The following is a 115,343-nucleotide window of genomic DNA, read 5'->3' on the forward strand; positions in this document are numbered from 1 at the left end:
TAGTTCTACGCAGCGGCCCCGCGGATCACCCCCGGTCCGACGCACGCGGCGCCGCCGGCGTTCCCGGCCGGGGCCGTTAGGGTTCCGGGCGTGCGATTCGTGCTTGCTTCCGCCTCCCCCGCCCGGCTGACCGTGCTGCGCAACGCCGGCGTCGAACCCGTGGTCCGCGTGTCGGGCGTGGACGAGGACGCGGTGGCCGCCGCGCTGCCCGACCCCGAGCCCGCCGAGCTGGTCACCGCCCTGGCCGTCGCCAAGGCCGAGGCCGTCGCGGGCGACGAGCGCGACGCCGTGGTCGTCGGCTGCGACTCGATGCTGCTCACCCCCGACGGCGACGTGGAGGGCAAGCCCGGCACGGTCGAGGTGGCGCGCGAGCGGTGGCGGCGGATGGCCGGCCGGTCGGGCACCCTGCTCACCGGGCACGCCGTGCTGCGCGTGGTCGACGGGCGCATCGCCGAGCGGGCGGCCGGCCACGAGGCGACCGTGGTCCGGTTCGGCACGCCGTCCGAGGCGGAGCTGGAGGCGTACCTGGCCTCCGGCGAGCCGCTGGGCGTGGCCGGGGCGTTCACCCTCGACGGGCGCGGCGGCTGGTTCGTCGACGGCATCGACGGCGACCCGTCGAGCGTGATCGGCATCAGCCTGCCGCTCACCCGCCGGCTGCTGCGTCAAGTGGACGTGGCGATGTCCGACATCTGGTAGCCGTTGTCACATTTCCGCTGATCCGGGAAGCTCGCCCCGAGGTGTGGCGTTGGGGGAGCCGATGAACGAATTGCTGACGCGCCGCCGTCACATCGACTTCGGGCGCAGGACGAGCACGGGCTGTCACGGCTGACCGCCGTCCCAGTCCTGCCCTGCGCACCCCCGGAGCCCGAGATGTCGTTCGTCCGCACCTACACCAAGCCGAAGGTCTTCGGCCTCACCGTGCTCGTCGCGCTCGTGCTGGGCGCGCTCGCGGGCTGGCTCGCGAAGTCCGTCCCGCTGCCCTGGCTGACCACCACGCTGGGCAAGATCGGCGGCACGTTCACCAGCCTGCTGCAGTTCACCGTCATCCCGCTGGTGTTCACCGCGATCGTCGTCGGCATCACCAGCCTGCGCCGGCTCGGCAGCTCGCGGGCCGCGCGGCTGGGCGGCAAGACGCTGCTCTGGTTCGCGATCACCTCGCTGATCGCCGTGCTCATCGGGCTGGCGATCGCGCTGATCTTCAAGCCCGGCACAGGTGTCCAGGTGACACCGACGGACGCGGCGGTCAAGCGGCTGGCCACCCGCGAGGGCGGCTCGTGGAGCACCCTGCTGGACAGCCTGGTGCCGTCGAACATCTTCAGCGCCTTCACCGAGGGCGAGGTGCTCCAGGTCGTGTTCATCGCGATCCTGGTCGGCTTCGCCGCGTACGCGCTGGGCGAGAAGGCCGCGCCGTTCGTGAGCTTCACCCGGTCGGCGTTCGACCTGGTGCAGAAGATCGTCGGCTGGATCGTGCTGCTCGCCCCGCTCGGGGTGTTCGGCCTGATCGGCACGGCGTTCGCGACCTACGGCAACTCGTTCGTGCAGCCGCTGTTCAGCCTGATCGCGACCGTGTACGGCGGGACGCTGCTGGTGCTGTTCGTGGTGTACCCGGTGCTGCTGCGGTTCGTCGGCAAGGTCAACCCGGTGACGTTCTTCTCGAAGGCGTGGACGGCCATCCAGTTCGCGTTCGTGTCCCGCTCGTCGGGCGCGACCCTGCCGCTGAGCAGGCAGACCGCCGCGAACCTCGGCGTGGACGACGACTACGCGTCGTTCGCGGTGCCGCTGGGCACGACGACGAAGATGGACGGTTGCGCGGCGGTGTACCCGGCGATCGCGACGGTGTTCATCGCGAACCTGTTCGGGGTCGAGCTCGGCCTGTGGCAGTACGTGGCGATCGTGGCGGTGGCGGTGTTCGGCGCGCTGGCGACGGCGGGCACGACCGGCTGGTTCACGATGCTGACGCTGACCCTGGGCGCGGTGAACATGCCGCCCGAGGTGATCGCGACCGGCGTGGCCGTGGTCTACGCGATCGACCCGATCCTGGACATGGTCCGCACCGCGACCAACGTGGCGGGCCAGATCACCGTCCCGGTCCTGGTCGCCCGCTCGGAGGGCCTGCTGGACGACGAGGTGCTCAACGCGCCGAGCGAGCCGCCCCTGCTCGCCGGCCCCCGCGAGCCCGTCGCCACCGGCCGCATCAGCCCCGCCTGACCCGCCCCACCCAGCCCTGGTCCGGCCAGGTTCGATCCGGCCGACCCTGACCCGGCCAGCTCTGAGCCGGCCAGCCCTGAGCCGGCCGGACCTGACCGACTGCTCACCACTCGGCCCGAGCCCCCCAACCGGGGTCTCGGGCCGAGTCGCACCGGTCGCGCCGGCGGCCCCGGCCGCGAGTTCGGAACCACCCGTGACCTGCGGCGGGCCGGCGATTGTCGGTACCCGGTGGGACAATGATCATCGGGGGCCGGCGGCCGCCACCGGCGGGGCCGGCGGCCGCCACCGGCGGGGCCGGCGGGCGGCAGTGCGCGGCCGGCGGTCCTGGGCAGCAGACGGTGGGTCAGGCGCCACAAGGGCGGAGTTGGGCGGGGGCCGGGGTGACGTCCGGCCAGCCGGGCAGGAGGTCCTGGGTGGCCACCACCGTCGTGCAGCCGAGTTCCGCCTTGTCGCCCACCAGCGAGAACACCTGGGCGAACCGCCGCGAGCAGTCCACCCCGGGGCTGCACGCCCGCTGCACCGCCACCACGTCGTCCACCCCGTCCGCGTTGACGTCGCCCAACCCCAGGTAACCGCCGCTGGCCACGTACGGCAGCTGCGCGCGCGACCAGGCCCCGCCTCGCCGCACCAGCAGTTCGCCGCGCACCTCGCCGCCCACCGACCCGTGCACCAGGCACACCGACACCACCGCGTCCCGGCACTCCAGCGAGTCGGCGGTGATCGCCGCGCCGGACTCGGCGATGGTCAGCTCGAAGATGTTGTTCCCGGACGCCCCGTTGGTCCGGATCCGGCCGACGCCCTGGCCGATCAGCACCTCCACCGCGTCCCCGCCGACGTCCGCGCGGACCACCGACTGGCAGGCGACCGACCCGCAGCGCAGGTCGTCCACGCTCGGCCCGGTGGTCGGCGCGGCCGGCTCGGGCGGGCGCAGCGACCACGCGATGACCATCCCGGCGACGGTCGTGGCCACGGCGAGGGACGCCACGAGCAGCGCGGCAACCGGCGGTCGGGTCACGATCGCCGATTGTCGCACCCGCACGTGAGCTGTCTCTCCACCACGACTTACTGGCGAGTACTAAACTCCCCGTCCATTGCCGCTCCGCACCAGCGTTGCCAGGAGGTAGGACGTCGTGTCGCTGCGCAAGGTCCTCGTCGCCAACCGCGGTGAGATCGCCGTCCGGGTCATCCGCGCCTGTCAGGACGCCGGTCTGGCCAGCGTCGTCGGCTACGCCGACCCGGACCGGGACGCCCCGTTCGTCCGGCTCGCGGACGAGGCGTTCGCCCTCGGCGGCAGCACGCCGGGTGACACCTACCTCTCGGTGGACAAGCTCCTCGACGTGGCCAAGCGCGCGGGCGCGGACTCGGTGCACCCCGGTTACGGGTTCCTGTCCGAGAACGCCGACTTCGCGCAGGCCGTGCTGGACGCGGGCCTGGTCTGGATCGGGCCGACGCCGCAGGCGATCCGCGACCTGGGCGACAAGGTGACCGCGCGGCACATCGCGATGCGCGCGGGCGCGCCGCTGGTGCCCGGCACCAAGGACCCGGTGGCCGGGCCGGACGAGGTGGTCGCGTTCGCCCGCGAGCACGGCCTGCCGGTGGCGATCAAGGCGGCGTTCGGCGGCGGCGGGCGCGGCCTGAAGGTCGCGCGCACGCTGGAGGAGATCCCGGAGCTGTTCGACAGCGCGGTGCGCGAGGCGGTCACCGCGTTCGGTCGCGGCGAGTGCTTCGTGGAGCGCTACCTGGACAAGCCGCGCCACGTCGAGGCGCAGGTGCTCGCCGACCAGCACGGCAACGTGGTCGTGGTCGGCACCCGCGACTGCTCGTTGCAGCGCCGGCACCAGAAGCTGGTCGAGGAGGCGCCCGCGCCGTTCCTCACCGACGAGCAGCGGGCGGCCATCCACACGTCGGCGCGGGCGATCTGCAAGGAGGCCGGCTACCACGGCGCGGGCACGGTGGAGTACCTGGTCGCGGTGGACGGCACGATCTCGTTCCTGGAGGTCAACACCCGGCTCCAGGTCGAGCACCCGGTCAGCGAGGAGACCGCCGGTCTCGACCTGGTGCGCGAGCAGTTCCGGATCGCGGCCGGCGAGCCGCTGCGGTTCACCGAGGACCCGACCCCGCGCGGCCACTCGATCGAGTTCCGGATCAACGGCGAGGACGCGGGCCGCGGCTTCCTGCCCGCCCCCGGCACGGTGACGACGTTCGTCGCGCCGTCCGGGCCCGGGGTCCGGGTGGACGCGGGCGTCGAGAGCGGCACGGTGATCGGCGGTCAGTTCGACTCGTTGCTGGCCAAGCTGATCGTCACCGGCGAGGACCGCACCCAGGCGCTGGAGCGGGCCCGGCGGGCGCTGGACGAGATGGTCGTGGAGGGCATGGCGACCGTCCTGCCGTTCCACCGCCGGATCGTCCGCGACCCGGCCTACGTCGGCACCGACCGGGGTTTCACCGTGCACACCCGGTGGATCGAGACCGAGTTCGACAACACCATCGAGCCGTTCACCGACGGCGCGGAGGCCGGCGAGGACGAGCCGCGGCAGACCGTCGTGGTCGAGGTCGGCGGCCGCCGGCTGGAGGTGTCGCTGCCCGGTGACCTCGCGGTCGGCGGCGCGGCACCGAAGCCGGGCGCGAAGGCCAAGCCGCGCAAGCGGGGCGGCGGCAAGGGCGGCGCGGCGGTGTCCGGCGACGCGGTGACCGCGCCCATGCAGGGCACGATCGTCAAGGTGGCGGTGGAGGACGGGCAGCGGGTCGAGGCGGGCGAGCTGATCGTCGTGCTGGAGGCCATGAAGATGGAGAACCAGGTGACCGCGCACCGGGCGGGCACCGTGACCGGTCTCTCCGCCGAACCCGGCACGACGGTCACCCAGGGCACCGTGCTCTGCGAAATCAAGGAATAAGCTCGACGGCGTGGGCGAACGGGACATCCGGATCGGTGACGCGGATCGCGAACAGGCGCTCCGACTGCTGGGCGAACACCTCGGCGAGGGCCGGATGGACGTCGACGAGTACGGCGACCGGTCGGCCCGGGTGACCGCGGCGAAGACCAGGGGCGAGCTGCTGGCGCTGTTCGGCGACCTGCCGGCACCGCACCCGGTGTTCGCGCAGGTGGCTCCGCTGCCGTCGGCGACGCCCGCGCCGCGCGGCCGGTTCCAGCTCGACCCGAGGATCGCGTCGGCGATCGTGCCCGCGGTCGGGATCCTGTGCGTGCTGCTGTTCTTCTTCGCGGTCCGCAGCCCGTTCATCTTCCTGGTGGTGCCGGCGGTGGCGGTGCTGATCGGCCGCGCGGGCGGGCGGCGGTGACGCTGCTCCTGCTCGACCTCGACGGCGTGCTGCGCGAGTTCGGCCCGGACGACCCGGTGGAGGACGCGTTCGGCCTGCCGCGCGGCTCGCTGGGCCGGCTCGCCTTCTCGCTGGTCGGGCCGGCGCTGGTCGGCGAGGTGCCGGACGCGCGGTGGCGGGCGGCGATCCGCGACCGGCTGGCGGCGGACGTCGGCCCCGACGCGGCCCGGGACGCGGTGGCCGCGTGGAGCCGGCTGGGCGCGGTCGTGCCGGCGGCTCTGGACCTGGTCCGGGTGGTGCGGCGGCGGCACCGGGTGGCGTTGTTCAGCAACGCGACCGACCGGCTGCCGGCCGACCTGCGGGCGCTGGGCCTGGACCGCGAACTGGACGACGTGGTCACCTCGGCGGAACTCGGCGCGGCCAAGCCGGACCCGTTGGCGTTCCGCAAGGCCCTGGCCCGGCTGGGCGTGCCGGCCGGCGAGACGGTGTTCTGCGACGACAGCGCGGCCAACGCCGCCGGTGCGGTGGAGGCTGGCATCGACGGCGCGCACACGCCCGACACCGCCGCGCTGCACGCCGCCCTGGCCGCTCGGGGACTGCTCGGTGGCTGAGTTCCTGCTGCTCGTCCTGCACGACCGGGACGAGGCCGAAGCGCTCGCCCGCGACCTGCGCGCGGCGGGCTGGACACCCTGCGCCGTCCACAAGGACCTGCTGGCCGGCGAGGACGACGCCGAGGACGCGGACTGGGTCGTCGAGGTGACCACCGCCCCCGACGGCACCCCCGCGCCCGCCCGCCGGGCCGAACTCGAAGCGCTGGCCGAACGCCACGACGGGTTCGTGACGGACTAGTCTCGCCGGCCATGGAGCCGGTCGAGATCAACGCGGGCGAGTCCTACCTGCGCGCACTGCGGGCCGACGACCGGGTGGACGACCGGGTGGCGCTGCACGCGGGCGGCCGGTTCGACAGCGTCGACGCGGCGGGCGCGCACGTGGCCGAACGGCGACGGCAGTGGGAAGCGGACGAAACCTGTTCGTGGGCGGTGTGTGAACAGTTGTCGAACGTCGCGGTCGGCGAGATCTCGATCTCCGCCACCGGCGAGCTGTTCTGCTGGATCACGCCGGAACTGCGCGGAAAAGGCATCGCGACCCGCGCGGCGCAAGCCGTGACGGGCTTCGCGTTCGGTTTTCTCGATCTTGCGCGGATCACCGCGGTGCCTTCCGACGATGCCGGGCAGCGGTTGGCGCGGAAATGCGGATTCGAGTCCAGGGGTCCACACGAGGTGTGGACCCGGCTACGGTAGGTGCTCATGAGGGCTGCTCGCTTGATCGTCGCGCTCACCGCGTCGGCGCTCGTCGCGTGCACGCCCTTGCCCGACAACAAGGCCGACGGCCGGGTGGACGAACCACTGAGCGTGACGACCACGCCGAGGATCGCGCTGCCGGCCCGGCCGGCGGAACTCCCGCTGGACGGCGTCGACCCGTGCACGGTGCTGTCCGCCGATCAGCGGATGCAGCTCAGCCTGGACAACCCACCCAGCGCCTATGTGGAATCGAGCTTCGGCAACGCGAAGGCGTGCACCATTCGGAGCAGCATCAGCGGCAACGTGGTGCGCCTGGTGCTGGTCACGGTCGAGGGCATCGAGGTGTGGTTGAGCGAGAATGCGCAGGTGGAGGCGGCGCCGACGACGGTGTCCGGGTTCCCGGCGCTCACCGTGCGCACGCCGGGCATCGACGACGTGTGCACTGTCGAGGTGGACGTGGCCGCCGGCCAGTTCCTGGACGTGATGTTCCGCGACGGCGGCAACAAAACGCAGGTGAAGCAAGACATTCTCTGCCAGGGGGCGCAACGCGCGGCAGAAGCGGCTGTCGCCGGATTGCTGCAACGGGGCTGACCCGCGCGGGGGAAGTGCGTTCCACCTACTCCCCGCTGTCGGACCGTGTGGCTAAAGTGACCATGCCGAGGGAACCTGCCGGCGTGGCCGGGAGTCGAACCGAGGCAGACGACAGAGGCAGACGGGGAGGTCGTCCATGCCGTCGGAAGACCACGGCCGTGGTGCGGACACGGGCGGCACGCCGCCGCCGATGTCGCACACCTTGAACGTGGAACCCAGCGCCATACCCAGTCTCCGCAACGCGTTCGCAGGCGCGTTGACGAAGCTGGACCAGCAGATCGAGCTGGCCGTCACCGAGGTCAGGGTCCGCCCCTGGGCCGGCGACCCGGTCAGCGCGGACGCCGCGGAGCGGTTCAACGAGCGCTCGCTGGAGTCCGGCGACTCGGCGCTGAACGCGTTGCGCGACTACCAGCGGCAGCTCAAGGGCGCCATGGACGCGCTGACCCTGGTCGAGCAGCAGTACCGGTCCATCGAAGACGACAACACCGGGTTGATGGAGCAGCAAGGCGGCTGCTGAGCACGCCGCAGGCAAGGGGAATCGTCATGCCCGATGGACACCGCTGGAACGGCTACAGCCACGAAGAGCTCTACCGGGAGATCAACTCCGGGCCGGGGCCGACGGCCTCGCACGCCTCGGTGGAGCGCTGGGAGGGCGTGTCGGCCGCGCTGGCCGAGATCAACTCCGAGCTGCACGCCGGCGTGCTGCGCTCGGGCGCGACCTGGGAGGGCGCGGCGGCCGACCAGGCCCGGACGGGGATGAACCCGCTGGCCGCGTGGGCGGACGACGCCCGCGGCGGCGCGGAGGTGATGCGCACCTCCGCCGAGTTGCAGGCCGACTACATCGCCAAGGCCCGCGCCGACATGCCGCCGCCGGTGAAGGTGACCGCCGAGGACCCGGGCGCGCTGCTGACCGGCCTGACCCACCTCGTGGGCGGCCAGACGGACTACGAGAAGCAGGAACGCGCGCACAACGCGGCCGAGCAGCGGGCCCGCGAGGTGATGACCACCTACGCGTCGTCCACCACCTCGAACGTGACCACGCTGGGCCAGTTCCACCAGCCCCCGCAACTGCTGATCACCGCGCCGGACGTGGTGCGCAACGACGGCGTCGGCGTCGGCGGCCCGGCCGGTTTCCGCGGCGGTCCGCGCGGCGGTCGCGGGTGGGGCGGCTGGAACGGCGGGCGCGGCGGCGGCCGGGGTGGGCGCGGCGGGTGGACCCCGCAGCAGCCGGCCCGGCCCGGCGGCGTGATCGGCGGCACCACCGGCACGTCGACCGCGCCGAGCACCACCACCACGCCGGGCAGCGGCTCCCACACCCGGCCCGCGAACAGCGTGCCGGGCGGTCCGGGGCACCCCGGGTTCGGCGCCGGCGGCGTGATCGGCGGCGGTGCCGGCAGCCGGCAGGACCGCGACCGCGACAAGAAGGCGGCCGACACCACGACCGCCGAGCAGCACCAGGGCGCCGGCAACCCCACCGACCAGGCGCTGGGCCGCGCGAGCGGCACCACCTCGGTCAGCGCCGCGGAGTTCGGCGCGATCGCGGCGGCCAACGCCCAGCACGCCGGCACCTCCCCCGGTCCGGGCGCGGGCGGCCTGCCCGGCGCGGGCCAGCAGGGCGGCAACGACACCGTGCACAAGCGGACGGTCGGCGTCCCGGTGCCGCAGCAGCAGGCGTTCGACCCGTTCGGCGGGTTGGGCGGCGCGCGGGCGGACGAGGATGAGGACGGCGAGCACGACGGCGCCGACTACCTGCGCGAGACCGACGACATCTACGGCATCGGCGGGATCATCTCGCCACCGGTGATCGGGGAGAGCACCACCCACTGATGACGACGTTCGGTTTGGACCTGGGCACCAACGACCTGCGTGAGCCGGTGACGATCTCCGCGCTGGAGTTCGACGTGCTCTGGGAGCACCTGCGGCTGGAGACGATGCCGCTGGTGCTCAAGGTCCCCTCACCCGGCAGGACGCACGCCGAGCGGGCGGAGCTGGAGCGCACCGCGTGGGCGGGGCTGGACCGGCGCGGCCTGGGCCGCCCGGTGTCGCTGGACCCGATGCTGGAGGACCTGCTGCACCTGCTCAACCGGCCGCAGCAGGAGGTCGACGGCCGGCTGTGGCTGGGCCGCAGCGTCCGGGTGCTGGCCGCGGCCAAGGGCCAGTCGGCGGTGCTGGCGGTGCTCGACGGCGAGCAGCTCACACTGCGCCCGGCCTCCAGCGAGGGCCTGCCCCGCGAGGCGCTGGGCGTGCTGCCGGCCGCGCCGCCCGGTCCGGGCCACTCGGTGACGCTGCCGAGCGCCGACCTGGACGCGGCGGCGGCCGCCGCGGGCACGCCGGACAAGCTGGAGGCGGCGCTGCGGTCGCGCGGCGTGCGGCAGGAGGACGCCAAGGCGCTCGCCGACATGTTCACCGACGCCGGGAACCGCGGCCAGTTCGGCGCGGCGGTGCGGGACAAGTGGGGCAAGCGGGTCCGGCCGGAGCACGTGGTGGCGTTCTTCGACAACCCGCACGGCCGGTACGCGCAGCTGCGCCGGGCGACGCCGGGCCAGCAGCCGTGGAGCACGGTGTCCCCGACGGACCCGCGCCGGCTGGTGCAGCACCTGACCGACCTGCTCCCCTCGACCGGGTGAACCCGGTACGGCGGCCGGGGGTTCGCCCCTCGGTTGGTCGTGATCGTCCTGCCCGCCGGCCTGCACGGTGCCCACGTCCGCTCGGTCCTCGAAGCCCGGGTCGGCCCGCCGACCTTGCGCGCCGCCCTGGGTGAAGGCGTCCTGGTGCGCTACGGCCGGCGGGTGCTCGTGGCCCGTGAGCACGCGTTGGACTTCCGCACCCGGTGCGCTGCGGTGCTGCTGGCCGCCGGGCCGCACGCCGTGCTGGCCCGGGAGACGGCGCTGCGCCTGCACGGCTGCACCGCCGCCGGCATCGGGACGCTGCACGTCCAGGTGCCGTACTGGGCCGGTGCCGGGCGACAGGCGGGCGTCCGGGTGCACCACGGCCGGGTGGACGAGGTGTGCGAGGTGGCCGGGCTGCGCTGCCAACCGGTCGCCGCGGCGCTGGTCGACGTGCTCTGCCGGGGCGACCGGTACGTGGCGCTGGCCTGCACGGACGAGGTCCTGGCCGAGCTGCCGGCGGCCGGCCGGGCGGAGCTGAAGGCGGCCGTCCGGGTTGCGATCACCGGGCGTCCGGACCCGCGCGGCACCCGCCGCGCGCTGGCGCTGCTAGGCCTGGCGACCGGCAAGTCGCCGGGCCGCAGCCGGCTGCTGCTCACCGTCGTGGACGCCGGGCTGCCCGCACCGGAGCAGCACTACCCGGCACCGACCGGACCGGCCGACCTCGCCTGGCCGGCGGCGGAACTCGCCCTCGACTACGCGCCCGAGCAGGGGCGGTTGGCCGTGCGCGAGTCCGGGAGGTGGACGCTCCTGCGGGCCGGACCGGCGGACCTGCGGATCCCGACGGCCCTGGTCGCCCGTCTGACCAGGTGCCTGCACGCCAGGCTGGTGCCGGGACGACCCGGCGGTGGCCACCACTGACCCGGTGCCGGCCCCGCGCCCCCGACATCGCGGGGCCGGCACCGATCCCGAGTCACCCGACCGGGCGGTCTGCGCCGGCCGGCGATCAGGGCCCGATACCCCGGCACGGCCGGGTGCGCAGGTCCGAGACGTAGTCGTCCGGCGCGCCGGCCGCCTCCGCCGCGTCGGCCACGACACCGATGTACCGCGCGGACGGCAGGCCGCCCTCGTAGGCGTCGAGCACGTACAGCCAGGCGGTGACCGAGCCCTCCAGGGTCTGCACCCGGAGCCGGATCTTCTTGTAGAGGCCCAGCGCGCCTTCCCACCGGTCGAGCCGGGACTCGTCGCGCGGGCTCACGTCGTACAGCACGGCGAACGTCTGGGCGTCCGGGTCCTCCACGATCGTGGCGAGCGCACCCTCCCACCCGAGGTCCTCGCCACCGAAGGTCAGACGCCAGCCGGCGAGCCACCCGGTCCCCGCCATCGGGGAGTACGGGGCTCGCTCCATCATCTGGTTCGGATCCATGTTGGACCCGTACGCGGCATAGAGCGGCACGACGACAGCCTAGCGACCTCGCGATCACCAGGAGGGACCGGAAGACCGGACGACACGCCCCGGAACCCGACCGCGTACGGTTGTCCCGGCCGCAGCAGAACGCGAGGAGGACTTGTCGTGACCCGCATCGTCATCATGGGCGGTGGTCCCGCAGGTTACGAAGCGGCGCTGGTCGCGGCCCAGCACGGAGCCGACGTGACCGTCGTCGAGGCCGAGGGCCTGGGCGGCGCGTGCGTGCTCTACGACTGCGTCCCGTCCAAGACCTTCATCGCCTCCGCCGGTGGCCGCAGCGCCTTCCGCAACGCCGGTGAGCTGGGCATCCGCACCGACGACACGACGGCGGCGGTCGACCTGCCGGTGGTCCACGGCCGGGTCAAGGGGCTCGCGCTGGCGCAGTCCGCCGACGTCCGCGCCCGCCTCCAGCGCGAGGGCGTGCGGATCATCACCGGCACCGCGAAGTTCTGCGACGACGAGCGCGGCCTGGCCCAGCACCGGGTGGTGGCGATCACCGGCGAGGGCGAGCCCGAGGTGCTGCCGGCCGACGTGGTGCTCATCGCGACCGGCGCGACCCCGCGCGTGTTGCCCGGCGCGGAGCCGGACGGCAAGCGCGTGCTGACCTGGCGGCAGATCTACGAGCTGCCGGAGCTGCCGGAGCACCTGGCGGTGATCGGCTCGGGGGTCACCGGCGTCGAGTTCGCCTCCGCCTACACCGAGCTGGGCGTCAAGGTGACCATGGTGTCCAGCCGGGACCGCGTGCTGCCGCACGAGGACGCCGACGCGGCCGCCGTGCTGGAGGACGTGTTCGCCGAGCGCGGCACGGCCGTGGTCAAGCACGCCCGCGCGGACCGGGTGGAGAACGTCGGCGACGGCGTCCTGATTCACCTGGAAGACGGTCGCACGATCGAGGCGAGCCACGCCCTGATGACGGTCGGCTCGGTGCCGAACACCACCGACCTGGGGCTGGACAAGATCGGCGTCGAGCCCGGCCGCGGCGGGTACATCACCGTCGACCGGGTGTCCCGCACGACGGTCCCCGGCGTGTACGCGGCGGGCGACTGCACCGGCGTGCTGCTGCTGGCCAGCGTCGCCGCCATGCAGGGCCGGATCGCCATGTGGCACGCGCTGGGCGAGGGCGTGAGCCCGATCAAGCTCAAGACGGTCGCGGCGAACGTGTTCACCAACCCGGAGATCGCGTCGGTGGGCATCAGCCAGCACGCGATCGACTCCGGCGAGGTCCCGGCCCGCACGATCATGCTGCCGCTGGCCACCAACCCGCGGGCCAAGATGGAGGGCCTGCGGCGCGGTTTCGTGAAGCTGTTCTGCCGCCCGGCGACCGGCGTGGTGATCGGCGGCGTCGTGGTCGCGCCGAACGCCAGCGAGCTGATCCTGCCGATCGCGCTCGCGGTGCAGAACCAGCTCACCGTCGAGGACCTCGCGACGACGTTCTCGGTCTACCCGTCGCTGACCGGCTCGATCACCGAGGCCGGCCGCCAGCTCATGCGCCACGACGACCTGGACTGACCCGCGCTCGGGGCGTCGCCCGCCGGACGACGCCCCGCACCGGTCACTCCACCCAGTCGAAGGTCCTGGTCACCGCCTTCTTCCAGGACCGGTACTCGCGCTCGCGGGTGTCCTCGTCCATCGACGGGTCCCACTGCTTGTCCTGCGCCCAGTTCTGCCGGATGTCGTCCTCCGACTCCCAGAACCCGACCGCCAGGCCCGCCGCGTAGGCCGCGCCCAGCGCGGTCGTCTCGTTGACCTGCGGCCGGATCACCGGCACGCCCAGGATGTCGGCCTGGAACTGCATCAGCAGCTCGTTGACCACCATGCCGCCGTCGACCTTCAACGACGTCAGCGCCACCCCGGAGTCGGCGTTCATCGCCTCGATCACCTCGCGGGTCTGGAACGCGGTCGCCTCCAGCACCGCCCGGCACAGGTGGCCCTTGGCGACGAACCTGGTCAGGCCGACGATCGCGCCCCGCGCGTCGGAGCGCCAGTAGGGCGCGAACAGGCCCGAGAACGCCGGCACGAAGTACGCGCCGCCGTTGTCGTCCACCGACCGGGCGTGCGTCTCGATCTCGTCGGCCGAGCCGATCAGGCCGAGGTTGTCGCGCAGCCACTGGACCAGCGAGCCGGTCACCGCGATCGAGCCCTCCAGCGCGTACACCGGGGCCGCCGTGCCGATCTTGTAGCAGACGGTCGTGAGCAGGCCGTTCTCGCTCATGACCTTGTCGTTGCCGGTGTTGAGCAGGACGAAGTTGCCGGTGCCGTAGGTGTTCTTGGCCTCGCCCGGCGACAGGCACGCCTGCCCGAAGGTGGCCGCCTGCTGGTCGCCGAGGATGCCGGAGATGGGCACCCCGGCCAGCGCCCCGCGCTCCCGGACGTGCCCGTAGACCTCGGAGGACGACTTGATCTCCGGCAGCATGGACAGCGGCACGCCCATGTCGGCCGCGTTGTCGGCGTCCCAGGCGAGGGTGTCCAGGTCCATCAGCAGGGTGCGCGAGGCGTTGGTCGGGTCGGTGACGTGCACGCCGCCGTTCGGCCCGCCGGTCATGTTCCACAGCATCCAGGAGTCCATGTTGCCGAACAGCAGGTCACCGGCCTCCGCCTTGGCCCGCGCGCCGTCGACGTTGTCCAGGATCCAGCGGATCTTGGGCCCGGAGAAGTACGTCGCCAGCGGCAGCCCGGTCTTGGCCCGGTACCGCTCCTGGCCGCCCTGCCCGTCTTCTCGGCCCAGCGCGGCCAGGTCCTGGCAGATCTTGTCGGTGCGGGTGTCCTGCCAGACGATCGCGTTGTAGACCGGCTTGCCGGTGGTCCGGTCCCACACCACGGTGGTCTCGCGCTGGTTGGTGATGCCGACCGCGGCGATGTCGGCGATGGTCAGGTCGGCCTTGGCCAGCGCGCCGGCCGCCACCTGCCGGGCGTTGGTCCACACCTCCTCGGGGTCGTGCTCGACCCACCCGGCGCGCGGGAAGATCTGCCGGTGCTCGGTCTGGTCGACGGCGACCACCCGGCCCGAGTGGTCGAAGACCATGCACCGGGTCGACGTCGTGCCCTGGTCGAGCGCGGCCACGTACTTGGTCATGCTGCGTCCTTTCGTGCGGTCAGACCGGGAGGGCCAGGTACAGCAGCGCCGCGAGCAGGCCGCCGACCAGCGGACCGATCACCGGGACCCAGGAGTAGCCCCACTCGGCGCTGCCCTTGTCGCGGATCGGCAGGATGGCATAGGCGATGCGGGGCGCGAGGTCGCGCGCGGGGTTGATGGCGTACCCGGTGGGCCCGCCGAGCGAGGCGCCGATGGCGATGACGACGAACGCGACGCCCGCGTAGCCCAGCGCGGAGTTGCCGAACTGCGGGACGCCGTCCTGCGCCGCCTTCGCCCCGGGGCTGAGCAGCACCCAGGCGACCAGCACGAACGTGCCGATGATCTCGGTGACGAGGTTCCACCCCGGTGCGAGCACGGTCGGCGCGGTGCAGAAGATCCCGCGCGTGTTGCGGGGGTCGTCGTGGGTGTCGAACTGCACTTTGTAGGTCAGCCAGGCGAGCACCGCGCCGAGGAACGCGCCGAGCATCTGCCCGGCGACGTAGAACGGCACCGCGCCCCACTCGACCTTGTCGGCCACCGCGAGTCCGAGGGTGACCGCCGGGTTGAGGTGTGCGCCGCTGGGCGCGGCGACGCTGGCGCCCGCGAACACCGCGAGACCCCAGCCGAAGTTGATCAGCAGCCAGCCGCCGTTGTTCCCCGCGGACTTCTTCAGGACGACGTTGGCGACGACGCCGGCACCCAGCAGGATCAGGATCGCGGTGCCGAGCGCTTCCCACACGAAGATCGAGCCATTGCTCATCCGCCGACCTCCTTGCCTTGCGGGTGGTCACGCATCGTCCGGGGTCCGGCGGCGCTGCCACCCAGCGGTGAATGTGACGCTGGTTCCGGTGGTGATCAGTTGTCCACGGTGGCGTACCAGCCGGTAACGTGGTCGAGTCAGTCCTGGTCGGACCTCGAGCCAGTATCAGGGAGGCGTTGAACAGTGGCCACGCGCAAGCCGCCCGCAGCACCCGCCACGCCCGGCCGCCTGGGCCCGGAAGACCGCGACAGCGACTGGGAGCGCCTCGGGTCGGAGACCTTCGACCTGGTGATCATCGGCGGCGGCGTGGTGGGCGTCGGCGCGGCGCTGGACGCGGCCACCCGGGGCCTGCGGGTCGCCCTGGTCGAGGCCCGTGACCTGGCCTCGGGCACGTCGAGCCGGTCGTCGAAGCTGTTCCACGGCGGGCTGCGCTACCTGGAGCAGCTGGAGTTCGGGCTGGTCCGCGAGGCGTTGCGGGAACGCGAGCTGATGCTCACCAGGATCGCACCCCACCTGGTGAAACCGGTGAGCTTCCTCTACCCGCTCACGCACCGGGTCTGGGAGCGCCCGTACACCGCGGCGGGCCTGCTGCTCTACGACACCATGGGCGGCGCGCGGTCCGTGCCGGGGCAGAAGCACCTCACCCGTGCGGGTGCGCTGCGGATGGTCCCGGCGCTCAAGCCGGACGCCCTGATCGGCGGCATCCGGTACTACGACGCCCAGGCCGACGACGCCCGGCACACCATGATGGTGGGCCGCACGGCCGCCCACTACGGCGCGGTGGTGCGGACGTCCACGCAGGTCGTGGCGATCCTCAAGGAGGCCGACCGGGTCTCCGGCGTCCGCGTCCGGGACGTGGAGGACGGCCGGGAGACCGACGTCCACGCGCACGCCGTGATCAACGCGACCGGTGTCTGGACCGACGAGCTGCAACGGCTGTCCGGCAGCCGGGGCCGGTTCCGGGTGCGGGCCAGCAAGGGCGTGCACATCGTGGTGCCGCGCGACCGGATCGTCTCCGAGTCGGGGATGATCCTGCGCACGGAGAAGTCGGTGCTGTTCGTGATCCCGTGGCGCAATCACTGGATCGTGGGAACCACGGACACCGATTGGAACCTCGACCTGGCGCATCCGGCGGCCACCAAGAACGACATCGACTACATCCTGGACCACGTCAACACGGTCCTGGCGACCCCGTTGACGCACAACGACATCGAGGGCGTCTACGCCGGCCTGCGCCCGCTGCTCGCGGGCGAGAGCGAGTCGACCTCGAAGCTGTCCCGCGAGCACGCGGTGGCCCGGGTCGCGCCGGGCCTGGTGGCGATCGCCGGTGGCAAGTACACGACCTACCGGGTGATGGGCGCGGACGCGGTGGACGCCGCGTCGGTCGACCTGCCGGGCCGGATCCAGCCGTCGATCACCGACAAGGTCCCGCTGGTCGGCGCGGACGGCTACCACGCCCTGGTCAACCAGGTCGACCAGCTGGCCACCCGCTACGGCCTGCACCCCTACCGGGTGCGGCACCTGCTCGACCGGTACGGCTCGCTGGTGCACGAGGTGCTGGAGTCGGCCGACCCGGAGCTGCTCAAGCCGGTGCCGAGCGCGCCGGACTACCTCCAGGTCGAGATCGTCTACGCGGCCTCGCACGAGGGCGCGCTGCACCTGGAGGACGCGCTCACCCGGCGGACCCGGATCTCCATCGAGTACCCGCACCGGGGCGTCGACTGCGCCGAGGCGGTCGCCGGGCTGATGGCCCGGGTGCACGGCTGGGACCAGGAGCGGATCACCCGCGAGGTCGAGGTGTACACCGCGCGCGTGGACGCCGAGCGGGCGTCGCAGACCGAGCCGGACGACCAGGCGGCGGACGCCGTCCGCGCGGCGGCCCCGGAGGCCCGTCCCCAGCTCACCGAGCCGGTGGGCTGAGCGGGAGAACGATCGCGGGCCGCGTCTCCGCCTCGGTACGGTCCAGCCGACCGAGGAGGAGGCGATGGCCCGGCGCCGCACACCGCAGGAGAACAAGCAGCTCTCCTACGGGAAGGACCGCCGCACCACCTACGGCGAGAACCCCGAGGCGTCCCGGACGAGGCCGCCGCCGACCGGGCGGTGCGGGGGGCGGAGAGCCGCCGTCCCAAGGGGTTCGAGAAGTGGCGGGACAGCGCGCTGGGCGAAGTGGTCGAGCGCAACCTGCGCCGCCGCGCGAACCAGGTCGAGTCCTACGACGAACTCTCCCGCGCCCGCGTCCACCGCGTCCGCACCCGCCGCCGACTGCCCGCGGATCAGCCCCGCCGACCCGACGGGCACCACCGACGCGAAGCGGGTCGGTGGTGCCCGGGGACGTTCCCTACCGTCGGGCGAGGGTGCGCCCGTCCGGAGTTCGCCGCGCCGGACCGCTCAGGCGAGCGAGGCCAGGGCCGCGTGCACCATGACCCGGACGCCGACCAGCAGCGCCCGCTCGTCCAGGTCGAAGCCCGGCTGGTGCAGGTCGCGCTGCTTGCCCACGCCGTCCCACACGCCCAGCCGGGCGAACGAGCCGGGCACGTGCTCCAGGTACCAGCCGAAGTCCTCGCCGCCGGAGGACTGCTCGGTGCCGGCCAGGGCGTCCTCGCCCAGCGCCGCCTCGACGCCGGCCCGCAGCAGCATCGTGCTCTCGCGGTCGTTGACCACGGGCGGCACGCCGCGCCGGTGGTGCAGGTCGAAGCCGACGCCGGTCGGCGCGAGCAGCGCCCCGGTCAGCTCCTTGATCAGCGGTTCCAGCTCGGCCCAGATGTCGCGGTCGCCGGTGCGCAGCGTGCCGCGCAGCACGCCGTCCTGCGGCACCGCGTTCGCGGCCTCGCCGGCGTGCACCGCGCCCCACACCAGGACCGTCCCGGACCGGGGGTCGACGCGGCGGGAGAGCAGCGTCGGCAGGCCGGTGATGACGGTGCCCAGGGCGTGCACCAGGTCCGCCGTGAGGTGCGGCCGCGAGGTGTGGCCGCCGGGCGAGGTCAGGCGCAGTTCCAGCAGGTCGCTGGCCGAGGTGATCGGCCCGATCCGGGTGCCGATCCGGCCGACCGGCAGCCGCGGGTCGCAGTGCAGGCCGAAGATCCGCTCCACGCCGTCCAAGCCGCCCGCCGCCAGCACGTCCAGCGCGCCGCCGGGCATGACCTCCTCGGCCGGCTGGAACACCAGCCGGACCCGGCCGGGCAGCTCGGTCGCCGAGGCCAGCGCGAGCGCCGCGCCCAGCAGGACGGTGGTGTGCGCGTCGTGCCCGCAGGCGTGCGCCACACCCTCCACTGTGGACGAGAACGGCGCGCCGCTGTTCTCGGTGATCGGCAGGGCGTCGATGTCCGCGCGCAGCGCGACGCACCGCGGGCCGCTGCCGACGTCGCAGACCAGGCCGGTGCCGCCGGGCAGCACCCGGGGCTTGAGACCGGCCGAGCGCAGCACGTCGCAGATCAGCTCGGTGGTGTTGTGCTCCTGCCGGGACAGTTCCGGGTGGGCGTGCAGGTGCCGCCGCCAGGCCACCACCTCGGAGGCGTTGGCGGTCAGCCACTCGTCCAGCCAGGAGGGGCCGCGCCCCTCGCCCGGATCGTCCACAGGGGCAATGCTGACCCCGCGCTCGGTCAACAGCACTTCGGGATCCTCCTCCGCCGGCAGCTCGGGACGCGAGTCGAGAACCGTCACGCCGCACCGCCCACTAGCCGGTCCCGCTGCGCGTCGTCACGCGCGACGGAAATTGTTGTCCAGGCAAGGGCGAGCGCTCCGTCGAGCACCGCTCGGTCGGCCGAAGCCGAGGCACAGGCGGTCGCGAACTCGATTTGGTGGTTCACCGCGTCTCCGCAGTCGATGGCGATGGTCGGGTGGATGGCGGGCAGCGCACGGGTCACGTTGCCCATGTCGGTGCTGCCGATGCGCCTGCCCCGCTCCTGCTCGGGGCTCAGCGCGGTGCGCCCGAGCTCCGCGGCGGCACGCCGGTAGGCGTCGGCCAGCCACGGGTCGGGGGTGAGCTCGGCGTAGACGGGCGAGATCTTGACGACCTCGTGCGTGCAGCCGGTGGCGAGCGCGCCGGCCTCGAAGCAGCGGTTGATCCGCTCCTCCAGCCGGGTGAGGGATTCCAGGTCCTCGGCGCGCAGGTCGAACATGGCCGTCGTGCTGGCGGGCACCACGTTGGGCACGGTGCCGCCCTTGGTGACGATCCCGCTGACCATCTGACCGGGCTCCAGGTGCTGGCGCGCCAGGCCGATGGCGACCTGGGCGACGGTGATGGCGTCCGCCGCGTTCACGCCCAGGTGCGGCGCGGCGGCGGCGTGCGAGGGCTTGCCGGTGTAGCGCACCTCGACGTCGGTGATCGCGAGCGAGGCCGCCGCGATCGCCTCGTACGGCGCGGGGTGCACCATCATGGACAGGGACACGTCGTCGAACACGCCGCGTTCGAGCATCAGCACCTTGCCGCCGCCGACCTCTTCGGCGGGCGTGCCGATGACCCGGACCGTCAGGCCCAGCTCGTCGGCGACGTCGCGCAGCGCGAGGGCGGCACCGGTCGAGGCGGCGGCGATGACGTTGTGCCCGCAGGCGTGCCCGACCTCGGGGAGGGCGTCGTACTCGGCGCACAGCCCGAGCACGAGGTCACCGGACCCGTAGGTGGCGGTGAACGCCGTCTCCAGGTCGGCGACGCCGCGCTCCACCTCGAAACCCTCGCCGGCCAGCAGGTTCGCCACCTTGGCCGCGCTGCGGTGTTCCGCGAACGCCAGCTCGGGCTCGGCGTGGATGCTGTGCGAGAGCTCCACCAGTGCGCCCGAGTACCGCTCGATGGCCGAGCGCGTCCTCATCTGGAAGTCGGTACCCATTTGCGTCCATCCTGCATCAGCCCCAGTAGCCCCGTCGCCCGTCGCGTTGATCAACCGCCGGCCGGTCGCGCGGCTGCGCCGAGCGGTGCGCGAGTTTCGGTCAGACCGATCATGTCCGCGCAGGGGTCACTCAGGAGGACCACATCACGACAATCGAATCCCAACCACCGGGATCCCGGTCGCCCCCACGACCCCTGTCAGCCGGCTTTGCGCCCCTTCTTCCACTTGTCCCAGCGCTTCTTGTTACGCCAGTAAACGAGGGCGAACAGCACCACCGCGATACCACCGATCCACAACTTCCTCTTCGTCTCGGTGGCGACGCCGGTGTCGGTCTGCTGCGGTGCGTTGACGTCCGGCCCTGGTGGGACCGATTCAGTCGGCTGGGCGGCGGCGATCTGCTCGGTGTGCGCTGCGGGAGTGGCCTGCGCCACTCCGGTCACGGTGAGTGCACCGGCGAGCACGAGGAGGCACGCCATGAGCACGGATCGCCACTGGGTCACGGTCACAAAGACTAGCCATCGTGCCGACTGGTTACCACTGTCAGTGGTCACTCAAACCGGGATGGACCTCACCGGCCGTGAAGGCCGCCAGGATGCGCTCCGCGGCCAGGGTGGCGGTCAGTTCGCCATCCCGAACCCGTCGTTCCAGGTCGGGAACCACGGCCCGGACCGCCGCGTTCGACCGCAGGCTGCCCAGCAACTGGTCGTTGACCATCGCCCAGGTCCACTCGACCTGCTGACGACGTCGCCGCTCGGCCAGCTCACCGGCGTCCCGCAGGGCCGTCCGGTGCAGGCCGACCTGCTGCCACACCGTGTCCAGCCCGGCCCCGGTGAGCCCGCTGCACGTCAGCACCGGCGGGTGCCACACCGCGTTCGGCACGCGCAGCAGGCGCAGCGCGCCCGCGAGCTCACGGGCCGCTTTGCGGGCGTCCTGCTCGTGCGCGCCGTCGGCCTTGTTCACCGCGATCACGTCCGCGAGTTCCAGCACACCTTTTTTGATGCCCTGGAGTTGATCTCCGGTGCGCGCGAGTGTCAGGAAAAGCGAACAATCCGTCATGTTCGCCACCGCGACCTCGGACTGGCCCACGCCGACCGTCTCGACCAGCACCACGTCGAACCCCGCCGCCTCGACCAGCACGATGGTCTCCCGGGTCGCCTTGGCGACACCGCCGAGCGTGCCGGAGGTCGGCGACGGCCGGATGAACGCCGCCGGGTCGACCGCGAGCCGGGCCATCCGGGTCTTGTCGCCCAGGATCGAGCCGCCGGTCCTGGTCGACGACGGGTCGACCGCCAGCACGGCCACCCGGTGCCCCTGCGCGGTGAGCATCGAGCCGAACGCGTCGATGAACGTCGACTTGCCCACGCCGGGCACGCCGGTGATGCCGATCCGGTGCGCGCCGCCCGCGTGCGGCAGCAACTCGACCAGCAGGTCCTGCGCCAGCCGGCGGTGGTCCGCGCGGGTCGACTCGACCAGCGTGATCGCCCGCGCCAGCGTGCTCCGGTTGCCCGCGAGCACGCCCTCGGCGTACTCGCCCACGTCGACCACCCTCGCCACGCGGCGTGCCCTAACCGTGCCCGAGCTGGGTCGAGAGCTTGCGCAGCAGGTCGCCCGCCGCGTAGGCGATGACCGTGCCGGGCGGGAAGATCGCCGCCGCGCCCGCCGCCCGCAGCGCGTCGAAGTCCTGCGGCGGGATCACCCCGCCGACCACGATCATGATGTCCGGGCGGTCCAGCTCCGCCAGCGCCTCGCGCAGCGCGGGCACCAGCGTGAGGTGCCCGGCGGCCAGCGAGGACACGCCGACCACGTGCACGTCCGCCTCGACCGCCTGGCGGGCCACCTCGTCCGGCGTCTGGAACAGCGGGCCGACGTCGACGTCGAAGCCGAGGTCGGCGAACGCCGTGGCGATCACCTTCTGGCCGCGGTCGTGCCCGTCCTGGCCCATCTTGGCGACCAGGATCCGGGGGCGGCGGCCCTCGTCCTCCGCGAACTTCGCCACGACCTCGCGGGTGGCGTCCACGTTGGACACGCTGCCGACCTCCTCCCGGTAGACGCCGGTGATGGTACGGATCTGCGCGGAGTGCCGGCCCCAGACCTTGCCCAGCGCCTCGGAGATCTCGCCGACGGTGGCCTTCGCGCGGGCCGCGTCGATCGCCAGCTCCAGCAGGTTGCCCTCGCCGCCGGCCGCCCTGGTCAGCGCGTCCAGCCTGGCGTCCACTGCGGGCTGGTCGCGTTCTTCGCGCAACCGGGCCAGCTTCGCGAGCTGCCGCGCGCGCACGCCGGCGTTGTCCACCTTGAGCACGTCGATCTTCTCGTCGAACTCGACCTGGTACTTGTTGACGCCGATCACCGGCTGCCGGCCGGAGTCGATCCGGGCCTGGGTGCGCGCCGCGGCCTCCTCGATGCGCAGCTTCGGGATGCCCGCGTCGATCGCCCGCGCCATCCCGCCGGCCGCCTCGACCTCGGAGATGTGCGCCCACGCGCGGTGCGCGAGGTCGTGGGTGAGCCGCTCCACGAACGCGCTGCCGCCCCACGGGTCGATCACCCGCGTGGTGCCCGACTCCTGTTGCAGCAGTAGTTGGGTGTTGCGCGCGATGCGGGCGGAGAAGTCGGTGGGCAGCGCCAACGCCTCGTCCAACGCGTTGGTGTGCAACGACTGCGTGTGGCCCTGGGTCGCGGCCATCGCCTCCACGCAGGTGCGCGCCACGTTGTTGAACACGTCCTGCGCGGTGAGCGACCAGCCGGAGGTCTGGCAGTGCGTGCGCAGGCTCAGCGACTTGGGCGACTTCGGCTCGAACCCCTTGACCAGCTTGGCCCACAGCAGCCGCGCGGCGCGCATCTTGGCGACTTCCATGAAGAAGTTCATGCCGACCGCCCAGAAGAACGACAGCCGCGGCGCGAACGCGTCGACGTCCAGCCCCGCGTCCCGGCCGGCCCGCAGGTACTCGACGCCGTCGGCCAGCGTGTACGCCAGCTCCAGGTCGGCGGTCGCGCCGGCCTCCTGCATGTGGTACCCGGAGATGGAGATGGAGTTGAACTTCGGCATCCGCCGCGAGGTGAACGAGAAGATGTCGGAGATGATCCGCATCGACGGGCGCGGCGGGTAGATGTAGGTGTTGCGGACCATGAACTCCTTGAGGATGTCGTTCTGGATGGTCCCGGCGAGCAACTCCGGCGCGACGCCCTGCTCCTCGGCCGCCACGACGTAGAGCGCCAGCACCGGCAGCACCGCGCCGTTCATCGTCATGGACACCGACATCCGGTCCAGCGGGATGCCGTCGAAGAGCTGTCGCATGTCGTAGATCGAGTCGATGGCCACGCCCGCCATGCCCACGTCACCGGCGACCCGGGGGTGATCGGAGTCGTAGCCGCGGTGCGTGGCCAGGTCGAACGCCACCGACAGGCCCTTCTGCCCGGCCGCGAGGTTGCGGCGGTAGAAGGCGTTGGACTCCTCGGCGGTGGAGAAACCCGCGTACTGCCGGATGGTCCACGGCTGGTTGACGTACATCGTCGGGTACGGGCCGCGCAGGTAGGGCGCGATGCCCGGGTACGTGCCCAGGAAGTCCAGGCCCTCGACGTCCGCCGCCGTGTACACCGGCTTGACGCCGATGCCCTCCGGCGTCTCCCACGCCAGCGCGTCCGGGCCCTTGCCGGTCGCCTGGTGCAGCGCTTCCCGCCACTGCGCGGCGGTGCCGGCGGCCGGGTCGCCCAGGTCGACGTCGGCGAAGTTCGGGATCATCGCTGCACTCCGAGGAACTCGAAGGTGTGCTCCAGCACCCGCAGCGCCGGGCAACCGGTGAACACGTACTCGTCGATCGTGGCATAGGACTTCTTGCCCGCCAACAGGATCCGCTCGGCGCCGGCGGCGCGCAGGGCGTCCGCGACCGGCCCGGCCAGCTCGGCGTAGCTCGTCTCGCTGCCGCACAGGCACGCGATCCGCGCGCCGCTGTCGCGGAACTTCGCGACGACGTCCTCGACGGTCTTCGTCGCGCCCGCGCTCGGCGTCGCGATCCCGCCCGCCTGGAACAGGTTCGCGGCGAACGTGGCCCGCGCGGTGTGCGCGGACACCGGGCCGAGCGTGGCGAGGAAGACGACGGGGCGTTCCGGGGCGGCGTCGGCCGCGTCCCGCAGCGCCTCGAACGCCTGCGCGTACCGGACGCGCGGCAACCCGCCGGAGGGCTCGGGCGGCGCGGCGTCGCGGTGCACCGCGGGTTCGGTCAGGTTCGGGAACTCGCTCACCCCGGTGATGGCGTCCGAGCGGTCGGCGAGGTTGGCGGAACGGGCCTCCCAGGTGGCCGCGATCCGCTCCTCGACCAGCGGGAACGCCGTCGGCAGACCCCCGGCGGCCTCGATCTCGCGGAACCACGCCCAACCGGCGCGCGCGAGGTCGTCGGTCAGCCGCTCGACGTACCAGGAGCCGCCCGCCGGGTCGATCACGCCGGCCAGCCGCGACTCCTCCAGCAGCAACGACTGGGTGTTGCGGGCGATCCGCCGGGCGAAGTCGTCCGGCAGGCCGATCGCGTGGTCGAACGGCAGCACGGTCACCGCGTCCGCACCGCCCAGACCCGCGCCGAAGCAGGCGATCGTGGTGCGCAGCATGTTCACCCACGGGTCGCGGCGGGTCATCATCGCCGGGGACGTCACGGCGTGCTGGAGCTGCGGGCTCGGGGCCCGCACCACCTCGGTCACCCGGGCCCACAACCGCCGGGCGGCCCGGAACTTCGCGATGGTGAGGAACTGGTCGGCGGTCGCCGCGTACCGGAACTCCAGCAGCCGCACGGCTTCCGGTGCGGAGAGCCCCGCCTCGGTCAGTTCCCGCAGGTAGGCCACGCCGGCCGCGAGCGAGGCACCCAGCTCCTGCGCGTCCGAGCCGCCGGCCTCGTGGAACGGCAGCCCGTCCACCACGACCACGCGCAGGTCGGGGAAGTCGCGGGCCTTGCGCACCAGGTCGTGCAGCGCGGCGAAGTCGGCGGCGGCACCGGTCCGGGCCCGCACGCCCAACGGGTCCGCGCCCACGTTCCCGCGGACCTCACCGGCCAGGACCGGCCGCTGGTCCCAGACCCGCAGCATCGCCAGGCCCGACTCGCGGAAGTCCGCGCCCGCGTCGACCACGACCGGCGCGAGGTCGAGGTAGACGTCCGCGAGCACGTCGTCCAGCCGGTCGGCGGGGAGGTTCTTGAGCCACAGCGAGCCGACGCCGTTCTCCAGGTCGGCCATCACCGCCTCGCGGTCGGCCACGGCGTGCTGCTGGCGGACGTCCCAGCCCGCCACCGCGCCCTGCGGCCGGCCACCCCTGGTGTAGGGCGGCAGGCCGGGGAAACCGGTGGCCGGCGCGGCGTCCTCGGCGGTGTAGAGCGGCTGGACGCGGATCCCGTCGTAGGTGGTGGTCACCAGCGACTCGAAGTCCGCCCCCGACTTCCGGAGCACGCCCTGGACCAGTTCCCGCCACTGCTCCCGGTCGGGCGTGGGGAATTCGGCGGCCAGCGCCAGTTCGCCAGTCGGCTCCATCATGCTCCGCAGTGTTACCCAGTAGTAGTACGACGGCTATGTGAGCTGCACCGCCGTGAACGATGCAGTGCGCACCCCACCCTAACCATGCACCGACAACCGGCTGTTGATGAACAATGAAGCCGGTGGAGACCGAACGCCTGATCGCGGGCCGCTACCGCCTCCGGCACGTCCTGGGACGTGGCTCGATGGGCACGGTGTGGGCCGCGCACGACGAGGTGCTCCGCCGGGACGTCGCCGTCAAGGAGGTGCTGGTCCCGCCCGGGATGCCGGACTCCGAGGCCGACCTGCTGCGCGAGCGCACCCTGCGCGAAGCCCGGTCGGTCGCCCAGCTCACCCACCCGAACGTGGTCACCTTGTACGACGTGGCGCAGGTCGACGGCGACCCGTACGTGGTGATGGAGCTGGTGCCGTCGGAGTCGCTGGCCGACCTCGTGCGGCAGCGCGGCCCGCTCAACGCCGAGCAGGGCGCGGTGGTCGCGGACGCCGTCGCCGCCGCCCTGGCCGCCGCCCACCGGGCGGGCATCACGCACCGCGACGTGAAACCGGGCAACGTGCTGGTCGCCGACGACGGCCGGGTCAAGCTGACCGACTTCGGGATCGCCCGCAACGTCGCCGAGGCCACCCTGACCAGCCGGGGCATCGCGCTGGGCACGCCCGCGTTCATCGCGCCCGAGGTCGCGGCGGGTGGCGCGGTCTCGGCGGCGGCCGACCTGTGGTCGCTGGGCGCGACCCTGTTCGCCGCGATGACCGGCCGGCAGCCCTACGAGGGCACCAACGTCATGCAGACGGTCAACCAGGTGATCCACGGCGACGTGCCGTCCGCGTCGGCGTGCGGCGCGCTGGAGACGGTCGTGGCCGGCCTGATGACCAAGGACCCGGCCGACCGGATGCCGCCGGCCGACGTCCGGCGCAAGGTCCGCGCGCTGCTGCCCGAGCCCGGCACCGACGTGTTCCCGTCCGACGCGACCCGGCCGGCGCTGGAGATCGTGCGCCCGCCGCTGGTCAAGACACCGATCCCGGCCGACACCCCGCTGGCCGCCGACCCCGGCCCGCTGCCGTTCACGCCGACCAGCCGGCCGGTGCGCCGACCGGCGTCGGCGCTGGTCGCCGTGGCGGCGGTGGTGCTGTTCGCGATCGGCGGCAGCGCCGGGTTCGCCCTGACCCGGACGCTGGCCGGCGCGCCCCTGGCACCGCCGCCGTCGGCCGGCGCGCCGGCCGTGCCCGAGGTGACCGACGAGGTGCTGCTGAGCCCGACCACGGCCGCCGCCGCCACCGCGAACGGCGAGCAGGGCGCGGAGTTCACCATCGAGGTGGGCTCGGACTGGACGTCGTTCCTGGAGCAGCGGACGAACAAGGGGCTGGTGCCGAGCACGGTCGTGCACCTGGTCGCGCCCAGCGGCACGTACGAGGTGACCGTCCAGCGGTTCGCCGACTTCTACCCGAAGCGGTCGCTGGACGAGTACCTGGCGCTGGTGCGCGCCCGGTGGCCGGGCGACCGGATCTTCGGCGAGGCCACCGACGTGACCGACCCGATCGACCCGGCGGCGCCGGAAGCGCCGGTGCAGTTCAGCTACCGCACCGTGGAAACCCCGACCGACCTGGGCCGGGGCTCCACCGACGCGGGCCCCGACCAGCGCCGCACCCGGTACTCCCGCGTCCTGCCGCGCGGCACGGACCTGTGGGTGGTCGAGGTGGTGTTCCCGACCGAGCAGGAGGAGATGGGCCGCAACAAGCTGTTCACCGGCATCGCGGGCACGTTCTCCGTCATCGGCTGACGCCCGGTCCGGGTCGCGGTGGCTTGGCGGCCGGCGGTCGCGGTGGCTTGCGGGCCGGCGGTCGCGGTGGCTTGCGGGCCGGCGGTCGCGGTGGGATGTCCGCAGCACTGCCGACCTCGGGATATTAGGCTGCCGGCCGTGACCGCCATCAGTGAGAACAGCGCTCTCGAATCCCAGGCCGCCGCCGCGCTCGCCGAGCGGACCGGCGTCGACCGGCACGACATCGCCGTGGTGCTCGGTTCCGGTTGGCGACCGGCCGCCGACCTGATCGGCGAACCCGCCGCCGAGGTCCCCATGGGCGAGCTCCCCGGGTTCGAGGCCCCCACCGCGTTCGGCCACGGCGGAACGATCCGCTCGGTGCCGGTGGGTGACAAGAACGTGTTGGTGCTGCTCGGCCGTACCCACGGCTACGAGGGCAAGGGCGTGCGGAAGGTCGTGCACGGCGTGCGGACGGCCGCCGCCGCGGGCGTGCGCTCCGTCGTGCTGACCAACGCCGCCGGCGGCCTGCGCGCGGGCATGTCCGTCGGCCAGCCGGTGCTGATCAGCGACCACCTGAACCTGACCGCGTCGTCCCCGCTGGTCGGCGCGCGGTTCGTGGACCTGACCGACCTGTACTCGACGCGCCTGCGCGGCCTGGCCCGCGAGATCGACCCGTCGTTGGAGGAGGGCGTCTACGCGGGCCTGCCCGGCCCGCACTTCGAGACCCCCGCCGAGATCCACATGCTGCGCACCCTGGGCGCGGACCTGGTCGGCATGTCGACCGTGCTGGAGGCCATCGCCGCCCGCGCCGAAGGCGTCGAGGTGTTCGGGTTGTCGCTGGTCACGAACCTGGCGGCGGGCATCACCGGCGAGCCGCTCAACCACGAAGAGGTGCTGGAGGCCGGTGCCGCCGCCGCCGGGCGGATGGGCGCGCTGCTGCGCGAACTGGTGGCACGCGCATGACGTTGACCCCGGCGCTGCGCGACGCCGCGTTCCGGTGGATCGCCGACGACCCGTCGCCCGCCGCGCGGGCCGAGCTCCAAGGCGTGCTGGCGCGGGCGATGGGCGGCGACAGCGCCGCCGCGGACGACCTGGCCGACCGGATGGCCGGCACCCTGACCTTCGGCACGGCGGGTCTGCGCGGCCCGGTCCGGGCGGGCTCCAACGGGATGAACCGGGCCGTGGTCGTGCGCACCACGGCCGGGCTCGCCGCGTGGCTCAAGGCCAAGGGGCACAACGGGACCGTGTTCGTCGGCCGGGACGCCCGGCACGGCTCGGAGGAGTTCTGCGCCGCCGCCGCCTCGGTGCTCGCCGCGGCGGGCTTCACCGTGCGGGTGCTGCCCGGCCCGCTGCCGACGCCCGTGCTGGCGTTCCTGGTGCGCAAGCACAACGCGGTCGCGGGCGTGCAGATCACCGCGTCGCACAACCCGCCGGCGGACAACGGCTACAAGCTCTACCTGGCCGGCGGCGGGCAGATCGTGCCGCCCGCCGACCGGGAGATCGAGGCCGCCATCGCCGCGGTGCCGGCCGCCGTGTCGGTGCCGACGTCGGAGTCCTACCTGCCGGTGAGCGACGCCGAGGTGGACGAGTACCTGGAGCGGGTCGCGTCCCTGCCCCGCGGCACGTCCCGCGACCTGCGGGTGGCGCTGACCCCGATGCACGGCGTCGGCGGGCAGACGGCCGTGGAAGCGTTGCGGCGCGCGGGTTTCAGCGACGTGCGGGTGGTGCGCGACCAGGCCGTGCCGGACCCGGACTTCCCCACCGTGTCGTTCCCGAACCCGGAGGAGCCGGGCGCGGCCGACCGCCTGCTGGCGCTGGCCGCCGCCGAGGACGCCGACCTGGCGATCGCGCTGGACCCCGACGCCGACCGGTGCGCGCTGGGCGTGAAGGACCGCGACGGCAGGTGGCGGATGCTGCGCGGTGACGAGACCGGCGTGCTGCTCGGCTCCCTGGTGCTGTCCACTGTGGACAGCCCGGACCCGCTGGTGGCCACGACGATCGTGTCGTCCTCGCTGCTGAAGTCGATCGCCGCCGCGCACGGGGCCCGGTACGCGGAGACGCTGACCGGCTTCAAGTGGCTGGTGCGGGCGGGCGAGGGGCTGGTGTTCGCCTACGAGGAGGCGCTGGGCAACTGCGTCGACCCGCGGTACGTCAACGACAAGGACGGCATCTCCGCGGCCGTCGTCGCGTGCGACCTGGCGGCGGGCCTCAAGGCGTCCGGGCGGACGTTGCTGGACGCCCTGGACCAGTTGGCGCTCGACCACGGGCTGCACCTGACCGACCAGGTGTCGTTGCGGTTCACCGACCTGAGCCGGATCGGCGCGTTGATGACGAAGCTGCGGCAGGACCCGCCGGAGGGCTTCGCCTTCGAGGACCTGCTGCCCGACGCGGACGTCGTGCGGCTGACCGCCGACGGCGTGCGCGTGGTCGTGCGGCCGTCGGGCACCGAACCGAAGCTCAAGGCGTACCTGGAGGTCGTCGAACCGGTGGACGACGACCTGACCGCGGCGCGCGCCCGCGGCGTCGAACGCCTGGGCGCGCTGCGGACCCGGATCGAAGAACTGCTCACCGCGCCGTAGCCACGCGGCCGGCCACCGCGCGCCGGACGCGCGGGCCGGTCACGAGGCGAAGGCGATCAGCAGGCAGAGCACCGCGACCGCCAGGGCACCGCCCGCCACCAGCCAAGGACGCCTGGTCGGCGGGCTGACCCGGTTGTCGGTCGCCGCGGCGACCGCGATCCGCACCGAGATGTAGGCGGCGGTGAGCAGGCTGACGCCGGTCGCCAGGATCATCGTGTTGACGTCCCACGGGCTGTGGTCCACGCCGGGCCACACCCCGATGAACACCAGCGGGAACCCGATGAGCCCCAACCCGATGCCGACCCCACCACCCCAGGTGATCTTCCGGTTCCGGGTCATCGTCGCGATGCTGCGAGTGTCCATGTCTCCCTCCCGAATCACTTACACAGACGCACGAGGGCCGCGGAGGTTCCACCCCGTGCCCGGCCACCACCCGTGCGGACCTCCGGCCGCGGCCACCGCACATCCGCCACCCCGTACGCCGGGACCAGCGTAGCGAGCACCGCACCCGAGCACCCCTCACGGCGCACGCCCCCAGTGCCGGCCCCGCTCACCCCGCCCGCTCACCCGCCCGCTCTCCGCCCGTTCCCGCACGCTCGCCCCCTCGCCACCGCCCGTGCCCGACCACCTGGCTCCACACCTGCCTGAACACCTGCTTGAGCGCTTGCGCCCCGCATCGAGGCGCGGCAACGTCTCCGACGTGCCCAGACTGCTGATCGTCCACCACACGCCGTCACCGAACCTGCAAGCCCTGTTCGAGGCGGCGCTGGAGGGTGCGACGGACCCGGAGATCGAGGGCGTGGACGTGGTCCGGCGGGCAGCGCTCGCCACGACACCGCTGGACGTGCTGGAGGCCGACGGCTACCTGCTCGGCACACCCGCCAACCTGGGCTACATGAGCGGCGCCCTCAAGGTCTTCTTCGACACGGTCTACTACCCGTGCCTCGACGCCACCAGAGGCCGCCCGTTCGGCCTGTACGTGCACGGCAACAACGACACCGCCGGGGCCGTGCGGGCGATCGACGGAATCGTCCGGGGAATGGGCTGGAGCAAGGTCGCCGAACACGTCCTGACCAGCGGCGAACCGACTCGCGACGACCTGCGCGCGTGCCGTGACCTGGGCGCGACGATCGCCGCCACCCTGATGTGACCGCCCACCGCCGGGTGCGGTCCGGGCGTCAGGTGCTGTTCAGGGTTGCCGGTCCTGGTGCTGGAATGGCGGCCATGACGGTGCTCTTCGTGGACGGCTGGTTCGGCCCGGATCCCGGCGACTGGCAGGAGCTGTGGAGCCGGGACCTGCCCGGTTCCGCGCGGGTCGTGCAGGACGACTGGAACACGCCGGAGCGTGGTGCGTGGGTGCGACGGCTGGACGAGGCGGTCGCGGGGTGCGCGGAGCCTCCGGTGCTGGTCGCGCACAGCCTCGGCGTCCTGACCGTCGCACACTGGGCAGCCGGCGCCCAGGCGGCCAACACCCGGGCAGTCGACACCCGGACAGCCGTCGGCGGTCGTGTGGTGCGGGGCGCGCTGCTCGTGACGCCGGCCGACGTGGAACACAACCCCGACCCCGCCATCCGCGGCTTCGCGCCGTTGCCGACGGCCACCCTGCCGTTCCCGGCGGTGCTCGCGGCCAGCAGCACGGACCGCTGGATGACTCCGGAACGGGCGAAGCACTTCGCCGACGCGTGGGGCGCACGGCTGGTGGATCTCGGCGAAGTCGGCCACCTCACCGTCGCGGAAGGCCCCGGCACCTGGCCCCAAGGCCGGGACCTCCTCGACTCACTGCTCCCCCACTAGCCACCCGAACCCACACCCGACCGAACCTCACGCGGACGGACGCCACCACCCCGACCGCCCCGGCCGCCTGACCGTTCCGGGCTTCGTCGCCCTGTGCGGGGGCATCATCACCGCAGTTGGAGGGGCTACTTGTTCGACAGGCGCATCATCTCCGGCGGGTAGCGGTCGCCGGCTGCGGCCGGGGCGGCGGCTTCGATGGAGCGGAGGTCGTCGGCGGAGAGGGTCAGGTTCGTCGCGGCGACGTTCTCCTCCAGGTACTTGATCCGCTTCGTGCCGGGGATCGGGACGACGTGGTCGCCCTGGTGGTGCACCCAGGCGAGGGCGAGTTGACCGGCGGTGACGCCGCGTTCGGCGGCCAGCGCCTTGAGCGCCTCGACGATCGCCAGGTTGCGGTCGAAGTTCTCCTCGGCGAACCGGGGCATGTTGTGGCGGGCGTCGTCGGCGTCGAAGCCGGCGGTCGACGTCACCTGGCCGGTGAGGAAGCCGCGGCCGAGCGGTGAGAACGGCACGATGCCGATGCCCAACTCGACGCACGTCGGCACGATCACCTCCTCGATGTCCCGCGTCCACAGCGACCACTCGCTTTGCAGCGCGGTGATCGGGTGCACGGCGTGCGCGCGGCGGATCGAGTCGGCACTCGCCTCGGACAGGCCGAGGAACCGGACCTTGCCCTCGGTGACGAGTTCGGCCATCGCCCCGACGGTCTCCTCGATCGGCACGGTCGGGTCGACCCGGTGCTGGTAGTAGAGGTCGATGTGGTCGATCCCCAGCCGGCGCAGCGAGGCCTCGCACGCCTGCCGCACGTAGCCGGCGTCGCCGCGCGGGCGGCGGTCGGGGTCGGCGAGGGCGAACTTCGTGGCGAGGACGACCTGGTCCCGCCGGTCCGCGATGGCCCGGCCGACCAGCTCCTCGTTCGCGCCCGAGCCGTAGACGTCGGCGGTGTCGAGGAGCGTCACGCCCAGTTCCAGCGCCCGGTGCACGGTGGCGATGGACTCGGTGTCGTCGGTCTTGCCGTAGGACTGGCTCATTCCCATGCAGCCCAGGCCCTGCGGGCCGACTTCCAGAGCGGTGCCCAGCTTTGTCACGCGGTGATCCCTTCGACGAACGTGTGCTCGATCTGCTCGTAGTGCGCGATCTTGTACTCCAGCACGTCGAGGCACGACTGGAGTTCGGCGATCCGCTCGCGCACCGAGGTCCGGTGCTCGAACAACATCTGCTTGCGCCGGCCTGCCGTGGCCGCGCCCCGGTGCCGGAGCTGCGCGTACTCCCGCATCATGCGGATCGGCATACCGGTCGTGCGCAGCCGGGTGAGGAAGACCAGCCAGCTCAGGTCGTCCTCGCTGTAGCTGCGCCGCCCTCCCGAGTCCCGCGCCGGAGGGTCGACCAGCCCGATTCGTTCGTAGTAGCGCAGCGTGTCGATGGACAACCCACTGCGCTCGGCTGCTTGAGCGATCGAGTAAGTCACCCCACGACGGTAGGAGCTGGAGTGCACTCCAGGTCAACCCGATTCCCACCACTTCACGTGCGATTTCGCGCGGACAGGGGCTGGCGGGACGGCCCGCGGAGCAGGGGAACACCCCCGATTCGCCCCCGATCCACCCCTGGACCTGGGGTAACTCCAGCTCCGGCGCGCGGATCGGCCCGAACCGTCGGCTCGGCGGTGGCCGCACGCCACGCCGCACCGCCAGGACTGCCTGTCCGCGACTCGCCGCCAGTGCACTCGCCCCCGCCAGCCAACCGTGCCCGCGTCTCCGGGCACGCCCAAGCCGCCGTGCCGCATCCACGCCAGCGGGTGCCGCCGTGCCGTGCGCCGCCGTCCTGCGCCGCCGTCCTGCGCCGCCGCCCTGCGGTGCCGTCCCGCGCCGCCGTGCCCTGCGCCGCTGCCCTGCGGTGCCGTCCCGCGTGCTGGCGTGGCGTCGTGTTGGGTGGCGGCGGTCGAGGCTGGGTGCGGCGTCGGGCTGGGGCGGAGTCGGGGGTGTGGTTTGGCTGCGGCCGGGAGGCGCGGGGCGCAGGAGTCGGGGGTTAGTCGGCTTTGGGAGTGGCCCATGCCTCCAGGTGGGCTGCCATGCCTCCTACGTCGATCTGTTCGCGGCCCAGGGCTCGGACCAGGTCGAGGGCTTCGTCTTCCTCCGCGTCGACCCACCAGCCGTTGATGTCGCACAACGTCACCGCCGCGACCCAGCCCAGCCGCCAGTTGCCCTCCACGAGGGGCCGGGTGCGGACTATGGAGTCGAGCAGGGCCGAGGCTTTCAGCCAGAGCGTGTCGTATGCCTCGACGCCGAGCACTGTGGCCCGTGGCCGGTGTGCTGCGGAATCGAGGAGACCTAAGTCGCGCACGACCAGATCTCCACCGGTGACGGCGGTCGCCAGCACGAGCAAGTCGCCGGCGTCGAGGTAGTTGACCACTGCTTGACGCGCTCCCTGTCCTGGGGGGCTAGGACTTCGGCGCGGCCATGCCGCGTCCGGGATGCCACCGGCATCACGGCCCACCACCTCAGGTCTGTATCGCCTGACCGCCTGTCCGGCGGCGAGGATGTTGTCGGCCGCGCGGGGCACCGGGGCGGTGCACTCCGGACGTGGCCCGATCTTCAACGGCGCACCATACCGGGGTGCCGGCGATCGGCGTGCGTGTTCGCAACGGTGGATGAGGGGCGTACGGCGGTTACGTCGATTGAGCTGCATGAACCCAGACTATCGAACAGGAGTTCGAACGTCAGGGTGGATCACTCGAACGTGTGGAGCAGTCATGTCCGCCGTGTGGGGCAACACCGCACCGGATCAGGCGGAACCCAGCCGGTCGAGCAGGCCCCGGTACTTCGGCAGCACCCGGCCCAGCACCTCGGACAGCTGCTCCTCCTTTTGCAGCCGCGCCCAGCGCTCGGCCAGCGCCAGTCGCACGACCTCCTGCTTCGACCGGCCTTCAGCGGCGGCGAGCTCGTCGAGCCGCCGGTTCTCCTCGTCGCTCAGACGCAGGGTCATCGCCATGCGGACGACGGTACCAACTTGATACCACGCTGACCAGACCGAGTATTATAACACTGTTCCGGATAAGATGGTCCGGTGCCAAGACCGAAAACCCATGACGACGCCCTACGGGTGCGCCTACTCGACCGCGCGGGCGAGTTGCTGTCCTCCGAAGGACCGGGCGCACTGAGCTTGCGCAGGCTCGCAGCCGATGTCAACACCTCGACCACAGCCGTGTACTCCCTGTTCGGGGGCAAGCCCGCGCTGCTCGACTCGCTGTACGAGGAGGCGTTCCGCCGGTTCGGGGACCGGCTCGCCGCACTGCCCCAGACCGACGACCCGGTCGAGGACATCATCGGGATCGGGTTGACCTACCGGGCCAGCGCGCTCGCCGACCCGCAGTTCTACCTGGTGATGTTCAGCAAGGTCATCCCGAACTTCGAACCCTCGGAGGAGACCGAGGCCGCCGCGGCCGACACGTTCGTGCCGCTGGTCGAGAACGTGGGCCGCGCCATCGAGTGCGGCCTGTTCATCGACGCCCCGCACGAGCAGATCGCACTGGCCCTGTGGGGCATGGTGCACGGGCTGGTCAGCCTGGAGCTCAACGGCAACCTGCCGCCGGGCGTGGAGATCGGCCCCGCCTACGAGCGGGCGATCCGGGCCTGTGCGGACGGCTGGCGCCGCAGGTAACGGGGTGCACGCCCGCGTGCCGGCCGGGCGTCGCCGTTCCAGCGGATAGTCAGCGACTCGCAGCAAGGTCAAGCAGGACACCGAAGAGCAAGGCCGACCAAGTCAGGGAAACCGAAACGCCACCGGCGGGCCCCAAGGGGTTCCGCCGGTGGCGAGAAGGTGGAGTCCGGGGAGGCGGCCGCCGCGAAACCTCCCCGGACCCCGGTGGACTGCCCCGATCAGGACAGTCCGCTCTTGAGGGCGCGGATGAGCTCGCCATCGGCGGTGTCGCTGTCCAGCGACCAGATCATCGCGCCACCCAGCCGACGGTCGACCACGTAACGACCCTTGCGCTTCAACTCGGTGGGGTCGTCCCAGGTCCAGAACGTCGTGCCGTCGAACAGCCACGCGTGCCCGGCCTTCGGGTCGCGGTGGACCTTGAACTTGTCGAGCTGCTTCTTCAGCGTCCGGTAGTCCTCGTACCCGGCTTCGAACGTGCCGGGCGCGGCACCGGTCGCGGGCTGGAAGAGCCCGTTGTTCTCGTTGCGCACGCCGGTCCAGCCACGGCTGAAGAACGGGACGCCCATCACGATCTTGTCGCGCGGCGCGCCCTTCTTCAAGTAGTGGTCGATCACGACCTGGGTGCTGAAGTTCGTCCCGGTGGGGTCGCCGGCCGGCGTCCGCAGTGCGGACTGCTGGTTGGTCAGCGGGTCCCACGAGCCGTGGTAGTCGTAGCCCTGGGTGGTGCCGAACGTCAAGAGGCTGAACACCTTGGGCACGTCGAAGCCGCGGTCGATCATGCCCGGGTTCGCGGGCAGGAACGCGGTCAGGTCGTAGTGCTTGCCGGTCCGCCAGGACAACTGGCTGAACTGCTTGCGGTACTCCTTGAGCAGCGCGGTGAAGTTGTCCTTGTCCTCCGGGCGGATGACGTTGCCCGGGTTGGCCTCGCTGGACGGCCACTCCCAGTCCAGGTCGATGCCGTCGAACAGGCCCGCCGCCGCACCGGGTGCGGCCCCGGCGAGGTTGCCCTTGAGCCACAGGTCCACGCACGACTTCACGTGCGCCGCGCGGGACTCCGCGGTCAGCGCCGCGTCGGAGAAGTACTTCGAGCCCGACCACCCGCCGAGCGAGATGTAGACCTTGAGCTTCGGGTACTTGGCCTTGAGCTGCTTGAGCTGGTTGAAGTTGCCCAGCAGGGGCTGGCCCGCCTCGTCGGCCTTGCCGTTGACGCTCTGGTCGGCGCCGAACGAGCGCCCGTAGTCCGCCCACGGGTCGGAGCTGACGCACTTGCCGCCGGCGTCGAGGAACCCGAACGCGTAGTTCAGGTGCGTGAGCTTGGCTGCCGTACCGCTCGTGACCAGGTTCTTCACCAGGAAGTTCCGGTCGTAGCCGCTCCAGTTGGTGAAGTACCCGACGGTGCGCGGCTGGTGCCGGTCGCCGTGGGCCTGCGCCACCTGGGGCGCGAGCGACACGGCGAGGGCCGATGCCAGGAGGGCGGGGAGCACCCATCTCCTGCTTGACATGCTTCTCCTCGCGGTGGCAGGGGCTGCGAAGTGTGGTCCAGACCACGGTAGGGGTGAGGTCTAGACCACCTCTACGGCCGAACGGCCGAATCCGGGCATACCGGCGAGTTCGCTTCGGACTCACTTTTCACAGAGGTTGCAAACTTTTGCATGTGCGCCGGGGCAGGTGACCGCGCTAGCGTCGCTTTGTTCAAGTTTGAATACTCGCCCACTAGGGGGAACAGTGACGATCTTGGTGACCGGAGCGACCGGCAACGTCGGCCGGCGGGTGGTCGACCGACTGGTGACGGAGGGGGCCGCGTTCCGGGCGTTGACCCGCAACCCGGACAAAGCCGGCCTGCCGGCGGGGGTCGAGACTGTGAAAGGCGACCTCACCCGGCCCGCCGAACTGCCGCTGGCGGGCGTGACCGCGGTGTTCCTGCTGGCCGTGCTGGAGTCCGACGACGCCGCCGGCCTCGCCCGGGAGTTCCTCGCGAGCGCGCCGGACCTGCGGCGGGTGGTGTTCCTGTCCAGCGACGCGGTCACCGCGCGGCGGCCGGGCAGCTACGAGCTGCACCTGTCGGTCGAGCAGGTGATCGAGGCCGCCGGGGTCGAGTGGACCCACCTGCGGCCCGGCGAGTTCATGGCCAACAAGCTGATGTGGGCCGGGAGCATCCGCGAGCAGGACGTCGTGCGGTGGGCCTACCCGGACGCCCCGGGCGCACCGGTCCACGAGGCCGACATCGCGGAGGTCGCGGTGCGCGCCCTGCTCGACGACGGGCACGCCGGCCGGGCGTACTCGCTGACCGGCCCGGACCTGCTCACCCACCGGCAGCAGGCGGCGGCGATCGGCGAGGGCCTCGGCCGGCCGATCGCGTTCGAGCCGCTGACCTACGGCCAGGCGCGGGCGTCGCTGATCCGCGACGTCGGCCTGCCGTGGGACGTCGCCGAGTACGTCCTCGGCTACGCGGCCCAGCACAACGAGGAGCCGCCCCCGGTCTCGCCGGACTTCGAACGGGTCGTCGGCCGGCGTGGCCGCACGCTCGCCGAGTGGGCGCGGGACCACGCCGCCGAACTGTCCACTGTGAACCGGACGGCGGGCTAGCCGGCCGGGTCAGACCGCGCCGTACTGGCGGTCGCCGGCGTCGCCGAGCCCCGGGACGATGAAACCGGAGTCGTTCAGGCGCTCGTCGACGCTGGCGGTCACCAGGCGCACCGGCAGCCCCGAGTCCGCGAGGTGCTTGATGCCCTCGGGCGCGGCCAGCGCGCACACCGCCGTCACGTCCGTCGCACCGCGATCGGTGAGCAGCCGGATCGTGTAGACCATGGACCCGCCGGTGGCCAGCATCGGGTCCAGCACCAGGACCGGCCGCCCGGCCAGCGACTCCGGCAACGACTCCATGTACGGCGTGGGCTGCAACGTCTCCTCGTCGCGGGCGAGCCCGACGAAGCCCATCTGCGCGTCCGGGATGAGCTTGTGCGCCTGGTCCGCCATGCCGAGCCCGGCGCGCAGCACGGGCACCAGCAGCGGCGGGTTCTCCAAGCGGTAGCCGGTGGTGCGCGCGACCGGCGTGTGCACCTTCTCCTCGGCGACGGGCGAGTTGCGGGTGGCCTCGTACACGAGCATCACGGTCAGCTCGTGAAGCGCGGCGCGGAAAGCCGCGTTGTCGGTGCGCGCGTCACGCATGGTCGTAAGGCGTGCCCTGGCCAGGGGGTGTTCGACAACGAGGACGTCCATGGTCGAACAGTATGTGGTACGAGTACGCGATGCCCGCCGGCTCCTTACCGACCTCCGTAGTGCGCTTCGTGGACGGCTCCGGGCGCACGGTCGGCGCGGGCGTCGTGTGCACCCGCACCCAGGTCGTCACGTGCGCCCACGTCGTCAACCTCGCGTTGGGCCGCGACCACCGCGACCCGGACCGGCCGACCGGGCCGGTGCGGATCGAGTTCGCGGCGCTGCCCGGCGTCACGGCCGACGGGTCGGTCCGGCTGTGGCTGCCGCCGCCGCCCCGGGAAGGCGTCGTCGGTGACGACGTGTGCGTGCTGCGGCTGGACGTCCCCGCCGAGGTCACCCCGGCGAAGCTGATCACCACGCCACCCCGGCCCGGCCACCTGGTGGACGTGTTCGGCTTCCCGCCCGACCGCCCGGACGGCGCCTGGGTGCGCGCGGCGGTGCGCGGCCAGGTCGCCGGGCGGCTGCTGCAACTGGACAGCGAATCGGCGCTGCGGGTGCGGCCGGGTTACAGCGGCGCGCCGGTCTGGGACCCGGAGACGGACCGCGTCGTCGGCATGATCGCCACCGCCGCCGCGAACGACAGCTACGCCGTGCCGTCCGACCTGCTGCGCACCGCGTGGGAGCACCGGACCGGCACGCCCGGCGACAAGGTGGACGTCCTGCACGTCGCCGGCACCCGGTTCGGGTCCGACGACCGGTGGTTCGGGCCGCTGCACCGGGCGCTGGGCGACGCGCGGCCCGATCTCGTGGTGTTCACCGGGGACCTGACCGCGAACGGCCGGCCCAGCGAGTGCGAGCGCGGCTTCCGGTTCCTGGCCAACCTCGCCGAAGCGGTCGAGCTGCCGCGGGACCGGGTCGTGGTCGTGCCCGGCGCGACGGACGTGAACCTGTTGGCGTGCAAGGCGTACTTCGCCCAGGAGGAGGCGCTGGAGCAGCACCCGGTGCCGCCGTACTGGCCGAAGTGGGGGCCGTTCGCGGCGGCGTTCGACAAGTTCTACGACGGCGCGGCGAGCTTCACGCCGGACGAGCCGTGGACGCTGTTCGAGGTGCCCGACCTGTCCGTGGTGGTGGCCGGGCTGAACTCGACGTTCCACGACTCGCACCTCGGGTCGATCGCTGCCTTGGGGGAACGCCAGGCCGACCGGTTCAACGCGCTGCTGCGGGACTACCGGCAACGCGGGTGGCTCCGGTTGGGCGCGGTGCACCGCCGGCCCAGTGACAGCGCCGCGCGCCACGTGCAGCTCAGCCTGTGTCTGATCGGCGACGGGGAGGTGCGCGACGGCTACCCGTGGACGACGGGCAGCCCGGTGCCGCAGGCGGCCGTACGACCCAGGTCATTCCAACTGATCTCGTTACGCCCCCAGGACTTCAGCCGGACGACGTGGGAGTTCGACGGCGAGTGGGCCGAGACAGGCGTGGAGATCACGGCCGGCGAGTGGCTCGCGCCGGCCACGTTCGGCATGTCACCGGCCGCGCCGCCGAGACGGCCGCAGGCGCGTGGCACGTTCTTCGAGCGGGTGCACGAGGCGACAGTGGTGTCACACCCGACCGCGACCGTCACCCCGCGCCCGGACCAGGCGTACCTGCGGGTGTCGAAACCCCGTGAGGGCGGCGGTTTCGAGCAGTGGCCGGTCGGCGTCGCCGCTGGCCCGGGGCTCGCCGAGGACGTCGACCGGTTCGTGGAGCAGGTGCACTCGTCGTTCGCCGCGGCTGATCCCGCCGTGCCGTCCGAACTCGTCTACAGCGGGCCGCCCGCCGGGTCGGACGTCGTGGCGGGCGCGCAACGCCGGGGCGTGCGGCTGCGCAGTTTCGTGGAGTACCAAGGGTTGTTGGACCTGCGGACGTTGGCGCAGCGCCAGGCCCAACGGCTCGTGCGCGACCAGATCTACCCGCCGGAGCTGTACGTGCCCCAGCGGTTCACGATCGTCGGCGCGCACGAGGTGCACGAGGACGTGCTGGGCCAGGTGGTCGACTGGCTGGGCCGCGAAGCCGCCCGGTTCGTGATGGTGCTGGGCGATTTCGGGCGCGGCAAGTCGTTCCTGCTCCGGCAGCTGACCCGGAGCCTGCCCGAGCACCTGCCCGGCCTGCTGCCGGTGCTGGTGGAGCTGCGCAGCCTGGAGAAGGCCCCGACGCTGGACGAGCTGCTGGCGCAGCACCTGGTCCGCGAAGGCGTGGACGTGGTGGACATCGCCAAGCTGCGGTACATGATCCGCAGCGGCCGGCTGGCACTGCTGTTCGACGGGTTCGACGAGCTGGAGCTGCGGGTCGGCTACGACAACGCCGCCGACTACCTGGGCACCCTGCTCAACGCCGTCACCGACCGCGCCAAGGTCGTGCTGACCAGCCGCACCCAGCACTTCCGGTCGGCCAACCAGGTGCTGACCGCGTTGGGGCAGCAGGTCTCCGCGCTCACCGCCGGCCGCGGCGTGGTGCTGGAGGACTTCACCGACGGGCAGATCCGGGACTTCCTGACCCGCCACTACAAGGGCGACGCCGGACGCGCGGAGCGCCGGTTCACGTTGATCGGCGCGATCAGCGACCTGCTCGGCCTGTCCCGCAACCCGCGGATGCTGTCGTTCATCGCCGACCTGGACGAGGCCCGGCTGCTGGAGATCCGCCGCGAGCACGGGCGGATCAGCGCCGCCGAGCTGTACCGCGAACTCGTGGACTACTGGCTGGTGCTGGAGGCGAACCGGCAGGAACACCGCTACGGCACACCGTCCTTCGACGCGGCCGAGCGGCTGGCCGCGTGCACGTCGCTGGCGTTGCGGCTGTGGGAGAGCACTGCGGCCACCGTCCAGACCTCGGACCTGGCGGAGACCGTCGTCGCGACGCTGACCCGCCTCGCCGAACGCGGCTACTCCATCGACCAGGCCGCGCAGGCGGTCGGCTCCGGGACGTTGCTGGTGCGCACCGAGGACGGGTTCGCGTTCGTGCACCAGTCGGTGATGGAGTGGCTGGTGGCCAAGGTCGCCGCCGACGACCTGCGCGCCGGGCAGCCCCGTGTTCCGGTCGTGGGGCGCAAGATGTCCAAGTTGATGGTGGACTTCTTCTGCGACCTGGCCGGGCACGACGAGGTGGTGCGGTGGGCGCGGGGCGTGCTCGCCGACCTGGCCGCGGGCGAGGCCGCCAAGCAGAACGCGGCGGCCGTGGTGGAGCGGTTGAACGCGGCGGTCCGCTGGGAGCTGTCCGGCGTCGACCTGCGGACCACCGACCTGAGCAAGCTGGACCTGCGCGGGGCCAACCTGACCGGCGTCGACCTGAGCGGCCTGCGCCTGGTGGGCCAGGACCTGCGCGACGCGAACCTGACCGACGCCGACCTGCGCGGCGTCCGGCTGCACGGCGGCGACCTGACCGGCGCGGTGCTGACCGGCAGCCGGTGGGAGCGCGCGGCGCTGCTGGGCGTGGCCGGGGTCGAGGACCGGCCGGAGCTGGAGCGCGCGGCCATCAGCGGCCGGGACCCGGCGGAGGTGATGATCCGACCGGTGGGCGAGGACGTGACGGCGGTGGCGTTCTCGCCGGACGGCGCGCTGGTCGCGTTGGCGCGCGAACACGTGGTCGAGCTGTTCGACCTCAAGGCCGGCCGGACCGTGCGGGTGTGGCGGCGGCGGGAACGGCCCGTGGTCCAGGTCGCCTTCTCCCCCGACGGCCGGCTCCTGGCGACCGTCGAGGACGACCGGCACGCGTACGTGTGGGACGCGGACACCGGACGGCTCCAGTACACCGTGCCGGAGCTGGTGCGGACCGTCGCGTTCGAGGCCAAGGCGGGCGATCTGGTCGCGTTGTGCGTAGAGGGTTCGCTGCGGGTCTTCGACTTGCGGACCCACGAGCAGCACCTGCTGGAAACTGACACGTTCGACCGGATGTCGATGTCCCACGACGGCATCTGGCTGGCCGCCGTGTCCGGAGACAGGCTGATGGTGTGGGAGATGACCACCGACTACCTCCGGATACTGCACGTGGACGGAGACCTCGAACACCTGGCGGTGGCCCCGGACGGTTCTACGGTCGCAACCAGTCGCGTGGACGAGTCCGTCCAACTGGTCGAGGTGTCGTCGGGACGGCTCTTGAGAACGGTGGCCTTCGGCAGCGGCGACGTGGCCGGCATCGTGTTCTCGCCGGATGCCACGCGAGTCGCCACGATCAGCCACAACGCGAAGGTGACGGTGTGGGACGTCGCCACCGACCAGGTGATCACGTCGTTCCCGTCGGGGCTGTTCGGTCCGTACCGGGCCGTCTTCTCGCCGGACGGGACGCAGATCGCGATGGCGTCCGACCGGGGTTCGGCCGGGCTCTACGACGCCGGGACCGGTTCCTACCTCAGCGAGCTGTCGAACGACTGGCAGTACGGGGCCGCCGTCGAGTTCGTGGCGGACGGCCTGGTGAGCGCGCACGGGAACGCGCTGCGGTACTGGGACACCCGCGCCGGCCGGGTCACGTTCGAGCAGGTCCACGAGTCGGTGATCAACGTCCTCGGCGTCGCGCCGGACGGCGAGCGGGTCGCAGTCGTCCGCGTCGACGGGTCGTCCTCGATCGTCCGATTGGGCGTCGACGCGGACAGCCCGCTGATCGTGGACGCCGAGCTGCGCTCCGTGTCGTTCACCCCGGATGGCCGTGGACTTGTCGGAGTGACCACCGACGGTTTGCAGGTCACGTGGACCGACGTCGTCGGCTCGATCCAACCGCCGGCAACCGGGGATCGCGCGACCTGCCTGGTGTGCTCCCCGGACGGCAACCGGATCGTGGTCGGCTACGAGGACGGCAGCGCGCGGATCTGGCACCGGGGCGGTCCGGTCGAGCTGCTCGGGCACCGGTTGGAGGTGACGGCGGTCGCGTTCTCCCCGGACGGCGGACTGGTCGCCACCGCGTCGGTGGACGGCCTGGTCATGCTGTGGTCGTTGGACGGTGAACCCCTTCTCACGATCACCGTCGGCCGCACGGTCTGGGCGGTCGAGTTCGCGCCGGACGGCGAACGCCTCGCCACGGCGGTGTCGGACGGGCGGGCGATGACGTGGGCGTTGGACGGACGGCTGCTCGTCACGTTCATCGGGCACACGGCGGCGGTGCGCGACCTGTCGTTCTCGCCGGACGGCGCGGAGCTGGCCACGGCGTCCGAGGACGGCACCACGCGGCGCTGGGATTCGGTCACCGGTGCCGTACTGGCGACGCTCGTGCACGTCGACTCGCACCGGTACGTCCTCGTCATGCCGGACGGTTCGTACAACAGCCCGAGCGGCCCGACCGACGAGGTGTTCTGGGCCGTCCGGCAGTGTTGGTTCGCGGCGGGTGAGCTGGACCCGTACTACCCGGAGGTCCGCAGACTGGACGCGAGGTGATCGAGTTCGCGGTGGGCCTCGACCATCTCGACCAGGGTGCGGAAGTGTTCCGCCAGCGATTCCAGGTTCGAGGCGGGTGCGTTGTCGCAACCACCACCGTTTGTCGGGACAATCGCGATGGTCAGCCGCCATTCCGCGTAGGTTCCGTCGATCTTCCAGGTTTGTTCCACGCGGAATACCGTCCCGCCTTGCGTCGGGGTCGCGCAATGCGCACCTTCGGGTGATGGGCCTTTCTTGCCCTCGGGGCAAGGGGGAACGCTTTCCGCCATGACACGACGGGGAGCGTCCGTCCGGCAGCGCCGGGTGTCGACGGAACTGCGGGCGTTGCGCCTGGCCAGGGGGTTGAGCTGCGCGGAGGTTGCCGAAGCGATCGGCTGTTCGGAGAGCAAGATAAGCCGAATGGAGACCGCGAACCGGGGTTTGTACGCGGACGAGGTGGCGGCGATCCTCGGTTTCCTGCAAGCACCGTCCAAGTTGCGGCAAGAACTGGTCGCCCTGGTACGGACCGGAGAGGCCCGGAACTGGCACGCCATCCACGGCAAACTGCCGGGACACTGGAGGGACCTGATCGGGTTCGAAAGCCAGGCGGTCGCGCTCCGCAACTACGAGCCGCTGTTCATCCCGGGACTGGCCCAGACGTCGGATTACGCGCGGACCATCATCCGTGGTTGTGATCGCGACCTGAGCGACGGCGAGTTGGACGCGTTGGTGGCCACGCGGATGGGGCGGCAGGTGATCCTCGGCCGGACACACCTCCATCTGCTCATCGATGAGACGGCCCTGCGGCGGACCCTCGGCGATCCGCCGATGATGCGCGGGCAGCTCCGGCACCTGGTCACCTTGGCGGGCAGGCAACGGGTCGTGATCCAGGTGGTGCCGTTCGACAGCCCGGCGCATCCGGGCTTGGAAGGACCGTTCGCCCGCCTGGAGTTCGCCGATCAACCCGACCTGGTCTACGTCGAGAGCCGTCACACCAGCACGTTCCTGGAGGAAGAGGTCCACCTGAAAGGCGCTAGGGACGCCTGGGACGCCCTGCGTACGTTGGCTCTGTCACCGGAGGAGTCGATCAGGCTGATCGCGGAATTCGCCGGCGGGTCGGTGTGAGGCGAGGAGTGCAGGGCATGACGTGGCGCAAGAGCAGCTACAGCAGCAGCCAGGCGAACTGCGTGGAGGTTCGGCACCTTGCCGACGCCGTCGCCATCCGCGACTCGAAGAACCCCGACGGGCCGGTCCTCGTCGTTCCCGCCATCGACTGGCGGCGGCTGGTTCGCTGAGCGGGTGATCCGCGCGAACGGTCGACGGACCGTTCGCAACTGGCGAGGCGAGGAGTGCAGGGCATGACATGGCGCAAGAGCACCTACAGCACCGACCAAGCCAACTGCGTGGAGGTCCGGCACCTTCGTGACGCCGTCGCCATTCGGGACTCCAAGAACCCGGACGGGCCGGTCCTGGTCGTCCCCGCCGTCGACTGGCGGCGGCTCGTTCGTTGAGCAGGTGATCCGCGCGAACGGTCGACGGACCGTTCGCCAGTGGTGAGGCGAGAGGTGAGGGCATGACGTGGCGCAAGAGCAGCTACAGCACCAGCCAGGCGAACTGCGTGGAGGTTCGGCACCTTCGTGACGCCGTCGCCATCCGCGACTCCAAGAACCCGGACGGGCCGGTCCTCGTGGTTCCCGCCGTCGACTGGCGGCGGCTGGTTCGCTGAGCGGGACCGGCACTCCGTGGCGGGAGGTCTGGGGCGTGTGGGTTACTGATCGCCATGCGCACGGCCCTGATCGTCGCCACCGACACCTACGCCGACCCGACGTTCGGCGCGCTCCGGGCACCCCAGCACGACGCCGCCGAGCTGGACCGGGTGCTGGCCGACCCGGCGATCGGGGCGTTCAGCACCGAGCTGCTGGTCAACACGCCGTTCCAGCGGATCCGGGAGCGGATCGACGAGGTGTTCTCGCGGGCCGGGTCGGACGACCTGGTGCTGCTCTACCTGTCCGGGCACGGGGTCAAGGACCGGACCGGGAAGTTGCACTTCGCGGCGGGTGACACGCGGCGGGACCTGCTGCCGTCCACGTCTGTGCCGGCGCAGTTCGTGCGGGAGATGATCGACCACAGTCCGGCGCGCAAGGTCGTCGTGTGGCTCGACTGCTGTTACGGCGGCGCGTTTCCCAGCGGGATGTTGCCGCGTGCGGCCGGATCCGTGGACGTTGTCGAGCAGCTGGACGAGGGGCGCGGCTGTGCCGTCATGACGGCGTCCACCCACATCCAGTACGCCTACGAACCCGATGGCGTGGTGCGCGGCGAGACCGAACCTTCGGTGTTCACCAAGGCGATCATCGAAGGTCTGCGGACCGGCGCGGCGGACGCCGACGGGGACGGCGAGATCACCGCGCAGGAGCTGTACGACTTCGTGTACCGCTGGGTGCGCCGGGAGAGCCCGGACCAGACCCCGACCCGCAGCGGCACGGTGAGCGGTGACCTGCGGATCGCCTACGCGGGCACGCCGTTGCCCGCCGGGCTCCCGGACGAGGTCCGCTACCTGCTGCGCAGCAACGACCCCACGCTCCGGTCGGCGGGCGTCCGGATCCTGGTGGAACGGGCCGCGACCGATCCGATCGCCGAAGCCGCGCTGGCCGTGCTCACCCGCAACGGATCTGCCGAGGTCGCCGAGGCGGCACAGGCCCCGGTCGTCCCGGCACCGCCGATCGTGCGGAAGGCCGTGCCGGACGAAGGTCTGGTGCTGCGGCACGGCGCGGCGCTGGACGGTTCCGCGACCCACGTGGCGTTCAGTCCGGTCGACCCGGTGCTCGCGACGAGCGACGCGATCTGGGACACCACGACGTGGCAGCGCAAGACCTCGCTCCCGCCGGGGATCAAGCACCTGGCGTTCAGCGCGGACGGCAGGCTGCTGGCGGTCGACCGCTCCGGCGGCATCGAGATCCTCTCGACCTGGGACTGGGAGGTGCTCGTCCGCATCCACCGGCCCGCGCGGGCGGGGCGGCTCGCGTTCGGGCACGACGGCCGCACGCTGCTGTGGTGGCGGCCGGGCGGGCAGGTCTGGACGTGGACGCGCGAGGACGACCAGTGGCTCATGTCGGTCGACCTCGGCCCGGAGGACGTGCGCGCGGTGGCAGTCAGTTCGGGCAAGCCGCTGGCGGTGCTGCTGACCGACCGGCACGAACTCCGGCTGTGGGACCTGGAGCACCGGACCCCGGTCGGCGAGGGCCGGCGGGTGGACTCCGGGGTGCGGGACGTCGCGCTGAGCCCGGACGGCACGCTGATCGCGACCCTGTCGACCCGGCGGCCGGAGCTGCGGCGCGCGTCCGACCTGCAAGGCGTGCGGGCGTTCGACATGACGGGCCACGTGCTCGGGTCGGTCGGGTTCAGCCCGTCCGGCCGGACGTTGGCGATCTCGGGCATGACCGGCGTCCACCTGTGGGACGTGGCGAGCGGCGAGCTGCGCCAGGTGCTGCCCGTCGGGGTGAAGGCGCTGGCGTTCAGCCCTGACGACCGGTTCGCCGTCGGGACGTCCCCGGACCGCCGGATCCGGTTGTGGACGACCGGCCCGGACCTGCCGGACAACCTGCGCGTGCAGCCGCCCGCGTCGACACCCGAGGAGCAGTGGCGGATCGACCGGAGGATCCTGCTGGCGCTGACGCTCGCCCTGGTCGCCGGTGTCGCGGCGGCCGTTCTGGTCCGGTCGGTGCTGGTGTTGTCGTGGTGGGCGGACGGCCTCACCGGGCTGGCCGTCGCGGGAGGTGTCGGAAGGGTGTTCTGGCCGGTGAAGAAGCGCGTGCCCTCGGGCGGCTAGTCGAGTTCGCGGCGGAAGAAGTCCTCGACGGCCTTCTGCTGCTCGGGCGTCACCTTGCCGGTGATCTCCAGGCTCCGCTTGCCGTCCTTGACGACCAGCTTGCGGTTGCGGTCGCGGTTGACGAAGTCGCGCAGCGCCAAGCCCAGCTGGACCAAGACCCGGGAGCTGCTCAGCGCCACCACGATGGTCGTGACGGTCGCCGGGTCGACGCCCTTGGAGCCCTCCGGCGGGGGCGGGCCGGCCGCGAACCGCGCTTCGGCCTGCAAGCCTTGGAGCTCGGCCAGCAACAGGCGGACGTCCTCGTCGGCCCGGGACGGGTCGTCGTCTTCCACGGTCACCGAAATGTCTGCCACACGACGAACAATAGCCAGGACGGCGGCACCGCCGGGGGCTCACGCCCCGCACCGGGATGGTCACGGGTGGGCGTTTGGTGCTCAAACGGCCCGCGACCTCCTAAACTCATCCGGGTGAGCGACGAGCTGGTGCCCGACCCCAGTCAGATGCGCGCCTCGGACGCCGACCGCGAGAAGGTCGCCCAGGTGCTCCAGCAGGCCCACGGCGAGGGCCGGCTGGACCTGCACGAACTGGACGAGCGGCTGGGGGCCGTGTACGCCGCCCGGACCTACGGCGAGCTGGCCCCGCTGACCTCCGACCTGGGGATGGGGCTGCCCGCGGCGAACCTGCCCTCGCCGGTCCGGCAGCACCTGCCGGCCTCGCGGATCGGCAGCGGCGGGATCACCGGGCCGTCGACGTCCATCGCGTTCTGGTCGGGGGTCGACCGCCGGGGTGAGTGGGTCGTGCCGGCCAACCACACCGTGGTCGCGATCATGGGCGGGGTGGAGCTCGACCTGTCCAAGGCGCGGTTCGAGTCGGCCGAGACGACGATCAACGTGTTCGCGTTCTGGGGCGGCGTGGAGATCTACGTGCCCGAGGACGTCACCGTGCGGGTCGACGGGGCCGGGATCATGGGCGCGTTCGACGACACCACCCACAAGACGCCGACCGTCCCCGGCGGTCCGGTGGTCCGGATCACCGGTGTCGCCATCATGGCCGGGGTCGACGTGCGGCGACCCAAGCGGAAGAAGATCAAGGGGTCCAAGAACCCCGAACTAGAGGGCTGACCTGCACGAAGTGCTTCACTTAGGACGGGCGTCCCAGTCCGCCTAGACTCGGCCGCATGGCTGCCACATCGACTGCGCCGTCGCTGCCGCCGGCGCTCGCGGACGCGGTGCGCGACGACGCGTCGTTGCGCCGCTTCCTGCACGGACTGCCCGGGGTCGACCAGGTCGGGGTGGAGCAGCGCGCCGCCGGGCTCGGCACCCGCAGCATCAAGAAGGCCGCGAAGCTGTGGGCGATCGACACCGCGATCTCGATGGTCGACCTGACCACGCTGGAAGGCGCGGACACCCCCGGCAAGGTGCGCTCGCTGGCCGCGAAGGCCCGCCGTCCCGACCCGGACCGGCCCGAGGTGCCGAAGGTCGCCGCGGTCTGCGTGTACCCGGACATGGTCGCCACCGCCGTCGGCGAGCTGACCGGCACCGGGGTCGACGTGGCGTCGGTGGCGACGGCGTTCCCGTCCGGCCGGTCGTCGCTGAAGGTCAAGCTGGAGGACACCGCGTTCGCGGTGGACGCGGGCGCCACCGAGATCGACATGGTGATCGACCGGGGCGCGTTCCTCTCCGGTCGCTACGGCCAGGTGTTCGACGAGATCGTGCAGGTCAAGCGCGCCTGCGGGGACGCCCACCTCAAGGTGATCCTGGAGACCGGCGAGCTGGCGACCTACGACAACGTGCGGCGCGCGTCGTGGCTGGCGCTGCTCGCGGGCGGCGACTTCATCAAGACCTCCACCGGCAAGGTGACGCCCGCCGCCACGCTGCCGGTGACGCACGTGATGCTCCAAGCGGTGCGCGACTGGCACACCCAGACCGGCGAGCTGCGCGGCGTGAAGCCCGCCGGCGGCATCCGGACCACCAAGGACGCGATCAAGTACCTGGTGGCGGTGCACGAGGTGGCCGGGCCCGAGTGGCTCACCGCCCGCCTGTTCCGGTTCGGCGCTTCGACGCTGCTCAACGACCTGCTGATGCAGCGGCGCACCCAGTTGGACGGCCACTACAGCGGCCCCGATTACGTGACGGTGGACTGAGACATGTGGGAATACGCGCCCGCGCCCGAGTCGCGGGACATCGCGAACCTGAAGCCGGCCTACCGGATGTTCGTCGACGGGCAGTTCGTCGAGGGCGGCGGTGAACCGCTCAAGACGATCAACCCGGGCACCGAGGAGGTGCTGGCCGAGGTCTCCACGGCCGCGCCCGCCGACGTCGACAAGGCCGTGAAGGCCGCCCGGCGCGCCTACGACCGGGTCTGGGGCAGGATGCCCGGCTCCGAGCGGGCCAAGTACATCTTCCGCATCGCGCGGCTGGTCCAGGAGCGCGCGCGGGAGCTGGCCGTGCTGGAGTCGCTGGACAACGGCAAGCCCATCAAGGAATCGCGGGACGTGGACGTGCCCACGGCCGCCGCGCACTTCTTCTACCACGCGGGGTGGGCCGACAAGCTCGGCTACGCGGGCTACGGCCCGGACCCCAAGCCGCTGGGCGTCGCGGGCCAGGTGATCCCGTGGAACTTCCCGCTGCTGATGGCGGCGTGGAAGATCGCGCCCGCGCTGGCGTGCGGCAACACCGTCGTGCTCAAGCCCGCCGAGACCACGCCGCTGTCCGCGCTGGTGCTCGCCGAGATCATCCAGCAGGCCGACCTGCCGCCGGGCGTGGTGAACATCCTGCCGGGCGCGGGTGACGTCGGCGCGGCCGTCGTGTCGCACGCGGACGTGGACAAGGTGGCGTTCACCGGGTCCACCGACGTCGGCAAGATCATCCAGCGGCAGCTGGCCGGCACCGGCAAGAAGCTCACGCTGGAACTGGGCGGCAAGGCGGCGAACATCGTGTTCGACGACGCGCCGCTGGACCAGGCCGTCGAGGGCATCGTCAACGGCATCTTCTTCAACCAGGGCCACGTGTGCTGCGCCGGGTCCCGGCTGCTGGTGCAGGAGTCGGTGGCCGAGGAGCTGCTGGAGAAGCTGCGGGTGCGGGTGTCGACGCTGCGCGTGGGCGACCCGCTGGACAAGAACACCGACGTCGGCGCGATCAACTCGCGCGAGCAGCTGACGAGGATCCAGGAGCTGACGGCGTCCGGCGAGGCCGAGGGCGCGCAGCGGTGGACGTCGTCGTGCCCGTTGCCGGACAAGGGTTTCTACTTCGCGCCGACGGTGTTCTCCAACGTGTCGCAGGCGATGCGGATCGCCCGCGAGGAGATCTTCGGGCCGGTGCTGTCGGTGCTGACCTTCCGCACGCCGGACGAGGCCGTGGCGAAGGCGAACAACACGCCGTACGGCCTGTCCGCCGGTGTCTGGACCGAGAAGGGCTCGCGGATCCTGTGGGCCGCGCAGAAGATGCGCGCCGGCGTGGTGTGGGCCAACACGTTCAACCGCTTCGACCCCACCGCCCCGTTCGGCGGCTACCAGGAGTCGGGCTTCGGCCGCGAGGGCGGCCGCACCGGGCTGGAGGCGTACCTCGATGTCTGAGAACCGGATCGCCGTGGCGAAGACGTACAAGCTCTACATCGGCGGGGCGTTCCCCCGGTCCGAGTCGGGTCGGTCGTACCCGGTGGCCGACGCCAAGGGCGCGTTCCTGGCCAACGCGGCGCAGGGCTCGCGCAAGGACGCCCGGGACGCCGTCGCGGCGGCCCGCAAGGCGTTCGGCGGGTGGTCCGGCGCGACCGCGTACAACCGGGGGCAGGTGCTCTACCGGGTGGCCGAGGTGCTGGAGGGCCGGCGCGAGCAGTTCGCGGCCGAGGTCGCGGCGGCCGAGGGGGTCGCGGTCAAGAAGGCGCAGTCCCTGGTGGACGCGGCGATCGACCGGTGGGTCTGGTACGCCGGGTGGACCGACAAGATCGCGACCGTGCTCGGGGCGGCCAACCCCGTGGCGGGCCCGTACTTCTCGTTCTCGGTGCCCGAGCCGACCGGCGTGGTCGCGGTGCTCGCGCCGCAGCAGTCGTCGCTGCTGGGGCTGATCAGCGTGGTCGCGCCGGTCATCGCGACCGGCAACACGGCGGTGGTCGTGACCTCGCAGGACCGGCCGCTGCCCGCGGTGACGCTGTCCGAGGTGCTGGCGACCTCCGACCTGCCGGGCGGCGTGGTCAACGTGCTGACCGGGCGCACGGCGGAGATGGCACCGTGGCTCGCCTCGCACGCCGACGTGAACGCGCTGGACCTGACCGGCGCGCCGGAGTCGTTGCGGGCGGACCTGGAGCGGTCGGCGGCGGGGACGGTGAAGCGGGTGCTGCGCGCCCGTCCGGCCGAGGACTTCGCCCGTGAGCCGGACCTGGCCCGGATGCGCTCGTTCCTGGAGTCGAAGACCGTCTGGCACCCAGTCGGAGTTTGAGCACAGTCGGGGTCTGAGGGCTGTAGGAGTCTCCGGGCCGGGTGGCGTGTCATGCCACCCGGCCCGGCCCGCTGTCGGGGTCTAGTGCTGGGCTGGGCGTGGGGCATGGTGTTCGCGGTAGTCGCCCGGCGGCATCCCGAACGCCGCCCGGAACGCGCGGTTGAACTGCGACGGGTCCTCGAAGCCCCACCTCCGCCCGATCACGCGCACCGGCTGTGGCCGCAGGCGCGGGTCGGCGAGGTCGCGGCGGCACGCTTCGAGCCGGGCGTGGCGGATCCAGTCGGCGACGCCGCGGCCCCGCCGCCGGAACAGCCGCTGCACCGTGCGCAGGGCGACGTGGTGCGCGGCGGCGACCGCCGCCGGGGTGAGGTCCGGATCGCCCAGGTTCGCCTGGACGAACGCCTCGACCTGCGCCAGCAGCGCCTGGTCCCGGGTCTGCTCGGGCAGGTCCGAGGTCCGGTCGAGCAGGTGCGCGAGGAGCGCCGCGACCAGGTCGACCAGCACCCCGCCCAGCCTCGACGCGTCCGCCGGGCCGAAGTCGTGCGAGGTGAGTTCCCGCAACGACGCCGTCACCAGGCCGGCGAGCCCGCCTTCAGGGACCAGGAAGCCGCCCAACCGCTCGACCTGGTCCCGGCCCACCGGCAGCCGCCCGAACGGCACCATGGCGCTGCGCGCGACGGCCATCACGCCGCCGGGCATCGCCCCGCTCAGCTCGAACGGCCGCGAACCGGTCGACACGTACAGCCGGCGCGGCTCGACCACCCTCGACGTGACGCCCTGGCTGAACACCAGGTCGCCGCGCTCGACCAGCCACACCTGGACGACGTCGGGGTCCGCTTGCCGGATCATGCGATCGGTGCGCTCGACGCGGGACGCGGACGACGCCAGGTAGTGCACCGTCGTCCCGCCCAGCTCGGCGGTCCGCAGTTCCGACCGGTGCCGGTCGGGTTCGGCCACTGACACCCGCAACGGCGCGAACACCGTGGGCACCAGCTGCGCCCACCGCTCGAACCGCTCCGCCGGCGGGTGATCGGTCGCCCGGAAGATCGTTTCCACTCGGCCCCCTCGGATGCGTTCCGGGCAGTCCGCACAACGTGCCGCAACCGCCCGGAGTTTCCCTCCCGAGACCAGTGAACCAAAGAACCGGAATGCCCCGACCCCATCCCACGACGGCGCCCGGATTCCGATCGGGCCGGAATCCGGGCGCCGTCGTGGAACAGGCCGGTCAGCACTGGACGATGGAGCCCCCACCCTTCAGCGTGCTGTCCTTGACCCACCCGTACACGTCGTTGCGAGTGCGCAGGTACGACCAGGTGCCGCCCTCGCCGCTGACCCAGCAGTGGTAGTCGATGGAGTTCTCCGGGTAGCCGACGCCCACGATGGCGCACGCCGTGCTCGGGCCGGATCGGATGTTCGTCCCCTGCTCGAAGTCCCTCGTGTAGGCCCGGTTGTCCTTGTCGGACCCGGTCTGCCCGCAGGCCGCCGACTCCGGGCCACCGGCGGCGGGAGCCGCCCCGGCCGACCCGGCCACCGTCAGCGACGCGAGCGCGGCCAACCCCACAGCGGCGACAGTTCGACGCAAACGCATGAATCCTCCTCCGAGTGGAAACAATTCGGTGCGTCACCAGCATCGGACGAATCCGGTGTGCGGACATCGGCCCCACGCGACACCGCGTTGACGATTCGCGCCTACCCCGTTTCCGCTGACCGCGCACCCCGCTGAGCGAGGTTCGGCGAACGGAGGCAGCGGGCCGCTTGGGCGGCTCCGGCCGTCAACGCCGCCGGCACGCCCGCGCCCGCGAGGTGGGCGACCAGGAATCCGGCGAAGAACGCGTCGCCCGCGCCGTTGGTGTCGACGATCCGGTCCACCGGCACCGCCGCCACCTCGTGCCGCACGCCCGCCGCGAAAGCCACCGCGCCGCGCGCTCCCCTGGTCGCCACCGCAGTCCCGGGCCGGGTGCGGAGGAACGCGAGCAGGTCCGGTTCGGGCATGCCGTCGTCGTTGAGGAACAGGAAGTCGGCGGCGTCCACGAAGTCCTGGTGGTACGCCGATCTCCCGTCGTAGTCGTGCACGTCGCACCAGACCGGGACACCGGCCGCCCGTGCCGCCGCCAGGAACGGCCGGGCGGAGTCGGCCAGGTCGATCACGGCGGCGTCGGCCCGCGCCAACGCCGCCAAAGCGCGATCGTCGTGCCGGGGCTCGGCCAGTTCGGGCAGTTCCAGGTAGATCGACACCCGCCCGCCGTCCGGCGACATCAGGTTGAGGTGCTGTTCGCTCGCCCCCGGCACCACTTCGGCGATCAGGTCGACGTTCGGGGCGTCCAACGCTCCGACGATCGAGCGCCCGGCCTCGTCGTCCCCGACCACCGTGCGCAGCGTGACCCGTGCGCCCAGGGCGGCCAGGTTGAGCGCCTTGCCGGCCGACGTCCCGCCGAGCGCGCTCCGATGGCCGGACGCGAACACGGTGTGCGGCCGGGCCTCGGGCAGCCGGTCCAGCGAGACCAGGCGGTTCCACGACGCGGGTCCGGCCACGAACACCTCGGGCATGGCCCGCATTCTCCCGGCCGGGCGGGTTTCCGCCGGCCGAGCCCGCGCCCCGGGCCGGTTCACGCCGGGCTGATCACCGAGTCAAGCAAGGCCCGCAGCGGGGCCGAGGAGCCGGCCATGCTCTCCCGGCACACGTCCCCGTACTTCTCCACGTCCACCAGCGCGAAGTCCACCTGCCAGCCCGCGTGCAGCGCCATCTGCCGGTAGAACGCCCGCTGGGCGCGGCCGTTGCCCTCGCGGAACGGGTGCAGGGCGTTGGTCTCGGCGAAGAAGTGGGTGAAGCGGTCGGCGAAGTCCTCGCGTCCCAGCCCCACCAGGTGCCGTTGCCCGCGCAGCTCGCCGAACAGGTGGTCCGAGTACGAGTCGATGTGCCGCCAGTGCGCGAACGACGAGGTCCGGGCGATGTCCACCTTCCGCACCTCCCCCGCCCACGGGTAGAGGTCGCCGAAGATGTGCCGGTGGAACGCCTTCAGGTGCGCCAGGTCGTACAGCCCGGGTAACGGGCTCATCTCCAGCTGCCCGATCCGCAGCGCGCTCAGCCGCGCTTCCGCCGTCTCGCAGGCGTGCCGGTCGGTCAGGCCCAGGTTGTTGAGCAGGACCCCGGTGTCCGGGTCCCGGTACGGGTCTTCGAAGGTCACGACCGCCGCAGAGCCTCGATCTCCCGCGCGATCGCCTCGTCCATGGTCAGCTCGCCCGCCGCGACGGCCCGCATGGTCGCCCTGGTGTCCTCCGGGACCTCCAGCCCTTCCAGCCGCACGCTCGCCACCGCGTCGGCGAACGCGTCCGCCGGGGGGCTGGTCAACCGGCGGAAGTAGCGGGCCATCACCCGGTTGGACAGCGGCTCGCTGCTGGGCACGGTCTCGGGCAGGTCGCCGCGCGCGGCCCGCCACGGCTCTTCGGCGTGCGCCATGTCGCTGAGCTCGTGCCGGCTGAACCCGCCGTAGCGCTCCACGACGTCACGGACCACCGAGCGCTCCCGGTCGGTCAAGCCGCGCGGGTCGCCCTCCTCCCACGAGCAGACCTCGGTCTGGCCGCGGTGGCGGTGGTAGACCTCGGGCACCACCGGTCCGCGCCGCCACGCCTCGATGCGCGCGGTGAACAGCGGCCGGTCGTACTTGGCCAGGTGCCACGCCTGCGTGTAGTAGAGGAGCTTCTGCAACTTCATCGGCGATTCGGGTCCGGTGGCGTCCAGCACCGCAGCGGCCACGTCGTGCACGTCCGCCATACGCCGCTCCATAACCGCTGACCTGCGACAACCCGTTACCCCGAGGATACCGGAACGCAGCCGGGAAGTCAGTCCGTCCGCCAGCCCAGGTGCCCGTCGGCGGTGATCAGCGGCTCGCAGTGGCCGATCCGGCCCAGGTGCTCCAGCGCGGTGGCGACCTGGTCGAGCATCTCGTCCAGGCTGGTCCACTCCGGCTTGAGCATCTCGCCGCGCTCCCGGTCCCACTCCACCACGCACCCGGACAGCACGCCCGGCCGCAGGTCCACGGCCAGCGCGTCGCCGCAGCCGTCGAACGCTATCGGCAGCCACCTCGGGTGGAACCCGGTCGTCGGGGTGCCGGCCTCGGTGTCCAGGTCGCGCGGCCAGAACCGCTCCTTGAGCTGCCACGAGCGCAGCGCGTTGCCCGGCCCCAGCGGCGTGTAGAACGGCGGCAGGACCTCCGCGAACGCCAGGTCCGCGGTGCCCCCGCACACGGCCCACCACTCGCGCAGGTCTTCGGGCGGCTCAAGGCCGCTCGCGACCGACAGTGCCTCGACCGCCGCGTCGTCCTCGCTGGGGATGAACGCCGAACCGGTCAAGGGGGCGTGGTGGTCGAGCCACGCCATGATCCGCTCCCAATGGCGCATAACACCCACCCACCCATGATCAGGTGCGGACGTCTCGCGTGGTACCGCCCATCAGGGGAGGATCTGCGCCAAAGCCACCACGTACCACCGTTCGATGGTGCAGGATCGCGACCGCAAGGCGTACCCGAGGGGGGATGCAGTGGAACGGGGTTTCGGCGTCGATCTCGCGGCGCTGTCGACGTACAGCGGCGCGGCGTCCGGCTTGGCGGGCGAGGTCGGCGCGGTCGGCACGTCGACGTTGTCCGGCACCACGTCGCTCGCGGCCGGGAGCTTCGGCAGGATCGGCGACGAGGTCGGCCTGGGCGCGGCCTTCCAGCAGGCGGCGCAGACCCAAGTGGACGGTGTCGCCGCCGCCTCGAACGGGCTGTCGGCGTTCGCGGGCGCGGTGTCGAAGGCCGGCGCGGCGTACACCGAGCAGGAGGCGCAGAACAGCGCCGACCTCGACCGGGCGTACAAGGTCTGAGATGGACGTCGCGGGATTCCTGGCAGGCCTGGTCCAGCCGATGAAGGACGACCTGGCCAAGCTGGCGGGCGACACCGGCGGCGCGACGCGCGCGGCCGAGTCCTTCGGCAAGGCGGCGTCGGCGTTGACCGAGATCGACGGGCGGCACAAGAGCGCGGCCAACGCGGTGCTCGGCACCTGGTACGGCGACCGCGCGAACGCGTTCCAGCAACGCGTGGCGGCGTTCTCCGGCGGCGTGGGCACGTTGGCGCGCAACGCGACCGCCACCCAGACGGCCGCCACCACGGCGGTGAACGCCGTCGACGGCGGCAAGAAGGCCATCCAGGGCCTCATCGACGACTTCACCGGGTGGGCGCAGCCCCGGCTGGCCGCCGCGATCGCGGCGTCGCTGTTCGGCGGGATCGGCGCGGTGCTCGCGGTGGCCGCCGACGTGACCGCGAAGGCCCGCGAGTACGAGGGCCGGTCGAAGCAGGAGCTGGACCGGGTCCGCACCGAGCTGACCACCGTCGCCGCGCAGCTCAAGGGGTTGCCGAAGCCGGACTTCGCCGGGCTCGGCGACCCGCTGGGCGCGGATTCCGGTGGCACCACGTCGGTGTCCGGCGCGGGCGACGACGGCAAGCGCGACCCGTCCTCGTCCGGCGGCCCGTCCGGTGGTTCGTCCGGTGGTTCCGGCGGCTCGTCCGGCGGCGGTGGCGGCGGAGGTTCCAGCGGTGGCGGGGGTGGTGGCGGTGGCGGGGGTGGGCCCCGGCTGCCGGTCGCGATCCCGCCGCAGCCCGGCACCGGCGTGGGCGTGAACCTGCCGGACGGCAGCTCCGCCGAAGCACCCAACGAGACCGCCGCGCGGGCCGTGCGCAACGCGCTGTCCGCGCTGGGCACCCCGTACGTGTGGGGTGGCGCGAACCCGCCGCAGGGCACGGACTGCTCCGGCCTGACGCAGTGGGCGTACAAGGGCGCCGGGTTCGACATCCCGCGTCCGGCGTCGTCGCAGGCGATGGGCGCGTCCGTGCCACCGGACCAGCTGCTGCCGGGCGACCTGGTGGTGTGGGACGGCCACGTGGCGATGGTGATCGGCAACGGGCAGATGGTGGAGGCGGGCGACCCGGTGCAGGTGGGCGCGGTGCGCACCAGCAACAGCGGCATGGGTTTCATGGGTTTCTACCGACCGACGGGCTGAGGACGTGGACGAGACGACACGCGCGGCCCACCGGGTCGCGGAGGTGGGGGCGCAGGTCTCCGGGCACATCGCGCGCACCGGTCCGGTGTTCGGGCGGGCGTCCTCTTCGGACGGCGCGGTGACCGTGGTGACCGCGCCCGGCGCGCCGCCGAACGAGATCCGGATCTCGCCCGCCGCGCTGAACATGGGCGCGGACGCGCTGGGCGCGGAGATCGTGCGGGTCGCCGAGCGGGCCGCGAAGGACGCCGCCGCCCGGATGCACCGGTCGCTGGCGCGGCTGGTGGACCCGGCGACCGCGCGGGCGCTGACCGAGATCGGCTTCCCGCCGGGCGAGCCCGGCGACGACGACTTCGGGAGCACGTACCTGAGGGGGCCGCGATGAGCGTGCAGGAGGAGCGGATCGCCGCCGCGGACCGGCTGACCGACCTGCTGTCCCGGGTCACCGGCACCGCCGAGCACCCGTCCGGGCTGGTGACCGTGACGGCGTCGGCCGTGGGCGCGCTGCGGTCGGTGCGGCTGCACCCGGCGGCGCTCGGGCAGGGCCCGGACGCGGTGGGCCGGCTGGTCGCCGAGACCGCCCGGCTGGCCACCGACGCGGCCGTGCAGACCAGCTACAACGAGCTGGCCAAGACGCTCGGTGACAGCATGGCGATGGCGATCGAGGACTTCGCCGGTCCGCCGCCGCTGCACCGGCAGGCCGAGCCCGTCGAACCGGCCCGGCCGCAGGCCCCGCCGCCGGGGTCGGTTTCCGGACAGCCGTCCGGAACCGGACCGCACCCGGCGGCCGCCCCGCCGTGGGCCGCCGGACGCCCGCGAGGGCCTCAGCCTGCACGTCCCAGGCCCGCGGCGGCCCCGGACGAGGACGACGACGACTTCTTCGCCGACCCATTCCGTGGTCAACGGCGGTAGGACTAGATCCACCCCGTACTCTTGCCCCCGCATGGCAACGGGGCTTGGCGTGACCGGGAGGCACGGATGGCACAGGACATCGTCCCGATCGAGCTGGGGCTCACGCAGGGTGATGTCGTCACCCTGTGGGCCCCGCGCTGGCGGGAAGAGGGCGAGGAGTGGGAGGCATTCCTCGGCCACGAGGAAGACCTGTACGCCTTCCCGGACGCGGCCCACCTGGCGGCGTTCGTGCGCAAGGCCGAGGAGCACGACCTGACCGACCACCCGGCGTGGCACGTGGTGCCGGGCCTGTCGGTCGGCGAGCTGTCGCCGGACGACAACCACCAGTTCGACCTGGTGGGCGTGCCGGAGCTGGTCGCCGAGGAGCCCGACACCTGGGTGATCGGCGAGCTGGCCGACGTGGTGTCGATCGTGCGCTCGCTGGCCGAGGTGTGCGAGCTGGACAAGGTGCACGAGGTGCTGGACTCGGCGGAGGGCTTCGCGCTGCTGCCGCAGGGCACGCTGCCGTTCACCGGTCGCGAGGGCCAGGCGCTGTGGACCGAGCTGGCGCAGGTCGTGGCCGAGAAGTGGGACGAGGTGCTGGACGCCATCGACGAGGTGGTGACCGCGCCCGAGGTGGACGAGGACTCGCTCAAGGTCGCGCAGGAGGAGCTGGCCGCCTTCGAGGAGGCCAACGCCGCCGCCGCCGCGGAGGACGCCGACGAGGAGGACGACGACGGCGACGAGGCGGTCGGGTTCTGGAGCGAGGTCGGCATCGACCCGATCAAGATCATCACCGGCGCGGGCGAGTACTACACGCTGCGCTGCTACCTCGACGACCAGCCGCTGTTCCTGGGCCGCAAGGGCCGGATCGACGTGTTCGGCTCGCCGCGCGCGCTGTCCCGGTTCATCGTCGAGGCCGACGGCAACGACCTGGCCGACGTGTCGACCTGGGGCGAGCTGGTGGTCAAGGCGACCGGCGGCGATCTGGACGTCGAGGTCGACCCGGACAACGTCTACGTCTACACCGGCCTGGACGAGGACATCTCCGACGGCCCGGACGCGGTCGACCCGACGCAGCTCGACCTCGCGGTGGAGCTGCTGGAGGACGCCGGCGAGTGGGCCGGGGACGACGCGGTGAAGGTCGCCCTGAACCAGTCCGAGTCGCTGGGCTGGCTGGTGTCCTACGTGCTCAAGCCGGACCCGACGCGGCTCGCGCCGAGCGCGCCGTACGAGGCCGAGGTCACCGCGTGGCGGACGCTGGTCGCGTCGTTCGAGGACCGGCTGGTGATCCACTAGCCGCAGGCGACGAGAAGGGGGCCGGTTCCGCGGAACCGGCCCCCTTCGTCGTTCCCGGGACTACTTCGCCAGTGCGGCGTAACCGGGTTCGATCACGTCCTGGATCAGCGCGCGGCGCTCGTCCAGCGGCAGGAACGCGGCCTTGGCGGCGTTGACCGCGAAGCCGCGCAGGTCGTCCCAGCCGAAGCCGAACTGGCCGACCACGGCCGCCAGCTCGCCGGTCAGCGAGCAGTCGCTCATCAGCCGGTTGTCGGTGTTGACGGTGATCCGGAAGCCCAGGTCCGCCAGCTGCTTGATGGGGTGCTCGGCGAGCGAGCCGACCGCGCCGGTCTGCACGTTGGAGGTGGGGCACATCTCCAGCGCGATCCGGCGGTCGCGGACGTACGCGGCGAGGTGGCCGACGTCGCCGTCCTTGATGTCCTCGGCGATCCGCACGCCGTGGCCCAGCCGCTCCGCGCCGCAGTACTGCACGGCCTGGTGGATCGACTCGGGGCCGTCGGCCTCGCCGGCGTGGATGGTGAAGTGCGCGTTCTCCCGGCGCAGGTACTCGAACGCGGACAGCTCGCGGGTGGCCGGGAAGCCCAGCTCCGGGCCCGCGATGTCGAAGCCGACCACGCCCGCGTCCCGGTACTTGACGACCAGGTCGGCGATCCGCTGCCAGCCGTCGTTCTGCCGCATGGCGCACAGCAGGGTGCCGACCTTGATCCGGTTGCCCGACTCGGCCTCGCCCTGGCGGAAGCCCTCCTGCACGGCCTCCACGGCCTGCTCCAGGCTGAGTCCCTTGTCGGTGAACAGCTCGGGGGCGTAGCGGATCTCCGCGTACACCACGCCGTCCGCCGCGAGGTCCTGCGCGGCCTCCGCGGCGACCCGGACCAGCGCGGCCTCGTCCTGCATGACGCCGCAGGTGTGCGCGAAGCCCTCCAGGTAGCGGACCAGCGAGCCGGAGTTGGCGTTGTCGCGGAACCAGGCGCCCAGCTCGGTCGGGTCGGTGGTGGGCAGACCCTGGTGGCCGGAGGACTCGGCGAGTTCGATCACCGTCTGGGGGCGGAGTCCACCGTCGAGGTGGTCGTGCAGCAGCACCTTCGGCGCGCTGCGGATGGCCTCCGTGGAAGGCGGGGTAGGCATGCGGCTCACGGTATACCGGCGACACGCCGGGACCGGTCCGCATTCGGATGATCTTGGTGGGGTATGATCAGCTCGGAGTCGTCCGGTGTGTCCAGAACCACCCTCTTGGATGGCCCTTTCCCCGTTGTGCACTCGTGATGCAGAACTTTCCGCTACCGCGCGTCGAACTTGAGTCACCCGCCCGGCGGATGGTCACCGGCGGCACTCAGGGGTGCGCTCACGGTTACCTATGAGTAGGGTCGATCGTTGTAACCCGAATGGCCTAAACACAAGGTCGAGACAGGCGGTTCGCGCCGGGGGGTGGTACAGCCCCGACCCCCGACGCGGTTAGGCTCCCGGAGGTCTCCCCTCCCCTGGACGAAGGCATTCAACGCCGTGAACGAGAACAACAACTCCACGATGTCCTTCGATCGGATGCGCAACATGCTCACGCGCGCCGCGGAGATCCGTGAGAGCGAACAGCAGCAGATCTTCGATGCACTGGACGAGATCCACGCGCGGATGTCCCCGCTGGAGTCGCTGGGTTCCGTTCGCAAGCGCCTGTCCGAGCTGCCCGACCGGACCGAGGTCAGCGTGCTGGCCGAGCGGCTGGACGAGGCGCTGGCGCGGTTGGAGGCGCAGGACAACGCCGTTCAGGGCATCACCCGCGCGGTGGACGGGCTGGTCGACAAGCTGGCCAAGCCGTTCGCCCAGCTCGACGGTCGGCTCGACGGCGTCGCCGGCCGGTTCGAGGGCGTCGCGGGCCGGATGGACGGCCTGGAGGACAAGCTCGCCCACATCCACAAGCGCCTCGACGACCTCGACGTGCACCTGGACAAGCAGGACACCAAGGTCGACACCGTGCCGGGGGCGGTGACCGGCCCGCTGCGCGAGCGCATCGAGGCGCTGGAGGCCGCGCTGCGCGGTCGCCTGGACGAGGTGGACGAGGGCGTGCACGAGCACCTCGACGGCACCCGCGAGGCGCTCCAGCGCTCGGTGACCGACTCGTCGTCCGCGCTGCACGGCCGCATCGACGAGACCCGCAACGACCTCAACGCCACCCGCGACTCGCTGGCCGGCACCCTCGCCGACACCCGCGACAAGCTGGCCGCGTCGGTGGTCGAGACCCGCGACAGCCTGGCCGCCTCCGTGGTGGAGACCCGCGACAGCCTGGCCGGCTCGCTGACCGAGACCCGCGAGTCGCTGGCGGCGTCGCTCGCCGACACCCGCAGCACCGTGCACGGCAAGCTGGACGAGGCCCGCGAGGCGCTGCACGCCGCGCTGGACGAGACCCGCGACCAGGTCGACGCGACCGACCGCCTGGAGGCGCTCGCGCAGCGCCTGGAGGGCGTCACCTCGCGCCTGGACACGATGACCACCCGGCTGGACTCGGTGGAGGACGACTTCGCCGCGCGCCTGGGCGAGCTGTCCGGCGTCGTGGAGCAGGGCATCGCGAAGGTCGAGGGCACCGTGTCGGCCCGCCCCGACGCGGACGCGCTGGCGACCATGGTGCGCAAGAGCAACCAGGAGTCGGAGCTGCGCATCGGCGGCCAGCTGGACGAGGCCATGGCGACCTTCGCCGAGCTGATCCTCGGCGGCGGCTCCCCGACGCCGCCCCCGCCGCCCACCGCACTGCCCCGCCCGCAGCGGCGCACCCGCAAGAACGGCCCGAAGAACTCGGACAACCGCGACGACGACGACCTCGCCGCCGAGGGCGCCTGACCGTCTGGCGGAAGCCCGGCTCCCCACGAAGAGCCGGGCTTCTTCGCGCCCGGGGCCGGTCGGCCGGCGCGATCCGCGACGCCGTAGGGCACCGAGTCTTCACATGTCCCGGTCCTACCCGCCGCAGCGGCGGTGCTCACCTGTTCAGCCGAGGCCGGACAACACCGACCTGACCGCGTCAGCCTCGGACGACGTCGATCACCAGCGGCGGACGGGCCGGCGCGGTGTCGCCGATCGCGTACCCGCCGGTCAGCGCCGCCAGCGCGCCCGCGAGGGCGTCCGGCGTGTCGGTGTGCAGCTCCAGCAGCGGTTGGCCCTTCGCCACCCGGTCACCGGGCTTGGCCAGGCACAGCACGCCGGCACCGGCCTGCACCGGGTCCTCCTTGCGGGCCCGGCCGGCACCCAGCCGCCACGCCGCGACACCCACGGCGTACGCGTCCAGCGCGACCAGCACACCGTCGTCCGGGGCCTCGACCACGTGCCTGTGCCCGCCGACCGGCAACGCGGCCTCCGGGTCGCCGCCCTGCGCGCGGATCATCCGCGCCCACGTCTCGTACGCCTCGCCGGAGGCCAGGACGGCGGCCGGGTCGGCGGAGATCCCGGCGCGGTGCAGCATCTCCGCGGCCAGCGCCACGGTCAGCTCCACCACGTCCGCGGGCCCGCCGCCGCGCAGCACGTCGACCGACTCGGCCACCTCGACCGCGTTGCCGACCGCACGCCCGAGCGGCACCGACATGTCGGTCAGCAGCGCGGAGATCTTCAGCCCGTGGTCCACGCCGATCGACACCAGCGCGTCGGCCAGCGCCCGCGCCTGGGTCTCGGTCTTCATGAAGGCGCCGGAACCGACCTTCACGTCCAGCACCAGGGCTTCCGCGCCCTCGGCGATCTTCTTGGACATGATGGAGCTGGCGATCAGCGGGATGGCCTCGACCGTCCCCGTCACGTCCCGCAGCGCGTAGAGCTTCTTGTCCGCCGGGGCCAGCCCGGTGGTCGCCGCGCAGATCACCGCGCCGACGTCGCGCAGCTGCGCGGTCACCTCGGCCACCGACAGCTGCGCCCGCCAACCGGGGATGGACTCCAGCTTGTCCAGCGTGCCGCCGGTGTGCCCCAGGCCGCGCCCGGACAGCTGCGGCACGGCCGCGCCGCACGCCGCGACCAGCGGGGCCAGCGGCAGGGTGATCTTGTCGCCGACGCCGCCGGTCGAGTGCTTGTCCACGGTCGGCCGGCCGACGTCGAGCGAGAGCGACTCGCCGGAGCGCACCATGGCGCGGGTCCAGCGGGCCGTCTCGCGGGCGTCCATGCCGTTGAGGTAGATCGCCATGGCGAGCGCGGACATCTGCTCGTCGGCGACCAGGCCCCTGGTGTAGGCGTCGACCACCCAGTCGATCTGGGCGTCGGAGAGCGCGTCGCGGTCCCGCTTGGCCCGGATCACGTCCACGGCGGTGTAGGTCATGGCAGGTCCTCCGGTCCGAACGCGTCGGGCAGCACACGGCTCATGGGGAGCACACCGGACGGTGTGTCGACCAGGCAGTCCGGACCGCCCAGCTCGTACAGGACCTGCCGGCACCGCCCGCAGGGCATGAGCAGTTCGCCGGCACCGCTGCGGCAGGCGACGGCCACGAACCTGCCGCCGCCGGTCAGCCGGAGCTGACCCGCCATGGTGCACTCGGCGCACAGCCCCACGCCGTACGAGGCGTTCTCCACGTTGCAGCCGAGCACGACCCGCCCGTCGTCGCACACCGCCGCCGAGCCGACCCGCAGCCCCGAGTACGGGCAGTAGGCCGACTGGGCGGCTTCGACGGCACGCGCGCGCAGGTCGTCCCAGTCGATGTCAACCACGGCGGTACACCACCCCATCGGCCGCGGGCATCCGCAATCGTTGCGACGCCACGGCGAGCACGATCAGCGTGACCAGGTGCGGCGCGTACGTGGTGAGTTCGCTGGGCACCTCGTCGACGCTGTAGTAGACGGCGTAGAGCACGACCGCCGCGACGATCCCGCCCGCCGCCGCGAACCAGCGCCGCCGGACCAGCTGCCAGATGACCAGCACGCCCAGCAGCAGCACCGCGCCGTAGATCAGGGCGAGGAACGTCTTGCCGCCGCTGCGCAGCTGAAGGCCGTCCGCGTAGCCGAACAGCGCCGCGCCGCCGAGCAGGCCGCCCGGCCGCCAGTTGCCGAAGATCATCGCCGCCAGGCCGATGAAGCCCCGGCCGTTGGTCTGGCCCTCCAGGTAGCCGGGCTGGCCGGGGTTGAGCACCAGGGCCGCGCCGCCGATGCCGGCCAGCGCGCCGGAGGCGATGACCGCGATGTACTTGTGCCGGTAGACGTTGACGCCCAGCGACTCGGCGGCCACCGGGTTCTCGCCGCAGGACCGCAGCCGCAGCCCGAACCGGGTCTTCCAGAGCACCAGGTAGCTGCCGATCACCAGCGCGATGGCCAGCATGGTCAGCGGCGAGACGCCGGTGACCAGGCCGCGCAGGATGCCCGCCACGTCCGACAGCCCGACCCGCTGCTGCGCTTCGAGGTCGCCGAGCCAGTCGGAGATGCCGGGCGCGGAGTACGTGTCGAACTTCGGCACGGCCGGCGACTCGCGCGGGTTGTGCGACAGCGGGAAGAAGATCAGCGTGGACAGGTACTTGGTGACACCCGCGCCGAGCAGGTTGATCGCCACGCCGGACACGATGTGGTTGACGCCGAAGGACACCGTGGCGATGGCGTGCAGCAGGCCGCCCAGCGCGCCGAACACCGCGGCGGACAGCAGCGCGGCCCACGGGCCCCACTGGTAGCCAGCCCACGCGGCACCCCACGTGCCCATGATCATCATGCCTTCGAGGCCGATGTTCACCACGCCCGCGCGCTCGGCCCACAGACCGCCGAGGGCGGCGAGCAGGATCGGCAGCGCCAGCCGCACGGCGGTCTGGATCGTGCCGGTCGAGGTCAGCTGCGGCACGTCGGTCAGGTACGACGTCGTGGACAGCAGCACGACCGCGCCCGCCACGCCGAGCGTCCCCACCAGCCAACCGGGGATCTTGCGCGCCTTGCGCGGCGGCGGAACGGTCGACGGCGCTTCCGACGGGTTCATCAACGAGGTGCTCATGATGCCGCCTCGCTGACGCTCGCCGGATCAAGACTACGAAGCACTGTGTTCACTGGTTCGCTCGCAAGCCTGCTCACGCCGACACCGTCCCCAACTGCTTACCGACCCGGCGCTGCTCGGCGGCCAGCTCGAACCGCCGGACCACCTCGTAGGCCACGACGACCGACAGCACGATCGCACCCTGCATGATCGTCACGATCTCCCTCGGCACCCCGACGTTGTCCAGCGCCAGGCCCGACTTGTCCAGGAACGCCCACAGCAGCGCGCCGAACGCGATGCCGCCGGGGTGGTTGCGGCCGAGCAGGGCGATCGCGATCCCGGAGAAGCCCAGGCCCGCCGGGAAGTTCAGGTTGTAGGTGTGGTCGCGGCCGAGGATCTCCGGCATCGACACCAGACCGGCGATGCCGCCGGAGAGCAGCATCGCGATCAGCACCATCTTCTTCGCGCTGACACCGCCCGCCGCGGCGGCCGTCGCCGACTCGCCGGACGCCTTGAGCTCGAACCCGAACCGGGTGCGGTTCATCATCACCCAGTAGCCGACGCCCAGCAGCGCCGCCAGGAACACCAGGCCGAAGATCGTGCCCGAGGACCCCAGCGGGATGCCCGGCACCCAGCCGCTTTCCGGGATCTCCGGGGTGCGGATGTTGTTGCCCCGCAGCTCGCCGAAGACGTCCTCGCCGATCAGGTACGCGGCCAGGCCGAGCGCCAGGCCGTTCATCATGATCGTGGAGATGACCTCGTTCACGCCCCGGGTCACCTTGAGGATCGCCGGCACCGCCGCCCACAGCGCGCCGACCACCGCCGCCACCAGGATGATCACCAGGGCGTGCAGGCCGGGCGGCAGCGCGATCGAGCCGCCGACCACCGCCGCGACCACGGCGGCCACCCGGTACTGGCCCTCGACGCCGATGTTGAACAGGTTCATCTGGAACCCGATGGCCACCGCGAGCGCCGCGATGTAGTACGTCCCGGTGCTGTTGACGATGTCGACGGCGGTCGTGCCCTCGCCGACCTGCGACACCATCGCGCCGAACGCCTTGACCGGGTTCGCGCCGGACACCACCAGCGCGACGCCGCACAGCAGTGCGGAGAACAGGATCGCCAGTGCGGGCGGCAGCAGCTTGCCGCGCAGGATTCCCATTACTCGCCCTTCAGTTCCGCGACGGCGGCGCTCGTGGCGCCCGCGCCCGTCATCGCGCTGCCCAGGTCCTCCGGGGTGACCGACCCCGGGTCCGCGTCGGCGACCAGCCGACCGCGCAGCATGACCTTGATCGTGTCCGACAGGCCGATCAGCTCGTCCAGGTCGGCGGAGATGAGCAGCACGGCCAGGCCGCGCGCCCGCGCGTTCTTGATCTCGTCCCAGATCAGCGCCTGCGCGCCGACGTCCACGCCGCGGGTCGGGTGCGACGCGATGAGCAGCACCGGGTCGCCGGACAGCTCCCGGCCCACCACCAGCTTCTGCTGGTTGCCGCCGGACAGCGCGGCGGCGGGCACGTCGATGCCGGGCGTGCGGACGTCGAACTCCTCGACGATCCGCCGGGTGTCCTGCTTCGCGCCGGCCAGGTCCAGCCACGTGCCCCTGGAGACCGGCTCGCGGGTCTGGTGGCCGAGGATCCGGTTGGCCCACAGCGGTTGGGTGAGCAGCAGGCCCTGGCGGTGGCGGTCCTCGGGCACGTACCCGATGCCCGCCTCGCGCCGGGCCAGCGTGCCCAGCCGGGTCAGGTCGCGGCCGTCGAGCAGGACGCGACCGTGGTGCGCCTTGCGCATGCCCATGATCGTCTCGACCAGCTCGGTCTGCCCGTTGCCCTCGACGCCCGCGATCCCGACGATCTCACCGGACCGCACGACCAGGTCGATGCCGTCGAGCACCGGCCGGGTGCCCTCCTCGGCGACCAGGCCGAGGCCCTCCACGTGCAGCACGACCTGGTCGGTGACGGTCGACTCGCGGGTCTCCGGGCTGGGCAGCTCGCTGCCCACCATCATCTCCGCGAGCTGGCGGGAGCTGACCGCCTTGGGGTCGGCGGTGCCGACCGTGGTGCCGCGCCGGATCACCGTGACCGAGTCGGCGATCGCGCGCACCTCGTCCAGCTTGTGCGAGATGAACAGGAACGTGAAGCCCTGCTCCTGCATCCCGCGCAGGGTGGTGAACAGCTCGTCCACCTCCTGCGGCACCAGCACGGCCGTCGGCTCGTCCAGGATGATCACCCTGGCGCCCCGGTAGAGCACCTTCAGGATCTCCACCCGCTGCCGGTCGGCGACACCGAGGCGTTCGACCAGGACCCCGGGGTCGACGGTGAGGCCGGTGGACCTCGCCAGCCCCTGGATGACCTTGCGCGCCTTGCCGCCGATGCCGTGCAGCGCCTCCGCGCCGAGCACGACGTTCTCCTGCACGGTCAGGTTGTCGGCCAGCATGAAGTGCTGGTGCACCATGCCGATGCCGGCCTTGATGGCGTCCGCCGGGGTCTTGAACCGGACCTGCCGGCCGGCGACCTCGATCGTGCCCTCGTCGGGCTGCTGCATCCCGTACAGGATCTTCATCAGCGTGGACTTGCCCGCGCCGTTCTCACCGCACAGCGCGTGCACCTCGCCGGCGCGCACGGTCAGGTGCACGTCGCTGTTGGCGACCACACCTGGGAAGCGTTTCGTGATGCCGGACAGGACGACGGCGGGCGCGACGTCGGCGGCAGGGGTGCTGGTGCTCATAGAAAGCTCCGTGTGGGGATCCCGGGTCAAAAACCGCGCAAGGGCCTCGCGAGCAGCTCGCGAGGCCCAGTGCGGTGCGGCCGGATCAGCTGGTGGGCTTGTCCGAGACCTTGATCTTGCCCTCGATGATCTGCGCCTTGTAGCCGTCGAGCACGGCCTTCAGGTTGTCGTCGATCTTGCCGCCGGAGGTGGCGTAGCCGACGCCGTCCACCTTCAGGTCGAACACCTTCGGCAGGCTGCCCAGGTCGTTCTTGGCGACGGCCTTGACGAAGTCGTAGACCGCGACGTCGACGCGCTTGAGCATGGACGAGATGATCACGTCCTTGGACTCCGCGACGGTGGACTGGTTGTACTGGTCGGAGTCGACGCCGATCGCCTTGACGTTGGCCGTCTTGGCGGCGGAGAACACGCCCTTGCCGGACGCGCCGGCGGCGTGGTAGAGGACGTCGGTGCCGGCCTCGATCTGGCCCTTGGCGGCTTCCTGGCCCTTGGTCGGGTCCTGGAACCCGGTGAAGTCACCGGCCGGGGTCAGGTACTTCTTCTCGATCTTGACCTCCGGCGCGGCGGCCTTGGCGCCCTGCTCGAAGCCCGCGTCGAACTTCTGGATCAGCGGGATCTTCACGCCGCCGATGAAGCCGACGTGGCAGGTCTTGGACTGGTAGGCGGCGATCACGCCGGCCAGGAAGGAGCCCTGCTCCTCCGCGAACACCAGCGGCGTCACGTTGGCCGCGCCCTCGACCGCACCGTCCACGATCGCGAACTTGGTGCCCGGGAACTCCGGCGCGACGACCTTCAGCGACTCGGCGTAGGCGAAGCCGACCCCGATGATCGGGTTGTAGCCCTCGGTCGCGAGCTGGCGCAGGCGGGTCTGCTTGGCGTCCTCGGCCTCGTTCGGGGCGGCCGTGAGCTCCTTGACCTCGGCGACGCCGAAGTCGGCCTTCGCCTTGTCCAGGCCGGCGGCGGCGGAGTCGTTGAACGACGCGTCGCCGCGCCCGCCGATGTCGTAGGCCAAGCCGACCTTGAGGGCGCTGCCGTCCACCTTCTCACCGGCCGAGGAGCTGGTGGTGTTGCCGGCGGCGGCCGGCGGCTTGTCCGCCAGCTTGCACCCGCCGGAGGCACCCCCGGTCGTACCGGTGCTGGTCCCACCGTTGTCCTTGGCGCAGGCGGCCATCGACAGAACGCTGGTCAGCGCGATCGCGGCCACCGCGATGCCACGCATTCGACGACGCACGGCTCGTCTCCCTCCCTGCTCAGCGAGCAGACAAATCCCCGACCGCGTTGTCGGGGTTCCGAGTGGCGAACCGTACCCCGTGGTAACGACCACCGCGCACGCACCGGCCCGCACGTGACCTAGCTGTGTTGAATTTGCCGCGACTTCGTCGCGGCGGGCTTCGCCGCCTGGAAGTCGGCCCATCACGCAGTGTTTCCGACCGATCGAAGGGCGTGATCGGTCGGAAACACTGCGTGACAGACCGACGCGGCTTCGCGGCGGTGGTGACGTGAAATGCCTGGGTGAAAGAGCGTGAGGGGGGCGCGATCAAGGGAAGTGGTGCCGTTGCTGAAAGGCGTGTGGCGACGGGGTGATGCGGAGCTCCGGAATGTGTCGATCATGAGTCGGTGCGGGCGGCCGCTCGGAACGCTCGCGTGGTGGTCGGAGGGCGGGGTGGAGGCGAAGGCGAGGGGGTTCGGGGGACCGTAGGTGGCGGAGGCGGTGGGGGTGGGGGCGGCGGTGGGGTGGTGGTTATCACTCGTTGGTGGGGCGTTGGGGCGGCGTTGGCGACCTTCGGTGAACTCAGGGTGCATCGGTATCACCCCCTGGAGGCAGCCTTGGACCCCCGGCAGTGGCTGGACGACTACGAGTCGCGCCTGGCCGACCTCAAGCAGAAGTCGGACGAGCTCCAGGAGAACCTCGCCGCCGCGAACGGCACGGCCACCAGTCCGGACGGCGCGGTCACCATCACCGTCGGCCCCGGCGGCGGGCTGCTGAACCTCGAACTCGGCCACCGCGCGTGCGACCTCGGGCCGGCCCGGCTCACCGCGTTGATCATGACCACCGCCCGCGACGCGCAGAAGGCCGCGTCGGCCAAGGTCGTGGAGGCGTTCGCGCCGATGGGTGACGGCTCCGAGGCGATGCAGGTCGTCCTGGACTCGATGGCGCGCGACGAGGAGCCGGAGGTCGTGGACGACTTCGACCCGGAACCCGAGCCCGAGCCGCAGCGCGCGCCCGTCCGGCCGCAGCCGGTGGCGCCGCCGCGCCCGCCGGCGGCCCGGCCGGTGCAGCGCGCCGACGAAGACGACGACGACAACCAGCCCTGGTGACCTAGGAAGGCCATGTCATGACCGCCCCCGAAACGCCGATCGCCGCGCCTCCCGGTATCGAGATCACCGAGGAGAACAAGTTCAAGGGCTCGATGTTCATCGAGGCGTTCGACGGCCTGATCGACTCGATCGGCAAGGACGCCGAGTCGGAGACCGAGCGCGTCCTGGACATCACGTTCAACGCGATCGGCGCGGCGTCGTCGGTGGCGATGTTCGTCACCGACCCGTTCGGCAGCATCCTCGGCGCGGGCATCGGCTGGCTGATCGAGCACATCACGTTCATCCGCGAGGGTTTCGACCAGCTCATGGGCGACCCGGACGACATCAACGCCAACGTCGAGGCCACCAAGAAGCAGGCCGTCGAGATGCGCGTGCTGGCCGAGGACCACAAGCAGGGCCTGGCCACGTTCGACGGCTGGTCCGGGCAGGCCTCCGAGCGGTTCAAGGCCAGCATGGACGCGATGGGCAAAGAGCTCGACGACATGGCCGGCGCGATCGAGACCAAGGCCAAGATCGTCGCGGTCTGCGGGATGCTCGTGCAGGTCCTGCGCGACATCGTGCGCGACATGATCGCCCAGTTCCTCGGTTCGCTGCTGGCCGGCGCGATCGCCGCGGCCGCCGCCGCGATCCCCACCTTCGGCGCGTCCATCGCCGCGTTCATCGGCTTCGCGGTCGGCCGCGGCATCGCGCTGGCCACCAACGTCGCCTCCCGGATCGCCCGACTGGTCGCCGCGCTGAGCCGGAACATGGGCCGGATCGGCAAGCTGGACGACGTCGTGGAGAAGATCGGCAAGGGCTGGGACCGGTTCGAGAACATCGCCGACGTCGCCGAGATCGGCTGGGAGGGCTACAAGGCCCAGGACGACGTCGACAAGGACATCGAGAAGGGCAAGAAGGACGACGACGCCCAGGACAAGGTCGACAAGGCGAACAAGGACGCCGAGGCGGCCAACAAGAAGTACGAGGACGCCAAGAAGAACGAGCAGAAGGAAGCCGACGACCTCAAGAGCGCCAACGAGGACCTGAAGGACAAGTCCGACAAGGCCGCCGAGGCGAACAAGAAGGCGAGCGACGCGGCCGACGCCGTGAACAAGGCGGCGGCCTCGGGCGACCAGGCGGCGTTCGACCAGGCCAAGGCCAAGTACGACGCGGCCAAGGCGGAGGCGGACGCGGCCCGCGGCGAGGCGGCGAAGGCGGCGGAGAACGCGGCCAAGGAGTCCCGCGACCTGGCCGACGCGTCGAAGAAGTCGAACGAGGCGCTGGACGGCACGAAGCCGACCGACGAGGCGGCCAAGAAGGCTTACGACGAGTACAAGCAGACCACCTCCGACGGCAAGCCCGGCGACCCGGCGCAGACCGCCGCCGCGGACGACATGAGCGCCAAGAACGACGCAGCCAAGCAGGCCAACGCCAAGTACGAGCAGGCCAACGTCGACTTCACCGAGGCCAACGCGAAGGCGGCGGAGGCCAACGCCAAGGCGTTCGCGTCCGGCAGCGAGGCCGACATCGCCGCCGCGAAGCGCGCGTCCGACGAGGCCGAGGCGGCGGGCAAGCGCGCCGAGACCGCGGCGAACGAGGCGAAGTCGTCCGGCGAGGACGCGAAGAAGTCCTACGAGGACTACAAGTCCAAGTACGACAACAAGTCCGGTGGAGAGCGGCCGAGCGCCGACAAGCCCACCGTCCAGGCGTAGCCGCCCTGCCCCAGGTCTAGTCGTCGAGTCGTCCGGAGAGACCCCTCATGGCACCCAAGAACACCGGTGGCTCGAACCCCGGTTCGAATCCCGGATCGAACTCCGGGTCCACCCCCGGACCGCCGCCGCCCCCGGTCGGCGGGCCCACCGGCGGTTCCGGGTTCGGCATGAACATGTCGACCATGGAGGGTTTGCAGGGCAAGGCGGGTGATCTCCAGTCGAGGCTCAACGCCATCACCGGCGGCCTGCGGGGCTTGCAGCTCAGCCCCAACGCGCTGGGGCCGATCGGGCTGTTCGCGGTGCCGGCGTTGAACAACTCGAACAACAACACCGTGTCGCAGGCGGAGCGCGCGGCGGGGACGTTCGGCAACGTGCAGTCGGGTCTCAAGGCGACGCAGGAGACGCACGTCTCGACGGACAACAACAGCAAGAAGGAGTTCAACAAGTTCAACCCGGACGCGAACGCCCAACGCCCACCCGGCCAGCCCGGCGGCGGCCCGTCCGGGGGCCCGAAGACCGGCGGTCCCGACGTCAGCAAGACCGACGGCCCCAAGGGCGGCGGCGGTCCGAACGGCCCCGGCGGCCCGAAGGGGCCCGGCGGCCCGGCGGTCAACCCGACGACGGGTCCCAAGGGTGGCGCGGGTACTGGGCCGTCCGGCGGCCCCAAGGGCACCGGTGGACCGGCGGTCGGTCCCGTCAACTCGCCCAAGGGGGGCGCGGGTACTGGGCCGTCGGGCGGCCCCAAGGGCACGGGTGGGCCGGCAGTCGGTCCCGTCAACTCGCCCAAGGGCGGCGCCGGTACTGGGCCCACGGGTGGACCCAAGGGCGTGGGCGGTTCCGGGGTCGGTCCGATCAACTCGCCCAAGGGTGGGGCCGGCACCAGTCCGACCGGTGGGCCCAAGGGGACGGGTGGGCCTTCGGTCGGGCCCGTCGCGGGTCCCAAGGGCGGCGGCGGTGTGCCCGGCGGCATCCTGGGTGCCGGCGTGCCCGGTGGTGTACCGGGCGGTGTGCCGGGTGGGGGCGGTAAGGGCGGTGGTGCGCCCGGTGGCGGCGTTCCGGGGGGCGGTGCCAAGGGTGGCGTGCCCGGTGGCATTCCGGGTGGTGTGCCCGGTGGCATTCCGGGTAGCGGCGTTCCGGGTAGCGGGACCAACCTGCCTCCGGGCGGGAAGACGGCGGTGGGTGCCACGCCCGTCGCGGCACCGCCCGGCACTTCGACCGGCCCCAAGGGCGGCGCTACGCCGTCCCCGCTCGGCGCTGGCGCCCCGATGGGCGGCGCACCGGGCGGTGCGGGTGCCCCGGGCGCTGCCGGCGCGTCCGACCGTTCGAGCAAGTACACCGGCGGCCCCGGCAAGGGCTTGTTCGACTCGCCGTCACCCAAGACCGGCGACGGAACCATCACCAAGGCCCCGACCGGCTCCTCGTCCACTCCCCCGCCGGCACCCAAGCCGACCATCTCCAGCCCGCCCGGCACCCCGACCCCCGGTGGTGCGACGCCCGGCGGCACGACGCCGGGTGGGGCGACGCCGGGTGGTGCTACGCCCAAGACCGGCGGCCCGACCGGCATCCCGTCGACCGGCCCGACCTCGCCGGCACCGACCGGTCCCGCGCCGACGAGCGGGACGGCCCCGCCGACCAGCCCGACCTCGGCGGGCAACACCCCGCCGGCGGGCAAGTCCCCGACGCCCGCGCCGACGTCCCCGATGGCAGGCGGAGTCCCGCCCGTGGGCGCGCCGCCGGCGGGCGGGACGCAGGCCGGAGCTGGCGGCCCCTCCGACCGTTCGAGCAAGTACACCGGCGGCCCCGGCAAGGGCACCTTCGACGCCCCACCACCGAAGGCCGGCGACGGCAACATCGCCAAGGCCCCGACGTCCTCCCCGTCCACGCCCCCACCGGCCCCGACGAAGACGCCGACCACGCCATCGCCCAGTCCCACGCCACCCAACCCGGCGACGCCCAACCAGAACTCGCCGAAGCCGGTCGCGGCCCCGAACGTCACCGGGTCGAACCCGACGCCGGTGGTCAACACCCCGGTCAACCCGGCCGCCAACGCGCCGCGCACCACGCCGCCGCCGGTCGGCACGCCCGTCAGCACGCCGACGAACGTCCCGCCCACCGGCACGACCCCGAACCCGGTCGCGCCGAAGCCGGCGCCCTCGCCCGCCGTGGACACCAAGGTCGACACCAAGGTCGACGCGAAGGTGGACACCAAGGCCGGCACCAAGAGCGACGGCAAGGCCGACGCGGGTGTGCCGCCGGTGGTCGTGGGGGTTGTGCCGGCGCCGGTCGGGGTGGAGCAGCCGGGGCGGAAGGCGCCGAACTTCCCGTCGCTGCCGAACGCGCCGAAGTTCGCCCTGCCCAAGATCTTCGGCGGGTCCGGCAAGCCCAAGGTCGACGCGACCGAGATGCAGCCGCTGGGTACCGCGACCACGTCGGCCGCCCCGAACCAGCCGTCCGGTTCGAACCAGAACCAGCAGAACGCACCGGTCGCCCAGGACCAGATCGCGCCGCAGGTCGTCGTCACCGACGTGGACGCGATCACGCCCCTCGATCCCCCCAACCCCGGCGGCAACCCGGACAACGGATCGACGCCGCCCGCCGACGTGATCCCGTCGAAGAGGCTGCCCGAGTTCTTCCAGCACAACGAGGCGCTGGGCGCGATCGCGGTGACCGACGTGCAGGGCGCGGCGGACGTCGTGGCCAAGGTCGGCGAGATCCTGCCCACCACGGCGAAGAAGCCGGCGGTCGGCGTGGACCAGATCGGGGTGGCGCTGGAGAACAACCTGGAGACGTTCGTCGGCGGTGGCCGCGACTTCCCGGTCCGGATCGGCAACAAGTGGTTCGAGGTGAACGTCAAGGCGCACCTGGAACCCCAGACCGACCCGGCGAACATCACCAAGCCCGCGGTCAAGACGAAGGTCGACTTCACCGCCAACAGCGGGGCGAGCTCGACCACCACGAACACCGTGGCGACCAGCGGCGAGATCGGCGTCACGGCCACGGCGGGCCAGGCGTTCGGGGGCTACGGCTCGGCGGGCGTCAAGGTGAACCTGGCGTCGCCGGCCGCGTCCACCAGCGTGCAGGCGTCCACTGTGGACCAACGGGCGATCCGGTCGGGCGAGGACTCGACGATCGCCAAGCTCGACGTCACCTACACGGTCACCGTGACCGACTCGAACAACGTCGACATCACCACCAAGAACCCCGCGGTGGTCCCGACGGTCGCGGGCGGCGCCACCGTCCAGATCCCGAACGAGCTGGTCAACCTCACCCCGCCGGGCACGGCGGACACCAGCGTCGAGATCACCGATCCGGACCTCGGCGCGAAGATCGAGCACATCGCGCCGGAGGCGGTCGCCCTGGTCGACACCAAGGGCGCGTTCGACAAGGTCGCGGCCAAGCTGCCGAACTCGGTGGTGCAGATCGGCGCGCCGGGGCGGTCCGCGCTCCAGGACTTCCTCAGCCCCACCACGATCCGCGACAACTTCGGCTCGATGCTCAACGGCTGGGTCACCTCACCCGACCTGGTGAGCACGAACGCGGGCAAGGCCTCCGCCGTGCAGATGAAGGCGACCGTGACCGGCGTCGAACTGCTCGGCACCAACAAGGACGCCCAGCTCCGCCTGCACGACATCGCCAACACCAGCACGAACGTCACCGCGAACACCAAGAGCGGGTACGACGTCACGGTGGGCGCGGGCTTCGGGGTCCAGGTCTCGGGCCAGCTCGGCGGGACGGTCGGCCCGGTCGTCTCGGGTGGCGCGAAGCTCACCGAGACGTCCAACGCGGGCACGAACTCGGGCAACCGGTCGGGCATCCAGGTGAAGTCCGAAACGGGCCTGTACAAGGTGACCGCGGTGATCGACGTGCGGACGCCGAGCGGCACCGTGCAGGTCCCGGTGACGAGCTACGCGCGGATCGGTCTGCCCGAGGCGTCCTCGGCGAACTTGCCGGTGCCGGACGGCACGAAGGACAAGCTGACCGACAACGGCACCAAGAAGGGCACCGAGAAGACCCGCTACGAGCCGCCGTACCTGGCCTCGGAGCTGGCCGCGGGCAACATCAAGGTCGGCGAGTTCGCGCCCGCGGCGAAGGTGCAGGCGGAGGTCGAGAAGGCCCTGTCGAGCCTGCCCGGCTTCGCGGACTTCCTGCCCCAGTGGAACGACAACGTCGACCTGCCGCCCACCGGCACGACCACGAACACCGCGCCGGCTGCGGACGGCAAGGCCGCCAAGCAGCCCAAGGTCACCAAGAACTTCGCCGACGTCGTCGCCCGGCTGGACAACCAGCGCAAGCTCGGCGCCGAACTGTCGCCGACCGCCCTCAAGGCGAAGATGGACAGCCTGCTGGGCCCAGGCGTCAACGTGCAGCTCAAGCGGCAGGGCCTGGCCACCAACGACTTCGTCAACATCAACGTCAAGGCGAAGCTGGTCGACCCGGAGGGCGCGGCCAAGCTCGACTCGCACCTGGGCCAGGTGGACAAGCACAACGTGCGCGGCTGGGCGGGCAGCGGCCCGAAGCTGGACAGCTCGACCACCACCCAGAAGGGCGGCAGCATCGGGGTCGAGGGCAAGCTGACGATCCCGGCCAAGTCCGGCGGGACCACGCTCACCCCGACGCCGAACGTCGGCGCGAAGTTCACCATCGGCGAGTCGGTCAAGACCACGGCCGGTCCGGCGGTGAACAGCTCGGGCCTCAACGTCGGCGCGTCCAACGCCCAGGTGTTCGGCCACGGCATCGAGTTCGAGATCGAGATCACCGAGTTCAGCCGCAACCGGGCGTGGGTCAAGCGGGTCACGCCGGGCTCGCCGTTCCTCGAGGTGCCGCAGCCCAAGACGGTGGCCAAGACCGGCGGCACCGGCGACGTGAAGCCGATCGGCGAGATCAAGGGCGACGTGCGCCTGTGGGCGTCGGACAGCTCGACGTTCACCCAGGACCCGGCCGACTTCACGCCGAAGGACCCGGTGACCACGAAGCTCACCGGGCCGACCGCGCCGCAGAACATCCAGACCCTGCTGACCACGCCGTCGGCCAAGCCCGCGCCGGAGATCCTGCACGTCGAGGCGGTGGCGAACACCGAGGCGATCAAGAACGCGGCCATCCAGGCGCTGACCGACGCCGCCGGCGGCAAGGACTCGTCGCTGACCGTCCCGGGCACCCACACCCGCAACCAGATCGACAAGATGTTCAGCCCGGAGGCGGTGAAGGCCAACCTGACCCGGATGCTGGAGACCGGCGTGCAGGAGGGCGGCCTGAAGTACGGCCGCCGGGTCACCGACCGGACCGGCGCGGTCGGCGTGAAGTTCGAGCTCGGCAAGGCCAAGCTGGTGTCGATCTCGGACATCACCGGCATGGAGAACACCACCAGCGGTGGGTTCAAGGCCTCCGGCACGACGGTGGACACCAAGTCGTTCGACGTGTCGGGCGGGCTGAACCTGCCCGCGAAGCCGACCGACAACCCGACCGGCCAGGGCGCGGTGGGCGTCACGGCCAAGTGGACCCCGTGGTCGAAGTCCAGCACGACCGGCAGCGAGGTCGCCGGCAACGTGGACCGCGTCAAGATCACGCCCGCGACCGGCCGCACGGTGCTGGTGCAGGTGGACGCGAGCGTGACGGTGGTCGGCGAGAGCCGGACCGGCAACACCGCGGTGAAGGGCACGCCGGGCACGGCGGCGGTGAAGGTCGACCTGGAGGGCGGCGTCTTCGTCCGGGTCAGCGAGGACGTGGCGCGCGAGCTGGGCGTGCTGTCGTCCATCGACACCCCGGACCACAGCCCGAAGGACGCCGGCACGATCGCGCCGCCCAAGACCATGGGCCCCGGCGCGAAGCCCGGCTCGCTCGGCCTGGGCATGATCGACAAGATGCCGGCCGACCTGTCGAAGCTGGTGACCGACCTCCGCGCGGACCTCCAGGCGAAGAGCAACGGCGGCGTGCTGCCCCAGCAGGTCCTCGACGACTCGATGAACAACTTCCAGCGGCTGGTGGACCTCACCTCGCCGACGAGCGTCAAGTCGCTGATGGACAGCGCCATGGACGGCGGCGTGCCGCTGCTGCTGCACAAGCCCGGGACGTTCGGCAAGGACACGTTCCAGGTCACGCTGACCGCGGTGACCGGCACGCCGGAGTTCAAGGGCGTGGCGAACGACGGCGTCGACGTCGAGCTGATCATCGCCGGCAGCACCAAGACCACCGACGGGCAGGGCCGGGGCACCGGCTGGGGCGCGGGCCTCAAGGTCCCCGGCGCGGGTCTGCCCGCCGCGGCCAGCCCCACCCTGGCGGGCAACGCGGGCGTGGCGGTGGCGGTCAACGTCAACCACTCGACCACCACGTCGGTCACCGGGTCGACTGCCACCCAGGTCGGCCACAAGCGGGTCGGCGGCGGCCCGGTGGCGAAGTTCGACGTGCCGGTGACGTTCAAGCTGGAAGTGCACAAGGGCGACACCCTGGTCGGCTCGTCGGAGATCACGCCGGCCGACCCGATGGGCATCCGGCTGCACGCCGACAACCAGAAGTTCGCGCCCCCGTCCGCGAACGCCCCCGCCACCACGCCGGCCACGAACGCGCCGGCCACCGCCGATCAGGACCAGATCACGGCGGCCCCGTCGACCTCCGGCCCGTCGACCTCGGTGGACCCGAACGCGACCCCGGCCGGCAACCCCCCGACCACGCCGCCGCCCGTGGACAGCGGCCAGGCGAAGACCAAGGCGGACGCGCGGAACGCGCCGACGTGGCAGACCGACGCCAAGGCGACGGCACTGCCGCCGAGCGCGTCCGTGGAGGCGCTCAGCGGCGTGCGGGACCTGCGGGCCGCCGCGATCCACGCGCTGACCGAAGCGGGCGCGAAGCCGGGGCTGACCGGCAAGGGCACCGGTTCGCTCAACGCCCTGCTGTCCGCGCTGAGCTCGGAGAACCTCCAGCCGCAGCTGCCGGAGATGCTGTCCGGGCCGATGTCCGTGCCGGGCCTGCACGAGGCGGCGCTGACCACCAGCCAGCACGCCGACGTCAAGGTCTACGCCAAGATGGTCAACCCGAAGCTGGGCGGCCTGAGCGACGGCGTGAAGCTGGAGAACCCGCGCAGCACCACCTCGTCGACCTCCGCCGACGCCAAGAAGTCCGAGATCAACGACGTCGTCGTGGGCGGCGTGACCGGTGGTCTGACCTCCAAGGACCCCGGCGTCGTGTTCAACACCGGCGGCCTGGAGTTCAAGCACGCCGGCGAGGTCTCCGACACCACGACCGGCGGTGCGTCGAACAACCAGGTCAACGACCTCAAGCGGGAGGGCCGCACGGGGCTGGTCGACTTCGACGTCGAGTACCGGATCGTCGCGGACCTGGGCAAGGGCAAGGTCGGCGTGGTCGACCTGGTCGTGCCGGGCGCGGCGCAGGTGCGGATGCCGGCGGCCGACGCGCAGGCCGCGATCGAGTCGAAGATCGCCGCCGACGACAAGGCCGCGGTCGGCCAGAAGTTCCAGGACCTGGCCGCCGCGCAGAACGAGGTCAAGAAGGCCGCCGCCGACTGGCGGACCGCCGAGGCCGCCGTGGAGCAGATCGTCCACGACGCCCAGTCGACCGTCGCCGACCTCGACAAGCAGGTCGCCAACGCGGACAAGGACCTGGCGGCGGCCAACCAGGAACTGGCCGAGGCGCAGACCAAGCTCGCCACCGAGCAGGCCAAGATCCCGGACCTGGAGAAGGCCGCGAACGACGCCGGGGCCAAGGTCGAGCCCGCGCAGCGGGTCTTCGACGCGCGCGCCGGCGAGCTCGGCCGAGCGCAGGACGCCGTCACCGACGCGACCGGGCAGCTCGCCGACGCGGACGCCGCGGTCACGACCGCCACCGACGAACTGGCCGACCTGAACCAGGACGTCGACGGGGCGACCCAGGAGGTCGGCACCGCCGACACGGCCGTCAAGACCGCCGAGCAGGCGTTGACCGACCACCTCGCCACCCGCCCGGCACCGCGGCCCGCCCAGGGCCCGGCCACCGTCGACGGCCAGACCCCCGCGTCCCCGCCGGTCGACCCGGTCGAGACCGGGCTCCGGCAGGACGTCGCGGATGCCAAGGCGGACCTGAAGGCCAAGCAGGACGCGCTGGACGACCTGACCGGGCAACTCCCCGACGCGCAGCAGAAGCTGACCGACGCCCAAGGCGCGCGGACCGACGCCACCAAGGCGCTGGCGGACGCGAACCAGCGGGTCACCGACGCGCAGGCCCCGTTCGACGCGGCGAGGACCGAGCTGGCGACCGCCCAGGACCAGCACGACAAGGCGAACGAGGCGCTCGACACCGCGCAGGGCGTCGTGGACGCCGCGCAGGGCGTGGTCGACCAGGCACAGCAGAAGGTCGAGGGCGTCACCGCGCTCAAGGACGGCCTGACCCAGCAGATCCAGCACACCAAGGACCAGGCGACCGCCGACCTCGACGGGCCGGCGCGGGAAGCGGGTCGTCGGCAGCAGGACTGGTGGGACGCCAAGATGGCGATCGACCAGCGGATCCAGGACTTCAACGACACGCTCCCGAAGCCGCCGCCCCCGCCGCCGCCGACCGACACCACGGTTGCCGGCAGCACGAGCACCCTGCCGGGCGGCGACAAGTCCACCGGCAAGCAGCCGGCGACCGACTCCGGGAACAAGACGCCCGGCGTGCAGCCGGTGACCACGCTCAGCGACAAGGCTGCCGGCAAGCAGCCGGTGACCACGCTCAGCGACAAGGCCGCGGGCAAGCAGCCGGCGACGGACACCGGTGGCGCGCAGGTGAAGGTCGCCACGCCGCCGAACGTGGGCGGCAGCAAGCAGAACACGGGTGGCAGCACGAGCACGTTGCCGCCGGCCGCGCCGCAGAGCCGGTCCGTCCCGTCGGCGGCACTGTCCACTCCGGACTCGACGACCGCAGACCCGAAGACCACGGACCCGAAGACGTCCGGCCCGAAGACCACGGGCGCGGAGCCGGCCGCGAACCCGAGGCCGGAGAAGTCGTTCACCTTCGCGCCCGGCTCGACCGCGCTCACCGGCCCGCAGCAGGCCGACCTCGACGCCCTGGTGGACGACCTCGCCGACGTGACGGCCAAGCGCGAGGGCAGGTACCTGCCGCCGGTCGTGGAGGTCTCCGGTCCGAACGCGCAGAGCGTCGCGGACGCGTTGTCCGCCAAGGGCGTCGACGCCAAGGTGACGACGGGCCGCGCGGACGGCTTGGACGTGAAGGTCGACTGGGACCTCAAGCGCCCCGAGGGGTGGACGCCGCCGGCCGCGCCGGTCGGCACCAAGGTCACCGACACGGTGATCACCTCGCCCGCCCCGCGGGGTCCGCACCCGGTGCTGGACGACCCGTCGTGGCGGCACAGCACCGCGCCCGCCGCCGACTGGTTCGACCCGAAGGGCGCGGTGCCGAACGCGGCCATCGAGGACGCCTGGGGCAACGCGCCGATCACCGGCAGGGTGCGCGGCGAGGACGGCGGCGTGCTGTCGAACTCGACCATCGGCCCGGACGGCGTGGACCTCAAGGCGTGGCGCGGCCCGATCGCCTACGACATCCGCACCCTCGACGTGAAGGGCGTGCAGGTCCAGGACTTCACCGTCAAGCTGCACCTGAACGGCGACCCGGACGCCATCCGCGGCATCAAGGAGCGCACCAAGGCCGGCGTGGACGAGCTGTTCAACCAGGGCTACCGACTGCCCACGGGCGGCCAGTTCCACGTCACCGTCGAGTTCACCGACAACCCGGCCGACGCCCACGGCACCATCGACATCACCGAGCCGGACGGCCGCGCCAACCAGCTCAACTGGCCCGTCGACACCGACCACCGCCGGCTCGGGCACGAGGTCGGCCACTTCTTCGGCCTGCACGACGAGTACTTCGAGACCGACGACGTCAAGCCGATCTTCCAGCACCAGGACGGCAAGGGCCGGGTGGTCGGCGACAACGCGCCGATGACCGCCGGCATCGACGCCGACAACGCCGCGCTCAAGCCGCGCAACCTGTGGCTGGTCGAGAACCGCGCCAACGCGCTGGTGTCGTTCAACGACGTCGACACGCGGGCCGACGTGAGCCCGGACGCGCAGCTCCCGCACGCGCCGAACTGGTTCAGGCGCACCCCGCCACCGGCCACCCCGGTCACCCCGCTGCCGGTGGCCAACCCGCTGCCGGTGCTGCCCGGTGTCGCGCTGCCCGCGTTCGTGCAGGACAACCAGGCCCTGGGCACGGTCGCCACGAACGGCGTGCAGGGCGTCGACCAGGTCACCGCCGGCATCACCGCGCTCGTCCCGACGCCGGCCGGCGTCACCCCGGTCGGCGTCGACCGGATCGGCGCGGCGCTGGACTCGGACTTCGAGTCGTTCCTCGGCAACGGCCGCACGTTCCAGGTCCAGGTCGGCGGCAACTGGTACGACGCCAACGTCAAGGCCGTGATGGGCCCGGTCACCGGTCCCGGCGCGGCGTCGTCGGCCAAGGTCGACAGCCGGGTGGACAGCGGCACGACCACCACGACCACCACGAACCTGAGCACCGGCAACGACCTGTCGTTCGCCGCCACGGCGAGCCAGGGCATGGGCGCGTACGGCACGGTCGGCGTGAAGACGACGCTGTCGACGCCGGTCACCACCTCGACCGCCACCTCCACGACGGTCGACGACCGCGAGGTGCGCGGCGGTGACACGTCGACCAAGTACGACGTCCCGGTCTCCTACAGGGTCACGCTGACCGACGCCCAGGACGTGCTGGTCGCGAATTCGGTGATCACGGGCACCGCGGCGAACCCGACGACGGTCGCCCTCCAGATCCCGGACGACCTGACCAACCTGGCCGACACGGACAACACGCTGGGCAAGGCCACCCCGGACGCCGCGTGGGGCTCGAAGGTCGAGCACCTGGTGCCCGAGGCGATCGGCAGCTTCGACGCCGACGCGGCGTTCGACCTGGTCAAGGCGAACCTGCACCCGTCGGTGGTCAAGCCGGGCGCGGACGGCCGCACGGTGCTGCGCGACTTCCTCAGCGCCACCTCCATCCGGGACAACCTGCACGTGATGCTCAACGGCTGGGTCACCTCGCCCAACCTGACCAGCCCGCACGCCGCCTACGGCTCGGCGGTGCAGATGCGGGCGTCGCTGGTCGACGCCGAACTGGTCGGCACGCACGGCGGCGCGCAGTTCCGGATGCACCACACCGCCACCACCAACACCGGCGTCACCGCCACGGTCGGCTCGGGCGTCGAGGTGAACGCGGCGATCGGCGGCGGTGTCGGCACCCCCGGCGCGACGATCGGCACGGCCGGCATCACCGGCTCGGTCTCGGCCAAGACCTCGGAGAGCTCGTCGGCGGGCAGCACGGCGGTCAACCGCGCGGGCATCCAGGTCGGCGGGCAGACGGGCCTGTACAAGGTGACCGTCAACGTCGAGGTGCGCACCCCCAACGGCGACCCGGTGACCGTGCCCGCCACCGGGTACGTGCGGCTGGGCCTGCCGGAGGCGAAGGCGCACGGCCTGCCCACGCCGGCGACCGTGACCCAGGCGGGCATCACCAAGCCGGGCACCGCGGACACCCGCTTCGAGCCGCCGTACCTGGCGGCCGGCCTCGCGGCGGGCAACATCCGGGTCGGTGAGCTGAGCACCGGCGACCTCGACGTGCAGGGCCAGGTCGAGGACGCGCTCAAGGGGCTGGACGGCTTCGCCGGCTTCCTGCCGACGTGGAACCGGGGCACCGACCCGAGGGCGGACGGCAAGAACTTCGCCGACGTCGACGACCAGCTCGCCAACCAGCGCAAGCTCGACGCCGAGCTGTCGCCGACCGCGCTCAGGTCCAGGATGGACAGCCTGCTCGGCCCCGGCGTGCAGGTGCAGCTCAAGCGCCAGGGCAGGGCGACCAACGACTACGTCAACGTCACCGTGCGGGCGAAGCTGGGCGCGCCGAAGCACCTGGGCGAAGCGGACGCGCGCAACGTGCGCGGGCTCAACTCGGCCGCGCCGAAGCTGGACAGCTCCACCACCACGACCAAGGGCTGGAGCGCGGGCGTCGAGGGGCGCGGCGGCGCGAACGTGAAGACCGGCGGGGCGAGCCTCGCGCCGACCGCGACCGCCGCGGTGAAGTACTCCAGCTCCACGGCGACCAAGACCACCGCCGGACCGGTGGTCAACGACGTGGCGCTCAACGTCGGCGACTCCAAGGCGCAGGTCTTCGCGCACGACATCGAGTTCGAGATCGAGATCACCGAGTTCAGCCGCAACCGCTCGTGGGTCAAGCGGGTCACGCCGGGCTCGCCGTTCCTCAAGGTGCCGCGGGAGAAGACGGTCGTGCGGCCGCCGGACCCGGACAACCCGGCCACCCCGGACGGGCCCAAGGTCGTGGACCGGATCCCCGGCAAGGTCCACCTGTGGGTGTCCGACGGTTCGGCGCTCAAGACCGAGCCGGACTACGAGCCGCAGGACGCGACCGCGACCCCGCTGCCGAACACCACGATCAGCTCGCTGCTCAAGCCCGGCGCGACCCGCCCGCCCCGGCACGAGTGGCTGCACGTCGAGGCGGTCGCGAACGCCGAGCAGCTGCGCGAGCACGCGCTGGCCACGCTCAACGCGGCGGCCGGACCGGACACCTCGCTGACCGTGCCGGGCACGGTGGCGCGCAACCAGATCGACAAGATGTTCAGCCCGGAGAACCTGAAGGCGAACCTGCGCCGGATGGCCGAGACCGGGATCGTCGAGGACAGCCTCAGGTTCGACCGCCGGGTCACCGACCGGACCGGCGCGATCGGCATGTCGGTCACGTTCGACTTCGACAACGCCAAGGTGGTGTCGATCTCGGACACCACGCCGACCGAGGTGTGGACCGGCGGCGGGTTCAAGGCGGCGGAGAGCAGCGCGCGCAACCAGTCCGTCGAGGGCAGCGCCGGGTTCGCGTTCGGCGGCAAGCCGGGCGACACCACCCCGCAGGGCGGCGGCACGTTCAACGCCGGCGGCAAGTGGACGCCGTACTCCCGGACGCAGACGACGGCGACCGAGGTCGGCGGCAACGTCGACCGCAAGCTGGTCCGGCCGGCCGGCGAGCGGACCGTGCTGGTCCAGCTCGACGCCGAGTTCTCCGTGGTCGGCGAGAGCCGGTCGGGCAACGCCGCCTACGCCGGCACGCCTCGGGCGCACGGCACGACCGTGACCCTGCCCGGCGGCGTGTTCGTGCGGGTCAGCGAGCAGGTCGCCCGGGACATGGGCCTGCTGCGGGACGTGCCGCCGCACGCCCCGCCGCACTTCGGCGACATGTCGCCGCCCAAGCGGCTGACCCCCGAGCAGCCCTCGTCGCTGGGGCTGAGCACCGTGGAGGACGTCCCGGACCTCTCGTCCGTGGTCGCCGACCTGGCCACGAAGGTCAACGCGCAGACCCGGGGCCGGGTCGGCTCGGGCCTGATCCCGGACAGCGTGCTCAACGACTCGATGCACAACCTCCAGCGCCTGGTCGACCTCACCTCGCCGACCAGCGTGAAGGGCCTCATCGACAGCGCCCTGGACGGCGGTGTGCCGCTGCTGCTGCACAAGCCGGGCACGGTGATCGGCAAGGACACCTACCAGGTCACGCTGCGGGCCAAGGCGGGCAACCCGACGTTCGTCGGCGCGGTCAACGACGGCTATGACATCGAGCACATCCTGGCCGGCACCCGGAAGGACTCCTCGGGGCTGACCAAGGGCACGTCGTGGGGCGTCAACGCGCGGGCAGCGGGCCTGCACCTGCCGGACGTGAAGGACAACCTGGCCCCGGTGGTCGGCGGCGCGGTCGGCGCGGGCCTGGGCGGCTCGCAGAGCAGGACCACCACCGACACCACCACCGAGCAGTTCGGCCACAAGCACACCGCCACCGGGCCGGCCGTCCAGTACGACGTGCCGATGGAGTTCGAACTGGTGGTGCACAAGGGCGGCCGGGAGATCGCCAAGTCCACCCTCGCCACCGAGGGCATGAACCCGCCGCCCGTCGCACCGGCGACCGGACCCACGACCACCGGCACGGCCCCCGCCACCACGACCGGCACCGCGCCGGCGACCGGGACGCCCGCCGCCGCCCCGCTGCCCAAGCCGGTGCGGGTCCGCCTGCACGCCGACAACGTGCGGGTCGACGCGCCGGGCGTGACCGACAACAGTCGTCCGCACGACGCGACGGGGACCGACAGGCCGAACGCCGAGGCGCTGCCCGCGAACGTGACCACCTGGCAGCAGGCCGGCACGCCGGTGGCACCTCCCGCGACCTCGTCGGTCGAGGGGATGCGCGGGGCGCAGGACGTGCGGCTGGCCGCGATCGCGGCGCTGCGACGGGCGGGCGCGGGCCAGGGCATCACCGGCGAGGGCACCGGCTCGCTCAACGCCCTGCTGTCCGCGCTCAGCTCGGAGACCCTCCAGTCGATGCTGCCCGGCATGACGTCCGGGCCGCTGAACGTGCCGGGTCTGCACCAGGCCACGCTCGGCCTGTCGCAGCACGCGAACCTCAAGGTGTACGCGAAGCTGGTCAACCCCCGGCTGGACGCGCTCAGCGACGGCGTCAAGCTGGAGAACCCGTCCTCGACCACGCACGCCACCACGTCCGAGGCGAAGTACTCGCAGACCGGTGACGTGTCGGTCGGCGTGCCCACCGGCGGTCTGGGCAAGCGGGCCGACGACGCGCAGGGCAACCCGGACCTGGTGCACTCGGCCAACCTCACCGGCACCGGGCTGGAGCTCAAGCACTCCACCGAGGACTCCACCACCGACTCCGGCGCGCCGGTCAGCGGCACTGCGCAGAACCTCAAGCCGTCCGGGCGTTCCGGCCTGGTCGAGTTCGACGTGGAGTACCGGTTCGTCGCCGAGGTCGACGGCAGGATCGGCGTCCACGACCTGACGGTGCCCGGCTCGGTCGACCTGCGGATGCCGCTGGCGGACGTGGAGGCGGTGCTCGGGCAGCCGATCGACCCGCGGGTCGCGGCGGCGCAGGACGTGGTGAAGGCGGCCGCGAAGACGTGGCGGACCGCCGAGGGCAGGGTCGAGCAGGCCCGCCACCACGCGCAGGACCTGCTCGCCGAGCGGGCGACCGCCGCCCTGGACGTGCCCGGCCTGCGGACCACCCTGGACACCCGGCTGGCCGCGTCGGAGGCCGCGTTCGAGCTGGTCGGCACCCGGGACGGCGAGGTCGGCACCGCGCGCGACGCCCGCGACGGGGCCGTGGCCACCGCCGAGGGCCTGGCGGAGACGTCGGCCGAGCTGGACCGCCGGTCCCGGCGGGCCGACCTCGTCGCGCGCAACGCCGAGGCCGACGTGCGACTGGAGGACGAGAACGCCGGGGCCCTCGACCGACGGGCCGGGACGGTCGCGGACCTGCTCACCAAGGCCGAGGAGAGCCTGCTGGCCGCCGAGAGCGCGCTGGCCGCCCACGACCGCGCCAACCCGGCCCCCGCCGACGAGGCCGGGACCACGCCGCCACCGGTGGACCCGGTCCGGCAGGGCTTGGCGGACAAGGTCGAGGCTGACACCGAGGTCCGCGACGGGTGGCTCGGCGAGCAGACCAAGCTCGCCGGCGAGCGGGACGCGGCGGCGATCACCCGGGAGCAGGCGGTCCGCGCGCACGAGGCCGCCGTCCTGGCGGCCACCGAGGCCAGGACAGCGGCCGAGGTGGCCAAGGCGGACCTCGCGACCGCCGAACTGGCCGTCGAGGCCCGGCAGACCGGGCTGGACGAGGCGAACAGGACCCTGCGCGAGGCCCGCGAGCAGGCCAGGCTCACCGAGCAGGCCCGGATCGACGCGGAGAGCGCGCACGACCAGGCCGTGCTCAAGGTGGCCGACCTCGACGCCAGGATCACCACCGCGCACGACGACCTGGCCCTGCGCCACCAGGAGGCGGACACCGCCCAGGCGGCGTGGTGGGCGGCCAAGACCGACGCCGACACCAAGCTCAGCGCCGCCACCGCGCCACCCACCCCGCCCAACCAGCAGACGCCGCCCAACCAGCAGACACCCCCGCTCCAACAGCCGCAGGTCGTGCCCGCGCCGCAAGTCGTGCCCACGCCGCAGATCGTGGTCACGAGCGCGGAGGGGTCGGGCTCGACGTCCACCTCCGGGCAGGCGTTCGGCAGCGCGCCGACCCTCGACCGGAGCATCCCGCCGTTCGACGGGCCGTTCGGCGCGCCGGTCGACGGCACGCCCGACGCCACCCCGTCCACCACCCCGTCCACCAGCGCGTCGACCAGCACGAACACCGGCGCGCCCACCCCGGTCCCGGCGCTCACGCCGGAGCAGCGGAAGGCCGCGCGGGACAAGGCGGTCGGCGACCTCGCCGCCAGGCAGCTCGCCGAGCGGACCGCCGACCGCAACGCGGTGGGGGCCCGGCAGGCGGCCGAGAAGCAGAAGGCGTCCGCCGACCTGGCCGTCAAGCAGCAGGCCGAGTTCGCCGCCGCGAGCCAGGCGACGACCGCGAAGCTGGACGCCGAGGCCAAGAAGGTCGCCGCCGACGTGCTGGCCAAGCAGCAGAACGAGCGGGCCGAGGCGGGCCGGCAGTTCGCCGACCGGATGCGCGCCGAGGAGGCGCAGGCCGCCCAGCGGCTGGACGAGCGCCAGGCCGCCGAGCGACAGCGGGTGCTCACCGAGGTGCTCCGGCGCGAGGCGACCGAGCAGCAGCAGTTCGTCGACCACGTCAACTCGCAGCCGGGTGCGTCGCCCGCCGCCGTCGAGCAGCTGCGACAGCAGTTGCTCGCCCACCAGCAGACCGAGCGGAACAACGCCGACCAGCGGGTGGCGCAGGCCCAGCAGGCCGAGCGGCAGCAGACCGAGCAGCAGTTCACCACCTGGCGGGAAGGTCAGCGCCAGGCCGCCGAGCAGCAGTTCGAGAACCGGGCGCAGGCCGAGCGGCTGAAGGTGGAGCAGGACCTCAAGGTCAAGCAGGACCAGGAGCGCCAGACCGCCGAGCAGGACCTGAAGAACCGCCAGCAGCAGGAACGCGCCCTGGTGGAACGCCAGTTGGACACCCGCCAGCAGGCCGAGCGGCAGCTGCTGGAGCAGCGGCTCGCCGCCCGGCAGGCGCCCGACTTCCAGGCCGAGATCGGCAAGTGGCTGCCGCCGGACACCCACCACTACAACGCGTTCAGCGACGACGCGGCGGCCGCCAAGTGGGCCGACGACCAGTACCCGGGGCTGGCGCGGATCAACCGGGACAACTTCCAGAACAACGTCGCCGGCCACAACGTCAACTGCACCAACTGCGTCATCGCCACCCACGACGCGCTGCACGGCCGGCCGGCCGCCGCGGCGCCGCTGCCCACGCCGCAGCAGGGCGCCTACCTGGAGAACCACTTCGGCACCAAGTTCCAGGACGCGGCCAACTACAACCAGGTCGTCGACCACCTCGAAGGCAAGCCGGGACGGCACGTCAGCATCGGCATCAGCCGTGACGACGGCACCGGTCACGTCTTCAACGGCTGGAACGACGGGCAGCGCATCACCTTCTACGACGCGCAGACCCACCGCCCGGCCAGGCTGGACCACACCGCCGTGCGCATCCAGTTCATCCCGCTGCCGGACCTGCCTCCGCCCGCGCCGACCGCCGGCCCCACTTCACCGGCCACCGGCACACCGCCCGCGCACGCCACCGCCCCGCCCGCGCACGCCACCGCCCCACCGCCCGGCGGCGCGGCCCAGGCACCACCGGGCGGCCGCACGGCCCCGGCGGCGCCGGCCCGGGTGCCCTAGCCTCGACGGGCCGGCGGACGACCCCTGACCGAGACGACCAACCGATGAGGTGCGTGTGACGCAACCACGAGGCGCTGCCGAACAGTGGCTCGACCGGGTGTACGGCGGCGCGGCCGAGCCCACCCGGTACGCGCTGCTGGAGACCGACCGGGTCGCGGTCTTCGGCTGCCGGCTGCGCGACGAATCGCTGCCGATGCTGGCCGCTGCGCTCGCGGTGCCGAAGAACGGCGACGCGCCCTACCCGCTGGCCAACGACCGGCCGTTCGCCGACCTGGGCATCGGCGAGGACGGCCCGGACGACTGGCGCGCCCCGACCGAGCGCGACTGGGTGTGGCGGGTCAACGCGCGCAACTGCGTGGTCGTGGTGGACGCGGTGGTCGACCGGTCGCCCGCGTCCACCCTGCCGTGGCAGCCGTGGGACGAGCGTCCGGGCTGGTGGGACCGGCTGCGCGGGAACCACTTCCGGCGCTCGGAGGTGTCGGCCTGCCAGGACTGGTCGGAGGTGCTCGCGGCGGTGCGCGACGGCGGCCCGGACACCCGTGGCGTGGTGTGGGTGCGACGCGAGCTCGCGGGCGTCGAGGTCACCGGGCACCTGCTCTACGCGCACAACGACGGCGGCGAGGTGGCCGTGCTGGACGGCCTGCACGGCGGCCCGGCGGACCTGGAGACCGCGACGGTGAAGGAGCTGGTGCTGGCCCGCTTCCACCGGCCGCGCCCCGCGCCGGAGCCCGACGTGCGCACGGTGGACGACGCCGTGCGCAAGGCCCGGCGGCACCTGGCCGACGTGTACGGCGGGCAGGTCGTGCTGGTCGACCCGGACCCGGCCGACGAGCTGGACCGGGGATGGCTGTTCGCCTGCACGACCCGCGCCTTCCTCGACTCCGGCGACCCCCGCGACCAGATGCTGGACGCGGCGCTGGTGGTGCCCAAGGACGGCCGGCGGGCCCCGTTCGGCCTGCCCAACTCCGACCCGTGGCCGTGGCTGGAGCGCTGGGACGCGGGCGACGACGACCTGACCGCGACCCCCGCGCCCGGCCCGGCCGCCTGGTTCGGGCCGACGACGGCCCGGCTCGGCGAGGTCACCGGGGTCAGCGCGCACGCCCGCTGGGTCGACGTCCTGGCGGAGTTCGGCACCCGCCCGCCCGGCTCGGCGGGCCTGGTCTGGGTCCGCCGGCGGGACCGGCGCGGCCGCGAGTCGGTGGGCCTGCTGATCAACGCGCGGCGGGTCGAGGGCGGTCTGGAGCTGGTCGACGGGCTGCGCCCGGAGCCGGTCGAACTCACCGACGAGGGCGTCCTCGGCCTGCACGTGGTCCACTACCGGCAGCCGTCGGCGTCTCAAGTGGACGGCCTTCCGAACAGGTAGGGCACGTCACACCATCAGGTGAATTGATCCAGTGCACGGTGGATGTCTCGTCGCTCACAGACGGCGGCGGCCGTTGGGTCGCGCAGACCACCCGGGACTAGCATCCGGGGGTCAAGGTCCCCTTTACCACGGGGAGACCAGTCCACCACTGACGCTGGAGGCCGTTGCGCATGGCCGGCACCACCGCAACAGAGCGGTCGGGCACCTCCAAAGGAGGCGGCACGCTCTACCGTGGCGATCTGGGCATGTGGTCCTGGGTCGCCCATCGCATCACCGGTGTGTTGACGTTCTTCTTCCTGTTCGCGCACGTCCTGGACACCGCCCTGGTGCGGGTGTCGCCGGACGCGTACGACAAGGTCATCGAGACCTACAAGAACCCGATCGTCAACCTGTTCGAGGTCGGGCTGGTCGGCGCGGTGCTCTACCACGCGCTCAACGGCATCCGGGTGATGCTCGTCGACTTCTGGGCCAAGGGCCCGAAGTACCAGCGGCCGATGCTGTGGACGGTCCTCGTCGTGTGGGTGGCCGTGATGCTCCCGGGCACCTACTTCATGATGGTCCGCACGGTGTCCGACATGTTCGGGGGTCACTGACCATGAGCGACCTGACCCTGGACAAGCCGCGCTCCCCGCGCCGCCCCGCCGCCCGGCGCAGCAACGGCGAGCTGTACAGCTGGCTGTTCATGCGCGTGTCCGGCATCGCGCTGGTCGTGCTGGTGCTCGGCCACCTGTTCATCATGAACATCCTCGACGGCGGCGTGCACCGGATCAACTTCGGTTTCGTGGCGGGTCGCTGGGCGTCGCCGTTCTGGCAGTTCTGGGACCTGGCGATGCTGTGGCTGGCGCAGATCCACGGCGGCAACGGCCTGCGCACCGTGATCAACGACTACGCCCGCAAGGACGCCACCCGGTTCTGGCTCAAGGTGCTGCTCTACGTGTCGATGGTGCTGATCATCGCCCTCGGCTCGTACGTGATCTTCACCTTCGACCCGAACATCACCTCCTGACCCGCCGCGGGGAGTCTTCGACATGCAGTTCCACAAGTACGACGTCGTGATCATCGGCGCGGGCGGCGCCGGTATGCGCGCGGCGATCGAGTCCGGCCAGCGCGCGCGCACGGCCGTGCTCACCAAGCTCTACCCCACGCGTTCCCACACGGGCGCCGCGCAGGGCGGCATGTGCGCCGCGCTGGCGAACGTGGAGGAGGACAACTGGGAGTGGCACACCTTCGACACGATCAAGGGCGGCGACTACCTGGTCGACCAGGACGCCGCCGAGATCATGGCGAAGGAGGCCATCGACGCGGTCCTCGACCTGGAGAAGATGGGCCTGCCGTTCAACCGCACGCCCGAGGGCAAGATCGACCAGCGGCGGTTCGGCGGCCACACCCGCAACCACGGCGAGGCCGCCGTGCGCCGGGCGTGCTACGCGGCCGACCGCACCGGTCACATGATCCTCCAGACGCTGTACCAGAACTGCGTCAAGCACGGCATCGAGTTCTTCAACGAGTTCTACGTGCTCGACATCTGCCTGACCGAGACCGAGGACGGCCCGGTCTGCACCGGCGCGGTGGCCTACGAGCTCGCGACCGGCGAGATCCACGTCTTCCAGGCCAAGTCCGTGGTGTTCGCGACGGGCGGGTTCGGCAAGGTCTTCAAGACCACGTCGAACGCCCACACGCTGACCGGCGACGGCATGGGCATCGTGTTCCGCAAGGGCCTGCCGCTGGAGGACATGGAGTTCTACCAGTTCCACCCGACCGGTCTCGCGGGCCTGGGCATCCTGCTCACCGAGGGCGCGCGCGGCGAGGGCGCGATCCTGCGCAACGCCTCCGGCGAGCGGTTCATGGAGCGCTACGCCCCCACCATCAAGGACCTGGCGCCGCGCGACATCGTGGCCCGGTCGATGGCGCTGGAGGTGCTCGAAGGCCGCGGCGCGGGCCCGAACAAGGACTACGTGCTGTTGGACTGCACGCACCTCGGGGCCGAGGTGCTGGAGTCGAAGCTGCCCGACATCACCGAGTTCGCCCGCACGTACCTCGCGGTCGACCCGGTGAAGGAGCCGGTGCCGGTCTACCCGACCGCGCACTACGCGATGGGCGGCATCCCGACCAACATCCACGGCGAAGTGCTGCGGGACAACGACCACGTGATCCCCGGCCTGTACGCGGCGGGCGAGTGCGCGTGCGTCTCGGTGCACGGCGCGAACCGCCTGGGCACCAACTCGCTGCTGGACATCAACGTGTTCGGCCGGCGCGCGGGCATCGCCGCCGCCGACTACGCCAACGCGCACGAGCACGTGGAGCTGCCGGAGAACCCGGCCGCCCAGGTCGAGGCGCAGGTGGCGCTGGCGCTGTCGGAGCACGGCCACGAGCGGGTCGCGGACATCCGCACCGAGCTGCAGGCCACGATGGACGCGAACGCGTCGGTGTACCGCACCGAGGACACGCTCAAGACCGCGCTGCACGCCGTGCAGGCGCTCAAGGAGCGGTACCAGCGGATCACCGTGCAGGACAAGGGGAAGCGGTTCAACACCGACCTCCTGGAAGCCGTGGAGCTGGGCTTCCTGCTGGAGCTGGCCGAAGTCCTGGTCGTCGGCGCGCTGGCGCGCAAGGAGTCCCGCGGCGGTCACGCCCGCGAGGACTACCCGAACCGCGACGACACGAACTTCATGCGCCACAGCATGTACTACAAGCAGGGTGAGGGCCTGTCGGCGGACATCCGCCTGGACTACAAGCCCGTGACGTTCACCCGGTACCAGCCGATGGAGCGCAAGTACTGATGACCGCTACCGCTGAAGTGTCCACGGGCTCGCGCGGCTCCCAGCCCCCGGTCCCGGACGGCGCGATCACCGTCACCCTGAAGATCCGCCGCTTCAACCCGGAGTTCGACGACGAGCCGCGCTGGGACTCGTTCGAGATCCCGGCGCTCGCGTCGGACCGCGTGCTCAACCTGCTGCACTACGTGAAGTGGTACCTGGACGGCACGCTGACGTTCCGCCGGTCGTGCGCGCACGGCATCTGCGGCTCGGACGCGATGCGCATCAACGGCGTGAACCGGCTGGCGTGCAAGGTCCTGCTCAAGGACCTGCTCGCGGGCGGCGGCAAGCAGACCACGATCACCGTCGAGCCCATCAAGGGCCTGCCGGTGCACAAGGACCTGCTGGTCGACATGGAGCCGTTCTTCGAGGCGTTCCGGGCGGTCAAGCCGTACCTGATCACCTACGGCAACGAGCCGACCCGCGAGCGGGTGCAGTCGGTGGCCGACCGCGAGCGGTTCGACGACACCACGAAGTGCATCCTGTGCGCCTGCTGCACCACGTCGTGCCCGGTGTACTGGACCGAGGGCTCGTACTTCGGCCCGGCGGCGATCGTGAACGCCCACCGCTTCATCTTCGACTCGCGCGACGAGGGCGCGGAGGAGCGGCTGGACATCCTGAACGACATCGACGGCGTGTGGCGCTGCCGGACGACGTTCAACTGCACGGACGCCTGCCCGCGTGGCATCCAGGTGACCAAGGCGATCCAGGAAGTGAAGCGCGCGCTGCTGTTCAAGCGCGTCTGAGCGGTCCTGCGCGAGAGGGGCGGAGCCAAGCCGGCTCCGCCCCTCTTCGCCGTTTCGGGAGCCGGATCGGGACCTCTCCAGCACCGCCGCCGCACGGCGTGCGACGCGGACGTGCCGTGGTGCCGGCCGACCATCAACCGGATCACCCCGGCCTGCCCGGCGACCCGAGAGGCGCAGCGCGGCCAAAGGCTCCCAGCGCGGCCGGGGCTTCTAGCGCGCCGAGGCTTCTAGCGCGGCCGCAGCACGATCACGGCGCGGGGTGTGGTGCGGTCGTCGCGTGGGGGACGCGCGAGGGTGCGCCGCAGCGGTTCCGGGCACGCTCCGGGGCGAAGCGATCCACGTCGGCATCAGGGGCCCGGCCGCTCCGGGCCTGGACGGCGGCACGGGCGTGGTGTGGGGGCCGGCCGACCTTCGACCGGCGGACGTCTAGAGGGCCACCCAGCCCTGCTGGGCAATCCGAACGGCGCGGCGCGCGCCAGGGCGCGACCGGGGGTCTAGCGCGGCCGCAGCACGATCACGGCGCGGGGCGTGGTGCGGTCGTCACGTGGGGGACGCGCGAGGGTGCGCCGCAGCGGTTCCGGGCACGCTCCGGGGCGGAGCGGGACGATCCGCGTCGGCATCAGGGGGCCCGGCCGCTCAGCCGGACTGCCGGGTCTGGGCGGCGGCACGGGCGGCACGGGCGGCCTTGGCCTTCTTGTTGCGCAGGTACAACACGAACCCCAGCACCAAGCCGAGACCCGCGACGGCGGTGATCGGGCCGCCGACGTTGCCGAACGCCTTGAACATGGCGGTGTTCGACGTGTTCCGCGACTCCGCCACCTGGTCGACGTTCGCGCTGGTGGGCGACGGCTTGGGTTCCTGGGTCTTCTTCTTGGTCTGCGGCGCGCCGTCCACCAGCCGCCCCACCGGCTCGCCGGCGGGCAGGTCGAAGCCGTAGTCCAGCAGCTGCGCGGCCTGGTCGGTCATCTTGGTGGGGGTCTGCTGACCGCGCAGCAGCACCACGACGAGCTTGCGGCCGTTGCGCTCCGCCGCGCCCACGTAGGTGTGCTGGGCGTCGTCGGTGAACCCGGACCGGCCGCCGAGCGCGCCCTCGTAGGTGGTCAGCAGCTTGTTGTCGTTGAGCACCGGCACGGTCCCGACGCCGTTGGGCGCGGGGAAGTCGATGCGCTGGGTGACCACGGCCTTGGCGAAGTCCGGGTACTTCATCGCGGCCCGGAAGATCAGCGCCACGTCGTAGGCCGAGGTGCTGGTGCCCGGCGCGTCGAGCCCGGACGGCGTGACCGCGCGGGTGTCCAGCGCGCCCAGCTCCATGGCCAGCGCGTTCATCTTGCGGATCGCGCTGGGCAGGCCGCCGAGCCGGCGGGCCAGGGCGTGCGCCACGTCGTTGCCCGAGGCCATCACCAGCGCCTGGAGCAGCTGCTCGACGGTGTACTGCGCGCCGTTGCGCAGGCCGATGCAGGTGCACTCCTGGGCGATGTCGTCGGCGCCGGCGGCGACCGTCGCGTCCGGCGAGAGCTCCTTGGCCACGACCATCGCCAGCAGCACCTTCATCACCGACGCCGGGCGCTGGCGGCCGTGCGGGTCGAAGCCCGCGAGGACCGCGCCCGAGTCGAGGTCGGCGAGCAGCCAGCTCTTCGCGGTGATGCTGTCCGGCGGCCGCTGGGCGTTGGCGGGCAGCACGATGCCGCACTCGCCCATCCGCTCGCCGCCGACCGGGTTCTCCGGGACGTCCAGCGGAGGCGGCGCTTTGGTGCCGGGCGCCACCTGTTCGGAGGTATCGACCGCCGGGGGTGGTGACACCCTGTTGTCGCACGGGGCGGACTGCGCCTGTGCGGTCGAGGCGCCGAACACTGCGGTGGCCATCAGCGTGCAGGCAGCCAGCACCAGGGCAACGGGGCGTCGGGACGCGGAGGAACGCACCCGTCCAGGCTATCCACCCCGGTGAAGTGCTGCGCACCCGCCACGTCGGATACTGCCCCGGTGAAGCTCTCCCGCGGCATGTCGGTGTTCCTGGTGGTCTTCGGGGCGTGGTCCTGGGTGATCTGGCCGACTTTCCTGCGCAACATCTGGAAGGACCCCCGATCGTGGGACGCGGGCCCGACCGCGTTCTTCATCGTGCACCTGGTGCTCGTGGTCGCTTCACTCACGTTCGGCACGATCATCGGCGTGCTGGGCGTCCGCGGTCTCCGAGCCGGCCGCCAGTAACCCACCACACCCTTTGGAGGCTCCCCCGTGGAGTTCGTACGCCTGCTGCTGGTGTTCCTGCACCTGCTGGGCATGGGAATGCTCGTCGCGATGTTCTTCGTCCAGAACCGGGCGGGCAAGGACGCGCCGCTGAACAAGGGCTGGCTGCACGGCGCCGCGCTGCAGCTGCTCACCGGCGTGGCCCTGGTCGGCCTGGCACCGCTCACGGACAAGGACTACAACCACGTCAAGCTCGGCGTGAAGCTGCTGGTCGTCGTGCTGATCGCGGGCCTGGTCGCGGTGAACCTGAACAAGCGGAAGGTCGCGTCCTGGCTGACCCCGGCGCTGGCCGGGCTGGTCGTGCTCAACGTCGGCGTCGCCGTCTTCTGGACCTAGACCGACCGGCTGGAGCTGGACCGACCGGCTGGACCTGAACCTGGACCTGGACCGACCGGACCGGCCGCGATCTCACCTGCGCCGGAACAGCGCGCCCAGCAGCACCCCCGCACCGACCAGCCCGACCGCGGTGCGGGGGCTGGGGGCGCGGTGCACCTCCACCAGCGGGCGGATCACCGCGGGCGGCGGAGGCGCGGGCAGGTCCTTGAGCAGGTTCTCCGAGGCGGTGGCCGTCCACGCCGTGATGAACAGCAGGAACTGCGCCACCAGGTTCGCGAACACCAGCACACCGATGACCGGGCCGAACGCCGCACCGGCCGGCGACGCGGTCACCGTGGACAGGTAGATCGTCCCCACCTGCTTGAGGATCTCGAAGCCGATCGCGGCGGCCGCGGCGCCCTTGATCGCGCTGCGCCAGCCCACCGGCTTGCGCGGCAGCTTCGCCAGCACCCACAGGAACACCAGCCAGTTCGCCGCCAGCGCCAGCACGATCGTGCCGAGCTTGAGCAGCGCCTCGGCCCACCACACGCCGTCGAGGCCGATGAACTCCAGCACCAGGTGCGCGAACCCGCTGCCGACCGCCGTGAGGCCGAACGAGACGACCAGCGCGCCGCCCAGGCTCAGCAGCGCCAGCAGGTCCTTGAGGGCGGTCTTGAGGAACGGCAGGTCCGCCTTGGCGTGGCCCCACTGCGCGGTCAGCGCGTCGCGCAGGTTGCTCATCCAGCCGAGCCCGGAGTAGGCCGCGCCGAGCAGGCCGAACACGCCGACCGTGCCCTTGGAGGCGACGGCCTGGTTGACCACGTCGTTGATGGTGTCGCCGAGCGCGCCGGGCACCGCCTCGGCGATGCTGTTCTTGAGCCCGTCGAGCAGCTCCGGCTGCGTGGCCAGCACGAAACCGGCGATCGCGAAGCCGATCATCAGCATCGGCACCAGGGACAGCACGCTGAAGTACGTGACAGCGGCGGCGTAGTGCGACCCGTACTGCTCGGTGTAGCGCTGGGCCGCGCGGAACAGGTGGTCCAGCCAAGGGCGCTCGCGGCGCAGCCTGTCGAGCTTCGACTCTTCGGCCACGGTTGAACGTTAAGGGTTGCGATGATCACCCGCATCTCGAACGGGCGATCCCCCGCCGGACGGGTCGGCGGGCGGGCCGGTCAGCCCGCCAGCAACCCGATCCGCTCGTAGGCGCGGGCCAGCGTGCGGCCGGCCACCTCGCGGGCCCGCTCGGCGCCCCGGGCCAGCACCTTGTCCAGCTCGGGCAGGTCGGCCAGGTACTCCTGGACGCGCGCCTGCACCGGCGTGACGAAGTCGGTGTAGACCTCGCCGAGGTCCTTCTTCAGGTCGCCGTAGCCCTTGCCCTCGTAGGCGGTGACCAGCTCGTCCACCGGGCGGCCGGTCAGCGCGGAGTAGATCACCAGCAGGTTGCTCACGCCGGCCTTGTTCGCCGGGTCGTAGAGGACCTCGCGCCCGGTGTCGGTGACCGCCGAGCGGATCTTCTTCGCGCCCCGCTTGGGGTCCTCCAGCAGCTCGACCACGCCGGTCGGCACCGACTTGCTCATCTTCGCCGTCGGGTCCTGCAGGTCGAAGATCTTGGCGGTGTCCTTGACGATGTAGGCCTCGGGCAGCCGGAAGGTCTTGCCGTAGCGGGTGTTGAACCGCTGCGCGAGGTCGCGGGTCAGTTCGAGGTGCTGGCGCTGGTCCTCGCCGACCGGCACGTGGTGCGCCTGGTAGAGCAGGATGTCCGCGGCCTGCAGGATCGGGTAGGTGAACAGGCCGACGCCGACCTGGGTCTCCTGGCGGGCGGACTTGTCCTTGAACTGGGTCATCCGGGACGCCTCGCCGAACCCGGTGAGGCACTGCATGACCCAGCCGAGCTGGGCGTGCTCGGGGACGTGGCTCTGCACGAACAGCGTGGCGTGCTCGGGGTCGATGCCCAGCGCGAGCAGCTGCGCGGCCGAGACCCGGGTGTTCTGACGCAGCGTCCTGGGGTCCTGCTCGACGGTGATCGCGTGCAGGTCCACCACGCAGTAGAACGCGTCGTGGGTCTCCTGCAGGGCCACCCACTGGCGGATCGCGCCGAGGTAGTTGCCGAGGTGGAACGACCCGGCGGTCGGCTGGATGCCGGACAGCACGCGCGGACGGCTCACCGGGGCGCCCGGCCCGGCCTCGGGGGTGTTCGCAACGGGGTTCTCAGCAGCCACCGGCTGATTCTCCCAGGGCGGTCCGCGGCCCCGGGACCGGGCCGGCACTCGGCTCGGAGAACCCTTTTCACGGCGGGCTGCGCCCGCGCGGCCGGCGGAACGCGTCGGGTCACCACAACCCACAACGCTCGTGGCGACTCCACGTGCGGACAGCACTGGACGCCCGTCGGACGGGCGCGCACGGGCTCAGAACGTGGCCGAGACCGGCTCAGCGGGCCGCACGCGTGGACGGCGGCCGCACGGCGGAGCGGGCGTCAGGCGCCGGTGGGTTGGGCCGCGGTCGGCGCGGCGGCCGGGGCCGGCAGCGCCACCGCCGGGACCACCGCCGGGACCACGGGCGGCACGACCGGCGTGACGAGTTGCTCGGACTCGGCCCGGACCACGGCCGACCGGCGACGGCGGACCAGGCCCGCGATCAGGCCGAGCACGCCGAGCGCCACGGCACCGATGCCGACCGGTGTGTCCACCGACGACGCGCCGAGGGCGGTCGTGCTCGTGCCCGCCAGGGCGACGCCCGCCGTGACCAGGGGCGACACCGCGCCCAGGACCGCACCCAGTGCTGCACAGCGACCGCGCACCGCCGAGCCTCCTCACCAACACCGCGTCACCACTACGGGTGAACCCTGTTGACGGACGGCCGCGAACCTACCGAAGCTGTGGGGCTCCGGTGTCGAGAACGGTCGAAAACACGGCCGGCGGCAGACTAACCACGCCACGGTCCGTGATCGTCCCCGGGGCTCACCGCACGGTGTCGACTCGGCCATATGTCGTAGTGCGCTGGCGGGCCGGCCGACCGGCCAGGGCCGCCGTGTCGTGCAGCTGCCGGGCGGTCCGCGCGGAGCCGTGCTCGGAGCCCGCCATCCGGCTGATGGTCTCCTCCATCAGCGTGCCGCCGAGGTCGTTCGCGCCGCCCCGCAGCACCTCCGCCGTGCCCTCGTCACCGAGCTTGACCCACGAGCACTGGACGTTGTCCACCCGCCCGTGCAGCGCCAGCCGGGCGAACGCGTGGATGGCGCGGTTGTCCCGCCGGGTCGGGCCGGGCCGGGCCACGCCCGCCAGGTAGATCGGCGCGTTGCGGTGCACGAACGGCAGGCCGACGAACTCGGTCAGGCCGCCGGTGCGGTCCTGCAACCGGGCCAGCTCGCGGAAGTGGCCCAGCCAGTGGCCGGGGTGGTCGACGTGGCCGTACATCATCGTGGACGACGACCGCAGGCCCACCTCGTGCGCGGTGGCGACGACCTCCAGCCAGGTGGCGGCGGGCAGCTTGCCCTTGGTGAGCACCCAGCGCACGTCGTCGTCGAGGATCTCGGCGGCGGTGCCGGGGATGGTGTCCAGCCCGGCCTGCCGGAGGTCGGTGAGCCACTCGCGGACGCTCACGCCCGCCTTGGCCGCCGCGCTGACGATCTCCATCGGGCTGAACGCGTGGACGTGCATCCCGGGCACCCGGGTCTTGATCGCCCGCACCACGTCGGCGTAGTAGGTGACCGGCAGCTTCGGGTCGATGCCGCCCTGCATGCAGACCTCGGTCGCGCCCGCGTCCCACGCCTCCTGGGCGCGGTCGGCGACCTCGTCGATGCTCAGCCGGAACGCGTCGGCGTCGCGCTCGCGCTGGGCGAAGGCGCAGAACCGGCAGCCGACGTAGCAGACGTTGGAGAAGTTGATGTTGCGGTTGACGACGTAGGTCACGTCGTCGCCCACGACGTCCCGGCGCAGGTCGTCGGCCAGCCGGGTCATCGTCTCCAGCGCCTCGCCGTCGGCGGTCAGCAGCGCCATGGCGGCGTCGGTGTCCGCCAACAGCCGGGCCGGGTCGTCGGCGGCGATCTTGAGCGCGCGGGCGGTGTCCTCGGGCAACCGGGTCGCGGCCACCGGCACGCTCAGCGAGCCCCAGTCGCCGTAGACGGAGTCGAAGTCGCCGCGCCGGTCGCCGGTGCGGCCCTCGGTGTCGACGGCGGTGTGCAGGTCGGCGCGGCCGTAGGTGTCCAGCCCGCCGTCGGGCTCCTGCCACTCGCGGCCGACCACGGGTGCGTCCGGGTCGGCCAGGCCCTCGTCGCCGGCCAGCGCGCGGACGTGCCCGGTCAGCCGGGTGTCGATCCACTGGCCGGGCGCGGACCGCACGTACCTCGGGTAGACCGCGAGGCGCTCCCGCAGGTCGAACCCGGCGGTCTTGGTGAGCGCGGCGAGCGTGTCCACGTGCGGCCACGGGCGTTCGGGGTTGACGTGGTCGGGCGTCACCGGGGAGACACCGCCCCAGTCGTCGATGCCGGCCCGCAGCATCAGGCCGAACTCGTCGCCGACCAGGTTCGGCGGGGCCTGGACGCTGGTCGAGGTCGGCATCACCAGCCGCGCGACGGCGATCGTGGCGGCCAGTTCGTTCAGGTCGGCGTCGGGCATCCCGCGCATCGCGGTGTCCGGCTTGGCCCGGAAGTTCTGGATGATGACTTCCTGGATGTGCCCGTACTGGCGGGCGATCCCGCGCATCGCCAGCAGCGACTCGGCCCGCTCGGTCACCGTCTCGCCGATGCCGATCAGGATGCCGGTGGTGAACGGGACGTTGACCCGGCCCGCGTCGGTGAGCACCCGCAGCCGCACCGCGGGGTCCTTGTCGGGGCTGCCGTAGTGCGGGCCGCCCGGCTCGCTCCACAGCCGCTCGGCGGTGGTCTCCAGCATCATCCCCATGCTGGCCGCCACCGGCCGCAGCCGCTGGAGCTCCTCCCAGCTCAGCACGCCGGGGTTGAGGTGCGGCAGCAGGCCGGTCTCCTCCAGCACCGCGATCGCGCTGGCCCGGACGTAGTCCAGGGTCGACTCGTAGCCGCGCGCCTCCAGCCACTCCTTGGCCTGCGGCCAGCGCTCCTCGGGCCGGTCGCCGAGCGTGAACAGGGCTTCCTTGCAGCCCTGGGCGGCGGCCCGGCGGGCGATGTCGAGGACCTCGTCGCGCTCCAGGAACGCGGCGGGCAGCCGGTGCGGGACCGTCGCGAACGTGCAGTAGTGGCAGCGGTCGCGGCACAGCCGGGTCAGCGGGATGAACGCGTTGCGGCTGTAGGTCACGACGCCGGGGCGGCCCTCGGCGAGCAGGTGCGCGTCGCGCACCCGGCCCGCCGCCGCCAGCAGCGCGTCGAGGTCGTCGCCGCGGGCGTGCAGCAGCACGGACGCCTCGGTCACGTCCAGCACGGCGCCGTCGGCGGCCCGGCGCAGGGCGCGCCGCATCGCCGCCGGACTCGGGTGGGGCTCGGGCGGGCTGATCGAGATGTCCACGGCCACGTCAACGACCCTAGGCGGCCAAAATTCCAGCCCCGACCCCGGGAGTGAGATGAGGCACGTTCAGGTGACGTGCGTCTCCCCCCGCGTCACGGGCCCGCGACGCGGGTGGCGGGCGGTCACGCGGTGACCGGGGAACGGCCGGCGACCAGCAGTTCGGCGTTGCGGTCGGTCGGCGCGCCGACGGCGTTCAGGTCGGCGTGCGGGTCGTTGAAGGCGAACTCGCGGGCCAGCGAGGCCAGCCCGCGCGGCGTGGCGTCGTCGTAGTCCACCGCGTAGGGGGCGTCGCCCTCGACCAGGGTGGTGAACAGCGACAGGGTGCCGTCGCCGTTGTCCACGAGTTCGATGACCCGGGCGTGCTGCGGGTGGTCGACGTGCGCGGCGGTGTTGATCTCCCAGAACGCCCGGTCGCCGGTGCCGTGCGGGACGATCCTGTTCTCGTGGGTGTGCCCGTTGACCCAGGCGACCACGTTCGGGAACCGCTGGAGCAGGCCGACCAGGGCGTTGCCGTCCAGCCGGGGGTCCAGCGGGCGGCGGCGGTCGGGCAGCACGTTGCCCATGGTCCAGCTGGTGTGGTGGCTGAACAGGATGAACAGCTCGTCGGTGACGGCCTGGGTGCGCTTGAGGCCGAGCCCGTCGTAGTAGCGGGAGCTGTTGCGGCGCAGCACCTTCTCCAGCCAGAGGTACTGGTGCAGGCCGATCGAGCCGTCCGCGAAGCCGGCGGTGGTCGTGGTGTCGAGGCTGATGCCGGTGACGCCGGGCGCGATCCGGAACGTGTAGAAGACGTCCACGCCGTCGGCGTTGTCCGGGGTGAAGCCGTGGCCGACCGGGCCGGGTCCGGTGTTGCGCGGGTCGAGGTGGGCGCGGACGAACTCGGCGGTGCCGAACGGCCGGCGGCGCGGGTCGGCGGTGACCGTGCGGACCAGGCCCCGGTTCGCGGCCAGGACGAGCGCGGCGTCGGCGGCGTGCGCGGGTTCGGTCATGGCGCGGGCGATCCGGGCCGAGTCGTCCTGGGCGAAGCCCATGACCTTGCGGTTGCCGGTGTAGAGGGCGTCGATGAACGGGATGCCGTCCGGGAGCGAGCCGACCACGCTGTCGTCGTGGTTGCCGAACGTGCAGTACCACGGGATGCGCAGGCCGGGGCTGTCGAACGGCCGGATCACCGCGTCGAGCAGCGACGGGACCAGCGGGAAGCCCTTGGCCTTGTAGTCGTCGGCGAGGGTGCTGCCGGGGTTCCAGTAGGACTTCACGCCGGAGTTCTGCACGCCCTCGTAGCGCGCCGGGTCGCCGGTGTTGGCGGTGATCCGGCCGCCGTTGAGGACGGTGAGGAACCAGTCGAGCTCGACCTGCTCGTGGTTGTCGGTGTTGTCGCCGGTGGTCATCATGAAGTCGATCGGGCGGCCGGTGAACGGGCCGCCGGGCAGCGCGTTGACCTTGCGCACCAGCGCGGTCGACGTGTGCTGGGCGAGCGTCTCGTGCGCCCGGAACGCGCCCGAGCCGATCAGCGGGTGGGTGTGCTCGAAGCGCGCGGGGCTCTGGGTGTCGACCATGTGCATGTCGGTGAACTGGACGAAGCAGGCCAGCGGCCGGCGGTGGTCCAGCCGGGCCGCGCCCGGTGCGGCCAGGTCGCCGCGCACGACGAGCGGCCAGCCGGGTCCGGCGGTCAGCCTGCGGTAGCCGGCCTGGCCGACCGGGGTGGCCGCGCCGTCCAGCGTGGTGCCCGTGGTGCCGGTCGCGGAGGCGGGTGGGCCGCCCCAGAGGACCGTCGCGCCCGCGACCCCGGCCGCCTGGAGGAATCCCCGTCGGTTGAACGCCATCGACCCACTCCTCACCTGAGATTGGTGAAAGAGTTTCATGATCTGTGGCCCGGGTCACCAACACGACGTGAAGTGCGGCCGAACGAGCGAAGACGAACCCGCCCCACTCACCCCGTCCCCCACTCACCCCGTTCTCCGCTCACGCCCGCCGGTGCTCGTCCAGTTCGAGGTCCACGAACGCCCCGATCATCGCCCGCCACACGGCCTCCGCGACCGCCGGCGACAACCCCTTCTCGGCGGCGAGCCGCACAACCCCCTCGATCACCCGCTCGACCCGGCCGGGATCCCGCACGGCTTGTTCGTCGACCTTGAACCGGGCAGCCACCTCGACCATCCGCTGCCGCCGCGCCAACAACCGCACCAGTTCGGCGTCCAACCCGTCGATCCGCGCCCGGACCTCGTCCAGCGAACCCGGCTCAGCAGTCATCACAACGCCGAACCGCGACCAGTCCGGGCGCCGCACCGCCGGTAGCGGGCACCGGGATCCCGTTGCCGATCCGCTCCCACGCCCGGGGGTCCCCGGTGATCTCGGCCCAGTTCTTCACGAAGTCGGCCGGGTTGTTGTGGTGGCAGCCGGGCAGGTGCGCGACCCTGGCGGGGCTGATCAGGATCAGGTCGTGCGGGTTCGCCCGCCGGGCGGCGGTGGTCCGGGTGTGCTCGCACTGGCCGACCAGCAGTTCGCACCTGGCACAGCGGTCCTCGTCGGTCATCGCGCTCCATCCGTCTCGACGTGGCGGCTCACGACTCGCCGTCCGCCCGGGAGCCATCCTCCGCGCCCGACCCGACTTCCGCCCCCGGTTCGACCGGACCGCGCCGCAGCGGCCCGAACCGGGAGCGCGGAAACGCGGGCTACGCGACAGCGGCGGCAACCGCGCAGAGGGCACTCAACCCGCCGACCACCAGAGGCACCTTTCGCCTCTGACTGGTCAACCTGCGGACACGCCTCAGCTCGACCAGGACGTGACTGGTGCCGAACTGAGATCCGCTCCGGCTTTCCTCTGAGCCATGGTGGAACTTCGCTCACGCTGGAACGTCCGAGTGCCTCTGCCCGGAATCCGGCCTCGGTGGAGCGGTGAAGTTCCGACGACGACGAGATCGACAAGTCGACCACAGAGCTGAAGCCGGCGACACGCTGCGTAGAACCGGCTATCGGCCGGGTCAGTCGCCGTACACGACGGTCACCGGCGCGTGGTCGGTCCACCGCTCCCCGTACGACGGGGGCCGCTCCACCACCGCCGACACCGCACGGGCCGCCAGCGCGTCGGTCGCCACCTGGTAGTCGATCCGCCAGCCGGAGTCGTTGTCGAACGCCTTCCCGCGGTACGACCACCACGTGTACGGCCCCGTCACGTCCGGGTGCAACGAGCGCACCACGTCGACGTACCCGGCCGAGAACACGCTGGACAGGAACTCCCGCTCGGCCGGCAGGCAGCCCGACGACTTCTGGTTCGCCTTCCACGCCTTGAGGTCCACGTCGCGGTGCGCGATGTTCCAGTCACCGCACACCAGGACCTCGCGCCCGTCCGCCGCCGCCTTCTCCCGCAGCTCCACCAGGTACGGCAGGAAGCCGGCCATGAACCGGTCCTTCTCGTCCTGGCGCGGGGTGCCCACGTCACCGCTGGGCACGTACACGCTGGCCACCACCACCGTCGGCAGCTCGACCTCGACGTACCGCCCGGACAGCTCGAACTCCGGCACCCCGAACCCGACCCGGACGGCCGCCGGCTCCTCCCGGGTCAGCACGGCGACACCGTTGCGCCCCTTGACCTCCGAGTGCGCCTGCGCCATGTGCCAGCCGGCGGGCGACCGGACGTCCTCGGTGAGCTGGCCCGGTTCCGCGCGGACCTCCTGGATGCACACCACGTCCGCCGGCGTCGCGGCCAGCCACTCGCGGTAGCCCTTCTTGGCGGCGGCACGCAGCCCGTTCACGTTCACGGTCGACACGGTGAGCACAGCCGAAGAGCCTAGTCGCGGTCGGCGAGCGCCCAGCCGTGCGGGTAGTGCGCGCCGCAGCCCGCGCAGGTCGCCTCCAGCCCGAGCTGGAGCACCAGGAAGCTGGACCCGCCCGGCGACGGCACGCCGCGCATCTCGTGCCCGTCCAGCTCCGACCGCAGACCGGGCCACTCGGGCGTGCACGCGCACTGGGACACCGCGCCGCGCCGGAACGAACGCCACCTCAGGAACATGCCACCATCACACCACCGATCGGACCCGGCGGGCATACCGGACCCGGCACGGCGAGTCCGGCCACTTGGTGTGCATCCCCGGCACCGGCCGCGGATCGGGGTCGAGCAGCTCGAAGTCGTAGTGCCGCAGCAGGGTCGCGACGATCAGCTTCATCTCCAGGTAGGCGAAGTGCACGCCGGTGCAGCGGTGCAGCCCGCCGCCGAAGCCGATCAGCGCCTGGCGCTCCAGCCGACCCTCCCGACCCTCGGTGTACCGGTCGGGCCGGAACTCGTCGGGGCGGGCGTGCTCCTCGGGCAGCCGGTGCGACACCGAGGGCGCGGCGATCACCATGGTGCCCTCGGGGATCTCGTGGCCGTCCAGCTCGATCGGCTCGGCCGCCTGGCGCACGAGCAGGTGCGCGACGGGGTGCAGGCGTTCGGTCTCGTGCAGGCAGTTGTCGAGGTGCGCCAACGCCTTCACGCCGGCCAGGTCGAGCTCGCCGGTCTCCGCGCGGACCCGCTCGACGTGCCCGGGGTGGCCGAGCAGGTCGACCAGCGCCCAGGAGATGTGCCCGGTGGTGGTCTCGTGGCCGGCCCACGTGAACAGCAGGATCATGTTGACCAGCACGGCGTCCGGGACCTTGGTGCCGTCGGCGTAGACCGCTTCGGCCAGGGTTTGCAGGAAGTCCGGCGGCACGGCGGGGCGCTCCCGGCGTTCCCGGATCATGCCGCCGAGCGCGACCCGCAGCCGGTCGCGGGCGCGGTTGCTGCGGACCACGGAGGGCAGCGGGAGCCGTTGCGGCGCGGCGGGGTTCATCCCGGCGGAGAACCGGCGGAACTCGGCGAAGAAGTCGCGGTCCATGCGCGAGCCGAAGTCCGGGCCGAGGAAGCAGCGGGCGGCGATCCGCATCACCAGCGGGCCGAGTTCGGCGGTCAGGTCGAACTCGCCGGTCGCGCCCAGCCGGTCGACGAACGCGGCCGTCTCGTCGCGCATCGCCTCGACGTACCCGTCCAGCTGCCTGCCCTGGAAGCGCGGCACGACGATCTCGCGCTGCCGCCGGTACTCGTCCACGCCGGCGAAGAAGTAGAACTCGGGCGAGAACATTCGCTCGAAGAACGGGTACGCGGTGCGGATCGACAACTTGCGATCCGTCTCACCGAAGAAGAACCGGTTGCGCTCCGTGCCCAGCAGCACCACCGCGCGCTTGCCGGGCAGGCGCAGCGAGAACACGTCCCCGACTTCCCGGTGGCCTCGTCCGACCAGCTCGACCGGTGTGCGGATGAACTCGACCAAGTGCCCCAGCACGGGTAACGCGCCGGACACCTGCGGAGGGTAGCGGCCCATGTCACGCACAGTGCCACCCCTGTCCGGGGCAGCACACCGCTCCCTGAGGGACTTTCACGTCCTAGCCGCAGTTACTGTCCGACGTCGGCGCGACGAAGTCGTTGTTCACCCACCGCCCGTCGGCCAGCAGCCGGAACCCGTTCTGCACCGTGCGCTCGGCCTTGACCACCGAGTCGCGCTGCATGGTCGACACGATCGGCTGGGTGTCGGCCGGCCCGGACCGGACGTTGAGGATGTCGGCGGTCACGGTGACCTTGCACTCCGCCGCCGCCTTCTCCGACCCCATCGGCTTGCCGCCGTTGGACACCCACATCACCCCCGCCGCACCGAGGACACCGATCACGATCAGCCCGCGCGTAGGAATCCCGAACATCGCCACGCCTTCCCGTACACCGCTCCTGAAGTGCAGATATAGCGCGGTTCGGGGCCGCACCGACGGCTGGCGGACCGATTCCACCCGGCAGGGGAACCGATAGGGTGACCGCCGCTACCCACAGGTCACCGCTCTTCGGGCTCCGGCGGATCGCCCTGGAGGATGCGCAGGACGTCCCGCGCGTGCTCGCGCTCGGCCTTGGTCCGGGCCCGCAGCGCCTCCCGCGTCGCCCGCCGCCGGTCGAGCGCCAACGACAGCTGCGGCAGGGCGTTGACCAGCACTTTGAGCTGCCACAGGGCGACCAGTGCGACCAGCGTCACGAACTCCTTGGACTCGATGAGCGCGAGCAGGACTCCCGAGGACATGCGGGGCTCCCACCGGCGGGGCGGGAGCGCACGGCTACCCGCGGACGACCAGGGCTGGAGGTCATCCGCGCGACGTCGGGGCCGCGCGTCACGTGGCTGGTCGAGACGAGCACCCGACCCGGCGGGCGAGTCGTCCGAACCCCGGCGACGGGCCGCCGGAACCAGGTTCGCAGCAGCGTGCCGGACACCTACGCACGCACCCGCCGTGACAGGTCCGAGAGCCGTTGCAGCAGCTTGACCAGCGCTTCCCGCGCCTTGACCGGCGGTCTCGCGGCCATGATGCGCAGCGCACGCAGCAAGTCCGCGAGGTAGCGCTCGCGGATCGCCGGTTCGATCGTCATCCGGTCGACGCTGGGGGTGGTGAAGCGGCGCAGCCAGCGCGACAGCCGGCCCGGGTGCCGTGCGGAGTCAGCGGCGCGCACACCGCCGTCGTAGGCCGGAGAACGCCGAAGGGGACCGCCCGGAAGCGGTCCCCTCCACGTGCGTCCGGTCGGACTCAGCCGGCCATCTTCTTCTGCAGGTTCTCGTCCAGCGTGCCGAGGAACTCCTCGGTGGTCAGCCACTCCTGGTCCCGGCCCACCAGCGCGGCCAGGTCCTTGGTCATCTTGCCGCTCTCGACGGTCGAGATGATGACCTGCTCCAGCGTCTCCGCGAAGCCGGTGACCTCGGGGGTGCCGTCCAGCTTGCCGCGGTGCTTGAGGCCGCCGGTCCACGCGTAGATCGAGGCGATCGGGTTCGTGGAGGTCGGCTTGCCGGCCTGGTGCTGGCGGAAGTGCCGGGTCACCGTGCCGTGCGCCGCCTCGGCCTCGACGGTCCGGCCGTCCGGGGTCATCAGCACCGACGTCATCAGGCCCAGCGAGCCGAAGCCCTGCGCCACGGTGTCGGACTGCACGTCACCGTCGTAGTTCTTGCAGGCCCAGACGTAGCCGCCCTCCCACTTGAGCGCCGCGGCGACCATGTCGTCGATCAGGCGGTGCTCGTAGGTGAGGCCGGCGGCGTCGAACTTGTCCTTGAACTCGGACTCGAAGACCGCCTGGAAGATGTCCTTGAAGGCACCGTCGTACGCCTTCAGGATCGTGTTCTTCGTCGACATGTACACCGGGTAGTTCCGCTGCAACCCGTAGGCGAACGAGGCGCGCGCGAAGTCCTCGATGGACTTGTTGAAGTTGTACATGCCCATCGCCACGCCGCCGTCGGGGCCGTAGTTGGCCACGACGTGCTTGATCGGCTCGGAGCCGTCCTGCGGCGTGAAGGTGATGGTCAGCTCACCCGCGCCGGGCACCTTGAAGTTGGTGGCCTTGTACTGGTCGCCGTGGGCGTGGCGGCCGATGATGATCGGCTTGGTCCAGCCCGGCACCAGCCGCGGGATGTTGGAGATGATGATCGGCTCGCGGAACACCACGCCGCCGAGGATGTTGCGGATCGTGCCGTTCGGCGAGACCCACATCTTCTTCAGGCCGAACTCCTCGACCCGAGCCTCGTCCGGGGTGATGGTGGCGCACTTGACGCCCACGCCGTGCTTCTTGATGGCGTTCGCCGAGTCGATCGTCACCTGGTCGTCCGTGGCGTCCCGGTGCTCGATGCCCAGGTCGTAGTACTCCAGGTCGACGTCCAGGTACGGGTGGATCAGCTTGTCCTTGATGAACTGCCAGATGATTCGGGTCATCTCGTCGCCGTCGAGTTCGACGACGGTCCCCTGAACCTTGATCTTGCCCATACTCAGGGCGCTCCTCTCGCGACAATGCAAGCAAGACAAGCGTACTGCTATGTCCGGCTGCAGGTGTGGCCACCCGGCTTGAATGGGAACGGGGTCACAATGCCTTAGCCTCCACTCACGATCTTGGAGGGGGCACCATGTCGACCGGACCCACGCACGCCATGAGCGGCTTACTGGCCTGGGCGGCGGTGACCGCGCTCGCCGAGAACCACCCCATCGGTCAGCTCAGCCCGCAGAGCTGGGCGGTCGGCGCGGTGCTGGCGACCGGAGCCGCCCTGCTGCCCGACCTGGACCACCCGTCCTCGACCATCTCCCGGACGTTCGGGCCGGTCAGCGCGGGTGCGTCGGCGTTGATCAACACGATCAGCTCGTTCGTCTACCGCACCACGCGGACCCGCAAGGACTCCAACCGCGACGGGGGCCACCGCGGGCTGACGCACACGCTCGCGTTCGCCCTGGCCTCCGCCGTGGGCACGACGGCCGTGGTCCAGCAGTCCCAGAAGTGGGCGCTGCCGGTGCTGATGTTCGTGTTCGCGGGCCTGGCCGTGCGCGGGATCATGAACGACTGGTGCCCGCAGAAGGACGCCCTGCTCATCACCGGGGTCTCCGCGGGCATCACGGTCCTGTGCGTGGTGTGGACCGAGCAGACACCGGCCAGCGCGGCGGCGTGCGGGGTCGCGGTGGGGGTGGGCTGCGTCGCGCACTACCTGGGCGACGCGATCACCGAGCAGGGCTGCCCGATCCTGTGGCCGATCCCGCTGGCGGGCAAGACGTGGTTCCCGGTCGCGCCGCCGAAGATCATGCGGATGCAGACCGGCGGCACCGTGGAGATGGCGATCGTCGGACCGCTGATCACGATCCTGTCCGTCTGGCTCTCGGCCGCGGCGCTCCAGCGCACCGGCCTGCTGCCGTTCCTGGACGGTTTCGATCTCCTGCCGATCTAGATTTCGGGAAACCGCCATTCGCAGGCTACCTGCACCTCACCCGAACGGACTAGCCTCGCCGGGAACCGCGACCCGGTGGCGGAGGGGACAGATCCACGTGGACGTGCGATGACGACCTGGCTCGGCCTCAACGCGGGCCACGACGACCCGCGCACGGCGGACCAGACGGCACTGGCGCTGTACGAAACCCTGCTGTTCCACGCCCAGGTGGTGTGCGTGCACGCGGTCGAGGACCACCACGCCATGTCGTTCCGGCTGACCGACGACCCGTCCGAGAACACCGTGTCGACGCTCATCGAGCGCGGCTACGGCGTGGCCGTGCACAACGGCAGCCTGCAACGCCTGGCGGGGCCCGAGCAGCTGGCCAGAGGCGCCCTCAGAGCCGCACTCGCCCACCGCGACCGCAAGGAAGGGCGCGCCCTGCGGTTCCCCGGCCAGCGCAGCCTGCGCGGCCGGTACGGCGTCTCGGACATCCTGGCGTTCAGCGCGATCGACGAGGTCCTGCCGCACGGCGTGCAGAGCGTCGACGCGCGCGGCGACCTCCAGCCCCGCTTCATCAACGGCAAGCTGGTCCTCAGCCTCTGAGCCGTGCCCCTGACCCGCGCCCCTGACCTGGCCCCTGACCTGGTCCTCCGGCCCGCTACCGACCCCGTTCCGCCCTCGCCGACGTGTGTATCCGGCCGCCGCAGACCGGTAGTCGCCGCCGTCCGACGGTCATGGGCGTCCGATGGTGGTCACGTCTCCGACAGTGGTCACGTGTCCGGTGGTGGTCAGCCCGGGTGTGCGCCGACGGTGTCCTTGATCTGCATCCCGAGGCTCTCCGCGCTGCGCGCGCAGTGGGCGCAGCAGAAGAACCGGCCCTCCACCTCGACGCCGTGCCCGAGGATGCGGCAGTCGCAGTGCTCGCAGCGCGGCGCGAGGCGTTGGATGGCGCACTCGAAGCTGTCGAACGTGTGCACGTCGCCGCTCACCGTGCGCACCTCGAACGCCATCCAGTAGTCGTTTCCGCAGACGTCGCAAGTCGCCATGGGCGCAGCGTGCGGCCTCTCCAGGACCCCGGCAACTCGAACGTCACCCGGCCGGCGGAACCGCGCTCGGCCGTGCCACCAGCCCTTGCCACCGCCACGTCCAGGTACGCCCAGCGACCCCGGTGGCCGACGTAGGGCGGCCGGAAGCAGCGCGGCAGGTCCTAGACCGCCGACGCCTCCCGCGCGTAGGTGCGAAGCGGACCAGGCCGGATTCGAACCGGCGTACTCCCGTCTCGGAAGGCGGGCGCGTCAACCACTGCGCTACAGGTCCCGACGAGCCGTCCGCGCGGTGCGCGACCGTGCTCCGCACAACACTAACCACGAGTACGCACCGGAAGACAGTGCCGAACAGAGTGCGCCGATCGGTCCCGCTAAGGTCTGCCGCGTGCGCGGGGTCGACTACTACGAGCTCCTCGGGGTGGGCCGCAACGCGTCCACGGCGGAGATCAAGTCCGCCTACCGGTCGTTGGCCAAGGTCATGCACCCCGACGCGGGGGGCTCGTCGCTGACCTTCCGCATGTTGCAAGAGGCCTACGACACGCTCCGCGACCCGACGCGGCGGCGCGACTACGACCGGGGGTGGTCGTTCACCCGGCCGCAGTCCCGGGCGACCTCCACCCGCCCGCCGCGCTCCGGCCGGACCGGGCGGCTGCGCAACTTCGGCGAAGACCCCGACTTCGTACCTCCGAAGCCGGACGTCGATCTCGGCGACGTCCCGTGGTGGCACCTGGTCGACGTCGCGCAGCGGGTCCGGTACGTGCCCGTCGCCGGTCCCGGCCACGCGCCCGCGCTGGCCGCGGTGTGCGGCTGGTTCTTCCTGCTGCTGCCCGTGGTGGCGGTCGACTTCTCGCCGCTCACGCTGACGTTGTGGCTGCTCGTCGTGGGCGCGGCGGCCGTCGCGGCGTTCCGGTTGGTGCGGCGGTACTTGGCGGCCGTGCGGGCGGACCGGGCGTTCGCGCACGAGGTCGACGCGGAGGTGGTCCACGGCACCACGGACGACCGGGTGTGCGAACGGCTCACCGCGGACCTGCTGGCCCGCTACCTGACCAGGTTGCCCGGCGCGCGGGTGTTCCACGGCCTGGCCTGGCCGGGTTCGGTGTTCGCCGACGTGGACCACGCGGTGCTGTGCGGGCGGCGGCTGGTGCTGATCGAGTCGAAGTCGTGGCTGCCGGGGCACTACGCGGCCGAGGACGACGGGACGCTGTGGCGCAACGGGCACCCGTTCCGGGGCGGCGGCACGCGGTTGCCCCGGAGCCTCGCGGTGTACCGGAAGCTGTTGCCGTGGCTGGAGGTCCGCACGGTGGTCGTGGTCTACCCGAGCCGGGCGGGCGAGGTGACGACGGACGACGGGGCCGACACCCTCGTGCCGCCGATGACGCCGGCGCAGTTCGTCGAGGAGATCGGCGACTGGCTGGCCGATGACCCGGCCACCGTGGACCGCGAGGCGTACCGGCTGCTGCTGGCGCAGGTCGTGCCGATCAGCCGCACCTGAATGGCCGCTGCCGCGGGGCCGTCCGCCGGGCTAATTTCTGCGGACCCTGCTGACGGGTGGAGGAGCGCGCGGTGAAGGTCGACGTTTTCAACGAGATCCAGGACCCCCGGCCGTGGCAGGACGGGCACCAGCACGCGCGCATCACCGAGGCCCTGGAACAGGCGAAACTGGCCGACGAGCTGGGCTACGGCTGCTGGTGGCAGGTCGAGCACCACGGCGCGGAGGAGTTCAGCCTGTCGTCCGCGCCGGAGCTGGTGCTGGCGGCCATCTCGCAGCACACGTCGCGGATCCGCCTGGGCCACTCGGCCGTCCTCGCGCCCGCGTGCTTCAACCACCCGATCCGGGTCGCCGAACGGGCCGCGATGCTCGACCACCTCAGCAACGGCCGGGTCGAACTGGGCCTGACCCGCTCGACCGCGCC

Annotated in this window: 99 protein-coding genes and 1 tRNA gene (1 of these 100 running past the window's edge); 51 read left to right on the forward strand and 49 right to left on the reverse strand. The window is 72.1% G+C overall.

The window, feature by feature from the left end; all coding sequences use genetic code 11:
* The first annotated feature begins 90 nt into the window (after positions 1-90).
* Positions 91-696, forward strand: a complete 606-nt coding sequence (locus BN6_RS37095; RefSeq protein ID WP_015105004.1) for a Maf family protein — start codon at positions 91-93, stop codon at positions 694-696.
* A 174-nt stretch (positions 697-870) separates the two neighbouring features.
* Positions 871-2,208 (forward strand): dicarboxylate/amino acid:cation symporter, encoded by a 1,338-nt coding sequence (locus tag BN6_RS37100; RefSeq protein WP_015105005.1) that lies wholly within the window; start codon positions 871-873, stop codon positions 2,206-2,208.
* Between the two features lie 343 nt (positions 2,209-2,551).
* Here BN6_RS37100 and BN6_RS42750 read toward each other — a convergent pair whose 3' ends face one another.
* Positions 2,552-3,223 carry a hypothetical protein gene (locus tag BN6_RS42750; RefSeq protein WP_148303159.1) on the reverse strand — a complete coding sequence of 224 codons (672 nt, stop codon included), beginning with the start codon at positions 3,221-3,223 and terminating at the stop codon, positions 2,552-2,554.
* 115 nt (positions 3,224-3,338) lie between these two features.
* On the opposite strand from BN6_RS42750, the gene BN6_RS37110 reads away from it, so the two are divergent.
* The 10 genes from BN6_RS37110 to BN6_RS37155 all read left to right on the forward strand — a co-directional run bounded on the left by BN6_RS37110 (position 3,339) and on the right by BN6_RS37155 (position 10,903).
* Entirely contained in the window at positions 3,339-5,102 is a 1,764-nt protein-coding gene (locus BN6_RS37110) for an acetyl/propionyl/methylcrotonyl-CoA carboxylase subunit alpha (protein ID WP_015105007.1), read from the forward strand.
* A gap of 10 nt (positions 5,103-5,112) precedes the next feature.
* On the forward strand, positions 5,113-5,505 hold the full coding sequence (locus BN6_RS37115) for a DUF1707 SHOCT-like domain-containing protein (protein WP_015105008.1): 393 nt from the start codon (positions 5,113-5,115) through the stop codon (positions 5,503-5,505).
* Complete coding sequence (locus BN6_RS37120) at positions 5,502-6,095, forward strand: HAD family hydrolase (protein ID WP_041315442.1); 594 nt, start codon at positions 5,502-5,504, stop codon at positions 6,093-6,095. The genes BN6_RS37115 and BN6_RS37120 overlap by 4 nt, the downstream gene beginning before the upstream one ends.
* A complete protein-coding gene (locus BN6_RS37125; protein WP_015105010.1) occupies positions 6,088-6,333 on the forward strand; it encodes a hypothetical protein in 246 nt (81 codons plus the stop codon). The genes BN6_RS37120 and BN6_RS37125 overlap by 8 nt, the downstream gene beginning before the upstream one ends.
* Positions 6,334-6,344: 11 nt before the next feature.
* Positions 6,345-6,785 (forward strand): GNAT family N-acetyltransferase, encoded by a 441-nt coding sequence (locus BN6_RS37130; protein ID WP_015105011.1) that lies wholly within the window; start codon positions 6,345-6,347, stop codon positions 6,783-6,785.
* Between the two features lie 21 nt (positions 6,786-6,806).
* Entirely contained in the window at positions 6,807-7,376 is a 570-nt protein-coding gene (locus BN6_RS37135; RefSeq protein ID WP_015105012.1) for a DUF3558 domain-containing protein, read from the forward strand.
* Positions 7,377-7,512: 136 nt separating this feature from the next.
* Positions 7,513-7,893 carry a hypothetical protein gene (locus tag BN6_RS37140; RefSeq protein WP_015105013.1) on the forward strand — a complete coding sequence of 127 codons (381 nt, stop codon included), beginning with the start codon at positions 7,513-7,515 and terminating at the stop codon, positions 7,891-7,893.
* A gap of 26 nt (positions 7,894-7,919) precedes the next feature.
* A complete protein-coding gene (locus BN6_RS49880) occupies positions 7,920-9,203 on the forward strand; it encodes a PPE domain-containing protein (RefSeq protein WP_015105014.1) in 1,284 nt (427 codons plus the stop codon).
* Positions 9,203-10,003 carry an ESX secretion-associated protein EspG gene (locus tag BN6_RS37150; RefSeq protein WP_015105015.1) on the forward strand — a complete coding sequence of 267 codons (801 nt, stop codon included), beginning with the start codon at positions 9,203-9,205 and terminating at the stop codon, positions 10,001-10,003. The genes BN6_RS49880 and BN6_RS37150 overlap by 1 nt, the downstream gene beginning before the upstream one ends.
* Before the next feature lie 33 nt (positions 10,004-10,036).
* Positions 10,037-10,903, forward strand: a complete 867-nt coding sequence (locus BN6_RS37155) for a hypothetical protein (protein ID WP_015105016.1) — start codon at positions 10,037-10,039, stop codon at positions 10,901-10,903.
* An 85-nt stretch (positions 10,904-10,988) separates the two neighbouring features.
* Here the strand turns inward: BN6_RS37155 and BN6_RS37160 are convergent, their stop codons facing one another.
* Entirely contained in the window at positions 10,989-11,438 is a 450-nt protein-coding gene (locus BN6_RS37160; RefSeq protein WP_015105017.1) for a gamma-glutamylcyclotransferase family protein, read from the reverse strand.
* 117 nt (positions 11,439-11,555) lie between these two features.
* Here BN6_RS37160 and BN6_RS37165 point away from each other — a divergent pair, with 117 nt between their 5' ends.
* Positions 11,556-12,959, forward strand: a complete 1,404-nt coding sequence (locus BN6_RS37165) for an NAD(P)H-quinone dehydrogenase (RefSeq protein ID WP_015105018.1) — start codon at positions 11,556-11,558, stop codon at positions 12,957-12,959.
* 43 nt (positions 12,960-13,002) lie between these two features.
* On the opposite strand, the gene glpK is transcribed toward BN6_RS37165, so the two are convergent.
* Positions 13,003-14,523 (reverse strand): glycerol kinase GlpK, encoded by a 1,521-nt coding sequence (glpK, locus tag BN6_RS37170; protein ID WP_015105019.1) that lies wholly within the window; start codon positions 14,521-14,523, stop codon positions 13,003-13,005.
* Positions 14,524-14,542: 19 nt separating this feature from the next.
* The gene (locus BN6_RS37175; protein ID WP_015105020.1) at positions 14,543-15,283 is read right to left on the reverse strand and encodes an MIP/aquaporin family protein; all 741 of its coding nucleotides are present in this window, start codon (positions 15,281-15,283) and stop codon (positions 14,543-14,545) included.
* Between the two features lie 183 nt (positions 15,284-15,466).
* On the opposite strand from BN6_RS37175, the gene BN6_RS37180 reads away from it, so the two are divergent.
* The gene (locus tag BN6_RS37180; RefSeq protein ID WP_015105021.1) at positions 15,467-17,203 is read left to right on the forward strand and encodes a glycerol-3-phosphate dehydrogenase/oxidase; all 1,737 of its coding nucleotides are present in this window, start codon (positions 15,467-15,469) and stop codon (positions 17,201-17,203) included.
* A 468-nt stretch (positions 17,204-17,671) separates the two neighbouring features.
* On the opposite strand, the gene BN6_RS37190 is transcribed toward BN6_RS37180, so the two are convergent.
* From BN6_RS37190 to BN6_RS37215, 6 genes are all read right to left on the reverse strand, one after another.
* On the reverse strand, positions 17,672-18,943 hold the full coding sequence (locus tag BN6_RS37190) for an amidohydrolase (protein ID WP_015105022.1): 1,272 nt from the start codon (positions 18,941-18,943) through the stop codon (positions 17,672-17,674).
* Positions 18,940-20,106: a M20 family metallopeptidase gene (locus tag BN6_RS37195; protein ID WP_015105023.1), complete on the reverse strand. Its 1,167-nt coding sequence runs from the start codon at positions 20,104-20,106 to the stop codon at positions 18,940-18,942. The genes BN6_RS37190 and BN6_RS37195 overlap by 4 nt, the downstream gene beginning before the upstream one ends.
* Positions 20,107-20,303: 197 nt before the next feature.
* The gene (locus BN6_RS37200; protein ID WP_148303160.1) at positions 20,304-20,606 is read right to left on the reverse strand and encodes a hypothetical protein; all 303 of its coding nucleotides are present in this window, start codon (positions 20,604-20,606) and stop codon (positions 20,304-20,306) included.
* Between the two features lie 40 nt (positions 20,607-20,646).
* Positions 20,647-21,660, reverse strand: coding sequence for a methylmalonyl Co-A mutase-associated GTPase MeaB (meaB, locus tag BN6_RS37205; protein WP_015105025.1), 1,014 nt, complete (start codon positions 21,658-21,660; stop codon positions 20,647-20,649).
* Between the two features lie 10 nt (positions 21,661-21,670).
* On the reverse strand, positions 21,671-23,842 hold the full coding sequence (gene scpA / locus BN6_RS37210) for a methylmalonyl-CoA mutase (RefSeq protein ID WP_015105026.1): 2,172 nt from the start codon (positions 23,840-23,842) through the stop codon (positions 21,671-21,673).
* Positions 23,839-25,611 (reverse strand): methylmalonyl-CoA mutase family protein, encoded by a 1,773-nt coding sequence (locus BN6_RS37215; protein ID WP_015105027.1) that lies wholly within the window; start codon positions 25,609-25,611, stop codon positions 23,839-23,841. The genes scpA and BN6_RS37215 overlap by 4 nt, the downstream gene beginning before the upstream one ends.
* Positions 25,612-25,727: 116 nt before the next feature.
* Between BN6_RS37215 and BN6_RS37220 the strand changes: the two genes are divergently transcribed.
* The 3 genes from BN6_RS37220 to BN6_RS37230 all read left to right on the forward strand — a co-directional run bounded on the left by BN6_RS37220 (position 25,728) and on the right by BN6_RS37230 (position 29,947).
* On the forward strand, positions 25,728-27,389 hold the full coding sequence (locus tag BN6_RS37220) for a serine/threonine-protein kinase (protein ID WP_015105028.1): 1,662 nt from the start codon (positions 25,728-25,730) through the stop codon (positions 27,387-27,389).
* 138 nt (positions 27,390-27,527) lie between these two features.
* The gene (locus BN6_RS37225; RefSeq protein WP_015105029.1) at positions 27,528-28,331 is read left to right on the forward strand and encodes a purine-nucleoside phosphorylase; all 804 of its coding nucleotides are present in this window, start codon (positions 27,528-27,530) and stop codon (positions 28,329-28,331) included.
* Positions 28,328-29,947: a phospho-sugar mutase gene (locus tag BN6_RS37230; RefSeq protein ID WP_015105030.1), complete on the forward strand. Its 1,620-nt coding sequence runs from the start codon at positions 28,328-28,330 to the stop codon at positions 29,945-29,947. Before BN6_RS37225 ends, BN6_RS37230 begins: the two co-directional genes overlap by 4 nt.
* Before the next feature lie 39 nt (positions 29,948-29,986).
* Here BN6_RS37230 and BN6_RS37235 read toward each other — a convergent pair whose 3' ends face one another.
* Positions 29,987-30,286: a hypothetical protein gene (locus tag BN6_RS37235; RefSeq protein ID WP_231904844.1), complete on the reverse strand. Its 300-nt coding sequence runs from the start codon at positions 30,284-30,286 to the stop codon at positions 29,987-29,989.
* A gap of 361 nt (positions 30,287-30,647) precedes the next feature.
* Between BN6_RS37235 and BN6_RS37240 the strand changes: the two genes are divergently transcribed.
* Positions 30,648-31,097: a flavodoxin family protein gene (locus tag BN6_RS37240; RefSeq protein ID WP_041315452.1), complete on the forward strand. Its 450-nt coding sequence runs from the start codon at positions 30,648-30,650 to the stop codon at positions 31,095-31,097.
* A gap of 74 nt (positions 31,098-31,171) precedes the next feature.
* A complete protein-coding gene (locus BN6_RS37245; protein WP_051075871.1) occupies positions 31,172-31,741 on the forward strand; it encodes an RBBP9/YdeN family alpha/beta hydrolase in 570 nt (189 codons plus the stop codon).
* Positions 31,742-31,866: 125 nt separating this feature from the next.
* Here BN6_RS37245 and BN6_RS37250 read toward each other — a convergent pair whose 3' ends face one another.
* From BN6_RS37250 to BN6_RS37265, 4 genes are all read right to left on the reverse strand, one after another.
* Complete coding sequence (locus tag BN6_RS37250) at positions 31,867-32,775, reverse strand: aldo/keto reductase (RefSeq protein ID WP_051076095.1); 909 nt, start codon at positions 32,773-32,775, stop codon at positions 31,867-31,869.
* Positions 32,776-32,822: 47 nt separating this feature from the next.
* Entirely contained in the window at positions 32,823-33,206 is a 384-nt protein-coding gene (locus BN6_RS37255) for a MerR family transcriptional regulator (protein WP_041315454.1), read from the reverse strand.
* 557 nt (positions 33,207-33,763) lie between these two features.
* Positions 33,764-34,147 carry a type II toxin-antitoxin system death-on-curing family toxin gene (locus tag BN6_RS37260; RefSeq protein ID WP_041315456.1) on the reverse strand — a complete coding sequence of 128 codons (384 nt, stop codon included), beginning with the start codon at positions 34,145-34,147 and terminating at the stop codon, positions 33,764-33,766.
* Between the two features lie 372 nt (positions 34,148-34,519).
* Positions 34,520-34,726, reverse strand: a complete 207-nt coding sequence (locus tag BN6_RS37265; protein ID WP_015105038.1) for a type II toxin-antitoxin system VapB family antitoxin — start codon at positions 34,724-34,726, stop codon at positions 34,520-34,522.
* A gap of 75 nt (positions 34,727-34,801) precedes the next feature.
* Between BN6_RS37265 and BN6_RS37270 the strand changes: the two genes are divergently transcribed.
* A complete protein-coding gene (locus BN6_RS37270) occupies positions 34,802-35,395 on the forward strand; it encodes a TetR/AcrR family transcriptional regulator (RefSeq protein ID WP_015105039.1) in 594 nt (197 codons plus the stop codon).
* A 218-nt stretch (positions 35,396-35,613) separates the two neighbouring features.
* On the opposite strand, the gene BN6_RS37275 is transcribed toward BN6_RS37270, so the two are convergent.
* Positions 35,614-36,897 (reverse strand): glycoside hydrolase family 18 protein, encoded by a 1,284-nt coding sequence (locus BN6_RS37275; RefSeq protein WP_015105040.1) that lies wholly within the window; start codon positions 36,895-36,897, stop codon positions 35,614-35,616.
* Between the two features lie 223 nt (positions 36,898-37,120).
* On the opposite strand from BN6_RS37275, the gene BN6_RS37280 reads away from it, so the two are divergent.
* Positions 37,121-37,981 (forward strand): NAD(P)H-binding protein, encoded by an 861-nt coding sequence (locus tag BN6_RS37280; protein WP_015105041.1) that lies wholly within the window; start codon positions 37,121-37,123, stop codon positions 37,979-37,981.
* 9 nt (positions 37,982-37,990) lie between these two features.
* Here the strand turns inward: BN6_RS37280 and upp are convergent, their stop codons facing one another.
* Positions 37,991-38,614, reverse strand: a complete 624-nt coding sequence (gene upp, locus BN6_RS37285; RefSeq protein WP_015105042.1) for a uracil phosphoribosyltransferase — start codon at positions 38,612-38,614, stop codon at positions 37,991-37,993.
* A gap of 11 nt (positions 38,615-38,625) precedes the next feature.
* On the opposite strand from upp, the gene BN6_RS37290 reads away from it, so the two are divergent.
* Complete coding sequence (locus tag BN6_RS37290; protein ID WP_015105043.1) at positions 38,626-43,947, forward strand: pentapeptide repeat-containing protein; 5,322 nt, start codon at positions 38,626-38,628, stop codon at positions 43,945-43,947.
* Here the strand turns inward: BN6_RS37290 and BN6_RS49375 are convergent.
* Positions 43,914-44,336 (reverse strand): hypothetical protein, encoded by a 423-nt coding sequence (locus tag BN6_RS49375; protein ID WP_231905494.1) that lies wholly within the window; start codon positions 44,334-44,336, stop codon positions 43,914-43,916. The genes BN6_RS37290 and BN6_RS49375 overlap by 34 nt on opposite strands.
* Between BN6_RS49375 and BN6_RS37300 the strand changes: the two genes are divergently transcribed.
* The 5 genes from BN6_RS37300 (at position 44,251) to BN6_RS42755 (ending at position 47,752) form a co-directional block, all read left to right on the forward strand.
* Complete coding sequence (locus BN6_RS37300; RefSeq protein ID WP_231904845.1) at positions 44,251-45,051, forward strand: helix-turn-helix domain-containing protein; 801 nt, start codon at positions 44,251-44,253, stop codon at positions 45,049-45,051. The two genes, BN6_RS49375 and BN6_RS37300, sit on opposite strands and share 86 nt — an antisense overlap.
* A gap of 17 nt (positions 45,052-45,068) precedes the next feature.
* Entirely contained in the window at positions 45,069-45,221 is a 153-nt protein-coding gene (locus tag BN6_RS43090; RefSeq protein WP_015105045.1) for a DUF397 domain-containing protein, read from the forward strand.
* Positions 45,222-45,284: 63 nt separating this feature from the next.
* A complete protein-coding gene (locus BN6_RS43095) occupies positions 45,285-45,437 on the forward strand; it encodes a DUF397 domain-containing protein (RefSeq protein WP_015105046.1) in 153 nt (50 codons plus the stop codon).
* 62 nt (positions 45,438-45,499) lie between these two features.
* A complete protein-coding gene (locus tag BN6_RS43100) occupies positions 45,500-45,652 on the forward strand; it encodes a DUF397 domain-containing protein (RefSeq protein ID WP_015105047.1) in 153 nt (50 codons plus the stop codon).
* A 54-nt stretch (positions 45,653-45,706) separates the two neighbouring features.
* Positions 45,707-47,752 (forward strand): caspase, EACC1-associated type, encoded by a 2,046-nt coding sequence (locus BN6_RS42755; RefSeq protein ID WP_015105048.1) that lies wholly within the window; start codon positions 45,707-45,709, stop codon positions 47,750-47,752.
* On the opposite strand, the gene BN6_RS37310 is transcribed toward BN6_RS42755, so the two are convergent.
* Positions 47,749-48,105, reverse strand: coding sequence for an effector-associated constant component EACC1 (locus tag BN6_RS37310; RefSeq protein WP_015105049.1), 357 nt, complete (start codon positions 48,103-48,105; stop codon positions 47,749-47,751). The two genes, BN6_RS42755 and BN6_RS37310, sit on opposite strands and share 4 nt — an antisense overlap.
* 114 nt (positions 48,106-48,219) lie before the next feature.
* Between BN6_RS37310 and BN6_RS37315 the strand changes: the two genes are divergently transcribed.
* The 4 genes from BN6_RS37315 to BN6_RS37330 are packed head-to-tail and all read left to right on the forward strand — an operon-like array spanning position 48,220 to position 52,185.
* Complete coding sequence (locus BN6_RS37315) at positions 48,220-48,873, forward strand: DUF1707 SHOCT-like domain-containing protein (RefSeq protein WP_041315463.1); 654 nt, start codon at positions 48,220-48,222, stop codon at positions 48,871-48,873.
* 56 nt (positions 48,874-48,929) lie between these two features.
* A complete protein-coding gene (gene deoC, locus BN6_RS37320; protein WP_015105051.1) occupies positions 48,930-49,895 on the forward strand; it encodes a deoxyribose-phosphate aldolase in 966 nt (321 codons plus the stop codon).
* 3 nt (positions 49,896-49,898) lie between these two features.
* The gene (locus tag BN6_RS37325) at positions 49,899-51,326 is read left to right on the forward strand and encodes an aldehyde dehydrogenase family protein (protein WP_015105052.1); all 1,428 of its coding nucleotides are present in this window, start codon (positions 49,899-49,901) and stop codon (positions 51,324-51,326) included.
* On the forward strand, positions 51,319-52,185 hold the full coding sequence (locus tag BN6_RS37330) for an aldehyde dehydrogenase family protein (protein WP_015105053.1): 867 nt from the start codon (positions 51,319-51,321) through the stop codon (positions 52,183-52,185). Before BN6_RS37325 ends, BN6_RS37330 begins: the two co-directional genes overlap by 8 nt.
* A gap of 81 nt (positions 52,186-52,266) precedes the next feature.
* On the opposite strand, the gene BN6_RS37335 is transcribed toward BN6_RS37330, so the two are convergent.
* The 6 genes from BN6_RS37335 to BN6_RS37360 all read right to left on the reverse strand — a co-directional run bounded on the left by BN6_RS37335 (position 52,267) and on the right by BN6_RS37360 (position 56,583).
* Positions 52,267-53,241: a helix-turn-helix domain-containing protein gene (locus BN6_RS37335; protein WP_015105054.1), complete on the reverse strand. Its 975-nt coding sequence runs from the start codon at positions 53,239-53,241 to the stop codon at positions 52,267-52,269.
* Positions 53,242-53,410: 169 nt separating this feature from the next.
* Positions 53,411-53,773, reverse strand: a complete 363-nt coding sequence (locus BN6_RS37340; protein WP_015105055.1) for an SH3 domain-containing protein — start codon at positions 53,771-53,773, stop codon at positions 53,411-53,413.
* Between the two features lie 101 nt (positions 53,774-53,874).
* Positions 53,875-54,732, reverse strand: coding sequence for a carbohydrate kinase family protein (locus BN6_RS37345; RefSeq protein WP_015105056.1), 858 nt, complete (start codon positions 54,730-54,732; stop codon positions 53,875-53,877).
* A gap of 59 nt (positions 54,733-54,791) precedes the next feature.
* Positions 54,792-55,370, reverse strand: a complete 579-nt coding sequence (locus BN6_RS37350; RefSeq protein WP_015105057.1) for a Fic/DOC family protein — start codon at positions 55,368-55,370, stop codon at positions 54,792-54,794.
* A complete protein-coding gene (locus BN6_RS37355) occupies positions 55,367-55,957 on the reverse strand; it encodes a type II toxin-antitoxin system antitoxin SocA domain-containing protein (protein ID WP_015105058.1) in 591 nt (196 codons plus the stop codon). The genes BN6_RS37350 and BN6_RS37355 overlap by 4 nt, the downstream gene beginning before the upstream one ends.
* A 68-nt stretch (positions 55,958-56,025) precedes the next feature.
* Entirely contained in the window at positions 56,026-56,583 is a 558-nt protein-coding gene (locus tag BN6_RS37360) for an SMI1/KNR4 family protein (protein ID WP_015105059.1), read from the reverse strand.
* A 94-nt stretch (positions 56,584-56,677) separates the two neighbouring features.
* On the opposite strand from BN6_RS37360, the gene BN6_RS37365 reads away from it, so the two are divergent.
* The 5 genes from BN6_RS37365 to BN6_RS37385 all read left to right on the forward strand — a co-directional run bounded on the left by BN6_RS37365 (position 56,678) and on the right by BN6_RS37385 (position 60,407).
* Complete coding sequence (locus BN6_RS37365; RefSeq protein ID WP_015105060.1) at positions 56,678-57,046, forward strand: hypothetical protein; 369 nt, start codon at positions 56,678-56,680, stop codon at positions 57,044-57,046.
* A 1-nt stretch (position 57,047) separates the two neighbouring features.
* On the forward strand, positions 57,048-58,220 hold the full coding sequence (locus BN6_RS37370) for a bifunctional WXG100 family type VII secretion target/C40 family peptidase (RefSeq protein ID WP_015105061.1): 1,173 nt from the start codon (positions 57,048-57,050) through the stop codon (positions 58,218-58,220).
* 4 nt (positions 58,221-58,224) lie between these two features.
* The gene (locus tag BN6_RS37375) at positions 58,225-58,602 is read left to right on the forward strand and encodes a hypothetical protein (protein WP_148303162.1); all 378 of its coding nucleotides are present in this window, start codon (positions 58,225-58,227) and stop codon (positions 58,600-58,602) included.
* Positions 58,599-59,129: a YbaB/EbfC family nucleoid-associated protein gene (locus BN6_RS37380; RefSeq protein WP_015105063.1), complete on the forward strand. Its 531-nt coding sequence runs from the start codon at positions 58,599-58,601 to the stop codon at positions 59,127-59,129. Before BN6_RS37375 ends, BN6_RS37380 begins: the two co-directional genes overlap by 4 nt.
* 66 nt (positions 59,130-59,195) lie before the next feature.
* A complete protein-coding gene (locus BN6_RS37385) occupies positions 59,196-60,407 on the forward strand; it encodes a hypothetical protein (RefSeq protein WP_015105064.1) in 1,212 nt (403 codons plus the stop codon).
* Between the two features lie 60 nt (positions 60,408-60,467).
* On the opposite strand, the gene BN6_RS37390 is transcribed toward BN6_RS37385, so the two are convergent.
* Positions 60,468-61,532, reverse strand: coding sequence for an adenosine deaminase (locus BN6_RS37390; RefSeq protein ID WP_015105065.1), 1,065 nt, complete (start codon positions 61,530-61,532; stop codon positions 60,468-60,470).
* A 414-nt stretch (positions 61,533-61,946) separates the two neighbouring features.
* Here BN6_RS37390 and BN6_RS37395 point away from each other — a divergent pair, with 414 nt between their 5' ends.
* On the forward strand, positions 61,947-63,233 hold the full coding sequence (locus BN6_RS37395; RefSeq protein ID WP_408005349.1) for a hypothetical protein: 1,287 nt from the start codon (positions 61,947-61,949) through the stop codon (positions 63,231-63,233).
* A gap of 178 nt (positions 63,234-63,411) precedes the next feature.
* Here the strand turns inward: BN6_RS37395 and BN6_RS37400 are convergent, their stop codons facing one another.
* From BN6_RS37400 to BN6_RS37425, 6 genes are all read right to left on the reverse strand, one after another.
* Complete coding sequence (locus BN6_RS37400; protein WP_015105067.1) at positions 63,412-64,686, reverse strand: thymidine phosphorylase; 1,275 nt, start codon at positions 64,684-64,686, stop codon at positions 63,412-63,414.
* Positions 64,683-65,090: a cytidine deaminase gene (locus BN6_RS37405; RefSeq protein WP_408005271.1), complete on the reverse strand. Its 408-nt coding sequence runs from the start codon at positions 65,088-65,090 to the stop codon at positions 64,683-64,685. The genes BN6_RS37400 and BN6_RS37405 overlap by 4 nt, the downstream gene beginning before the upstream one ends.
* On the reverse strand, positions 65,065-66,330 hold the full coding sequence (locus tag BN6_RS37410; protein ID WP_015105069.1) for an ABC transporter permease: 1,266 nt from the start codon (positions 66,328-66,330) through the stop codon (positions 65,065-65,067). Before BN6_RS37410 ends, BN6_RS37405 begins: the two co-directional genes overlap by 26 nt.
* Positions 66,331-66,403: 73 nt before the next feature.
* Entirely contained in the window at positions 66,404-67,471 is a 1,068-nt protein-coding gene (locus BN6_RS37415) for an ABC transporter permease (RefSeq protein WP_015105070.1), read from the reverse strand.
* The gene (locus BN6_RS37420; protein ID WP_015105071.1) at positions 67,471-69,033 is read right to left on the reverse strand and encodes an ABC transporter ATP-binding protein; all 1,563 of its coding nucleotides are present in this window, start codon (positions 69,031-69,033) and stop codon (positions 67,471-67,473) included. Before BN6_RS37420 ends, BN6_RS37415 begins: the two co-directional genes overlap by 1 nt.
* An 85-nt stretch (positions 69,034-69,118) precedes the next feature.
* Entirely contained in the window at positions 69,119-70,252 is a 1,134-nt protein-coding gene (locus BN6_RS37425) for a BMP family lipoprotein (RefSeq protein WP_041315470.1), read from the reverse strand.
* A 608-nt stretch (positions 70,253-70,860) separates the two neighbouring features.
* Between BN6_RS37425 and BN6_RS37430 the strand changes: the two genes are divergently transcribed.
* From BN6_RS37430 to BN6_RS37465, 8 genes are all read left to right on the forward strand, one after another.
* Positions 70,861-71,352, forward strand: a complete 492-nt coding sequence (locus tag BN6_RS37430; protein WP_041315473.1) for a YbaB/EbfC family nucleoid-associated protein — start codon at positions 70,861-70,863, stop codon at positions 71,350-71,352.
* A gap of 17 nt (positions 71,353-71,369) precedes the next feature.
* Positions 71,370-73,043 (forward strand): hypothetical protein, encoded by a 1,674-nt coding sequence (locus tag BN6_RS37435; protein WP_015105074.1) that lies wholly within the window; start codon positions 71,370-71,372, stop codon positions 73,041-73,043.
* 182 nt (positions 73,044-73,225) lie between these two features.
* A complete protein-coding gene (locus tag BN6_RS37440) occupies positions 73,226-90,718 on the forward strand; it encodes a toxin glutamine deamidase domain-containing protein (RefSeq protein WP_041315475.1) in 17,493 nt (5,830 codons plus the stop codon).
* A 55-nt stretch (positions 90,719-90,773) separates the two neighbouring features.
* Entirely contained in the window at positions 90,774-92,081 is a 1,308-nt protein-coding gene (locus BN6_RS37445) for a YrhB domain-containing protein (RefSeq protein WP_063641854.1), read from the forward strand.
* Positions 92,082-92,251: 170 nt separating this feature from the next.
* A complete protein-coding gene (gene sdhC / locus BN6_RS37450; protein ID WP_015105077.1) occupies positions 92,252-92,674 on the forward strand; it encodes a succinate dehydrogenase, cytochrome b556 subunit in 423 nt (140 codons plus the stop codon).
* 2 nt (positions 92,675-92,676) lie between these two features.
* Positions 92,677-93,087 carry a succinate dehydrogenase hydrophobic membrane anchor subunit gene (locus tag BN6_RS37455; protein ID WP_015105078.1) on the forward strand — a complete coding sequence of 137 codons (411 nt, stop codon included), beginning with the start codon at positions 92,677-92,679 and terminating at the stop codon, positions 93,085-93,087.
* Between the two features lie 22 nt (positions 93,088-93,109).
* The gene (gene sdhA, locus BN6_RS37460) at positions 93,110-94,861 is read left to right on the forward strand and encodes a succinate dehydrogenase flavoprotein subunit (RefSeq protein WP_015105079.1); all 1,752 of its coding nucleotides are present in this window, start codon (positions 93,110-93,112) and stop codon (positions 94,859-94,861) included.
* Complete coding sequence (locus BN6_RS37465) at positions 94,861-95,643, forward strand: succinate dehydrogenase iron-sulfur subunit (RefSeq protein WP_015105080.1); 783 nt, start codon at positions 94,861-94,863, stop codon at positions 95,641-95,643. Before sdhA ends, BN6_RS37465 begins: the two co-directional genes overlap by 1 nt.
* A 636-nt stretch (positions 95,644-96,279) precedes the next feature.
* On the opposite strand, the gene BN6_RS37470 is transcribed toward BN6_RS37465, so the two are convergent.
* A complete protein-coding gene (locus BN6_RS37470) occupies positions 96,280-97,563 on the reverse strand; it encodes a D-alanyl-D-alanine carboxypeptidase family protein (RefSeq protein ID WP_015105081.1) in 1,284 nt (427 codons plus the stop codon).
* A 60-nt stretch (positions 97,564-97,623) separates the two neighbouring features.
* Here BN6_RS37470 and BN6_RS37475 point away from each other — a divergent pair, with 60 nt between their 5' ends.
* Both BN6_RS37475 and BN6_RS37480 read left to right on the forward strand, forming a co-directional pair.
* Positions 97,624-97,848: an SCO4848 family membrane protein gene (locus tag BN6_RS37475; protein ID WP_041315478.1), complete on the forward strand. Its 225-nt coding sequence runs from the start codon at positions 97,624-97,626 to the stop codon at positions 97,846-97,848.
* A 27-nt stretch (positions 97,849-97,875) separates the two neighbouring features.
* The gene (locus BN6_RS37480; RefSeq protein ID WP_015105083.1) at positions 97,876-98,223 is read left to right on the forward strand and encodes a hypothetical protein; all 348 of its coding nucleotides are present in this window, start codon (positions 97,876-97,878) and stop codon (positions 98,221-98,223) included.
* 72 nt (positions 98,224-98,295) lie between these two features.
* Here the strand turns inward: BN6_RS37480 and yhjD are convergent, their stop codons facing one another.
* The 14 genes from yhjD to BN6_RS37550 form a co-directional block, all read right to left on the reverse strand.
* On the reverse strand, positions 98,296-99,294 hold the full coding sequence (gene yhjD / locus BN6_RS37485; protein ID WP_015105084.1) for an inner membrane protein YhjD: 999 nt from the start codon (positions 99,292-99,294) through the stop codon (positions 98,296-98,298).
* An 80-nt stretch (positions 99,295-99,374) separates the two neighbouring features.
* Positions 99,375-100,421: a tryptophan--tRNA ligase gene (gene trpS / locus BN6_RS37490; RefSeq protein WP_015105085.1), complete on the reverse strand. Its 1,047-nt coding sequence runs from the start codon at positions 100,419-100,421 to the stop codon at positions 99,375-99,377.
* Between the two features lie 254 nt (positions 100,422-100,675).
* Positions 100,676-100,999: a hypothetical protein gene (locus BN6_RS37495; RefSeq protein ID WP_015105086.1), complete on the reverse strand. Its 324-nt coding sequence runs from the start codon at positions 100,997-100,999 to the stop codon at positions 100,676-100,678.
* 160 nt (positions 101,000-101,159) lie between these two features.
* A complete protein-coding gene (locus BN6_RS37500) occupies positions 101,160-103,679 on the reverse strand; it encodes a bifunctional FO biosynthesis protein CofGH (RefSeq protein ID WP_015105087.1) in 2,520 nt (839 codons plus the stop codon).
* A gap of 116 nt (positions 103,680-103,795) precedes the next feature.
* On the reverse strand, positions 103,796-105,493 hold the full coding sequence (locus BN6_RS37505; RefSeq protein WP_015105088.1) for a TIGR03767 family metallophosphoesterase: 1,698 nt from the start codon (positions 105,491-105,493) through the stop codon (positions 103,796-103,798).
* Between the two features lie 139 nt (positions 105,494-105,632).
* Positions 105,633-105,920 carry a chorismate mutase gene (locus BN6_RS37510; RefSeq protein WP_015105089.1) on the reverse strand — a complete coding sequence of 96 codons (288 nt, stop codon included), beginning with the start codon at positions 105,918-105,920 and terminating at the stop codon, positions 105,633-105,635.
* The gene (locus tag BN6_RS37515) at positions 105,910-106,203 is read right to left on the reverse strand and encodes a hypothetical protein (protein WP_015105090.1); all 294 of its coding nucleotides are present in this window, start codon (positions 106,201-106,203) and stop codon (positions 105,910-105,912) included. The genes BN6_RS37510 and BN6_RS37515 overlap by 11 nt, the downstream gene beginning before the upstream one ends.
* A gap of 448 nt (positions 106,204-106,651) precedes the next feature.
* Positions 106,652-107,446, reverse strand: a complete 795-nt coding sequence (locus tag BN6_RS37520; protein ID WP_041315484.1) for an exodeoxyribonuclease III — start codon at positions 107,444-107,446, stop codon at positions 106,652-106,654.
* A gap of 11 nt (positions 107,447-107,457) precedes the next feature.
* Positions 107,458-107,679, reverse strand: a complete 222-nt coding sequence (locus BN6_RS37525) for a hypothetical protein (RefSeq protein ID WP_041315486.1) — start codon at positions 107,677-107,679, stop codon at positions 107,458-107,460.
* Between the two features lie 7 nt (positions 107,680-107,686).
* Positions 107,687-109,003, reverse strand: coding sequence for a cytochrome P450 (locus tag BN6_RS37530; protein WP_041315488.1), 1,317 nt, complete (start codon positions 109,001-109,003; stop codon positions 107,687-107,689).
* A gap of 61 nt (positions 109,004-109,064) precedes the next feature.
* A complete protein-coding gene (locus tag BN6_RS37535) occupies positions 109,065-109,376 on the reverse strand; it encodes an SH3 domain-containing protein (RefSeq protein ID WP_015105093.1) in 312 nt (103 codons plus the stop codon).
* 125 nt (positions 109,377-109,501) lie between these two features.
* Complete coding sequence (locus tag BN6_RS37540; protein WP_015105094.1) at positions 109,502-109,741, reverse strand: hypothetical protein; 240 nt, start codon at positions 109,739-109,741, stop codon at positions 109,502-109,504.
* A 188-nt stretch (positions 109,742-109,929) separates the two neighbouring features.
* The gene (locus tag BN6_RS37545) at positions 109,930-110,163 is read right to left on the reverse strand and encodes a hypothetical protein (RefSeq protein ID WP_041315490.1); all 234 of its coding nucleotides are present in this window, start codon (positions 110,161-110,163) and stop codon (positions 109,930-109,932) included.
* 74 nt (positions 110,164-110,237) lie between these two features.
* Positions 110,238-111,458: an NADP-dependent isocitrate dehydrogenase gene (locus BN6_RS37550; protein ID WP_015105096.1), complete on the reverse strand. Its 1,221-nt coding sequence runs from the start codon at positions 111,456-111,458 to the stop codon at positions 110,238-110,240.
* A 137-nt stretch (positions 111,459-111,595) separates the two neighbouring features.
* On the opposite strand from BN6_RS37550, the gene BN6_RS37555 reads away from it, so the two are divergent.
* Positions 111,596-112,402: a metal-dependent hydrolase gene (locus tag BN6_RS37555; RefSeq protein WP_015105097.1), complete on the forward strand. Its 807-nt coding sequence runs from the start codon at positions 111,596-111,598 to the stop codon at positions 112,400-112,402.
* A gap of 108 nt (positions 112,403-112,510) precedes the next feature.
* Positions 112,511-112,987, forward strand: coding sequence for a hypothetical protein (locus BN6_RS37560; RefSeq protein WP_041315492.1), 477 nt, complete (start codon positions 112,511-112,513; stop codon positions 112,985-112,987).
* Positions 112,988-113,172: 185 nt separating this feature from the next.
* Here BN6_RS37560 and BN6_RS37565 read toward each other — a convergent pair whose 3' ends face one another.
* Both BN6_RS37565 and BN6_RS37570 read right to left on the reverse strand, forming a co-directional pair.
* Entirely contained in the window at positions 113,173-113,430 is a 258-nt protein-coding gene (locus BN6_RS37565; protein ID WP_015105099.1) for a hypothetical protein, read from the reverse strand.
* Between the two features lie 197 nt (positions 113,431-113,627).
* Positions 113,628-113,701, reverse strand: a tRNA-Gly gene (locus BN6_RS37570).
* Between the two features lie 114 nt (positions 113,702-113,815).
* Between BN6_RS37570 and BN6_RS37575 the strand changes: the two genes are divergently transcribed.
* Positions 113,816-114,922, forward strand: coding sequence for a J domain-containing protein (locus tag BN6_RS37575; RefSeq protein WP_015105100.1), 1,107 nt, complete (start codon positions 113,816-113,818; stop codon positions 114,920-114,922).
* Between the two features lie 71 nt (positions 114,923-114,993).
* A protein-coding gene (locus BN6_RS37580; RefSeq protein ID WP_015105101.1) for an LLM class flavin-dependent oxidoreductase crosses the window boundary here: on the forward strand, positions 114,994-115,343 show its 5' portion. The gene runs 826 nt beyond the window's last position; 350 of the gene's 1,176 nt are visible here — the first part of the coding sequence; its start codon is at positions 114,994-114,996; its stop codon lies beyond the right edge, outside the window.

This window comes from Saccharothrix espanaensis DSM 44229, assembly GCF_000328705.1.
Taxonomy (GTDB): Bacteria; Actinomycetota; Actinomycetes; order Mycobacteriales; family Pseudonocardiaceae; genus Actinosynnema; species Actinosynnema espanaense.

What these genes read in the sequence shown, in the direction of transcription:
- BN6_RS37560 (WP_041315492.1), top strand. Translation starts at nt 112,511, where the DNA reads ATGACGACCTGGCTCGGCCTCAACGCGGGCCACGACGACCCGCGCACG.
- BN6_RS37515 (WP_015105090.1), bottom strand. Translation starts at nt 106,203, where the DNA reads ATGACCGACGAGGACCGCTGTGCCAGGTGCGAACTGCTGGTCGGCCAG.
- BN6_RS37380 (WP_015105063.1), top strand. Translation starts at nt 58,599, where the DNA reads ATGAGCGTGCAGGAGGAGCGGATCGCCGCCGCGGACCGGCTGACCGAC.
- BN6_RS37540 (WP_015105094.1), bottom strand. Translation starts at nt 109,741, where the DNA reads ATGTCCTCGGGAGTCCTGCTCGCGCTCATCGAGTCCAAGGAGTTCGTG.
- BN6_RS37465 (WP_015105080.1), top strand. Translation starts at nt 94,861, where the DNA reads ATGACCGCTACCGCTGAAGTGTCCACGGGCTCGCGCGGCTCCCAGCCC.
- BN6_RS37360 (WP_015105059.1), bottom strand. Translation starts at nt 56,583, where the DNA reads ATGCGCCATTGGGAGCGGATCATGGCGTGGCTCGACCACCACGCCCCC.
- BN6_RS37275 (WP_015105040.1), bottom strand. Translation starts at nt 36,897, where the DNA reads ATGTCAAGCAGGAGATGGGTGCTCCCCGCCCTCCTGGCATCGGCCCTC.
- BN6_RS43095 (WP_015105046.1), top strand. Translation starts at nt 45,285, where the DNA reads ATGACATGGCGCAAGAGCACCTACAGCACCGACCAAGCCAACTGCGTG.
- BN6_RS37385 (WP_015105064.1), top strand. Translation starts at nt 59,196, where the DNA reads ATGGCACAGGACATCGTCCCGATCGAGCTGGGGCTCACGCAGGGTGAT.
- upp (WP_015105042.1), bottom strand. Translation starts at nt 38,614, where the DNA reads ATGGACGTCCTCGTTGTCGAACACCCCCTGGCCAGGGCACGCCTTACG.
- BN6_RS37365 (WP_015105060.1), top strand. Translation starts at nt 56,678, where the DNA reads ATGGTGCAGGATCGCGACCGCAAGGCGTACCCGAGGGGGGATGCAGTG.
- BN6_RS37420 (WP_015105071.1), bottom strand. Translation starts at nt 69,033, where the DNA reads ATGAGCACCAGCACCCCTGCCGCCGACGTCGCGCCCGCCGTCGTCCTG.
- BN6_RS37340 (WP_015105055.1), bottom strand. Translation starts at nt 53,773, where the DNA reads ATGCGTTTGCGTCGAACTGTCGCCGCTGTGGGGTTGGCCGCGCTCGCG.
- BN6_RS37565 (WP_015105099.1), bottom strand. Translation starts at nt 113,430, where the DNA reads ATGGCGACTTGCGACGTCTGCGGAAACGACTACTGGATGGCGTTCGAG.
- BN6_RS37410 (WP_015105069.1), bottom strand. Translation starts at nt 66,330, where the DNA reads ATGAGCACCTCGTTGATGAACCCGTCGGAAGCGCCGTCGACCGTTCCG.
- scpA (WP_015105026.1), bottom strand. Translation starts at nt 23,842, where the DNA reads ATGATCCCGAACTTCGCCGACGTCGACCTGGGCGACCCGGCCGCCGGC.
- BN6_RS37330 (WP_015105053.1), top strand. Translation starts at nt 51,319, where the DNA reads ATGTCTGAGAACCGGATCGCCGTGGCGAAGACGTACAAGCTCTACATC.
- glpK (WP_015105019.1), bottom strand. Translation starts at nt 14,523, where the DNA reads ATGACCAAGTACGTGGCCGCGCTCGACCAGGGCACGACGTCGACCCGG.
- BN6_RS37325 (WP_015105052.1), top strand. Translation starts at nt 49,899, where the DNA reads ATGTGGGAATACGCGCCCGCGCCCGAGTCGCGGGACATCGCGAACCTG.
- BN6_RS37290 (WP_015105043.1), top strand. Translation starts at nt 38,626, where the DNA reads ATGTGGTACGAGTACGCGATGCCCGCCGGCTCCTTACCGACCTCCGTA.
- BN6_RS37435 (WP_015105074.1), top strand. Translation starts at nt 71,370, where the DNA reads ATGACCGCCCCCGAAACGCCGATCGCCGCGCCTCCCGGTATCGAGATC.
- deoC (WP_015105051.1), top strand. Translation starts at nt 48,930, where the DNA reads ATGGCTGCCACATCGACTGCGCCGTCGCTGCCGCCGGCGCTCGCGGAC.
- BN6_RS37130 (WP_015105011.1), top strand. Translation starts at nt 6,345, where the DNA reads ATGGAGCCGGTCGAGATCAACGCGGGCGAGTCCTACCTGCGCGCACTG.
- BN6_RS37415 (WP_015105070.1), bottom strand. Translation starts at nt 67,471, where the DNA reads ATGGGAATCCTGCGCGGCAAGCTGCTGCCGCCCGCACTGGCGATCCTG.
- BN6_RS37220 (WP_015105028.1), top strand. Translation starts at nt 25,728, where the DNA reads ATGAAGCCGGTGGAGACCGAACGCCTGATCGCGGGCCGCTACCGCCTC.
- BN6_RS37405 (WP_408005271.1), bottom strand. Translation starts at nt 65,090, where the DNA reads ATGGGGTGGTGTACCGCCGTGGTTGACATCGACTGGGACGACCTGCGC.
- BN6_RS37370 (WP_015105061.1), top strand. Translation starts at nt 57,048, where the DNA reads ATGGACGTCGCGGGATTCCTGGCAGGCCTGGTCCAGCCGATGAAGGAC.
- BN6_RS37150 (WP_015105015.1), top strand. Translation starts at nt 9,203, where the DNA reads ATGACGACGTTCGGTTTGGACCTGGGCACCAACGACCTGCGTGAGCCG.
- BN6_RS37395 (WP_408005349.1), top strand. Translation starts at nt 61,947, where the DNA reads ATGCGCAACATGCTCACGCGCGCCGCGGAGATCCGTGAGAGCGAACAG.
- sdhC (WP_015105077.1), top strand. Translation starts at nt 92,252, where the DNA reads ATGGCCGGCACCACCGCAACAGAGCGGTCGGGCACCTCCAAAGGAGGC.
- BN6_RS37235 (WP_231904844.1), bottom strand. Translation starts at nt 30,286, where the DNA reads ATGACCCGGAACCGGAAGATCACCTGGGGTGGTGGGGTCGGCATCGGG.
- BN6_RS37345 (WP_015105056.1), bottom strand. Translation starts at nt 54,732, where the DNA reads ATGCCCGAGGTGTTCGTGGCCGGACCCGCGTCGTGGAACCGCCTGGTC.
- BN6_RS37525 (WP_041315486.1), bottom strand. Translation starts at nt 107,679, where the DNA reads ATGTTCCTGAGGTGGCGTTCGTTCCGGCGCGGCGCGGTGTCCCAGTGC.
- BN6_RS37390 (WP_015105065.1), bottom strand. Translation starts at nt 61,532, where the DNA reads ATGCCTACCCCGCCTTCCACGGAGGCCATCCGCAGCGCGCCGAAGGTG.
- BN6_RS37530 (WP_041315488.1), bottom strand. Translation starts at nt 109,003, where the DNA reads ATGGGCCGCTACCCTCCGCAGGTGTCCGGCGCGTTACCCGTGCTGGGG.
- sdhA (WP_015105079.1), top strand. Translation starts at nt 93,110, where the DNA reads ATGCAGTTCCACAAGTACGACGTCGTGATCATCGGCGCGGGCGGCGCC.
- BN6_RS42755 (WP_015105048.1), top strand. Translation starts at nt 45,707, where the DNA reads ATGCGCACGGCCCTGATCGTCGCCACCGACACCTACGCCGACCCGACG.
- BN6_RS37245 (WP_051075871.1), top strand. Translation starts at nt 31,172, where the DNA reads ATGACGGTGCTCTTCGTGGACGGCTGGTTCGGCCCGGATCCCGGCGAC.
- BN6_RS37215 (WP_015105027.1), bottom strand. Translation starts at nt 25,611, where the DNA reads ATGGAGCCGACTGGCGAACTGGCGCTGGCCGCCGAATTCCCCACGCCC.
- BN6_RS37100 (WP_015105005.1), top strand. Translation starts at nt 871, where the DNA reads ATGTCGTTCGTCCGCACCTACACCAAGCCGAAGGTCTTCGGCCTCACC.
- BN6_RS37175 (WP_015105020.1), bottom strand. Translation starts at nt 15,283, where the DNA reads ATGAGCAATGGCTCGATCTTCGTGTGGGAAGCGCTCGGCACCGCGATC.
- BN6_RS37230 (WP_015105030.1), top strand. Translation starts at nt 28,328, where the DNA reads ATGACGTTGACCCCGGCGCTGCGCGACGCCGCGTTCCGGTGGATCGCC.
- BN6_RS37455 (WP_015105078.1), top strand. Translation starts at nt 92,677, where the DNA reads ATGAGCGACCTGACCCTGGACAAGCCGCGCTCCCCGCGCCGCCCCGCC.
- BN6_RS37355 (WP_015105058.1), bottom strand. Translation starts at nt 55,957, where the DNA reads ATGGCGGACGTGCACGACGTGGCCGCTGCGGTGCTGGACGCCACCGGA.
- BN6_RS43100 (WP_015105047.1), top strand. Translation starts at nt 45,500, where the DNA reads ATGACGTGGCGCAAGAGCAGCTACAGCACCAGCCAGGCGAACTGCGTG.
- BN6_RS37265 (WP_015105038.1), bottom strand. Translation starts at nt 34,726, where the DNA reads ATGGCGATGACCCTGCGTCTGAGCGACGAGGAGAACCGGCGGCTCGAC.
- BN6_RS37425 (WP_041315470.1), bottom strand. Translation starts at nt 70,252, where the DNA reads ATGCGTGGCATCGCGGTGGCCGCGATCGCGCTGACCAGCGTTCTGTCG.
- BN6_RS37535 (WP_015105093.1), bottom strand. Translation starts at nt 109,376, where the DNA reads ATGTTCGGGATTCCTACGCGCGGGCTGATCGTGATCGGTGTCCTCGGT.
- BN6_RS37195 (WP_015105023.1), bottom strand. Translation starts at nt 20,106, where the DNA reads ATGGGTACCGACTTCCAGATGAGGACGCGCTCGGCCATCGAGCGGTAC.
- BN6_RS37140 (WP_015105013.1), top strand. Translation starts at nt 7,513, where the DNA reads ATGCCGTCGGAAGACCACGGCCGTGGTGCGGACACGGGCGGCACGCCG.
- BN6_RS37440 (WP_041315475.1), top strand. Translation starts at nt 73,226, where the DNA reads ATGGAGGGTTTGCAGGGCAAGGCGGGTGATCTCCAGTCGAGGCTCAAC.
- BN6_RS37505 (WP_015105088.1), bottom strand. Translation starts at nt 105,493, where the DNA reads ATGGCGTTCAACCGACGGGGATTCCTCCAGGCGGCCGGGGTCGCGGGC.
- BN6_RS37510 (WP_015105089.1), bottom strand. Translation starts at nt 105,920, where the DNA reads ATGACTGCTGAGCCGGGTTCGCTGGACGAGGTCCGGGCGCGGATCGAC.
- BN6_RS49880 (WP_015105014.1), top strand. Translation starts at nt 7,920, where the DNA reads ATGCCCGATGGACACCGCTGGAACGGCTACAGCCACGAAGAGCTCTAC.
- BN6_RS37555 (WP_015105097.1), top strand. Translation starts at nt 111,596, where the DNA reads ATGTCGACCGGACCCACGCACGCCATGAGCGGCTTACTGGCCTGGGCG.
- BN6_RS43090 (WP_015105045.1), top strand. Translation starts at nt 45,069, where the DNA reads ATGACGTGGCGCAAGAGCAGCTACAGCAGCAGCCAGGCGAACTGCGTG.
- BN6_RS37400 (WP_015105067.1), bottom strand. Translation starts at nt 64,686, where the DNA reads ATGACCTACACCGCCGTGGACGTGATCCGGGCCAAGCGGGACCGCGAC.
- BN6_RS37550 (WP_015105096.1), bottom strand. Translation starts at nt 111,458, where the DNA reads ATGGGCAAGATCAAGGTTCAGGGGACCGTCGTCGAACTCGACGGCGAC.
- BN6_RS37250 (WP_051076095.1), bottom strand. Translation starts at nt 32,775, where the DNA reads ATGGGAATGAGCCAGTCCTACGGCAAGACCGACGACACCGAGTCCATC.